We start from the raw sequence: 115343 nt of genomic DNA, 5'->3' as shown, positions 1-115343 counted from the left end.
GCGCGATGGAGAACGCCGGCGCCGTGACCTTCACCGAGGTCTACGTGTTCCGCTCGAAGGTGACCGACGCCATCAAGGAGCGCCGCGTCGTCACGATCCTCCACGAGCTCGCGCACATGTGGTTCGGCGACCTCGTCACGATGAAGTGGTGGAACGACCTCTGGCTCAACGAGTCGTTCGCCGAGTGGGCGTCGACGATCGCGACCGCCGAGGCCACCGAGTGGCACGAGGCGTGGACGACGTTCAACTCGATGGAGAAGGCGTGGGCGTACCGCCAAGACCAGCTCCCCTCGACGCACCCGATCGTGGCCGAGATCCGCGACCTCGAAGACGTGCTCGTGAACTTCGACGGCATCACCTACGCCAAGGGCGGCTCGGTCCTCAAGCAGCTCGCCGCGTGGGTCGGCATCGACGCGTTCTTCGCGGGCGTCGGCGCGTACTTCCGCAAGCACGCGTGGGGCAACACGACCCTCGCCGACCTCCTCGCCGAGCTCGAGACCGCGAGCGGACGCGATCTGTCGGGCTGGGCGAAGGCGTGGCTCGAGACGGCGGGCGTGAACACGCTCCGTCCTGAGATCGCGACGGATGACTCGGGCGCGATCACGTCGTTCGCAGTGCTCCAGTCGGCTGCCGCCGACTACCCCACGATCCGCCCGCACCGCCTCGCGATCGGCTTCTACAACCTGAAGGGCGGCAAACTCGTGCGCGAGCACCGCGTCGAACTCGACGTCGACGGCGAGCGCACGGATGTCGCCGAGCTCGTCGGGCTCGCACGCCCCGATCTCATCCTGCTGAACGACGACGACCTCGCGTACGCGAAGATCCGTCTCGACGAGGCATCCCATCGGGTCGCCCTTGCGAACCTCTCGGCGTTCGAGAGCCCGCTCGCACGCGCCCTCGTGTGGAGCGCCGTGTGGGACGCGACGCGCGACGGCGAGACCGCCGCGAGCGACTACCTCGACCTCGTCGTCGGCAACGTCGCGAGCGAGACCGAGTCGACGACGCTGCGCATCATCATCGCGAACGCGATCCTCGCCGCGTCCTCCTACGTCGCCCCTGAGCGGCGTTCCGACGCACGCCGAACGCTCGCCGACGCGTTCTGGTCGCTCGCGCAGGGCGCGCCCGCGGGCAGCGACGCGCAGTTCCAGTTCGTGAAGGCGTTCGCTTCGCTCGCCGAGGCCGGCACGCACGTCGACGACCTCGCGGCGCTCTTCGCGGGCGAAGTCTCACTCGACGGGCTCGACATCGACACCGACCTCGGCTGGGAGCTCCTCATCGCACTCGTCGCAGCCGGCCGCGCGGGCGACGACGACATCGACGCGCGCCTCGCCGAGGACAACACCGTCACGGGTCAGGAGTCGGCCGCGCACGCACGTGCCGCACTCCCGACGGCCGAGGGCAAGGAACGCGCGTGGGCGTCGATCGTCGACCTCGACACGGCTTCGAACTCGGTCGTCCGCACGACGGCGGCGGGCTTCCTCCGCGCCGACGACACGGCGCTCCTCGCGCCGTTCGTCGAGCGCTACTTCGGCATCCTCGAGCGGGTGTGGGCCGACCGCAGCTACGCGATCGCCGAGAAGCTCGTCGAGCTGCTCTACCCGTCGCCCCTTGCGAGCCAGGAACTCTCGCAGGCGGCGCACACGTGGCTCGACGCCCACCCCGACGCCGCACCGGCCCTCCGCCGGCTCGTCGTCGAATCGGTCGCGGGAACCGACCGCGCGCTCCGCGCGCAAGCGCGCGACGCCGAGTAGGCAACGCCGCAGCACCCCGCACGGCACCGTGGGCGGTCCCGACTCGTACCCAGGTACGAGACCGGGGCCGCCCACAACCGTTCCGGGGACGGATGTGCCCCCTCCGAGGCATCCGTAGATTCGTTGACATGATCACCGCTACCGGGCTCTCGAAGCGCTACGGCGCCAAGACCGCCGTCAACGACATCACCTTCACCGTCCAACCGGGCCGGGTCACGGGCTTCCTCGGCCCGAACGGCGCGGGCAAGTCGACCACGATGCGCATGATCGTGGGCCTCGACCGCCCGAGCGCCGGCACGGTCACCGTCAACGGCAAGCCGTACGCCGAGCACAAGGCGCCGCTCCGCGAGGTCGGCGCCCTGCTCGACGCGAAGGCCGTGCACACGGGCCGCACCGCCGAGAACCACCTCCTCGCGATGGCCGCGACGCACGGCATCGGCAGGAAGCGCGTCGCCGAGGTCATCGAGCTCACGGGCCTCGAGTCGGTCGCGCGCAAGCGCGTCGGCGGGTTCTCGCTCGGCATGGGCCAGCGGCTCGGCATCGCGGCGGCTCTCCTCGGCGACCCCGCGACCCTCCTCCTCGACGAGCCCGTCAACGGGCTCGACCCCGAGGGCGTGCTGTGGGTGCGCCGGCTCGTCCGCCACCTCGCCGACGAAGGCCGCACGGTCTTCCTCTCGTCGCACCTCATGAGCGAGATGGCCCTCACGGCCGACCACCTCATCGTGCTCGGCAAAGGCGAGGTCATCGTCGACGCGCCCGTCTCCGACGTCATCGCGGGCGGCACGCGTCCCCGCGTGCGGGTGCGGTCGCCGCACTCGTCGCAACTCGCCGACCTGCTCGCGGCCCCCGAGGTCGCGATCGTCCGGAGCGAGGGCGGCGTCCTCGAGGTGACGGGTCACGAGGCATCCGTCATCGGAGACCTCGCAGCCGCGAACGGCCTCGCCTTGCACGAACTCACCACCCAGTCCGCGTCGCTCGAAGAGGCTTACATGGCCCTCACGGCCGACGTCGTCGAGTACCGAACGGAGGCCGTCCGATGACCGCCGCAGCCCTCACCGCCGTCCCGACCCAGCGTCGCAACCCGACCTTCGCGGGGCTCCTCAACTCGGAGTGGATCAAGCTCAAGAGCCTCCGCTCGACCGTGTGGTCGTACGCGATCGTCGTCGTCATCGCGGTCGGCATGGCGTGGCTCATGTCGGCGACGTTCACAGGCGGCATGGGCGGCAACATGGATGTCTCGCAGGCGCCCGCCGACCAGCAGGTCGGCTTCGTCGTGCAGGCGGCATCGTTCGGCGTCCTGTTCGGGCAACTCGTCGTGGGCGTGCTCGGCGTGCTGTCGATCAGCGGCGAGTACACGACGGGCATGATCCGCTCGTCGTTCCAGGCGACGCCCAAGCGCCTGCCGGTGCTCGCGGCGAAGGCCGTCGTGCTGTTCGTCGCGACGTTCGTCGTCTCGGCGGTCGCGCTCGTCGCGGCGTTCCTCGTCGCGAACCTCGTGTTCTCGGGTGCGGGCGTCGAGGCGAGCCTCTTCGACCCCGAGGTGCTGCAGCCGCTCGCCCTCGGCGCGCTCTACCTGGCCCTCGTGTCGGTGTTCGCGCTCGGCGTCGGGGCGATGCTCCGCTCGAGTGCAGGCGGCATCGCGGTCGTCCTCGGCTTCATCCTGCTCGTGCCCATGATCCTCCAGCTCATCCCGGCCGACTGGGCGCACGACATCGTGCCGTTCCTGCTCGCCTCGGCGGGCTCGACGATGACGACCCCGCCGTCGCTCATCGACCCGGCGTCGACCGACCCGAACGTGTGGCAGAGCCTGCTCCTCACGCTCGGCTGGACGGCCGTGTCGCTCACGGGCGCATCCGTGCTCCTCAAGCGCCGCGACGCGTAACATCCTGAACATGGCACGGCAGAGCGCCTCCCTCGGCCCCGATACGGGCACAGAGGGAGGCGTTCTGCTGCCGAAGCCACCGGGGGTCATCCGGCAGTTCTGGGCGAGGCATCCGCGCCTCACCGACGGGCTCATCGCGGGGTTCTACCTCGTGCCGACGATCCTCGGGGCGATCGCGGTGTCGCTCATGCCGGGGGGTCCGACGTGGGGGATGACGGCCGTCCACATCGCGGCGGCGATCGCCGCGGGCGTCGCGCTGTTCCTGTTCCGGCGCACGCGGCCGTGGCTCGTGTTCGCGATCGCCTGGGGAGCCTGCGTGCTCACCTCGCCGTTCTCGAACGAGTCGTTCGCGGTGCTGCTCGCGCTCTACGCGCTCGGTGCATACCGGTCGACGCGCGACGCGTGGATCGGATACGGCGTCTCCGCAGCCTTGTCGGTCGGCGTCGCGTACGTGCCGGTGCTGTTCGGCACGGCCGGTTTCATCACCCGCGGGTTCGAAGGGCGCGAGTACGACCCCCTCGGGAGCACCATCACCCAGTACGTCGTGCTCATGCTCGTCGCCGTGCTCCTCGGCGTCACGGTCGGCAACCGGCGCCGGTATCTCGCGGCGCTCATCGCTCGCGCGCACGACCTCGCGCGCGAGCGCGATCAGCGAGTGCGGCTCGCGGCGGCCGACGAGCGGGCGCGGATCGCGCGCGAGATGCACGACATCGTGTCGCACGGGCTCACGGTCATGATCACGATGGCCGAGGGGTCGGCCGCGTCCGCCCCGCGCGACCCCGAGCGGGCCGCCGAGCTCATGCGCGGCGTCGCCGAGACGGGCCGCGAGGCGCTCGGCGACATGCGGCGCATGCTCGGCGTGCTGAACGCGTCTGACGAAGCGGATGTCCCGGCCGAGCGCCACCCGCAGCCCGATGTCGCAGAGCTCCCCGAACTCGTCGACGGCTTCCGCGAGGCGGGGCTCCCGGTGTGGCTGACGACGACGGGAGTCCCGCCGAACGACGATCCCGCCCTCGGGCTCACGATCTACCGCATCGTGCAGGAGGGCCTCACGAACGCGCTCCGCCACGGCGGGCGCACCGACCGGGTCGACGTCGCGGTCGCCTACCGCGACGACGTCGTCGAGATCGTCGTCGAAGACGGCGGTCCGGGGGCGCCGGCGGCGCGGGAGTCGCCGCGAGCACGAGCAGCCCCGCCACGACGGGCGCCGGACGCGGCCTCACCGGGGTGCGCGAGCGCGCAGCGCTCTACGACGGCACAGTCGAGGCGGGCCCGCTGCGCGGTGGCGGCTGGCGGATGCGCGTCACCCTCACGACGAACAGGAGCAATACATGATGGATGTCCCGGTGCGAGTCGGCATCGTCGACGACCAGTCGCTCGTCCGCACCGGATTCCGGCTCGTCCTCGAGGCCGAGCCCGGGATCGAGATCGTCGGCGAGGCATCCGACGGGCGCGAAGCGCTCGCCCTCGTGCGCGACGCGGCACCCGACGTCGTCCTCATGGACGTCCGCATGCCCGGCATGGACGGCATCGAGGCGACCGCGGCGATCTCGACGCTCGCAGACCCGCCGCACATCCTCGTGCTCACGACGTTCGACCTCGACGAGTACGCGTTCGCGGCGATCCGCGCGGGGGCGAGCGGCTTCCTCCTCAAAGACGTGCGGCCCGAAGAGCTCGTGGCCGCGATCCGCACGGTGCACTCGGGCGAGGCGGCGCTCTCGCCGCGCGTGACACGGCGCATGCTCGAACTGTTCGCCGACCGGGTGCCGGTCGCGCCCGGCGGCGAACCCACCGGAGGTCCGGATGCCTCGGCCGCCCGCGACCCGCACGCCGCCGCCATCGCGGCGCTCACCGCGCGCGAGCGCGAGATCCTCATCGCGATCGCCGAAGGCCTCAACAACGCCGAGCTCGCCGAGCGGTTCTTCCTGTCGGAGTCGACGGTCAAGACCCACGTCGGGCACCTCCTGCAGAAGCTCGACGCGCGCGACCGCGTGCGACTCGTGATCCTCGCGTACGAGCACGGACTGCTCGCGGAAGGCTGAGCGCGCCTCGCTAGGCTGACGGAAGCCACAAGCGACCCGGAAGGACGTCATGCCCGCTGCGAACCTCACCCGCACCGAAGCCGAACAGCGAGCGGGGATCGTCTCCTCCCCCGCCTACGACGTCACCCTCGACCTCACGCTGCCGGGCGATGAGTTCCGCTCCGAGACGGTCGCGCGCTTCCGCGCGACTCCCGGCGCGTCGACCTTCATCGAGGCGACGACGGTCGCGATCCACGAACTCGAGCTCAACGGACGCGTGCTCGACCCCGCGGCGGCTTCCGACGGCACACGCATCCGTCTCGACGACCTCGCCGCCGACAACGAGCTTCGCGTCGTCTCGACGAACGCGTATACGAACACGGGCGAGGGCCTCCACAAGTTCACCGACCCCGTCGACGGCGAGACCTACCTCTACACCGAGTTCGCCGTCGCCGAGGCGAACCGCGTCTACGCGGTCTTCGACCAGCCCGATCTCAAGGCGGGCGTCCGCTTCACGATCACAGCACCCGCGCACTGGACGGTGCTGAGCAACGCGGCCTCGCCGGTGCCCGTGGCCGACGAGACATCCCGAAGCTCCACCTGGGCCTTCGAGACCGGACCGGCCATCTCGAGCTACATCGTCGCGATCATCGCGGGGCCCTACGCCTCGTGGCACGGCAGTGCTGCGAGCGTCGACGGCCGCGACGTGCCGCTCGGCCTCTTCACGCGCCGCTCGCTCGCCAAGTACGCCGAGCCCGACGTCATGTTCGAGACCGTGCAGGCCGGACTCGCGTTCTACGAGAACGCCTTCGGCGTGCCCTACCCGTACGGCAAGTACGACCAGATCTTCGTGCCCGAGTACAACTGGGGCGCCATGGAGAACGTCGGCGCGGTGACCTTCAACGAGGGCTACCTGTTCCGCTCGCGCGTCTCCGACGCCCGCCGCGAGCAGCGCGCGATCGTCGTGCTGCACGAGCTCAGCCACATGTGGTTCGGCAACTCGGTGACCATGAAGTGGTGGAACGACCTGTGGCTCAACGAGTCGTTCGCAACCTGGGCGTCGACGCTTGCGACCTCGCAGGTGACCGAGTTCACGGGCGTGTGGGCGACGTTCGCGAGCGACGAGAAAACCTACGCAGCCGAGCAAGACCAGCTGCCTTCGACGCATCCCATCGTCGCCGAGATCCGCGACCTGGCCGACGTCGAGGTCAACTTCGACGCCATCACCTACGACAAAGGCGCGTCGGTGCTGAAGCAGCTCGTGGCGTGGGCCGGGCTCGACGCGTTCCAGCGCGGCGTCGGCGCGTACCTCGCGAAGCACGGCGGCGGCAACGCGACCCTCGCCGACCTCCTGGCCGAACTCGAGGTCGCGAGCGGCCGCTCGCTCGGCGAGTGGTCGAAGGCATGGCTCGAGACTGCGGGCGTCAACACGCTCCGGCTCGTCGTCGAGACGGATGGCTCGGGCCTCATCGCCGCCGCCCGCATCGAGCAGACGGCGGCTGCGAGTCATCCGACCCTGCGCCAGCACCGCCTCGCGGTCGGCGCCTACGACCTCGTCGAGGGCGCGCTCGCGCGCACGTTCCGCACCGAACTCGACATCGACGGCGCCTCGACCGACGTGCCCGAGCTCGTCGGCCGTCCGGTGCCCGATCTCCTCCTCGTGAACGACGACGACCTCACCTACGCGAAGGTGCGGCTCGACGAGCGCTCGTTCGCGACCGCGATCGCCCACCTCGCCGACCTCGACGACCCCGTGGGCCGCGCCGTCGTGCTCGGCTCTGCATGGGACGCCGTACGCGACGCCGAGCTCCCGGCGACGGCCTTCGTACGCCTCGTCCTCGCGGGTATCGGCCGCGAGACGCAGTCGTCGGCGCGCGGACTCGCCCTCACGCGTCTCGAGACCGCCCTCGGCAAGTACGTCGCCGAAGACCACCGGCACATCGTCGCCGCCGAAGCGGGTGACGCGCTGTGGGCTCAAGCGGCGCTTGCGGGCGAAGGCTCCGACGCGCAGCTGCAACTCGTCAAGGCGTTCACGCGCATCGCGTCGACGCCGGCCCACGCCGACGTGCTCGGCTCGCTCCTCGACGGCTCGACGGCGCTGCCCGGCCTGGCGATCGACCTCGACCTGCGGTGGGAGCTCACGATCGCGCGCGCCGCACTCGGCGTCGGCGACGACGCCGAGCTCGACGCCGCGCTCGCACTCGACGACACCGCGAAAGGCCGCCAGCTCGCCGAGACCGCGCGCGCCGCCCGGCCCGATCTCGAAGGCAAGGCGGCCGCCTTCCGGCGGGTCGCGACGGATGTCTCGCTGTCGAACGATCTCGCACGCGCGATCGCCGAAGGGTGGCGGCGCGCCGCGCCGGCGACGCTCCTCGCACCGACGGTGCCCGAGTACTTCGACGCCCTCGAAACGATGTGGGGTCGCCGCAGCTCGAACATGGCCGCGATCGTCGTGAAGGGGCTCTTCCCGGCGCCGCTCGTCGCGCCCGACGTGGCGGCGATCGCCGCGTCGTGGCTCGACTCGCACCCGGCCGCCCCGGCTCCGCTCCGCAGGATCGTGTCCGAGCAGCTCGCCGAGCTCGAGCGCGCCCTCGTCGCGCGCGACCTCGACGCGCGGGCGCTCGAAGCGTCGCTCGGCGAGGCCTCCTTCGGCGGGCGCGCAGCCGACCCTCAGTAGACTCCGACCCATGCGTTTCGAACCGGCCCCTGAAGCCCCACTCGGGTTCTGGGCAGACTTCTGGGCGCCGTTCGCCGAGTGGTGGACGGTGAACTCGCCCAACATCCTGGGCAACATCCTCCAGATCGTCCTCATCGTCGGTCTCGCGCTCCTCATCCGCTGGGCGCTCCACTTCGCGATCGACCGCATCGTCAAGCGCATCGTGACGGGCGTCAAGAAGAAGCAGGACGTCACCGACACGCAAGCGCTGCAGGCGTCGCCGCTCGCGGCCGTGCGCGTCGTCCAACGCACCCGGACGCTCGGTTCGGTGCTCACCAACATCGTCAACATCGTGATCGTCACGGTCGTCGTGTTCCAGGTCGTCGGCGTGCTCGCACCGAACGTGCTCGGCTCGTTCACGTTCCTCTCGGCGGCGATCGGCGCGGGCCTCGGCTTCGGGGCGCAGAACATCGTGCGCGACACCCTCAACGGCCTCTTCATGATCGTCGAAGACCAGGTCGGCGTCGGCGACGTCGTCGACCTCGGGCCCGCGACGGGCATCGTCGAGGAGGTGAAGATCCGCATCACCAAGATCCGCGACGTGAACGGCACGATGTGGTTCGTCCGCAACGGCGAGATCGCGCGCGTCGGCAACATGTCGCAAGGGTGGGCGCGGGTCATCCTCGACGTCGCCGTGCCGTACGAATCAGACATCGAGGCCGTCGAGACGACGCTGCTCGCGACCGCGACCGAGCTCTGGCAGTCGACGAAGTGGCGCTCGCGCATCCTGCAGAAACCTGAACTCTGGGGCCTCGAGGCGATCATCGACGGCGCACTCATGATCCGGCTCGTCATCACGGTCCGCACGACCTCGAAGGACGACGTCGCCCGTGAGCTCCGCACGCGCATCAAGCACGCGCTCGACGCGATGGAACTGCAGATGCCGAACCTCAACGCCGTCGTCCTCACGGGCTTCGACGGCGCGAGCCGCGTGAAGGGCGCGAAGCCGCCGCGCACCGAGCCCAACACGATCGTCCCGGGGCGCGCGGACGGCGCGTCGAAGAAGGAGAAGGCGGCGAGGCGCGGTGCGCCCTCGATGACGACCGAGCAGGTGAAGAGCCCGAGACCGAACCGAGCGCCGAAGACGCCGCCCCCGCCCGCCGGAGGAGCGCCAGAGTGAGCGAGCAGAACGAGCAGAACGTCCCGGTCGTCCCCATCGAGGCATCCGGCCCGCCGCGCCCCGCGAACGCGACCATCCGTGCGAGCGAGCACGGCGACGCCGTCGGCGTCACCTTCTTCGACGAGGTCGGCGGCAGCGCGACCTTCGAGAAACTCGTGCACGAGTTCTACCAGGGCGTCGCAGGCGATCCCGTGCTGAAGCCCATGTATCCCGAAGAAGACCTCGGCCCTGCCGAGCGGCGCCTCACGATGTTCCTCGAGCAGTACTGGGGCGGCCCCGGCACGTACAGCGAAGAGCGCGGGCACCCGCGGCTGCGGATGCGGCACATGCCGTTCAAGGTCAACCCCGACGCCCGCGACCGCTGGCTTCTGCACATGCGCCGCGCGGTCGATACGCTTATGCTCCCGCCGTACGCGGAAGAAGTGCTCTGGGACTACCTCCAGCGCGCGGCGCACGCGATGGTCAACACCTTCGAGGAATGATCGGGCCACCCCACCCGATCGGCGCCTCCGGCGCCCTCCTCCCCTGCCCGAGACGAAGGAGTCCCCTGTGGCCGCACCCGAACCCACCCCTGACGCGATCGTCGTCGGCGCAGGCCTCTCCGGCCTCGTCGCGGCGTCCGAGCTCGTCGACGCCGGCAAGCGCGTCGTCGTCGTCGACCAAGAACCCGAGGCGAGTCTCGGCGGCCAGGCGCACTGGTCGTTCGGCGGCCTGTTCTTCGTCGACTCGCCCGAACAGCGCCGCATGGGTGTGAAGGATTCGCTCGAGCTCGCGAAGCAGGACTGGGCGGGCACGGCCGGATTCGACCGCGACGAAGACGAGTGGGGCCGCAAGTGGGCCGACGCGTACCTCGAGTGGGCCGCCGGCGAGAAGCGCGCGTGGCTCCACGAGAAGGGCGTCCGCTTCTTCCCGATCGTCGGCTGGGCCGAGCGCGGAGACGGTCGCCCGCGCGGGCACGGCAACTCGGTGCCGCGCTTCCACATCACGTGGGGCACTGGCCCCGGCGTTCTCGCGCCGTTCATCGCGCGCGTCAAGGCCGGCGAGGCCGCCGGGCTCGTCGAGTTCCGCCACCGTCACCGCGTCGACGAGCTCGTCGTCGAGAACGGAGCGGTCGTCGGCGTCCGCGGCGCAGTGCTCGCGCCCGACGAGGCCGGTCGCGGCGAGGCATCCAACCGCGACGAGGTCGGCGAGTTCGAGCTGCGCGCCCCCGCCGTCGTCGTCGCCTCCGGCGGCATCGGCGGCAACCATGAACTCGTGCGGCAGTTCTGGCCGTCACGGATGGGCACCGCGCCCGAGGACCTGCTCTCGGGCGTGCCCGCGCACGTCGACGGCCGCATGCTCGCGATCAGCGAGCGCGCGGGCGCACGGCTCGTGAACGGCGACCGAATGTGGCACTACACCGAGGGCATCACGAACTGGGACCCCGTGTGGCCCATGCATGGCATCCGCATCCTGCCCGGCCCGTCGTCGCTGTGGTTCGACGCGACGGGCAAGCGCCTCCCCGCGCCGCTCTTCCCGGGCTTCGACACCCTCGGCACGCTCGAGCACCTCGTCGCGACGGGCTACTCGCACTCGTGGTTCGTGCTGACCCAGAAGATCATCGAGAAGGAGTTCGCGCTCTCGGGGAGCGAGCAGAACCCCGACCTGACCGGCAAGAATCTGCGGCTGCTCGCGCAGCGGCTCGGGTCGGGCGCTCCCGGCCCCGTCGAGGCGTTCAAGGAGCACGGCGTCGACTTCGTCGTGGCCGACAACCTGCCCGAGCTCCTCGAGGGCATGCGCGGCCTCGCGGGCGACGCGCCCCTCGACACCGACGAGATCGAGCGCGAGATCCGCGCGCGCGACCGCGAGCTCGACAACGACTTCTCGAAAGACCTGCAGCTCGCGGCGATCCGCGGTGCCCGACACTACCGGGGCGACAAGCTCATCCGCGTCGCTCCCCCGCACCGCATCCTCGACCCGTCGGCCGGGCCGCTCATCGCGGTGAAGCTCCACATCCTCACGCGCAAGAGCCTGGGCGGCATCCAGACCGACCTCGACTCACGTGTGCTCGGCAGCGACGGCGCGCCCGTGCCGGGCCTGTACGCGGCAGGCGAAGCGGCAGGCTTCGGCGGCGGCGGTGTGCACGGCTACCGTGCCCTCGAGGGCACGTTCCTCGGCGGCTGCCTCTTCACGGGCCGAAACGCCGGGCGCGCGATCGCGCGCGGCTGAGTCCCACGAACGGCGCGAGCGGATGTCGCGGGGCGCGCCCCGGGCATCCGCTCGCTCTCCGGATCAGCCTTTGAGCGTCCAGGGCTTGCGCCGCACGAGCACGTGCCCGCGCCTCGAACTGAGGCGCGTCCACGGGCCCGTCTCGAAGACGGCGACGGGGTCGTCGCCGAGGAACCCGAGGCTGTAGGCGGCGAACGCCGCGCCGGCGGGCACGTACTCGAGCCCGTCGACTCCGCGGCCCCACACTTCGCTGCGGACGCGCTGCACGAGCTGCTCGCCCGTGCCGGTCGGGATCGCCTCGGCGACCTCCTCGATGCCCGCGCGCGCCGCAGACTCGAGCCGCGGGGCATCCGTCTCGCCGAGCGGACGCCAACCGCCTCGCGGCGGCGAGATGCCCGCCCAGGTGACGGTGTTGACCTCGGGCGGACGCGACATGCGCACGGGGTGCGACTCGTCGTTCTCGCCGATCTCCGCGCGGGCGCGCACGATGCGGTCGACGACGGAGCGCATGGGCACGACGGCGTCGAAGTCTTCGGTGTCGGCGAGGGCGAACGTGCGGAGGCCCAGCACCGTGGGACTCTCGTCGAGGATGCCTCTCGGGTAGAGGATCGCCGTGTAGACGGCGAGGATGCCCGAACCCGCGATGAGGCGCACGGAGCCGTCTTCGACGCGCGCCGCACGCTGCAGATACGTGTGCAGGTCGCCGAGCGACAGGCTGTCGGCGAGCGTGAAGTGGTTGGCCATGTCCTGTCTAAACTACCAAGGGAGCGCCGCTGCCTCCGGCGACGGCCTCCACCCTCGGCCGTGCGACGAGCGCAGCGGGCGTGAGGCCTGCCCACGACGGAGGAACGATGACCGGTCCGATCGACCGACTGCTCAGCACCCTGCAACTCACCGACACCGGTGCCCGCACGACCGAGGACATCTTCACGGGTCCGTCGCACTGGATGCCCCTCGGCCGCGTGTTCGGCGGCCAGGTGCTCGCGCAGTCGCTCGTCGCAGCCGGGCGAACGGTCGGCGACGACCGCCTCCTGCACTCGATGCACGGCTACTTCCTGCGGCCGGGCGACATCGAGCACCCCATCACGTTCGCCGTCGACCGAATCCACGACGGCCGCTCGTTCTCGACGCGCCGTACGCAGGCGTATCAGCACGGCCTCCCGATCCTCTCCCTCATCGCGTCGTTCCAGACCGAAGACATCGGGCTCGAGCACCAGATCGACATGCCCGTAGGGCTGCCCGACCCCGAGTCCCTGCCGTCGACGGCCGACATCCTCGGCAACATCGACCACGACATCGCCCAGTACTGGTCGTACGAGCGCGCGTTCGACATCCGCCATGTGCCGTCGCCCATCTATTTGAAGGTCGAGGGTGCGCACGTGCCGCACCAGGCCGTCTGGATGAAGGCGTACGGGCGACTCCCCGACGACCCCATGCTGCACCGGGCCGCGCTCGCGTACGCGAGCGACTACACGGTCCTCGAGCCCATCCTGCGGGCGCACGGCGTCGCGTGGACGACGCCCGGTCTGAAGATCGCGAGCCTCGACCACGCCATGTGGTGGCACCGTAACGCGCGCGTCGACGAGTGGCTGCTGTTCACGCAGGAGTCGTCGTCGGCGAGCGGCGGCCGCGGGCTCTCGCTCGGGCGCATCTACACGCAGGGCGGCGTGCTCGTCGCGTCGGTCGGCCAAGAGGGCATGGTGCGAGTTCCCGACCCGTCGAAGTTCGACTGAGCGCTGCGCTCCTTTGGCGGGAGCGTTGCATTCGTCTGAATGAATCCTGCGAGTTTCGACCGGCGGATGCTCCGTGCCGCGAGAATTGCCGCACGGGAATCCAGGCTCCACCCGACGAGAGGCGATCGGCGATGACGGATGCCACGGAAGCGACCGAGGTCACGCGGCGCATCGCCCTGACGCTCGGCGGAACGGGTGCGATCGGCGGTGTGCTCCTCCTCGTCGGCTGCGCCCCCGACGACGGCTCGGGCGGGAGCACGGGCTCGCCCGACGGCGGCATCGGCACGGGTTCGGGAAACGGCGGTGCGGGCGAGGCGCCCGCCGCCGACCCGGGCGCCGAGGTCGCGGCCCTCGCCGACGTGCCGGTCGGCGGCAGCCTCGGCGTCGAGGTCGACGGGCAACCCGTGCTCGTCGCCCAGCCGACCGCGGGCCAAGTCGTCGCCTTCAGCGCGATCTGCACGCATCAGCAGTGCGTGGTCGCCGCCGCGGGTGCGGAGCTCAAGTGCCCGTGTCACGGCTCGACCTTCGACGCAGCCACGGGCGATGTCATCGTCGGCCCCGCGCTCCGCGCGCTCGACCCGTTCGCCGTCCGCCTCGACGGCGACCGCATCGTCGCGGGCGCGTGACCGCCATGGACTACGAGTTCGCAGGCCTTCCGCTCCACATCCTGCTCATCCACGTCGTCGTCGTCGCGATCCCCCTGCTCGGGCTCCTCCTGCTCGTCGTCGCCGTGTGGCCCGCGGCACGCCGAGTGCTGTGGGTGCCGTGCCTTCTCGGCGGCCTCGCGATCCTGCCGCTCGTCCTCGTCACCGTCGAGGCGGGCAAGTGGCTCGAGGCGCGCGTTCCCGCCGCCCCGCTCATCCAGGAACACGCGAACCAGGGCCCCGATCTCATCCCCTGGGCCGTCGGGCTCCTCGTGCTCGCGATCGCCGTCGCCGTGTGGGCGGTCGTCGAACTCGTTGCGAAGCGCCGCTCGCGCGCACTCTCACGCGGAGCCGTGCTCGGCGTGAGCGCCCTGCTCACGGTCGCCGCGCTCGTCGTCGGCATCGGGTCGACGATCACGCTCGTGCGGATCGCCGAAGCGGGCAGCCGAGCCGTGTGGCAGGGCACGTTCAGCGACGTCCCGCTCGACTGACGTGCTGCCGCTCGACCGGAGCACATTCGCTCAGAGCGCTCGGTCGTTCGGAGCTCGCGCTCGCTCAGCGCCGCCGGAACGCGACGCGCTCACCGAGGTACGGCGACCACGCCGCACGCTCGTCGGGGGTCATGCGCCGCGGCTTGCCGCTCTGGGCGTCGGTGAGCACGATCGTCGTCGCCGCACGCGTGTAGAGCACGCGTGGCGCGACGCCGTCGGGTGAGTACACCTCGTAGCAGACATCGAAGCTCGCACCGCCGAGTTGACTGATCCACAGTTCGATGTCGAGCGGGGTGCGGTGGTACGGGATGGGGGCCAGGTACTCGACCTCCTGGCGCGCGATGAGCGTCAGGGTGCGCGTTCCGGGCGAAGCGTCGATGACGGCGGTCGTCGCCCCGGCTGCGTGCTCGGCGATGTCGTCGGACACCCAGAACGCCTGGATGCGAGCCTCTTCGAGGAGGCTCAGCATCCGGGCGTTGTTGACGTGCCCGTACGCGTCGAGATCGCTCCAGCGGAGCGGCGTCGGCACGTGGAGCCGCATGCCGGTCAGTCCCTCGTGAGCTTCCGGTAGGTCGAGCGGTGCGGCTTCGCCGCATCGGCGCCGAGACGCGCGACCTTGTTCTCTTCGTAGGCCTCGAAGTTGCCCTCGAACCAGTACCACTGCGCCGGGTTCTCGTCGGTACCCTCGTAGGCGAGGATGTGGGTCGCGATGCGGTCGAGGAACCACCGGTCGTGGGTGATGACGACGGCGCAGCCGGGGAACTCGAGGAGTGCGTTCTCGAGGCTCGACAGGGTCTCGACGTCGAGGTCGTTCGTCGGCTCGTCGAGGAGCAGGAGGTTGCCGCCCTGCTTGAGCGTGAGCGCGAGGTTCAGACGGTTGCGCTCGCCGCCCGAGAGCACGCCGGCCTTCTTCTGCTGGTCGGGGCCCTTGAAGCCGAACGTCGACACGTACGCGCGGCTCGGCACCTCGGTCTTGCCGACCTGGATGTAGTCGAGTCCGTCGGACACGACCTCCCACAGGTTCTTGTTGGGGTCGATGCCGGTGCGCGACTGGTCGACGTACGAGATCTTGACCGTCTCGCCGATCTTGACCGTGCCGCCGTCAGCGGGCTCGAAGCCCACGATGGTCTTGAAGAGCGTGGTCTTGCCGACACCGTTGGGGCCGATGATGCCGACGATGCCGTTGCGCGGGAGCGAGAACGAGAGCTTGTCGATGAGCTTGCGGTCGCCGAACCCCTTCTCGAGGTTCTTCACCTCGAGCACGATGTCGCCCAGACGCGGACCCGCGGGGATCTGGATCTCTTCGAAGTCGAGCTTCCGCGTGCGCTCGGCCTCGGCCGCCATCTCTTCGTAGCGGGCGAGACGTGCCTTCGACTTGGCCTGGCGACCCTTCGCGTTCGAGCGGACCCACTCGAGCTCTTCGCGCAGGCGCTTCTCGAGCTTCTGGTCCTTCTTGCCCTGGACCGTGAGTCGCTCGGCCTTCTTCTCGAGGTAGGTCGAGTAGTTGCCCTCGTAAGGGTAGAGGCGGCCGCGGTCGACCTCGCAGATCCACTCTGCGACGTGGTCGAGGAAGTACCGGTCGTGGGTGACGGCGAGCACGGCGCCGGGGTACTTGGCGAGGTGCTGCTCGAGCCAGAGCACGCTTTCGGCGTCGAGGTGGTTGGTGGGCTCGTCGAGAAGGAGCAGATCGGGCTTCTGCAGCAGGAGCTTGCAGAGCGCGACGCGGCGCTTCTCACCGCCCGAGAGCACCGAGACGATCGCGTCGCTCGGCGGGCAGCGGAGGGCGTCCATCGCCTGCTCGAGCTGCGAGTCGAGATCCCACGCGTCGGCCGCGTCGATGTCTTCCTGCAGCTTGCCCATCTCGGCGAGGAGGGTGTCGAAGTCGGCGTCGGGGTCGGCCATCTCGGCCGAGATCTCGTTGAAGCGATCGAGCTTGGCCTTGATGGGGCCGACGCCCTGCTGCACGTTCTCGAGGACGGTGAGGTGCTCGTCGAGCTCGGGCTCCTGCATGAGGATGCCGACCGAGTAGCCGGGGCTCAGCCGCGCCTCGCCGTTCGAGGGCGTGTCGAGGCCCGCCATGATCTTGAGGATCGTCGACTTGCCCGCGCCGTTCGGGCCGACGACACCGATCTTGGCGCCCGGCAGGAACGCCATCGTGACGTCGTCGAGGATGACCTTGTCACCGACCGCCTTGCGGGCGCGCACCATCGAGTAGATGTATTCAGCCACCGAGAGAATCCCCTTGATCGTGGAGTACGAAGTTCAGCGACTTAGCCTACCGGGTCGCCCCGCCTGCGGCTGAGCCCCACGAAGCCCGGGCAGCCCCCGGATCACCAGTCGATGGGCCGCGTCGAGCCGATGAGGCACCCGCCCGTTCCGAGCGCTGGCCGGACGGCGCCGTGGTACCCGCCCGAGGCGGGCCCGTACTGCCCGATGAGGCACTCCCCCTGGAAGAGCACCGAGAATTGGATCGAGTCGGCCGGGGTGTCGCGCGTCGTGAGATCGCTCGTCACCTGCATGGCCGATTTGTCGAAGCCCGCGGCGACGAGCCCGTCGATGAACGATCGCCCGGCGCCGCTCGGGTCGGCGGCGAGCGTCGCAGTGTTGACGAAGTCGAAGAACGCGAGGTTCTCGTCGGCCGAGAGCTCGGGCCGCAGGGTCGGAGCGGGCGCCTCGGTGGGCCCGACGGGGCTCGGCGTCTGCGAGGTCGACGGTGTCGGGCGGCCTCCGTCATCGGGCTCAGAGGCGAACAGGCTGCACCCGCTCAGCAGCGCGGTGACGAGCACGGCCCCGGCGATCACCGGAGCCGTGGTCTTGCGGTGCGGCAGCGACATCTCTCCCCTGTCCCGGCGGACTGCGCCGCCCGTGCCGAGTCTATGCGTTCGGCACGGGCGGAAGCCGTGAGGCTCAGACGAGGATTCCCGCGTCAGCACGCTCGACGGGGTCGGTACGATCGGATGCCTCGGCGCCGCCGTCGTGGTCGTCGAACCCGCCGACGTACGGCCAGCCGCCGTCGGAGTCGAGCGCTGCCGGGACGAGCTCGTCCGAGGCCGGCGCGCCTGCGCCGACCGCGTCGGTGAAGCCGTCGGCCGGGGCATCCGGCACTTCGCCCTCAGCACCGTCTGCGCCGACGTCCGCTCCGTCGGTCGACGTTCCAGCAGCCGGCTCGCTGCGCAGCCGCTGGAGCTGCGTGATCCCCCACGTGAGGTCGTGACCGATCGACTCTGCTTCGATCTCGACCGCGGTGCCCGACCGTTCACCCGCCTGCCACGGGCGGAGCTTGAGTCGCCCGTGCACGATCACGCGCTCGCCCTTGCGGAGCGATGCGTTGGCGTTGAACGCGAGCTTGCGGAACGCCGAGATGCCGTACCAGTTGGTCTCGCCGTCCTGCCAAGTGCCCTTCTCACGGTCGAAGATCCGCCGGGTGGAGGCGAGACGGAACGAGGTGATGGGGATGCCCTGCTGGGTGACGATGGCGCGCGGGTCGGTCCCGACGACGCCGGTCACGGTGATGAGATCGGTCATGTGTCCTCCTATGGGTCGGCGCCGCGAATGCGGCCGGATACGCGGCATCCGGAGCGCTCGTGCCGGAAGACCCCGGATGCCGCGTGCCTCGACGATCTCGCGGCGGCGAGGCATCCACCCGGCGAAGCCCACTGAATGTGCACGAGCGCTCGATTCGCGCCGATGTGGAGGAGCGCTCGTCACCCCGCCATAGGCTTGCCGCATGACCTACGTCGCCGCGGCAGACCGCTACGAGCAGATCCCCTACGTCCGCGTCGGAAGAAGCGGGCTCCGGCTCCCGCCCGTCTCGCTCGGCCTCTGGCACAACTTCGGCGACGAGCGGCCGTTCGAGACGCAGCGGGCGATCGTGCGCCGCGCGTTCGACCTCGGCGTCACGCACTTCGACCTCGCGAACAACTACGGCCCGCCCGCCGGCAGCGCCGAGACGAACTTCGGCCGCCTGCTCGCGACCGACCTCGCCCCCTACCGCGACGAGCTCATCGTCTCGACGAAGGCCGGCTACCGCATGTGGGACGGCCCCTACGGCGAGTGGGGGTCGCGCAAGTACCTGCTCTCCTCGCTCGACCAGAGCCTCCGACGCCTCAGCCTCGACTACGTCGACGTCTACTACTCGCACCGCCCCGACCCCGACACGCCCGTCGAAGAGACGATGGGCGCCCTCGCGCACGCGGTGCGGCAGGGCAAGGCCCTCTACGTCGGCATCTCGAACTACTCCCCCGACGAGACCCGCCGCGCCGCTGCCGCACTCGCCGCCGAGGGCGTGCCGCTCACGATCCACCAGCCGCGCTACTCGATGTTCGACCGGCGCATCGAGGACGGCCTCTTCGAGGCGCTCGACGAGGTGGGGGCCGCGAGCATCGTGTTCTCGCCGCTCGCGCAAGGCCTCCTCACCGACCGCTACCTCGGCGGCGACGTCCCTGCGGGCTCGCGCGCCGCGACGAGCCACTTCCTGCCGCCCGAGCGCATCAGCGCCGAATACCTCGAGCGCGCACGTGCACTCGACGCGATCGCGAAGGGGCGCGGTCAGACCCTCGCGCAGCTCGCCGTGACCTGGGTACTGCGCCAGCCGCTCGTCGCGAGCGCGCTCATCGGCGCGTCGAGCGTCGCGCAGCTCGAACAGAACGTCGCGGCGCTCGAGGCTTCTCCGCTCACGGCCGACGAGATCGCCGCGATCGAGCCGTTCGCGGCGCACGGCACCGTGCTCGGGTAGCGCTCGGAGCATCCGGATGTCCCGCCCGCGCGCCGCACGAGACCTCCGTGTCGGCGGGTGCCTCTAGCGTCTCCTCTGCAGGGCCGGCTGCACGAGAAGAGGAGCGAACATGCACGCATCCGTTCTCGCGCGTCCGCGCGAGGAGTTCCCCGCCGAAGTCCGGGGCCTGCGCCTCGTCGCCGCTGCGCCCGACGTGTGGCGCGTCACCGCACGCGACGGCGCCGTGCTCGGCCATATCGACCGTACGATCGTCGACGGCTCGCCGCGCTACCGCGCGCGGCGCCGTTCGCCGGGCCGTACGACGCTTGTCGAACTCGGCGAGTTCTGGAACGGGCGCGACGCGGTCGACGTATTCCGCTGACGCGTCGCGCGAGGGTTCTCGAGATCACGCGCGAGGCTTCCCCGGCACGCCGAGCACGCTCGGGGGCGCGCGCGAATCCCGGCGATACGCTGCGCTCATGCAGTGGTGGAACGACCTCATCTCCTGGCTCGAGTCGACGGCGGCGCGCCCGACGGTCTTCTCGGCGGCGATCCTTTTCGTGGCGGTACTCGCGGCGGGCCTTCTCGCGGCATGGATCGCGTCGGGCGCCATCAAGCGTCTCGTCGCGCAACGCGACCGCGAGCTCAAGACGGCCGCGATCTCCGCCCTCGTCGACGCCGCGACCGAGGCTTCGGTGTGGAACTCGCTCACCCCGCAAGAGCAGGTCCTCACCGACCGCGCCATCGGCCAGGCCGACATCCTCGTGCGCCTCCTGCCGATCCGCGGCTCCGACGTGACGGCGAACTGGGCTGCGCACCAGCTCCACGAACTCAAGCGCGCCTCGGCGACGTTCGGCTACCAGCTCGACCCCGCCGTCGCCGAGTTCCGCGACCGCCTGATCGACTGGCAGCGACGCCCTTCACGGGCCCGCCGCCAGTTCCAGAACGACCTCGGTCGGTGGCGCAGCGAGCGTCAGCGCCCCGAACAAGAACTGCTCGACGCGCAAGACACCTGGGTCGCCGAGCAGCACCACGAGCGTCACGCCGAGACCGCCGACACCGTCGCGTACGACGCTGTGCCGAAGACCACGGCTCCCGTTCCGGTCGTGGGCGCCACCGAGGCATCCGCCGACCGCTGATCGACGAGCGCCGACGCGGCGTGGTCGCTCAGCGTCCCCACTCGTCGTCGCCCGCGTGCCACCACTCGTCGAACATCGAGACGGGCACGGTGCGCTTGTGCCGGGTCTGCAGAAAGCGCGTCTCGATGCGCTCCGCGACCGCGGGGTCGACATCGCGCCCCTCGAGGAAATCGTCGATCTCGGTGTAGCTGAGCCCGAGGTTCGCCTCGTCGGTCTGCCCCGGGTTGTGGTCGAGGAGGTCGGCCGTGGGCGCCTTGAGAGAGAGCCGCTCGGGTGCGCCGAGGTGCTCGAGAAGCGAGCGACCCTGACGCTTCGTGAGGCCCGTGAGGGGCAGGATGTCAGCGCCGCCGTCGCCGAACTTCGTGAAGAAGCCCGTCACCGCCTCGGCGGCATGGTCGGTGCCGACGACGAGAAGCGCGCCCTCGCCTGCGATCGCGTACTGCGCGACCATGCGGAGGCGGGCCTTGACGTTGCCCTTGCCGAAGTCGCTGATCGGCACGCCGAGCGCACCCTCGAAGTCGGATGCGACGCCGTCGACGCCGCCCTTGATGTTGAAGGTCACCTGCTCCTGCGGTTCGATGAACTCCAGCGCGAGCTGCGCGTCGTCTTCGTCGTGCTGCACGCCGTACGGCAAGCGCACGGCGACGAACCGGGCGGGCGTGCCCTCGGCGATCAGTTCATCGACGGCGAGCTTGCACAGCCGCCCCGCGAGGCTCGAGTCCTGGCCGCCGCTGATGCCCAGGACGAACCCCTTCGCACCCGTGGTGCGCAGGTACTCCTTCAGGAAATCGGTGCGCCGCCGGATCTCTTCGGCGGGGTCGACGGTCGGACGGACGTTGAGCTCGGCGATGATCGAGGACTGGAGGTCGCGCATGCGTCGAACATACTCCGCAGATGTTTCGCGGAGGCAACGTCGCGCAGGCGTGGAGCATCCGTCACGTCCACGGGGCATCCGGGCCATCCCGCTAGACTGGGATCGGTCCGGCCCCCGTAGCTCAGCGGATAGAGCAGCAGCCTTCTAATCTGTCGGTCGCAGGTTCGATTCCTGCCGGGGGCACCACACCGCTCTGTCACCCCCTCCCGGTAGACTCGCGGCCATGACTTCCCCGAGCGACCGACTCGTCTGGATCGACTGCGAGATGACGGGCCTCGACCTCGACGTCGACGAGCTCGTCGAGATCGCCGTCGTCATCACCGACTACGACCTCAAGCCGGTCGACGACGGGCTCAGCATCGTCATCAAGCCCGACTCGAGCGCGCTCGAGTCGATGAGCGACTTCGTACGCCAGATGCACACGACGTCGGGGCTCATCGAAGAGATCCCCAGCGGAGTGTCGGTCGCCGACGCCGAGTACCAGGTGCTCGAGTACGTGCTGAAGCACGTCCCCGACGAGCAGAAGGCGCCGCTCGCCGGCAATTCGATCGGCACCGACCGCGCATTCCTCGCGCGGTACATGCCTCGCCTCGACGCCCACCTGCACTACCGCAACGTCGACGTCTCGTCGATCAAAGAGCTCTCCAAGCGCTGGTTCCCGCGCGTGTTCTTCAACGCTCCGGCCAAGAACGGCGGCCACCGCGCCCTCGCCGACATCCTCGAATCGATCCGCGAACTCGAGTACTACCGTCGCGCCGTGTTCGTCGCCGATCCCGGCCCCACCAGCCAAGAACTCCAGCAGCTCGCCGCCGACGTCGTGAACGAGTTCGACCGAAACGTCGTGTAAGATCGTGGAGTTGCCTCGGTCGAACGGCCGAGACGCATGGTGGGTATAGCTCAGTTGGTAGAGCGCCTGGTTGTGGTCCAGGAGGTCGCGGGTTCAAGCCCCGTTACTCACCCCATGGAACTCGACGCCGAAGCTTTCGAAGCGATCGTGGTCGACGAGCTCGACCTCCTCCCCGACGACATGATCGACGGGCTCGAGAACGTCGTCTTCGTCGTCGAAGACCGTCCCGAAGACGGATCACTCGACCTGCTCGGGCTCTACGACGGCACGTCGCTCACCGAACGCGACCGCTACGGCTTCGGCGAGATGCCCGACCGCATCATTCTGTACCGCGAGCCGCTCCTCGCCGTCTGCGAGAACGAAGACGAGCTCCGCGACGAGATCCACGTGACCCTCGTGCACGAGATCGCGCACTTCTACGGCATCGACGACGACCGGCTCCACGAGCTCGGCTGGGCCTGAGCCGTCCACGGCGCGGCGCACACGCCGGTGCGACCCGACACGCCCGGCCGAGACATCCACTCGGGATAGCCTGGTGCGCATGCCCCTGACCCCCGGTCGCGTCGTCGGTATCGCCGTCGGCGCCCTCGCGATCCTCGGCATCGGCGTGTACGGTCCCGCCATGCTGCTCGGCCCCCTTCCCGCCGTCACGGTCGTCCCGGCCGCAGCTGCCGCCGCAGACGTGCCGGCCGCGACATCCATCACGCTCCCCGACGTCGGCGCGAGCGCCACCGTCGCCCTCGACGAGACAGGCGCCGCCTCGACGGTCGCGACCGCGGGCGACACCGCGGTCGTGCCCATCGGTGGCGCGGCGAAGCTCGTGACCGTCCTCGCGACGCTCGACGGGATGCCCCTCGGCGCCGACAGCGCCGGTCCCGACATCAAGATCGGTCCCGAGGACTACACCGATTTCCTCCGCTACCAGTCCGAGGGGTCGCGCACGCTCCAGGTCTCCCCCGGCGACACGTGGAGCGAGCGCGACGTCGTCCGCGCGGTGCTCCTCGCGTCGAGCAACAACCACGCCGACACCCTCGCCCGCTGGGCGTTCGGCAGCCCCGAGCAGTACGTCACGGCCGCGAACGAATGGCTTGCCGCGAACGGTTTCACACAGACCCGCGTCGCCGACGCGACGGGCCTCTCGGGCGACGACGTCGGCACTGCCGAGGAGGTCGCGAAGCTCGGCGCGCTCGTCGTCGCCCATCCCGTCCTCGCGTCGATCCTCGCGGGCGAGGGTCCGACGGGTGTCGGCGTCCGCGAGATCCCCGACGTCGTGTCGTACGAGGGCGGTCCGGGCGTTCGCGCACTCGTCCGCAGCTTCACCGATCAAGCCGCGATCTCGTTCGTCTTCGCGTCGACCGTGCCGGGTTCGGCCGGCGCTGCAGCCGCCAGGTTCGTGACGGCGATGGTGCTCATCCCCGACTACGACACGCTCGAGCCCGCGGTCGCGGCGGTCGTCGCGTCGTCCGGCACGACGGCCGTGACGGTCGACGTCATCGCCGCTGGCACGTCGTTCGGTGCGGTGCGTTCGGCGTGGGGCGACCGCGCCGATCTGGTGGCGTCGGCGACGCGGAGCGGCAACGGCTGGAGCGCCGCGACGGGCGAACCCGCCCTCGAGGTGGAGGCGTTCACGACGGCCAAGGCCGGCCAATCGGTCGGCACCGTGACGGTCGAGACGCCAGACGGTGCGCTCACCTCGCCGCTCGAACTGTCGGCGTCGATCGACGATCCGGGGCCGCTGTGGCGCCTCGCGAATCCGGGCGCGATCATCGACGCGTACCTGACGGAACGCGGAGACTGACCGCCGAGACCGAGCGTCGACGCCGACGGCGATCGCGTGGAGCGACTACTCGTTGTCGTCGATGTCGTATTCGACGCCGTCGGACGCATCGGCGTCGAACGAGAACCGCACGCGGGGTTCTCCCCCGACCTCGCGGCGGTCGACGGCCGCGTACCAGAAGGTCGATTCGAGCCCGTCGATCGCGGCGATGCGCGCGACGCGCGCTTCGGGTTCGCCGCGCTCATCCAGTGCGCGTCGTTCGAACTCCCCCTCGAGCGGGCCGTCGATGTATTCGGCGACGTACTCGCCGCCCCCTGCGTCAGCTCCCATGACAACACCGTAGACCCGCGAGGCTCGGATGCGCACGGGTCACCCCCGATGCGGTCGCGAGGGCGAGTGCGCGTGGACGACGAAGTCGGCTGAGCGGGCGGATGCCCCGTTGCGGGCCGCGTATCGCCGCCACTGGCCGTCCCACATCTCCCAGAACGGGTCGAACCGGCCTTCGTCCCGGGCGAGCGCGGCCGCCTTGCGCTCTCGGTCGCCGGCCGTCATCCAGACCCGAAGGGCGACTTCGCCAGCGACCGCCGCGAACGCGCCGCAGCCCTCGACGAGGAGCACGCCGCCCGGTGGCATCCGGTCGCGTCCGTCGGGCGCGTTCGCCGCCCAATCCCAACGCGGCGTCGTCGCCGGCCGGCCGCGCGACCAGGGCTCGACGGCATGGTGCGCGGCGAGAGCCGCGCCCTGTTCGAGGCCCGACCAGCCGGGGTATACGTCATCGAGCCGCACGAGCCGGAGCCGCTGCGCCGGGAGCGCCGCAAGAAGGGCATCGGCGAACGTCGACTTGCCCGCACCGCTCGGCCCGTCGACCGCGACGATGCGCGGCGCGGCTGAGCCATCCGCGAGCACTCTCCTGGCCGCGGCGACGGCCGCTGCGGTGGTCAGGGTCACGCCCACACCGGGTGGAAGGCGCCCGCGACAGCCGCGGCGGTCAGCGCCGCCGCGGCGACGGCCGCAGCGATCGCGATGAGCACCGCGTCGGGCCATCCGACCGTCGACGGTCGCGCCCACGTGCGCGGCGTGTCGGCGCCGAACCCTCGGGCTTCCATCGCGGTCGCGAGCTTGCTGCCTCGCCGGATCGCAAGCACGAGCAGCGCGAACGCCATCGTCGCGAACCGGCGGATCGTGCCGTGGTCGCCGATGCCTCGTGCCCTGCGCGAGAGCGCCATGGCCCGCCAATCGTCGACGAAGAGTCCCACGAGACGGGCTCCTGCGAGGGCTCCGAGCACGAACCTGCTCGGCAGCCGCCACACCTGGGCGAGGCCGTCGGCGAGTTCGGTCGGGTCGACATCGAGGAAGAGCAGGACGGCGGGCAGCCCGATCGCGAGGACGCGCACGGTGACGGCGAGGGCGAGTTGGATCGACCCGTCGGTGATCTGAGCGAGCCAGAACTCCCAGTAGACCGTGCCGGACGGGCGACCGTAGAGCAGCATCGACAGCCCGGCGAGCGGTGCTGCGAGGAGGATCGGCCACGTGCGCCGGGCGAGAAGTGCGGGCGTCACGCCGGCGAGTGCGAAGAGCGCGAGTTGAAGGCCGAGCGCGACCGCGGCGCTCACCCAGTCGACGGTGAACAGGAGCGGAGTCGTGACGACGATCGCCGCCGCGAGGCGGCTCACGGGGTTCACCCGACTCACGAAGCGCAGACGGATGCCTCGTGCCGCACCCATTGCGGGAGGGGCCGTGATCGTCGCGGTCATGCGGCGCTCCGTCCCTCGGCTCTGCCGTCTGCCCGAAGCTCGAGGGCGATCTGCCGGTCGCCGAGCGCGGCGAGGTACGCGCCGTCGTGCGTCACGGACACGAGCGTCGTGCCGCCGTCGACGAGTTCGCGGAGAAGCCGCACGAGTTCGACCCACGTCACACGGTCTTGGCCGAAGGTCGGTTCATCGAGGATCATGACGCCCGGGCGCGCTGCGAGCACGGATGCCACGGAGAGCCTCCGCTGTTCGCCGCCCGACAGGGTGAAGGGGTTCGCCGCGGCGAGGTGCGCGAGCCGGAGCCGCTCCATGACCTCGTCGACGCGACCCGCAGCCGCCGGATCGAGCTTGCCGAGCGCGCGTGCCGCGACGCCGATCTCGTCACGGACGGTACGTGCGACGAACTGGTGTTCAGGCTCCTGGAAGACCGTGCCGATACGGGTGAGGAGCTGGCGGGAGCGCCAGCGGACGGGCGCGGGATCGAGCCCGGCCGCAACCGGTGCCGACGCCGTCACACGCCCGGCGAGTGGGGGAGCAGTCCGCCGAGGGTCAACGCGAGGGTCGACTTGCCTGCGCCGTTCGGGCCGGTGACGACGGTCGATGCGCCGGCGGGCACGATGAGGTCGAGTCCGGCCTGGACGACGACCGACCGCGCACGGCCGATCGAGAGCCGTTCGCTCGTGAGTGCTGCGGGTGCCGCCGACCCGACCTGCCTGCGCATGCCGACCTCGGCCGAGACATCCGCCCCGGGAACCCATACGCCCGCGGCGAGAAGTTCACCGCGATGCTCGCGCAACACCCGCTCGGGCGAACCGTCGGCGATGAGCCGCCCTTCGCGCCCGAACACGATCATGCGATCGACGAGGTCGACCCACGTCTCGACACGGTGCTCGACGACGACGAGCGTCGCGCCCGTGCGATCGAGCACGCGTCCGACCGACTCGCGCACCTCGCGCACGCCCTCGGGGTCGAGGTTCGCCGTCGGCTCGTCGAGGAGCAGGAGCCCTGGACGCATGGCCATCGCGCCCGCAAGGGCGAGCCGCTGCTTCTGCCCGCCGCTCAGCGCATTCGACGCGTGCTCGAGCGGCACGTCGAGCCCGACGTCGTCGAGCGCGTCGCGCACGCGCGACCAGATCTCGTCGCGCGGCACGCCGAGGTTCTCGCACCCGAACGCGACGTCGTCGCCGACACGCGCGAGGATGACCTGCGAGTCGGGGTCTTGCAGCACGAGGCCGGCTCGACCGCGAGCGGCGGCGGGAGACATCCCGTCGATGAGGAGCGCGCCACGCGACTCGCCCTCTTCGGCGCCGCCGTTGACGCCCGCGAGCGCGTGCAGGAAGGTCGACTTGCCGCTGCCCGAAGGGCCGACGACGAGCACGCGCTCACCGGGTTCGATGCGTACGTCGATGGCGTCGACCGCCCATCGCAGCCGCCCGGCGTGCCGCCAGCCCCAGCCGCGCGCCTCGACGGCGGCCGGGGCGATCGCGGAATGGTCCGTCACGGAACTCACACCCGCTGCGCGACGTCCTGACCGGCGGCGAACCGGTTGAGGGCGCCCGTCGCGGCGAGGGCGCGGACGATGAGCCAGCCGAGGAGTCCCGCGAGCACGGCGCCCGAGATCAGGATGGTGCCGAGGTAGAGGCCGAGGAATTCGGGAGACTTCTGCAGGTTGCCCGACGTGAAGAGTTCGAGCGTCCACGCGCCGAGGCCCGCTGCAGCGCCGGCAAGCACCGCGGGCACGATGCCGAACCGACGATAGAGGAAGAGCGCGAAGACGAGTTCGGCGCCGAGTCCCTGTGCGAGGCCCGAGTAGAGCGTCTCGATGCCCCACTGGTTTCCGACGAGGGCCGACACGATCGCCGCGAGGAGCTCGACGAAGAGCGCGGCGCCGGGTTTCCGGATGATGAGCCCGCCCAGGACGCCGCCGATCAACCAGATGCCGACGGCGATGCCGCCGAGTCCCGGGGTGACGGCGTCGGCCGCGGAGAACCACGCGTAGCCGACGTTGTTCCAGAAGAGGAACAGGAGGCCCGTGGCGACGCCGATCACGGCGGCGACGACGATGTCGACAACCCGCCACTTGGCGTCGAAGAGCCGTCGCGGCGCGACGGTGTCGGTGATTTCAGGTGCTTGTTCGGTGTGCACTGATCGTGCCCTTTCGTGAGATGGAAAGCGGCACGGGATTCGAGAATGGATGCCCTCCCTGCGCTGGCATGACCCAGATCAGGTTCGACGGTCGAAGGTTGGAGAACCTTCCTCTCAGCCCGGCTCACCGGACTCCCGTGTTCAGAGCACGAGTATACGCCCGCAGGCAGACACGCGTCGGCGAACACCAGCGCATGACGCGCGACGGGTCGCTTCAGCGGGTGCGTTCAGTGCTTGAGCGCGCGGATGATCCAGCGCAGGGACTTGCCGAGCACCCACACCAGCGGCGTCGCGACGAGGAGCAACCCGATGAGGTTCGGTTCGAAGCGGACCTCGCCACCCGGGCGACCGACGTATGCGCCGAGCGGAATGGAAACGCCGCCGCCACCGCCGCCGGTCCCCTCGCCCGTGTCCCCCTTCTGGTCGGTGCCCGTCCCGGTGCCGCCGCCGAAGCCGTACCAGCCGAGCGCGACCGGCAGCACGGTCGAATCACCGACCTCGACCTTCTCGCCGTAAGAGGCGCGCACGCCGACTCCGGCGACCTTGTCGGCCAGGTCCAAGACGAGTTCAGTCATGCGGGCAAGGCTACCGACGGATGTCTCGCGCGGCCACCCTCGCGAAACGCTACGCCTCGTCGGGGTCGCTGTCGCGGCGGCTGAGGTCGACCGCGCGTCGTCCGCGCCCGAGGAGCGACGCCGGCCGCACCGTGTGCCGACCGAACTTCGCCGCGACCTCGTCGATCGTGCGCTCGGCCTCGCGCCACTCCTCGTCGGGATCCCACAGCGGCGCCGCGCCGCCCGTCTCGCGGAGCTGCTCCGCGCGCACGCCGATCAGTCGGATGCGGGCGCCGTCGCCGACGAGCCCCTCGAGTGCGGCCGCGGCCTCTTCGTAGATGCGCTTGGCGACGTCGGTCGGTTCGGCGAGCGTCCGCGAGCGCGTGACCGTGCGGAAGTCGCCGTACCGGAGCTTGAGCGAGACCGTGCGGGCCACGACGCCGGCGCGCCGAACCCGCACGGCGACGTCGTTCGAGAGGTCGAGGAGCGCCCGCTTGATCGCCTCGGGGTCGGTGAGGTCGTGCGAGAACGTCGTCTCGTGGCCGATGCTCTTCTCGACACGGTGCACCGACACCTCACGCGGGTCGTCGCCGTTCGCGAGGTGCGTCAGTCGGTCGGCGAGCGCGCGCCCCACTGCGCGCACGAGCGCCTCGTGCGGCATCGCCGCGACGTCGGCCACTGTGCGGAGGCCGAGACGGGCGAGCCGCTCTTCGGTGACCTTGCCGACACCCCACAGTGCCGAGACGGGCAGCGGATGCAGGAAGGCGATCGTGTCGGCCGCGGGCACGACGAGCAGGCCGTCGGGCTTCGCACGGCTCGATGCGACCTTCGCGACGTACTTCGTCGCGGCGACGCCGATCGAGCACGTGAGGCCCGTCTCGATGCGCACCCGCTCGCGGATGGTCCAGCCGATCTGCGCCGGGCTGCCGTGCAGGCGCCGCGCACCGCCGACGTCGAGGAACGCTTCGTCGATCGACAACGGCTCGACGAGCGGCGTCATCTCGCCGAAGAGCTCCATCACGCGGTCGGAGTACTCGCGGTACTTGCGGTAGTCGCCGGGCAGCACGATCGCGTTGGGGCAGCGCTGGAGGGCGACCGACATCGGCATCGCCGAGTTCACGCCGTACTTGCGCGCCTCGTAGCTCGCCGCCGACACGACGCCGCGGCCCGCGGCGCCGCCCACGAGCACGGGCTTGCCCCGGAGCTCTGGCCGGGAGAGCAGCTCGACCGAGACGAAGAACGCATCCATGTCGACGTGCAGGATCGGCGTCGCAGAGTCGTCGACCGGCCCCGTCGTCACTTGGCGCGACGAGCCGTCCTGCTTGCTCATGCTGTGACCTTACCCGCGACCGCCGACACGACCGACCGGATGCATCGGGGCGGACGTCAGATGTCGAACCCGCCGCCGTCGAATCCCCCGCCGAAGAATCCGTCGTCAGGGTTGCCGCCATCGCCCCAGCGGTGGTCGGAGTCATCGTAGCCGTACGACTCGGGCGCCGCCGAGGCATCCGCCCCGCCGTCCCCGACGCCCTCCCCGGAATCCTCGGCGCCCTGCTCGAAGAACGCATGATCGGGCAGGAACGCCTGCGCGATCGCCGTACCCACGACGACGCCCGCGATCGTTCCGAGGAGCGACGAGCCGAACATGCCGCCGATCGACGGCCCGCCGTACCCGACGCCGCCCGCCGACGGGCGCCCGGCCGAGACATCCGCCGACGCGAACGCGCGCTCGACGCTGCCCGGCTGCCGCATCTCCTGGCGGGTCGCGGCGCGAGCGAGCGCGCTCGGCTCGTCGGACACGAGCCGCTCCCCTGCAGGCGCCTGATCGGAGAGCGCCTGGAACACGAGCGCCCGCTGCGGAGGCGTGAGGCGCGCGAACGCCTCGGCGTGCACCTGCTCGATCGACTCGGGCGGCGCCGTGCGCAGCAGGTACCGGTAGCGTTCGACGGCGAGCTCGTCGTCGGTCAGGCGCCGCTGCGAAGGGGTGGGCGGTCGCGCGGGCTCGGGGTCGGGCGCGCCGAAGATGCGGTCGAGAAATCCCATGGTGTCCTCGTCAATCCTCGAAGGGGAAGGTGAATGTACCGGCGTCAGCCTCGAACCGGCTGAGAACGCGAACGGCGGCCGGATGACTCACCCGACCGCCGTTGAAACGCGAAACGCTACGCGCTCGCGCGCTCGAGCACGAGCTCGCGCACACGCGCCGCGTCAGCCTTGCCCTGCATGGCCTTCATGACCGCGCCGATGACGGCGCCCGCCGCCTGCACCTTGCCGTCGCGGATCTTCTCGAGCACGTCGGGCTGGGCCGCGAGCGCCTCGTCGATCGCCGCGATGAGCGCGCCGTCGTCGGAGACGACCGCAAGGCCGCGCGCGTCGACGATCTGCTGGGGCGAGCCCTCGCCCGCGATCATGCCCTCGAGCACCTGGCGCGCGAGCTTGTCGGTGAGCGTGCCTGCGTCGACGAGCTGCTGCAGTTCGGCGACGGCGGCGGGCTCGACGAGCGCCGAGGGCTCCTTGGCTTCGGCGTTCGCGATGCGAAGGATCTCGCCCGTCCACCACTTGCGCGCGGCAGCAGGCGACGCGCCGGCGGCGACGGTCGCGGCGACCTCGTTCGTGAGGCCCGCGTTCACGACACCTTGGAACTCGAGGTCGGTGAAGCCCCACTCGGCCTTCCGACGGCGGCGACGGACGACCGGCGACTCGGGAAGCGCGGCACGCAGCTCTTCGACGAGTTCGGCCGACGGCACGACGGGAAGCAGGTCGGGCTCGGGGAAGTACCGGTAGTCGTCGGCATCCGACTTCGGCCGCCCCGCGCTCGTCTCGCCCGTGTCTTCGTGCCAGTGGCGCGTCTCCTGCGTGATCGAACCGCCCGCGGCGAGGATCGCCGCCTGGCGCTGGATCTCGAAGCGCACGGCACGTTCGATCGAACGGAACGAGTTCACGTTCTTCGTCTCGGTGCGGATGCCGAGCTTCGGGGCCGGCTCGCCGTCTGCGACCCGGGGGCGCAGCGAAACGTTCGCGTCGCAGCGCAGGTTACCTCGCTCCATGCGCGCCTCGGAGATGCCGAGCGAGAGCGCGATGTCGCGGATCGTCGACACGTAGGCCGCCGCGAGGGCGGGCGCGTCGGCCTCGGCGCCGAAGATCGGCTTCGTGACGATCTCGACGAGCGGCACGCCGGCGCGGTTGTAGTCGACGAGCGAGTACTCGGCACCCTGGATGCGGCCCGTGGCGCCGCCGACGTGAGTGAGCTTGCCCGCGTCTTCCTCCATGTGGGCGCGCTCGATCGGCACGTGGAACACCCGGCCGTTGTCGAGTTCGACCTCGACTTCGCCGTCGTGCGCGATGGGCTCGTCGTACTGCGAGATCTGGTAGTTCTTCGCGAGGTCGGGGTAGAAGTAGTTCTTGCGCGCGAAGCGGCTCGACTCGGCGATCGAGCAGCCGAGCGCGAGACCCAGCGAGATCGACTTGCGCACGGCCTCGCCGTTCACGACGGGCAGCGAACCCGGAAGGCCGAGGCACACGGGCGTCACGAGCGTGTTCGGCGCGGCGTCGTGGTACGCCGAGTTCGCGGGGTTCGGCGCCGCCGAGAACATCTTCGTCACGGTGTTGAGCTCGACGTGCACCTCGAGGCCGATGACCGGCTCGAAGAGCTCGAGGGCCTTGTCGTAGTCCATCAGGTCGGTCTTGGCCATCAGACTGCGCCCTCCTCGGTCGCGAGCAGTTCATGGGAAGAGAGATCGGGTGCGCGGCCCAGCAGGGGGCCGCCCCACTCGGCGAGGAGCAGCTGTTCGAGCGCGCCGCCGACGTTGTAGAGGCGGGCGTCCTCGCGCGCGGGCGCGAGGAACTGGATGCCGACCGGCAGGCCGTCTTCGGGCGCGAGGCCCGCGGGCAGCGAGATGCCGGGCACGCCCGCGAGGTTGGCGGGGATCGTCGCGACGTCGTTGAGGTACATCGCGAGCGGGTCGTCGAGCTTCTCGCCGAGCTTGAACGCCGTCGTCGGCGCCGTGGGCGTCGCGAGCACGTCGACCTTCGCGAACGCGGCGTCGAAGTCGCGCTGCACGAGCGTGCGCACCTTCTGCGCCGAGCCGTAGTAGGCGTCGTAGTAGCCCGCTGACAGGGCATAGGTGCCGAGGATGATCCGGCGCTTGACCTCGGGGCCGAAGCCCGCCTCGCGGGTCGCGGCCATGACCTGCTCGACCGTGCCGCCGCCCTCGGGCGTCACCCGCAGGCCGAAGCGCACCGAGTCGAACTTCGCGAGGTTCGACGACGCCTCGGACGGCATGATCAGGTAGTACGCGGCGATCGAGTGCTCGAAGTTCGGAGTCGAGACCTCGACGATCTCGGCGCCCGCCTTCTCGAGCAGGTCGAGCGCCTCGTGGAAGCGCTGGCGGACACCGGCCTGGAAGCCGTCGCCGTCGAGCTCCTTCACGACGCCGATGCGCAGGCCCTTGACGTCGGCGTTGCGCACCGCGGCGGCCATCGACGGCCACGGGTCGGCGATCGACGTCGAGTCGTGCGGGTCGTGGCCCGAGATGATGTCTTGCAGCAGGGCCGAGTCGAGCACCGTGCGCGTGACGGGACCGATCTGGTCGAGGCTCGACGCGAGCGCGATCGAGCCGTAGCGGCTCACGGCGCCGTAGGTCGGCTTCACACCGACCGTGCCGGTGACGTGCGCGGGCTGGCGGATCGAGCCGCCCGTGTCGCTGCCGAGCGCGAGAGGCGCCTCGAACGCGGCGACCGCAGCGGCCGAGCCGCCGCCCGAGCCGCCGGGGATGCGGTCGAGGTCCCACGGGTTGTGGGTCGGGCCGTAGGCCGAGTGCTCGGTCGACGAGCCCATCGCGAACTCGTCCATGTTGGTCTTGCCGAGCGGGATGAGTCCCGCCTCGCGCACTTTGCGCACGGGCGTCGCGTCGTAGGGGGGGATCCAGCCCTCGAGGATGCGCGAACCCGACGTCGAGGGCATGCCCTCGGTCACGAGCACGTCTTTGATCGCGATCGGGACGCCCGCGAGCTCGCCGAGCGGCTCGCCCGCGGCACGGCGGCGGTCGATCTCGGCGGCGTCGGCGAGAGCGCGCTCGCCCGCGACGTGGAGGAACGCGTGCACGGCGCCGTCGACGGCCGCGATGCGGTCGAGGTGGGCGCGGGTCGCCTCGACGGAGGTGACCTCGCCCGCCGACAGCTTCGCGGCCAGATCGGACGCGCTCAGGCGGATGATCTCGTCGCTCACTGCTCTTCTCCCAGGATCGCCGAGACGACGAAGCGGTCGCCGTCGCGCTCGGGGGCGCCCGAAAGCGCCTCGTCGGCCGTCAGCACGTTGTCACCCACGACATCGTCGCGGAACACGTTCTGCAACGGGATCGGGTGGCTCGTCGGCGACACATCGGGCGTGGCGACGCGGCTCACCTGCTCGACCGCCTGCATGATCTGGCCGAGTTCGGCCGTCAAGTGCTCGATCTCTTCGTCGGTGAGCGCGATGCGTGCGAGGTTCGCGAGATGCGCGACCTGCTCCGCATTGATTTCGGACATGCTGCTCCGTCGTCTCGTAGTGGGGATCCCGTCGATTCTATCGGGGCGCGCGGGCGACGAGCAGGCGGGGTCAACCGACCCCGAACAAGCCCTGCCCGTACTTCTGCAACGCCTCGTACGCGTCGGCGTACGTCTCGGGTTCAGGATCGCCGCCGTCACCGTACTTCGCGATCAGGATGCCGAGGAGTCCCTTCGCGGGCGGGCTCAGCGGCCGGTCGCCGTGCGCGTCGGCCGGGTGAGGGCGTCCGGCCTCGGGGTTCGGCGGCACGTACTGCGGCGTCGGCGACGGCCAGGTCGACGGATGTCTCGGAGCGGTCAGGTTGACCGCCCCGCCGAGGTCTCGCGCGCCGTCGTCGCGCGCCGTGAGCGGCTCGAGCGCGTGCAGGTTCGTGAGCGTCGACACGACCGCGGCATGGTGCATCTCGTCTTGGATCACCGTGCCCGCCCCCGTGTATGCCGAGATCGCGATCGCGGGCACCCGACAGCCGAGCCGGTCGAACGAGAAGCCCATCTCCCCGGGCTTCGCGTCGGGATGCGGCGGGGTCGCCGCAGGCGGCGGCACGTGGTCGTAGGTACCGCCGTGCTCGTCGAACGTGATGAGCAGCATCGTGTTGAACGCATTCGAGCCGCCCTCGGTCGCGCTCGCGCGAATCGCCTCGTACACGCTCGACACGAGCGCCTCGCCCGCCCGCACGTCGGAGATGGCGTCGTCGTAGACCATCTGCCCCTCGATGTCGCTCCCCTCGAGCCGCCCGAAGGGCGGGTGGAAGTCGTTGTGGTCGTAGATCATGCGCGGCTCGATGAACGTGTACGCCGGCAGGGCGCCTGCCGCGACATCCTGGAAGAACTGCGACATGGGCGCGAAATGCGGGGTCTTCCAGTACTTCTCGAGTGCGGGCGCGTGGATGAGCCCTGTGAGCGAAATGAGTTGCAGGTCGTCGAAGTAGATGCGCCAGTCGAGCCCTGCCGCCTCGAGCCGGTCGAAGATCGTGGATGCGGGCTTCACGTCGAGCCACTTCTTGAAGTCGCCGTTGTAGCGGTTCGTGACGAACCCGTGCGACATCGACGCGTGGAAGAACGAGCGGTTGCAGAACGTCTGCGACGGCACGGCGCAGAACCAGTGGTCGTAGACGGCGAAGCCGCGCGCGAGCGACGACAGCACGGGCAGCATCTGCGGCGAGAACCCGCCCATGATGACCGCGATCTCGTCGTCGGTCGGCTCCCGTTTGTGCGTCTGCGCGAGATGGGCGGCGTAGTCGCGCGCGAACCCCGACATCGAGGCGGATGCCCCTGGGCCCGGCGCGTTGTAGGGGGACGCCATCTCGCCCACTCCGACGCCTTCGTTGGCCGGCGGCTCGATCGTGCCGAACAGTTGCGTGTTGACGTGCGGGAACTCTTCGCCCGGGTCGGGGTCGGGGCTCTGCATGACCCGGTCGGTCGCACCCGTGTAGACATGCGCCTCGAAGGAGCGGCCGTCGGGCAGGGAGTTGCGGTGGGGCGCGTACGCGAGACCTTCGAAGGCGCCGCCCGACGGCGGCGGGTCGTCGGGCGTGTAGAGCCAGCCGAGCAGGTTGTCGAACGAGCGGTTCTCGCCCATGAGCACGACGAGGTGCGCGAAGCCGGGCGAGCCGTCGGCGGGCGGCGTCGGCCCGAGCGTCGGGAGCCCCGTCGGCTCGCCCGGCGAGGCCGCGGGCGGGCCGACGCTCAGGCCGATGGCCGCGCCCGCGGCTCCACCGGCGACTGCTCCCGCTGCGGCGACGCCCCCATACCGAAGGAAATCGCGGCGGCTCGGCGGAACCTTCGCGCGCTGCACGCCATCCACCGGTTCGACGCCCTCTTCACCCGACTCCTCCTCCGCCATGCGCCTCCTCTCGGTCCCCGCCCCGATCCGCTGCCCCGCGCTACGCGTCGAGCGCTGCCGGCCCCTCGGTCACGAGCAGCTTGAACTGCGCGGCATCCAGCACTCTGATGCCGAGCTCTTCGGCCTTCGTGAGCTTCGACCCGGCGCCGGGCCCCGCGGCGACGAAGTCGGTCTTCTTCGACACGCTCGACGCGGCCTTGCCGCCCGCTGCGATGATCGCCTCCTGCGCGCCTTCGCGCGAATATCCTTCGAGCGAGCCGGTCGCGACGACCGTGAGCCCCGCGAGCACTCCCCCGGCTTCGGCGGCCGCGCCGGGCCCCGGATGCCCCGGGATCGCCCATTGCACGCCGGCAGCCGTCCACCGCTCGACGATCTCGCGGTGCCAGTCGACGTCGAACCAGTCGAGGAGGGAGTCGGCGATGATCCCGCCGACTCCGTCGACCTCGGCGAGTTCGTCGCGGCTCGCGGCACGGATCGCGTCGAGCGACCCGAACCAGTCGGCGAGCGCGCGCGCCGCGACCGGGCCGACATGCCGGATGTTGAGCGAGACGAGGAGTCGCCACAGCGGCTTGGTCTTCGCCTTCTCGAGTTCGGCGAGAAGGGTCGTGGCGGCGCCCGAGGGCAGGACCTCTTGGTAGTCCTTCCGGATGCCGCGGCGACGACGCTCCGCCGGGTCGAGGTCTTCGGTGCCCGGCGGGTACGACTTCGGCCCGAACTTCTGGAACGGCGCTCGCCGTACGGGCGCACCCGTCGCTTCGTCGAGTTTCAACTCGCCCGTCTCGGCGTCGCGCACGACGACCTCGATGGGGACGAGCTCGTCGAGTTCGAGGTCGAACAGCCGCGCCTCGGTCGCGAGCGGCGGGATCACGGGGATGAGCGGCTGCGTGAGCGCCGCGGCCGTGACTTCGCCGAGGGCTTCGATGTCGAGGCCGCCGCGCGACCCGATGTGCTCGACGCGCCCGCGCACCTGGGCCGGGCACGACCTCGCGTTGGGGCAACGGAGGTCGACGTCGCCCTCTTTCATCGCTCGGAGCGTGGTGCCGCACTCGGGGCAGAACTCGGGCATGTGCCACTCGATCTCGCTGCCGTCGCGCAGCTGCTCGACGGCGCCGAGGATCTCGGGGATGACATCGCCCGCTTTGCGGAGCACGACGGTGTCGCCGATGAGCACGCCCTTCGCCTTCACGACCTGCTGGTTGTGGAGCGTCGCCTGCCGCACGGTCGAGCCTGCGACCTTGACGGGCTCCATGACGGCGTAGGGCGTGGCCCGGCCGGTGCGACCCACGCCGACGACGATGTCGAGGAGCTTCGTGTGCACCTCTTCGGGCGGGTACTTGTAGGCGATCGCCCAGCGCGGTGCTCGGCTCGTGGCACCGAGCTCGTCGTGCAGTCCGAGTTCGTCGACCTTGACGACGATGCCGTCGATCTCGTGCTCGACCGAGTGGCGGTGCTCGCCGCGCTCGACGATGTAGTCGGCGACCTCGTCGACCGTCTCGAACACGCGCGAGTGCGGTGAGACGGGCAACCCCCACCCGGCGAGCAAGCCGTAGATCTCGGACTGGTTGCGCACCTCGGGCCCGGTCTCGTCGACACCGGCCCACGCGCCGATGCCGTGGAGGTAGAGCGAGAGCCTCCCGAGCCGTTCGCGCATGAGGGCGAGTTCGGCGTCGGACTTGTTCTCGCGTCGCTGCCGCAGGCTGCCGGCTGCCGTGTTGCGCGCGTTCGCGAACTCGGGGTACTTCGTCTTGATCGCGTCGGCCGCTCGGCCCTTGGCGAGTTCTTCGGTCTCGTAGGCCGCCTGCAGCGCGTGCTGGCGGTCGTTGAGCGCCTCGAAGTCGACGGTCTTCAGGAAGATCTCGCCGCGCACCTCGAAGAACGGCGGGAACCCCTCGCCCGACAGGGTGCGCGGGATGACTGGGATGAAGTCGACGTTCTCGGTGATGTCTTCGCCGACGCGCCCGTCGCCGCGCGTGGTCGCCGTCTCGAGCACGCCGTCGCGGTAGGCGAGGCTGATCGCGAGCCCGTCGATCTTGAGCTCGGAGAGCCAGCGCACGGGCCTGCCCGCCGCCGCGGCGGTCTTCGTCGCCCACTCGCGGAACTCGTCGATCGAGAAGACGTTGTCGAGGCTCAGCATGCGCTCGGCATGCTCGTGCTCGGGGAACCCCGCCGACACGATCGCGGCACCGACCTGCTGGGTCGGGCTGTCTTGCCCGACGAGCTCGGGGAACGCCGCTTCGAGCGCTTGGAGCCGGTGGAAGTCGGCGTCGTACTCTGCGTCGGAGAGCGTCGAGTCACCATCGCCGTAGTACGCGAGCCGCGCCTGCTCGATGCGCTCGCGCAGCGTCTCGGACTCGCGGTGGGCTGCGTCGAAGTCGGTCGGGAGGTCGCGGATGTCGCTCACAGCCCAATCCTAGGGAAGGCCGCCGACACGGGCACGGCGCCGGACCTCGAGCCCGACCTGAGATCAGACCCCGACGGGAACCGCTGACACCGTGCGGTCGATCGTGCACTGGCCCAGCACGCGCGTGCCGACGTAGACGACGGCGGTCTGTCCGGGGGCGACGCCGTCAAGGGGCGCGTCAGGCACGACGACCAACTCGGGCTCGCCCGTCTCGTCGTGCGCACCGATGTGCGCGACGGCGGGCACGGGGTCGGCGTGAGCGCGAATCTGCACCTCGCACGCGAACTCATCGCCGGGCGAGGCGATGAGACCGGATGCCTCGGGGTCGGCCCCGGCCCACGAGAACCGCGAGCCGGCGATGAGCCCGACGGCGAGCGCCTCTTTGGGGCCGACGACGACGGTGTTCTGCTTGGGCCGCACCTCGAGCACGAACCTGGGCTTGCCGTCGGCGGCGGGGACGCCGAGGTGCAGGCCGCGGCGCTGGCCGACCGTGTAGGCGTGCGCACCCTGGTGGCTGCCGACGACGGCGCCCGACCGGTCGACGATGTCGCCGGGCATCTCGCCGACCTTGTCGGCGAGCCAGCCCTTGGTGTCGCCGTCGGGGATGAAGCAGATGTCGTACGAGTCGGGCTTGCGCGCGACCGAGAGCCCGCGACGCTCGGCCTCCTGGCGCACGAGTTCTTTCGAGGGCGTGTCGCCGAGCGGGAAGTAGGCGTGCGCGAGCTGCTCTGCGGTCAGGACGCCGAGCACGTAGCTCTGGTCCTTCGCCTCGGCCGATGCACGATGGAGTTCGAGCCGCCCCGAGGCATCCGGAAGCACCTTCGCGTAGTGACCGGTGGCGACGGCGTCGAAGCCCAGCGCGAGCGCCTTCTCGAGGAGGGCGGCGAACTTGACGCGCTCGTTGCAGCGCATGCAGGGGTTCGGCGTGCGGCCGGCCGCGTACTCGGCGATGAAGTCGTCGACGACGTCGGCCTTGAAGCGCTCGGAGAAGTCCCACACGTAGTACGGGATGCCGAGCACGTTCGCGGCGCGCTGCGCGTCCATCGAGTCCTCGATCGTGCAGCAGCCGCGGCTGCCGGTCCGGAGGGTGCCGGGCATCCGGCTGAGGGCCAGGTGGACCCCCACGACGTCATGGCCCGCCTCGACGGCGCGCGCCGCCGCGACGGCGCTGTCGACGCCGCCTGACATCGCCGCAAGCACTCGCATGGATTCCAGTCTACGAAACGCGCGCTGAGCGGATGCCCCGAAGCCCCAGGATGCCCCGAGTATGCCTCAGCGGTCGAAGGAGGTCGATCGGGCGGCGAGGCCGGCACGCGACGCGCGCGCGTACGCCTCGGGCAGCGCTGCGAGGAACGCGTCGACGTCGGCATCGGTCGAGACATGCCCCAGGGTGAGGCGGAGGGCGCCGCGCGCGTCGGCTTCGCTCCGGCCCATGGCCATGAGCACGTGCGAGGGCTCGGGAACGCCCGCCTGGCACGCCGACCCCGTGGAGACGTTGACGCCCGAGGCATCCAAGAGGAAGAGCAGCGAGTCGCCCTCGCAGCCGGGGAACGAGAAGTGCACGTTCGCGGGCAGACGCCCATCGGGCGACGGGTCTCCCGAGAGCCGCGCGTCGGGCACGAGCTCGGCGACGCCTGCGATGATGCGGTCGCGCAAGCGAGACATCCGAAGCGCATCGTCGTCGAGGCGTGCCGAGACCGACGTCGCGGCAGCCGCGAATGCCGCCGCGGCCGCCACGTCTTGCGTGCCCGAACGGATGCGTCGCTGCTGGCCGCCGCCGTGCAGCAGCGGCTCGATCTTCGCCGTGCGATCGAGGACGAGCGCGCCGATGCCCGCGGGCCCGCCGAGCTTGTGCGCCGACACGCTCAGCGCGACGAGGCCGGCACCGGCCGGGGCGTCGGTCTCGCGCCGGATCGCACGTACATCGATCGGCACCTGCCCGTAGGCGGCGATCGCGTCGACGTGGAGCGGCACGCCCGCGCGCGCCGCGAGCGCCGCGACCTCGCGGACGGGCTGGATCGTGCCCACTTCGTTCGAGGCCCACAGCATCGTGACGAGGGCGACGGATGCCGCGTGCTCGGCCAATTCGGCCGCGAGGGCGTCGAGGCGCACCCTGCCGACCGCGTCGACCGGAAGCTCGACGAGTTCGGCGCCCTCGCGCTGCGCGAGCCACTCGACGGTGTCGATCGTCGCGTGGTGCTCGCCGCCCGGATAGAGGATGCGCGGGCGCGGGACATCCGCCTGCCGCTGCCAGTACAGCCCCTTGATCGCGAGGTTCACCGACTCGGTGCCGCTGCCCGTGAAGACGACCTCGATGGCGTCGGCGCCGAGCGTCGCGGCGACCTGTTCGCGCGACTCCTCGAGCAGCCGTTTCGCGGCCTGGCCGGCGCTGTGGATCGACGCGGGGTTGCCCGTGATCGCGAGGGCCGCGGTGAACGCATCGATCGCCTCGGGGCGCATCGGGGTCGTGGCGGCGTGGTCGAGGTACGCCATGGAACTACTGTAGATCGCATGCCTGCGGCAGACCCCCTGACCGACCTCGGCGTCCTCGCCCGACCCGACGGCGGCACGCTGCGCCTGTGGTCCGAGAACGCGACCTCGGTCGAGCTCCTCGTCTTCGATCCGGCCGACCTCGACTGGGCGGTCGACCGCGTCGAGGCGGTGCGCGACGAGCACGGCGTGTGGGAGGCATCCTCACCGCTCCTCGTCCCCGGATCGCGCTACGGCGTGAGCGTCGACGGACCCACGGGCCCCGGCCACGCCTTCAACCCGGTCTACACGCTCCTCGACCCGTACGCGCGCGGTCTTGCGCGCGCCGACGACGGCTCGTGGCGCGGCGTCGCGCTCGGCGCGCTCGACGACGGCTCCTGGCAGCGGGCGCCGAAGCCCGACACGCCGCTCGACCGCTCGGTCGTCTACGAGGCGCACGTGCGCGGCTTCAGCCGCCTGAACCACGAGATCCCGAAGCGCCTCCGCGGCACCTATGCGGGCCTCGCACATGACGCTTCGATCGACTACCTGAAAGACCTCGGCGTCACGGCCGTCGAACTGCTGCCCGTGCACGCGTTCGTCTCGGAGGAGCGGCTGCTCAAGCAGGGGAAGGTCAACTACTGGGGTTACAACACGCTCGCGTTCTTCACCCCGCACCCGCAGTACGCGACCGCCGAGGCGCAGAAGGCCGGCCCCGACGGCGTGCGACGCGAGTTCGCGGGCATGGTCGACCGGCTCCATGCCGCGGGACTCGAAGTCATCCTGGACGTCGTCTACAACCACACGGCCGAAGAAGGGCTCTCCTCGGGCAAGACGTACAGTTTCCGGGGCATCGACAACGCGGGGTACTACCGCCACGACGCCCACGGCCGGTACGTCGACACGACGGGCTGCGGCAACACCCTCGACTTCGGCAACGAGGCGCCATCGCGGCTCGTCCTCGACTCGATGCGGTACTGGGCCGACGAACTCGGCGTCGACGGCTTCCGCCTCGACCTCGCGGCGACCCTCGGCCGCGGCGATCACGGCGAGTTCGAAGCCGGCCACCCGCTCCTCGCGGCCATGCTCGCCGACCCCGTGCTCTCGAAGACGAAGCTCATCGCCGAACCCTGGGACGTCGGCCCCGGCGGCTGGCAGACCGGCAACTTCCCCGCCGGCTTCACCGAGTGGAACGACCGATACCGAGACCGCATGCGCGACTTCTGGCTCGGAGACCTCCGCCGGGAGCGCAAGACGGGCGAGGACGGCAGCGGCATCGGCCGTTTCGCCACCCGACTCGCGGGGTCGTCGAACACGTTCGCGGCCGAGCGCGGGCCCCTCGCGAGCCTCAACTTCATCACCGCGCACGACGGCTTCACCCTCGCCGACCTCACGGCCTACGACCGCAAGCACAACGAGGGCAACGGCGAGTCGAACCGCGACGGCAGCGACAACAACAACTCGTACAACCACGGCGTCGAGGGCGAGTCGGCCGACGCGGTCGTGCGGGCGGCGCGCAGGCGGAGCATCCGGAACCTCCTCGGCACCCTCCTGTTCTCGTCGGGCGTGCCCATGCTGACCGCGGGCGATGAGTTCGGCCGCAGCCAGCGCGGGAACAACAACGCCTACTGCCACGACTCGCGCCTCACGTGGCTCGCATGGGACGCCGAGGAGCGGCCGCGCTTCGCACCCGAGCTGCTCGCGACGACGAAGCACCTCATCCGGCTGCGGAAGGAGAACCCGGCCCTCCGGCCGGTGCGCTACAAGACCTTCGGCGAGCGCACGCCCGGGGCGAGCAACATGGACTGGTACAGCGCCGACGGCGACACCATGACGATCGACGACTGGAACTCCCCCGCCGAGCGCACGCTGCAGTTCCTCGCGGCCTCGACCCCGATGACCGAGCCGTTCAACCGCATCCTCCTCGTCGTGCACGCGCGCGAGACCGAGACCGAGGTCGTGCTTCCCGCCCATGAGGGCGTCGGCGGGTACACGCTCCTCTGGGATTCGGGCGACGAGATGCCCGACGACGTGTCCGCCGCTCCCGAGCGCGCCCTGCCGGGCGATCGCGTCGCGATCGGCCCGTGTACGATGCGGCTCTATCGGGCAGAAGACGCGTAATGGCCAAGAAGACGGATGTCTCGGCCGGCACGCCGGCCACCGTGGCCCTCGCCGCCGCGGGCATCCCCTTCACCGTGCGCGCCTACGACCACGACCCGCGCGCCGCGGCGTTCGGGCTCGAAGCGGCCGAGAAGCTCGGCGCCGACCCCGAGCGCGTGTTCAAGACGCTCCTCGCGACGGTGGACGGCGTGCTCGCCGTCGGCATCGTGCCGGTCGCGATGCACCTCGACCTGAAGGCGCTCGCGACCGCCGTCGGCGGCAAGCGCGCCGAGATGGCAGACCCCGCCGTCGCGGAGCGCAAGACCGGCTACGTCGTCGGCGGCATCAGTCCCATCGGGCAGAAGACGCCCTCGCCGACCGTCCTCGACGAGTCGGCGATCCTCCACGAGACGATCCTCGTGTCGGGCGGGCGCCGCGGACTCGACCTCGAGCTCGCGCCCGACGACCTCCTCGCCGTGACGGGCGGCCGGTACGCGGCGATCGCTCGCGTGCGCTGAGTCCCGCGCGGGAGCGCCGACCGGGCTCCCCCGCTACTGCGCGACCGTCACGAGCCCGAGCTCGGCCGCGCTCTGGAGCAGCGGATGCTTCGGCACGACGCGCACGGTGTAGCCGAAGCCCCCGGCGCGGTCGAGCGTCACGGCGCCCTCGTACGCGCGCGGCCCCGTGGCATCCTTCGCGTTGACGAGTTCGAGCGCTTCGCGCTGGGGGTCGACGATGACCTCGTCGGCGGTCGACCGCCCCGAGACGACCTCGACCTGCACATCGTCGGGCGAGAGCGAGCCGAGTTCGACGAGGGCGCGCAAGCGCAGTTCGTCGCCCACGTGGGGCGTGTCGATGCCACCCGACTCGACGTGCACGACCGACACCCCGGGCCACGCCGCGCGGACGCGGGCGGTGAACGCGGCGAGCTCCCGCGCTCCGCGCGCGAGGTCGGCCGTCACCTCGACGGTGTGCCGCCACGCGTGGCGGTAGAGGCGGTCGACGTACTCGCGCACCATGCGGTCGGCGCCGAGCTCGGGGGCGAGGTTCGCGAGGGTTGAGCGGAGCATGCCGACCCAGTCGGCGGGCACGTCGTCGCTGTCGCGATCGAAGAACTTCGGCATGATCCGGTGCTCGATGAGGTCGTACAGCGCGGCCGCTTCGAGCGCGTCGCGCTCGGCGGCGTCCCCGGCCCGGTCGGCCGACGGGATGACCCAGCCGTAATCCTCCTCGGCGAACTCGGCCCACCAGCCGTCGAGGATCGACAGGTTGAGCGCGCCGTTGAGCGCGGCCTTCATGCCCGACGTGCCGCACGCCTCGAGCGGGCGCAGCGGGTTGTTGAGCCACACGTCGCAGCCCGGGTAGAGCGTCGCGGCCATGCCCATGTCGTAGTCGGGCAGGAACACGATCCGCTCGCGCAGCTCGGGCTGCTGGGCGAACTGCACGAGCCGTTGGATCAGCCGCTTGCCCTCGTCGTCGGCGGGGTGCGACTTGCCCGCGATGACGAACTGCACGGGCCGCTCGGGGTCGGTGAGGATGGCCTTCAGCCGCTCGGGGTCCTGCAGCATGAGCGTCAGGCGCTTGTAGGTCGGCACGCGGCGCGCGAATCCGATCGTGAGGGCGTCGGGGTCGAGCACCCGGCCGAGCCACTCGGGCGCCGCGGCCCCCGAGTGCTGGGACGTCCAGGATGCTTCGAGCCGGCGCCGCGCGTCTTCGACGAGTTGCACGCGCATGCGCCGCTTGACGGCCCACAGCGACGCGTTCTCGAGGGCGGGGCTCAGCCAGTCGGCGTGCTCGGGGTCGGCCGTGCCGAGGGTCTCCTCGGCGAGCGCGAGGACCGCCGGGTCGGTCCAGGTGGGCGCGTGGACGCCGTTCGTGACCGAGGTGATCGGCACTTCGTCGGCGTCGAATCCGGGCCAGAGCGATCCGAACATGCGCCGGCTGACGTCGCCGTGGAGCTTCGAGACGCCGTTGGCGTGCTGCGCGAGGCGGAGTCCCATGACGGCCATATTGAACGCGCTCGTGGCGGGGTCGGCGCCGGGTTCGACGCCGAGGGCGAGCGCGTCGGCGGGTTTGATGGCGGGCAGGAGCGTCTCGGTGAGGTACCGCTCGACGAGCGCGCGGTCGAAGCGGTCGATGCCGGCGGGCACGGGCGTGTGCGTCGTGAACACCGTCGAGGCGCGGACGACCTGGAGCGCTTCGACGAACGAGAGCCCTTCGCCGATGAACGCCGAGATGCGTTCGAGTCCGAGGAAGCCGGCGTGGCCCTCGTTCATGTGGAAGACGCCCGGGAAGCTCGTGCCGGTGATCTCGGCCCATGCGCGGAGTGCGCGCACGCCGCCGACGCCGAGGAGCAGTTCTTGCAGGAGCCGGTGCTCGCCGCCGCCGCCGTAGAGGCGGTCGGTCACCGAGCGGAGGTCGTCGGAGTTGGCGGGCACGTCGGTGTCGAGGAGCAGCAGGTCGACGCGGCCGACGCGGGCGCGCCAGACGCGCGCCGCGAGCGCACCGCCCGCGGGCAGGCCGAGGGTGATCTGGACGGCGGAGCCGTCTGGGCCGCGGACGAGCGAGAGCGGCAGCCCGTCGGGGTCTTGGACGGGGTAGCGCTCCTGCTGCCAGCCGTCGGGCGAGATCGACTGCGAGAAGTAGCCGGCCTTGTAGAAGAGGCCGACGGCGACGATCGGCACGCCGAGGTCGCTCGCGGCCTTGAGGTGGTCGCCCGCGAGGATGCCGAGGCCGCCCGAGTACTGCGGGAGCGCTTCCGTGATGCCGAACTCGGGCGAGAAGTACGCGATGACGCGCGGCGCATCGTCGCCGAGCGACTGGTACCAGCGCGGTTCGGTGAGGTATTCGCGGAGCGCGGCGCGCTCGCGTTCGGCCCATGCGACGTACTGCTCGTCGGCGGCGAACTCCTCGAGCTTCGCGGGATCGACCTCGCCGAGGAATGCGACGGGGTCGCGGCCGCTCGTCGCCCATGTCTCGGGATCGATGTGCTCGAAGAGGCGGCGAGTCGGCTCGTGCCAGGACCAGCGCAGGTTGCCGGCGAGCTCTTCGAGTGCAGAAAGCGGCGCAGGGACGACCGCACGGACCGTGAACTTGCGAATCGGCTTCACAGGGCAACACTATGTGCGACACGTGTCACGTGTGTGAACAGGATGTTCCGAGCCGCCGCACGTCGGCGGCGGGTCTCGGAGGCGGCTCGGACACGCTACGGTCGTGAGCGTGAGCCACGAGTCTCTGCCTCTCCGCATCCCGGTCACGCATGTCACGCCCGCCGCCCCCGAGCCGCGGTGGCGTCCGAAGGCGTTCGAGGGCGAGGTCGTGCCGTTCCGCGCGACCGTGTTCCGCGAAGGGCATGACGCCGTCGGCGCGATGCTCGTGCTCACCTCGCCCACGGGCGAGGAGACGCGGCACCGCATGCGGCCCCTGGCTCCCGGCACCGATCGCTGGGAGGCGCGCGTGCGCCTCGACGTCGTCGGGCTGTGGCGGTTCCGCATCACGGGCTTCGGCGACGAGATCGCGACGTGGCGGCATGACGCGGCCCTGAAGATCGACGCGGGCGTCGACGTCGAGCTCATGTACGAGATCGGCGCGCTCCTGCTCGACCGCGCGGTCGCCGAGAAGTCGCGTCCGGCGCCGATTCGCAAGCGACTCGCCGAGATCGCCGCACGACTGAGAGACGCGGATGCCTCGCCCGAGGCCCGTCGGGCGCTCGTCGACGACGCCGTGCTCGACGAGTTCGCCGCCCGCCCGCTCGCGCGGCTCACGACCGACTCCGACGAGCGCGAACTCCTCGTCGAGCGGCGGCGAGCCGGCGTCGGCGCGTGGTACGAGTTCTTCCCGCGGTCGGAGGGCGCGAAGCGCCAGAAGGACGGCACGTGGAAGTCGGGCACGTTCCGCACGGCCGCGAAGCGGCTCGACGGCGTCGCCGCGATGGGCTTCGACGTCGTCTACCTCCCCCCGATCCACCCGATCGGCGTCACGAACCGCAAAGGCCCGAACAACACGCTGGCCCCGGGCCCGAGCGACCCCGGCTCGCCGTGGGCGATCGGCGGCCCGCTCGCCGACGGCACGCCGGGCGGCCACGACGCCGTCCACCCCGACCTCGGCACCCTCGCCGACTTCCGCGCCTTCGTCCGGCGGGCGACATCCCTCGGTCTCGAGGTCGCCCTCGACCTCGCCCTCCAAGCCTCGCCCGACCACCCGTGGGTGATCGACCACCCCGAGTGGTTCACGGTCCTGCCCGACGGCACCATCCGCTACGCGGAGAACCCGCCGAAGAAGTATCAGGACATCTATCCGGTGAACTTCGACGACGACCCCGAGGGCATCTTCTCTGAAGTGCTCCGCATCATCCGGCACTGGATGAAGCAGGGCGTGCGCATCTTCCGCGTCGACAACCCGCACACGAAGCCGCTCGCGTTCTGGGAGAGGATCATCCGCGAGGTCAACGACGAGGCGCCCGACGTGGTCTTCCTCGCCGAGGCCTTCACGCGCCCCGCGATGCTGCGATCACTCGCGGCTGCAGGGTTCCAGCAGTCGTACACGTACTTCACGTGGCGGAACACGAAGGGCGAGCTCGAGGAGTTCCTCACGTCGCTCGCCGACGAGACGGCCGACTACCTGCGTCCGAACCTCTTCGTGAACACCCCCGACATCCTCACCGAGTACCTCCAGTTCGGCGGGCCTGCGGCGTTCACCGTGCGAGCCACGATCGCCGCGACCGCGGCTCCGACCTGGGGCGTGTATGCGGGCTTCGAGCTCTTCGAGTCGGTCGCGCGCCCCGGCGCCGAAGAGGCCATCGACAACGAGAAGTACGAGTACAAGCCGCGCGACTTCGCCGCCGCCGAGCGCGAGGGCCGCTCCCTCGCGCTCTACCTCGGCATCCTCAACGGCATCCGACGCGACCACCCTGCGCTCGGCCAGCTCCGCAACCTGCACGTCCACCACACCGACGACGACTCCGTCATCGCGTACTCCAAGCACCTCGAGAAGGCGTTCACCGGCACCGGCGCCGACGACACGATCATCGTCGTCGCGAACGTCGACCCGCACTCCGTGCGCGAGACCACCGTGCACCTCGACCTCGAGGCGCTCGGTCTGACTCCCGGCGAACCGTTCACCGTCGAAGACCTGGTCGACGGCGAACGCTGGGAGTGGAGTACGTCGAACTACGTCCGGCTCGACGCGTTCACGCGGCCCGCGCACGTCCTGCGCGTCGTCCGCGAGTCCGAGAAGCCGGTGCGTGCGAGCAGGAAACGAGGAGCCAGTGCCTGAACCCGTCGCCCCCGTCACCGGACCGGTCGTCTCGAACGACGTCCTCGCCGCCGTCGCCGAAGGCCGCCACTCCGATCCGCACTCGGTCCTCGGCCAGCACGGGTTCGAGATCGCGGGCGCTGCCGGGCCGCACACCGTCATCCGCACGCTCCGCCCCCTCGCGGCATCCGTCGACGCCGTCTTCGACGACGGCACGTCCCTCCCGCTCCTCCACGTCGGATACGGCATCTGGGCGGGCGCGGGCGAGTTCGGGCCGACCGACTATCGGGTCCGCGCACGCTACGACGACGGCACCGACTGGACCGCCGACGACCCGTACCGCTTCGCTCCGACGATCGGCGAGCTCGACCTCCATCTGATCCAGGAGGGTCGTCACGAAGAGCTCTGGCGCGTGCTCGGGGCGCACCACCGCGAGCACTGGGGTCTCGGCGGACAGGTCGCCGGCACGTCGTTCACGGTGTGGGCGCCGCGAGCGAAGGCCGTGCGCGTGGTGGGCGACTTCAACCGGTGGAGCGGCGAGAGCCACGCCATGCGCAGCATGGGCGGCAGCGGCGTGTGGGAGCTGTTCGTGCCCGACCTCGCGCCCGGCGCGACGTACAAGTTCCAGCTCCTCACCCAGGCCGACACCTGGGTCATGCGCGCCGACCCCATGGCCCGCCAGGCCGAAGTCTCTCCCGCGACCGGGTCGGTCGTCGCCGACGACGGCCGCTACGGCTGGGAAGACGGCGAATGGATGTCTCGCCGGGCGCACACGAACGCGCACTCCGAACCCATGAGCATCTACGAACTCCACCTCGGATCGTGGCGCCCCGGCAAGTCGTATCGCGACGTCGCCGACGAGCTCATCGAGTATGTGCAGTGGCTCGGGTACACGCATGTCGAGTTCATGCCGCTCGCCGAGCACCCGTTCGGCGGCTCCTGGGGCTACCAGGTCACCGGCTACTACGCCGCGACGAGCCGTTTCGGCTCGCCCGACGACCTCCGGTACCTCATCGACCGTCTGCACCAGGCGCGCATCGGCGTCATCATGGACTGGGTCCCTGGCCACTTCCCGAAAGACGAGTGGGCGCTCGCCCGCTTCGACGGCGAACCCCTCTACGAGCACCCCGACCCCCGCCGCGGCGAACAGCTCGACTGGGGCACCTACGTCTTCGACTACGGCAATCCGCGCGTCCGCAACTTCCTCGTCGCCAACGCGCTCTTCTGGTTGGAGGAGTTCCACGTCGACGGCCTCAGGGTCGATGCCGTGGCATCCATGCTCTACCTCGACTACTCGCGCGAAGACGGCCAGTGGCTGCCCAACATCCACGGCGGGCGCGAGCACCTCGAAGCGATCGGCTTCCTGCAGGAGGCGACCGCGACGGCCTACAAGCGCAACCCCGGCATCGTCATGATCGCCGAGGAGTCGACGTCATGGCCGGGGGTCACCGCGCCGACGAACTCGGGAGGCCTCGGCTTCGGCTACAAGTGGAACATGGGGTGGATGCACGACACCCTGCAGTACATCCAGAAAGACCCGATGTACCGCTCGCACCACCACCACGACCTCACGTTCTCGTTCCTGTACGCCTTCAGCGAGCACTTCATCCTCCCGATCAGCCACGACGAGGTCGTGCACGGCAAGGGGTCGCTCCTCCGCAAGATGCCCGGCGACCACTGGCAGCAGCTCGCGAACGCGCGCGCCTACCTCTCGTACATGTGGGCGCATCCCGGCAAGCAGCTGCTCTTCATGGGGCAGGAGTTCGGGCAGCTCTCCGAGTGGAGCGAGGAGCGCGGCCTCGACTGGTGGATCCTCGACCAGCCGACCCACCGTCAGCTCGCCGAGTTCGTCGGACAGCTCAACCGCACCTACACGTCGTTGCCCCAGCTCTGGCAGCTCGACGACGATTCGGCGGGCTTCGAGTGGGTCGAGGGCGGCGCGGCGGCCGAGAACGTCATCGCGTTCCTCCGCTACGACCTGGAACGGCGACCGGTCCTCTGCGTCGTGAACTTCGCGGGGCGCCCGCACGAGGGCTTCCGGCTGGGGCTCCCGCTTGCGGGGCGCTGGACCGAGATCCTGAACTCGGATGCCACGGAGTACGGCGGATCGGGCGTCGGCAACCTCGGCGGCGTCGACGCGACGGATGACCCGTGGTCGGGCCGTCCGGCGTCGGCGAGCTTCACACTGCCGCCGCTCGGCGCGGTGTGGTTCCGCTACGACGGGTGATCGAGCCCTAGTACAGCAGGTTCGCGAGTCGTCGCCGCGCGGCGGCGACTCGCGGATCGTCGGTGCCGACGACCTCGAACAATTCGAGGATGCGCTCGCGCACGCGGCCCTTGCCGTCGGCGTCGAGGGTCGGGAAGAGGCTGAGGAGCCGGTCGAACGCGTCGTCGACGTGTCCGCCCGACAGGTCGAGGTCGGCGACGTCGAGTTGCGCGTCGAGGTCGTCGGGGGCCTGTGCGGCGGCGTTCCGGATCGCGTCGAGCGTCTTGCCCTTGAGTCGGCCGAGCAGATTGGCCTGTGCAAGCCCCGCGACCGCGAGGGTATCGCGCGGATCTTGCGCGATCGCCGTCTTGTAGGCGGCCGAGGCGGCCTCGAAGTCGCCTCGCGAGATCGCGTCGAACGCTTCCTGGTGGAGCGGCGGCAACGGCTCTTCGACGGGCTCGGCAGGCTCTGCGCCCGTGCCGTCGCCCGTTTCGTCGATCCGCCCCGTCACGCCGTTCTCGGCGGCGAGCGTCAGCAACTGGTCGAAGACCTGGTCGATGACGTCGTCGGGCTGCACGCCCTGGAAGAGCGGCACCGGCTGACCTGCCACGAGCGCGACGACCGTCGGCACCGACTGCACCTGGAGCGCCTGGACGAGCTGCGGAGCGCGGTCGGCCTCGACCGCTGCGAGGACGAGCGCACCGGCACGGGCGCGGACGAGGCCCGCGAGCGAGTCGACGAGCGCCTTCGACTGGTCGCTCCACGACGCCCACAGGGCGACGACGACGGGCACGGTGCGGGAGAGTTCGAGGACGGGGGCGAACCCCGCGTCATCCGTCTGCACGACGAGCGGATCGTTCGCCGCACCGGCGACCGCGCCGGGCGGAGGAGTCTGCGCGCGATTCGCGAGCGATGAGAGGTCGACGGCGCCGCGAAGCTGCGCGCCGTTGGGTTCGATGGGGTTGCTCACGGTGCCTCCGAAGCCGAGACGAGGTTCTCCGACCATCCGAGGAGACGGATGGGTTCATCCGAGCCGACCTTCGGCACGTAGAAGAGCAGCTGGAGTTCGCGCGTGGCCTGCACGCCCTTCGCGCTCTGCGCTGTGAAACCCGACAGCACCGACGCGGGCTGGCCCGCGGGGAAGCTGATCAGGCCGCCGTCGTTCGGTCGACTGATCTCGGTGCGGGTGACCGTCGTCGACACCAGGGCGCCCGCGTCGTTCGTGCCGAGGGACACGATCGGCGCGTCTCCAGCGACGGTCGAGACCTCGAGGGTTATCGTCGGCTGGGCTGATTCGACTGCGGCCTTGCGAGCGGCGGCGTTGAGCGTGTCGTCGAGATCCATGCCTTCGAGATCGAAACTCGATGCGTACGTGCTCACCTCCCCCGTCATGAGGATGTCGGCGAACGCCGCGCCGACCTGCGACGGGGGCATGACGAGCAGCTTGCTGTCGACGGTCACGCTCGGCGCGCCGATCGAAGCCGGGGCGAGCTGGGGGACGTCGGCATCGGGAACGAGTTGCGACGCGTAGAGGATCCGGAAGTTGTCGCGCGGCGTTTCTTGCACGAGCACGAGGGCCGACGGCGCGATCGTGGGGTCGTCGCTCTCAGCGATCGTGAGGACCGTCCGCGGCCAAACCCCCGCCTTCGTCTGCTGCGGGAGGACCACCTGGTCGGGCGTCGAGGCGGGTACGGCGACGGGGCCCGGCTGATCGGGCAGCGCGGCACGGATGACGTAGTTCGCCTTCCGGGCGTCGAGCGCGGGGCCGACGAACCGCTGCTCTGCCGCCACAGGGTCGAGTGCGCCGTCGGCCGTCGCGGTCGTCGCCGCGATCTTGCCCATGATGCGTTCCATCTGCGGCACCGTGACGGCCGGCTCGACCGGCTCGACTTCTTCGGCTTCTTCAGCACCGGGCGTCGCCGTCGGCGTCGCCGTCGGCTCCGCCGTCGCGGGCGCTCCTTCGAGGCTCGGCCAGTACTCGGGCGCACACGCCGTGAGACCGAAGACGGGCACGAGCACGAGGGCGGCGACCGCGGTGCGGCGACCGGCCGAACGGCGTCCGCTCGTGAGCTGCGCCTTGCCGGGCTTGGGCGAGAGCAGGGGCTTCATCTTGGAGCCGCCCTTCGGCAGATTGCGGCGGGGGCCGCGCGAACGCCGGTGATGCAGGATTCCCGAGATCACGAGCCACACCCCGACGAGGAAGACGACCGTTCCGCCCGTGAGGAGCGGCCCGACCCAGGGAGTGGAGTTGTCGAGCGGCCAGGCGATGCCGATGCGGTCGGGCACGGGATCTTGGGAGCCGGATGCCACGAGGACCGACACCTCGCTCGGGACGTCGATCGTCATCGTGAGCCGGCTCTGCTCCTCGCTCAGCTCGTCGAGCCAGAGGTCGGATCCGGCGGGCGACACGATGACGGGCTCGGCGTCGGCGTCGGCCTCGGTCGCGGCGTCGGCGGGCGGGGTGGTCGGCGCCGGCTCTGTCGTCGTCACGTCGTCGGCGGCGGTGTCATCGGCGGCGGTGTCGTCGTCCGCCTCGGTCGGGTCGACGACGGTGCTCGTGAGTTCGCCCGTCTCGGCGTCGAATCCGACCGAGATGAACGTGTCGTCGCCGACCCAGCCGAGCACGTCTCCCGTGCGCCCGTACGCGAGGTAGGTCGACCCCTTGCCCGCGACCGTGATCGCCTGCTTGCCGGGGTAGGCCGCGAGGGCCTCCGGCGAGATCACGAGGTAGTCGGCGTCCGAGGAGTCGACCGCGATGTCGAGCGAGACGCGATCCGACTCGAGGAAGACCGTGCGTTGCGCGATGCCGAGCCCGATCATCACAGCCGCGGCGATGAACGCCACGATGGCGAAGACGAAGCGCACGAACAACCTCCAGTGCCGCCATCGCGGCATCGACAAAGACAACCCACACTATCGGCATCCGTCTGAAAGCGAACCGAATGTCCGCTGAACCGTAGTTCGCCCGCGCGCGATCGCGGCTCGCGGCGTCACGGAGAGGTGCCACCGCTTCGAAAACCGGTCGGCGGGCCGATACATCCGCGCCGTACAATCAGAGGCGAGTTTGCCGCGCCCACCCTCCCCCCATCCGAGGCGCGGACCCCCAACCGGAGGAAGCATGGCCGTCGAAGAGACCGAGTTCACCCAGGTGTTCCGCGGATACGACAAAGACGAAGTGGACAAGGCCATCAACGGCCTCCGCCGCGACGTCATCACCGCGAACACCCAGATCGCCGACGTCAACAAAGAGAACAAGCGCCTCGGCGCCCGCATCGAAGAGCTCTCGGCCGAGCTCGAGGAGGTCGGCAGCCCGACCTTCTCGGGCCTCGGCACGAAGCTCGAGAACACGCTCCGCGTCGCCGAAGAGCAGTCGACGCGTCTCATCGCGCAGGCCGACATCGACGCCGAGAAGCTCCGCCGCGCCGCCGAAGACGAGGTGCACCTCCTCAAGTCCGACGCGCAGGAACTCGCCGACCGCACGCTCAGCGAGTCGCGCGCCCAGGCGAACCGGATCCTCGAGAATGCCCGCTCCGAGGCCGACGACATGGTCGCGCGCGCCCACGAGTCGAGCGAGCAGCTCCGACAGGACGCCGCCCAGGACGCTGCGGCCATTCGCAGCGCCGCTGCGACCGAGGTCGCCGAGCTCCGAGCGACGGCCAAACGCGAGACATCCGCGCTCCTCGCCGAAGCCGAGCGCAAGGCCGCCGACCTCGTCGCCGACGCCAACAAGTCGGCGAGTGCCGCCCGCGCGACGGCCGCCGGCCTCGCACAGGAGACCGAGCAGACCCGCGCCGAGGTGGCCGCCGAGCTCGACCTCGCGCGTGCCGAGCTCGCGAAGGAGACCGAGCAGGCCCGCATCGACCTTGCGAAGGAGACCGAGCAGGCCCGCATCGACCTCGCCCGCGAGACGCAGGAGTCGCGCGCCTCGATCGAGGCCGAGATCACCGAGCGCCGCACCGAACTCGAGCACGAGCTCGCCCAGGCCCGCACCGACCTCGAGCGCGAGCTCGCCACGGTCCGCGCCAAGCTCGACGAAGACCGCGAGCAGACCAAGGTCGACCTCGAGCGCGAGTCCGAGACCGCGCGTCTCAAGCTGAAGAACGAACTCGACCGCGTCCGCGCCAAGCACGAGGCCGACCTCGACCAGCTCCGCGCCGACCTCGCCCTCGAGCAGGAGCAGGCCCGCGCCGACTTCGAGGCCGAGGCCGAGCAGGCCCGCATCGACCTCGACAACCAGCTCACGGCCATGCGCAAGAAGACGGCGCACGAGGTCAACCGCAGCAAGCGCGAGATCGAGCAGGCTCGCATCGACCTCGACGGCGAGCTCGCGACCAAGCGCGACGAGGCCGAGCAGGAGCTCCTCGTCCGTCACCAGGAGGCCGTCGCCGAGACGCAGGGCTTCCTCGACGAGGCCAACGCCGAACTCGCCGAAGCGGTCTCCCGCACGGCCGACGCGCGCACCGAGCTCGAGCGCCTCGAGACGGCCGCCCGCGCCGAGATCGCCGCCATCCGCGACCGTGCCGACGAAGAGGCGCGCGAGCGCGTCGCCGAGGCGCACTCGCAGGCGCGCAAGCTCATCGCCGACGCCGACGAGCGCACCCGTGCCCTCGTCGCCGACGCGGAAGACCGACTCGCGCAGATCCGCATCGAGCGCGACGCCGTCGCAGGGTACTTCGAGAGCCTCCGCGGCGTGCTCACGCAGGCCGAGCAGGTCGCTTCGCAGAACTGACCTCGGCGCGAACGCGCGAAGGGGGCGGCCGATCGGCCGCCCCCTTCGTCGTCTCCGGATGATTCGGCGCGTCGTCTCCGGTCGAAGGCGAGCCGCGCTACACCGGGCGCCAGGTCGTCGGCAGCGGCGAGGCCTCGGGCGCGACGCGTGCGACGATCTCGTCGAGCGCCCGCCGCGTGAGCGTCTCGCCGACCCACAGGTGCTTGCCGCCCTCGATCGGCACGACCTCGATGTTCGGCACCGTGCCGAACCGTTCGAACGCCTCGTCGGGCTGGAGGAAGTCGTCGTGCTCGGGCACGAGCGCCACGACGGGCACTCTCGCGTCGCGCCAGCGCGCGAGCTCTTCGGCGGTCGTCCGCCGGAGCGGCGGCGAGAGCAGGATGACTCCGGCGATGTCGTGCTCGAGGCCGTGCTTCAGTGCGAGCTCGGTGCCGAACGACCAGCCGACGAGCCACGGCGTCGGGAGTCCGCGTTCACGGACGAACGCGACCGCTGCCGCGACATCCGCCCGCTCGTCGACCCCGTCGCCGAACGCACCCTCGCTCGTGCCGCGCGGCGAACTCGTGCCGCGCGTGTTGAAGCGCAGCACCGCCACGCCCGCGAGGGCAGGGAGCCGCGCAGCAGCCTTGCGGAGGACGTGGGAGTCCATGAAGCCGCCGGCCGTCGGGAGCGGGTGCAGGGTGAGCAGTGTCGCCGCCGGCGCGCGGTCGATCGGCGTCGCGAGCTCGCCGACGAGCGTCAGCCCGTCGGCGGTGTGCAGCTCGATCTCTTCGCGATTCGCGGGCAATTCGACGCCCGCCCGGATCTCGACGGGTGCGGGTTCGTTCACGGGGCGCCGATCCTCCAGCAGTGGGTGTGCCAATGGCGCCGCGCGGCGAGGTCGGCTGCGTCGCCGAGGACGCCGTCGGCCCGCCAGGCGACGAGGTGTGCGGTGCCCGGTGCGACCTCTTGGCCGCAGCCGGGGCAGGTGTACGGCTTCGAGGCCTGCTGCTCCGAGATCGGCTGGACGTACCATTCGCGTCCGCCGCGGATCTCGGTGCGCTTCCAGCCCGCGGTGAGTCGTTCGACGTCGAGTTCGGGATGTCCGGCGCGGGCCTTCGCGGCCCGGCCGCGCGCTCGATTCGACGGTGCCATCGTTCCAGTCTAGGTCGGGCACGCGTGCCGAAGGCTCCCGGCGCACGCGCAGCGGGTCAGTACCAGCCGCTGTCCTGCGAGTGCGCCCAGGCTCCGCACGGCGAGCCGTACCGGCCCTGCACGTAGCCGAGACCCCACTCGATCTGGGTGGCGGCGCTCGTCTCCCAGTCGGCGCCGGCGCTCGCCATCTTCGACCCTGGGAGCGCCTGTGGGATGCCGTATGCGCCGCTGCCGGCGTTGTACGCGTTCACCCGCCAGCCCGACTCCTTCGCCCACAGGGCGACGAGGCAGTCGAACTCGGTCGAGGGCCAGCCGCGGGCTGCGACGGCTCCTGCCGCGTATGCCTGAGCCGACCCGGGGTCGGGAGTGACCGCGGGCGGAGCCCACCCTGCCGACGCGGGCTTCGCCGCGGGCTCGTCGGGCTTCTTCTCGACGTGGTAGCTCTCCTGGCCGACCGAGAGCGCGTACTCCCCCTCGACCTCGACCGACTGCGGCACGGCACCGCCGAATCGGGCCGGGCTGGTGTGCTCGGCCGAGGCCGTCGCGCCCGAGTACGGGTCGACGATGTTGACGAGGAAGAAGCTCGCAGCAGCGGTGAAGGCGAACAGCACGGATGTCGCCTGCTTCGCCTTGCTCGTGACGCGCGCGCTGCTCGGAGTCGGCCCGGCCGCTCGCGCGCCCGGTGCCCGCGCAGCCGCCGTCTGTGCAGCCCTTGCCTGGGCAGCCGGTGTCGGCTCGACCGACGCGAACGTCGCCCTCGAGACCGACGGGAGACCGGAATTCGCCCCTCGACCGGTCGCTGCAGGGTGCGCGTCGCGCGCGCCACCATCGGAATGCCTGCCCACGATCACCCGATCCTAGCGGTCAGCGGACCGCGAGCATGACGTCGACGACGGCGTCGAGCACGAGGTCGACCTGCGCCTCGCGGTACCCGCCCCGCTGCGCCGTGAACGTCACCGTGCGGACGTCGTCGATGCCGATCGGCCACCCGTCGGTGAAGTAGCGACCGAGTCGTTCGGCGAAGCGATCGACCTCTTTGACGCTATAGCCGAGGACGAGCGGATTCACCCGGTCGAAACGTTCACGGTCGGGGCGGGCGAGACGGTTCGCGACGACCTGCGCCGTCGTGCGCGCCTCGGTGAGCCAGGCTTCGTCACCGTGGAGTCGGGCCGCGATCTGACGCTCGCGCGCCGCGAACGCGTCTTCGAGCCGTTCGAGGGCTGCATCGACGTGGGCGGTCGAGTAGCCGCCCTTCTGCATGCCGAAGGCCGTGAGCCTGATGTTCTCGGCCGTCACCTTCGGATCGCCGGGACGCATGGTGCCGTCGTAGGCGCGTCGGGCGACGACGAGGAACTCGTCGACCTGGTCGACGTCATAGCCGAGCTGGGGTCTGCGCGCGCGAGGAAACGTGGGGGCCACCGATCCAGTATCCCCCACAGGTCACCCGAAGAACGCGAACGCCGCGTATGCGACTGCTGCGGAAGGCAGGATCGAGTCGAGGCGGTCGAGGAATCCGCCGTGCCCGGGCAGCCACGACGACATGTCCTTGATGCCGAGATCGCGTTTGATGAGAGATTCGGCGAGGTCGCCGAGCGTCGCCGTCAAGAGCAGTGCGAGGCCGAAGCCGATACCGAACCACCACGGCTCGTCGAGCATGAAGATCGCGAGCAGCACGCCCGCGACGGTGCTCGTGACGGCGGCTCCTGCGAAGCCCTCCCAGGTCTTCTTCGGGCTGATGACGGGGGCCATCGGGTGCTTGCCGAACGAGAGTCCGAACGCGTATGCGCCGGTGTCCACGCACACGACCGTGATGATGAACGCGAGCGTCCACCACTGCCCGCCTTCGGCTGCTGTGAGCACGACCGCGAACGTCGCGAGGAACGTCACGTACCCCTGAACGAACGCCCCGGCGCCGAGGTCGCGGAGCAGGTTCGCACGCGTGCCGCGCGCGAACGCCGCCACGATCCGCCAGATCGAGATGAGGAGGATGCCCGCGATGACCGAGATGAACTGCCCGGCAGCGCCGTAGTAGTACGCGGCGGGCACGGTGAGCACGGCGACCGCGACGCTCGGCACGATCGGAACGAGCAGATCGCGCTTCCGGAACGCCTGCACGAGTTCGACCGTGCCGAAACCGACCATGACGACCGCGAACAGCATGAAGAGCTCTTTGACCACCAGGAGGCTGAGCAGGAGCGCGGCTCCGACACCCAAGCCGATCAGGATCGCACCGAGGAGGTTCCTTCCGGTGCGCGCCTTGATCTTCTCCTGCGTCTCCTCGAACTGCGCCTTGCCCGCCTCGAACTGTCGCTCGAACTCGACGCGCGCCGAATGCACTTGCGCCAGGATCTCGTCGCGGGGGCTGCGATCGTGATCGGACCCGTCGACCCCGTCCTCCCCCGGACCGCCCGACCTGGTCACGCTCAGACCTCGAGGAGTTCGGTTTCCTTGCGCTTCAGCGCGTCGTCGATCTGGTCGACGTGCGCCTTCGTGACCTGCTCGAGCTCCTTCTCGCCGCGCGCCACCTCGTCGTCGCCGAGTTCGCCCTTGAGCGCGTCGAGGTCGTCCTTCGCCTTGCGGCGGATGTTTCGCACCGACACACGGGCGTCTTCGGCCTTCGAGCGCACGAGCTTCACGAACTCTTTGCGGCGCTCCTCGGTGAGTTCGGGGAGCGTGACACGGATGATGTTGCCGTCGTTCGTCGGGTTGGCCCCGAGGTTCGGAGTGTCGCGGATCGCCTGCTCGATGTCGCGCAGTGCACCCTTGTCGTAGGGCGTGACGACGAGCGTGCGGGCCTCGGGATTCTGCAGCGAGGCGAGCTGCGAGAGCGGCGTCGGCGTGCCGTAGTAGCTCACCAGGATCTTCTGGAAGAGCTGCGGGTTCGCGCGCCCGGTTCGCACGGTCGCGAAGTCGTCTTTGGCGACCTCGACGGCCTTCTGCATGCGTGCGGTGGCATCGGACAGTACATCCGCGATCACGGGGGCTCCTTCTCTTCGCTGCAGGAACAGCTCTTCGGACAGTCTATCGGCGGGACTCGGCGGAACCGTTGCTCACAAGCGTGCCGATCGGCGCGCCGAGGATCGCAGCGGTCACGTTGCCCGCGGGCTCCATGCCGAACACCTGCATGGGCATGCCGTTGTCCATGCAGAGGCTGAACGCCGTCGAGTCGACGACCTTGAGTCCGCGCTGGAGCGCCTCCAGGTAGGTGATCTGGTCGATCTTGTGCGCTTCGGGGTTCTTGCGGGGGTCGTCGGAATACACCCCGTCGACGCCGTTCTTCGCGACGAGCACGACGTCGGCGCCGATCTCGAGCGCGCGCTGGGCCGCGACCGTGTCGGTCGAGAAGTACGGCAGGCCGGCCCCGGCGCCGAAGATGACGATGCGGCCCTTCTCCAGATGCCGCTCCGCGCGCCGAGGGATGTACGGCTCGGCGACCTGCGTCATCGAGATCGCCGACTGCACGCGCGTCGCGGCCCCGGCCTGCTCGAGGAAGTCCTGCAGGGCGAGCGCGTTCATGACCGTGCCGAGCATGCCCATGTAGTCGGCGCGGCCGCGGTCCATGCCGCGTTGGGAGAGTTCGGCGCCGCGGAAGAAGTTGCCGCCGCCGACGACGATCGCAACCTCGACGTCGCGCGCCGCATCGGCGATCTCACGGGCCAGGGAGGAGATCACGTCCGGGTTGACGCCGAGCGATCCACCGCCGAACGCCTCCCCGAGAGCTTCAGAAGCACCCTGCGCCTGCCGTCGGTCGTCATGTCGTCGTCCCTTCGTCCCCGTGTACAAACTAGCGGTCGCTCGCGTGATGGAGCGGTGTGTCCGAGCAACGGATGCCTCGACGAGGCATCCGGATGCTCGCTCCTGCGCGCAGAACGCTGCCGCGCGCACGAAAAGGGAGTCCGGATCGCGAGCGATCCGGACTCCCCATGATGCGTGTTACGCGCCGACCTTGAAGCGAGCGAAGTCGCTCACGGTCAGGCCCGCGTCCGCCAGCACCTTGGCGATCGTGAGCTTGTTGTCCTTCGCGTAGTCCTGCTCGAGCAGTGCGACCTGCTTGAAGTAGGCGCCGAGGCGACCCTCGACGATCTTCGGGAGGGCGGCCTCGGGCTTGCCCTCCTCGCGCGTGATCTGCTCGACGATCTGGCGCTCCTTCTCGACGGCCTCGGTCGGCACCTCGTCGCGAGTGAGGTACTCGGGCGCGGCGAACGAGATGTGCTGCGCGATCGAACGGGCGGTCTCGACATCGGCACCGGCGAAGCCGAGGACCACGCCGACCTGCGGGGGCAGGTCCTTCGAGGTCTTGTGCAGGTAGATCGAGAACTGCTCGCCCTTGACGAGGCGGATGCGACGGAGCTCGACCTTCTCGCCGAGGATCGCCGCCTCTTCGGAGATGACGTCGGCGACGGTCTTGCCCTCGGCCGGCGCGGCCAGTGCGGCCTCGACGGTCTCGGCGCGAGCCGCGGCGACGGCCGCGAGCACGCGGTCGGCGAGGCCGACGAACTTGTCGCCCTTGGCGACGAAGTCGGTCTCGCAGGCGAGCTCGATGAGGGTCGCGGTGCCGTCGCCGTTGTCGACGGCGGCGACGAGGCCCTCGGCGGTCGAGCGGTCGGCACGCTTCGCGTTGCCCTTCGCGCCCTTCAGGCGGAGGATTTCGACCGCCTTCTCGAGGTCGCCGTCGGCTTCCACGAGGGCGTTCTTCGTGTCGACCATGCCGGTGCCGAGGCGCTCGCGCAGGGTCTTGACGTCTTCGAGAGTGAAGTTGGCCATGTTCGGAAACAGTCTCCTGGACTCGTGGTCTGGACTAGTGGATTACTTGGACTCGGCGGCGTCGGCAGCAGCCTCGCCCGCCTCGTCGGCGGCCGACTCGGTCGCCGCGATCTCCTCGGCGGCCTCGTCGACGACCTCGGCCGCTTCAGCCTTGGCCGAGGCTTCGGTCTCCGCGACCTTCTCGGTCTCGGCCGACGCCTGCTCGGGGGTGGTCTCGCTGCCGGCCTGGAGGAGCTCCTGCTCCCACTCGGCGAGCGGCTCGGCCTCTTCGCCCTCTTCGGGCTTCTGGTGGCGTTGGATGAGGCCCTCGGCGGCCGCGTCGGCGATGATGCGGGTGAGCAGGCTCACCGAACGGATCGCGTCGTCGTTGCCCGGGATGGGGTACTGGACCTCGTCGGGGTCGCAGTTCGTGTCGAGGATGCCGATGACGGGGATACCGAGCTTCTTGGCCTCGTCGATCGCGAGGTGCTCCTTCTTGGTGTCCACGACCCAGAGCGCCGACGGCGTCTTCGAGAGGTTGCGGATGCCGCCGAGCGACTTGTGGAGCTTGTCGAGCTCGCGCTTCTTGAGGAGGAGCTCCTTCTTGGTGAAGCCCGAGGTGGTGCCCTCGAAGTCGAGCTCCTCGAGCTCCTTCATGCGGGCGAGGCGCTTCGACACCGTCGTGAAGTTGGTGAGGAGGCCGCCGAGCCAACGCTGGTTGACGTAGGGCTGGCCGACGCGCGTCGCCTGCTCGGCGATCGACTCCTGCGCCTGCTTCTTGGTGCCGACGAAGAGGATGGTGCCGCCGTGCGCGACGGTCTCCTTGACGAAGTCGTAGGCCTTGTCGATGAAGGAGAGCGACTGCTGGAGGTCGATGATGTAGATGCCGGAACGCTCGGTGAAGATGAAGCGCTTCATCTTCGGGTTCCAACGGCGGGTCTGGTGCCCGAAGTGCACGCCGCTGTCGAGCAGCTGGCGAATGGTGACGACGGCCATGGCCGTTCTCCTTCTGTTCTCAGTTGATGCCCCGACCGGCGGCCGGAAGCCCTGGTGCCCGGCACGCTCCGCCGGCTCGATACTCGAGCGGGACTGATGGAGACGGTGGCCGAATGGGCACGCGGAGTCACCCCGCAGCGCGGGATGCAACGTTCATGTTATCACGCGACGGCTCCTCCCCAGGGCCGCGCTCGGGGTCGCCGTCCCCGTTGCGAGGGCTCGTCGACCGACGGCGCGCGCCACGCGCGAGGCTTCCGACATGCACATGAGACGGATGTCCCGAGCCGCGAGCGTCGTCGCGCTCACGACCGTCTTCGCCCTCGCCCCGGCGCTCTTCGCGTCGCCGTCGTCCGTGGCCGCGGCGCACCCGTCCGCGGCGTCGCCAGCGTCCGGAACCGCCGGCGCCGACGAGCGCTGGGACTGGCCGACACCGACGCCCCATCGCGTCGTCGACCCATACCGGGCCCCCGCGACCCGCTACTCCCCCGGCCATCGGGGCGTCGATCTCGCCGCGGTCCCCGGCGCGGCCGTCGCCGCCGCTTCAGCCGGCCGCATCTCGTTCGCAGGCCTGGTCGCGGGCAGACCGGTGGTCTCGATCGACCACGGCGACGGCGTGGTGAGCGCGATCGAGCCCGTCGAGGCGTCCGTCTCCGTCGGCGATCTCGTGCGTGCTGGGGATCCGATCGGCGTCGTCGCGACGGGAGGCCACTGCGACGCAGGCTGCGTGCACTTCGGCGTCCGGGTCGACGGCGACTACGTCTCGCCGTTCCTGTTCCTCGGCGGCGTCCCGCGCGCCGTGCTGCTGCCCCTTTCCTGACCCGGATGTCTCGCGCCCGGCGCGCGCGGACTCACGCGCGCGGGTGCGCGGTCAGATACGTCTGCTTCAGCCGTTCAGCCGACACATGCGTGTAGATCTGCGTCGTGCCGAGGCTCGCGTGCCCGAGGAATTCCTGCACGGCACGCAGGTCGGCGCCGCCGTCGAGCAGGTGGGTCGCGGCCGTGTGGCGCAGCGCGTGCGGCCCCGCCGGCCCAGATCCGGGCACATCGGCGAGGAGACCCGCGATGAGTCGGTGCACGGCCCGGGTTCCGAGTCGCCCTCCGCGGGCGCCGACGAAGACGGCGGATGTCGGGGCCGCACCGTTCGTGCCGGTCGCGGTGCCGCGCTGTTCCTCGCCCGCGCGCCCGTGCCCGGCGGCTGCTTCGAGGAGCGCGGGCCGGGCGACTTCCAGGTAGCGGTCGAGAGATCGGGCAGCGGGCGAGCCGTAGGGCACGACACGCTCCTTCGAGCCCTTCCCGAGGACCCGGACGGTGCGCCGCGACCGATCGATCGACCCGACGTCGAGCCCAGTGAGTTCGGACACGCGCAGCCCTGCCGCGTACAGCAATTCGACGATCGCCGAGTCGCGGGCTGCGGCCGGATCGCCCGCGCTCGCCCGCTCGTCGAGCCTCGTGAGAATGCCCTCGATCGCACCCTGCGTGAGCACCCTCGGCAGAGTGCGCAGCGCCTTCGGCGCCCTGAGACGCGCCGCAGGGTCGGCTGGAATCGCGCCGCGCCTGGCCGCCCACGCGAAGAAGCCGCGGGCGGCGGCCGCCCGGCGCGCGATCGTCGAGCGGGCAAGACCCCGCTCGGTCGCGTCCCACAGCCAATCGCGGAGGACACCCAACGACACATCGGCGAGCGCCGTGACATCCTGCGCCTCGACGAACCTCACGAGCGCTGCGAGATCACCGCGATACGCCGTGAGCGTGTTCACGGCGACGCCGCGCTCGGCCCGCAGATGCACGAGGTACTCGTCGATCGCGGCGTCGAAGAGTGTCGGGTGGGGGTGGATCGCGCTCATCCGGATCGCTTCCGCGAGAACCGGTCGAGCCGGCCGCTCGGGTCGAGCGACTCGATCTCGGCGAGGAACTCCGCGCCGAAGTTCGACACCACCTCGAACGGCCCGAGCGGGACGACGGCCGTGACGACGCCCTGGTCGTAGAGATGGACCACCGAGAACGAGCGCCCGCCGTCGATGCCGACGAGTTCGCGCGGCGGCGCCGAGAGGTCCATCGTGTACGCCGTCGCTCCCGCGACCGCGACGGGGATGCCTGCGAAGACGCCGTTCGTCGGATAGTGCAGGTGCCCGCCGAGGATGAGCCGAACGTCGGTGCCCGCGAGGGCGTCTGCGAGGAGATCTTGACCCTGGAGTTCGAGCACGTCCATGAGTGCGAGCGGCGTCGCGATCGGCGCGTGATGGAGGGCCAGCACGGTGCCGTGCGGGGCGGATTCGGCGAGCGCAGCCCGGAGCCACGCCGCCGACGCCTCGTCGACGGCGCCGTGGTGGAACCCCGGCACCGAGACGTCGAGGGCAACGATGCGGAGCCCGGCCACGTCGTGAACGACATGGACGGGCGTGTCGCTCGACGGCTCGCCGAGCAGACGCTCGCGGAACGGCCCGCGTTCGTCGTGGTTGCCCATGACCCACACCAGGTCGGCGCGCGCCTCGGCCGCGACCGGTTCGAGCGCGGCGCGCGCCCGGTCGTATGCGTCGGGCTCGCCCAGGTCGGCGACGTCGCCGGTCACGACGATCGCGTCGATCGACGTACCGAGCCGCTCGAGCTGGCGCACGGCCTGGTCGAGCCACCCGACCGTGTCGGCCTTGCCTCCGAGCGGCGCGCCGCCGTCGAGGAGGTGCGTGTCGGAGACGTGCACGATGACGTGCCGCGCCGCCGGATACCGACCGAGTCTCGAAGCCTGTTCGCCTGTCACGCGGCCAGACTACGGCCCGCCGCCGACCTCGGCTATGTGGCCCGCCGCACCGAGACCCACCCGTCGAATCCGCGCTTCGCGCGCCCCTCGGCTTCGAGCGAACCCAGCACGCTCCGCACTGTGCGCGGATCGAGGCCTGCCCGTCGAGCGACGTCGTCGACCGGTCTCGTGGCACGCGCACTCAGTGCGTCGAGCACGCGGAGTCCCTCGGCCGTCGCAGCCGTCGACGCCTCGAATCCGTCGAGCAGGTCGCCGTCGAACGAGGTGCCGAGTGCGAGCTCGGCCATCTGGCCGGCATCGGTCACGCAGACCGCGTCGAATTCGCGGAGCAGCCGATGGCACCCCGCCGAGGCGGGGCTCGTGACCGGTCCGGGCACGGCGCCGAGCGGCCGCCCGAGTTCCGACGCATGCCCTGCGGTGTTGAGCGATCCCGAGCGGTAACCGGCTTCGAGCACGACGGTCGCGGCGGTCGATGCCGCGATGAGCCGGTTGCGACTCAGGAACCGCCACTTCGTCGGCGCCTGCCCGCACGGCAGCTCCGATACGACGGCCCCGGTCTCGACGATCCGGGAGAGCAGTTGCTCGTGCCCGGCCGGATAGAACCGATCGACGCCGCCCGCGAGGAATGCCACGGTCGAGCCGCCCGCCCGGAGCGTCGCCCGATGCGCCGCGCCGTCGATGCCGTACGCCCCGCCCGACACGATCGTGAATCCGCGGTCTGAGAGCCCCGCGGCCGATTCGACAGCCACATGCTCGCCGTATCCCGTCGCCGCGCGAGCGCCGACGAGGGCGATCGTCCGGCGGGCTCGGGCGAGCAGGCCGACGTCGCCCCGCACCCACAGCGCGAGCGGCGCGTGCGCGCCGAGATCGTCGAGCGCGACGGGCCACGAGTCATCCGACGGCAGCAGCAGACGGGCGCCGACGCGACCGGCCTGCTCGACCGACCGCACGAGTGCGGCGTCGTCGATGCGGGGCAGCCATCGCTCGACGGCGGCGGCGAGTACGCGGGCTTCGACGACGATGCCTGATTCCGCGAGCGCTTCGGCGAACGCGCCGGTCGAGGCGCGCTCGTGCACGAGTCGCGCGACGCGTGCTGCGCCGAGCGCCTCGATCGCGTTGCCCATCGTTCCATCGCCGGGCTCGGCGATCGCGCCCAGGAAGACACGTGCGATCGTCTCGTCGGTCGGCTCGCGTCCGACCACGGCAAGCGGGCGCGCGAGCGAGCGGGCGAGCCCGTCGACCGCGCGGAGGCCGTCGGCGCTCATCGCACGATCCCCTTTCGGAGGAGCAAGGCGTGGCCGACGTGATGCTTGTCGGGCGCTGCTGCGCCGTCGAGATCTGCCATCGTCCAGGCCAGCTTGAGCACCCGGTCGTACCCCCGCATCGTGACATCCCCCAGTTCGAGGGCTCGGTCGAGCGACACGGTCGCTTTGCCTCCCGGGTGCATGCGGCCCTTCCCCCGCATCCACGGGCCGGGCAGTTCGGCGTTCGTGCGCCACGGCGTTCCGCGCAGTCGGTCGGCCGCGACCCGGCGTGCCTCGACGACTTTCGCTCTCGCTTCGGCGCTCGTCATGGTCGGCTCTTCGACGGCCGCCTGGAGCTTCGCAGCGGTGATGCGCGGTACGTGGAGGCGGATGTCGACGCGGTCGAGGAGCGGCCCCGAGATGCGCGCGAGGTAGCGTCTGCGCACGACGGGCGCGCACACGCACTCGCCGTCCTTCAGACCGTACTGCCCGCACGGGCACGGGTTCGCGGCGAGGACGAGTTGGAAACGCGCGGGGAAGGTCGCGACCGCGCTCGCCCGGTGGATCGAGACACTGCCGGACTCGAGCGGCTGGCGCAAGACGTCGAGCACGGACGCGGCGAACTCGGGCGCCTCGTCGAGGAAGAGCACGCCATGCGTCGCGCGCGCCGCGGCGCCCGGGCGGAGCATCCGACTGCCGCCGCCGATCATCGCGGCGGCCGACGCCGTGTGGTGGGGCGCTTCGAACGGGGGCCGGAGACTCAGCCCGCCCGGCGGTGCCTCCCCGGCGAGCGATCGGATCGAGGCCACTTCGAGAGCGCGGTCGGCGTCGAGGTCGGGCAGGATTCCCGGCAATCGCGAGGCGAGCATCGTCTTTCCGGCGCCGGGCGGCCCTTCGAGGAACACATGGTGACCGCCGGCCGCGGCGACGAGCAGGGCATCGACCGCGTCGCGGTTGCCCGCCACCTCGGCGAGATCCCCGACCGGCGCCGGCGATTCGGATGCTCCGGTCGGCTCGAGCCGTGGAGCGGGCAATGCCGCGAACGCGTCGAGGCCCGCGGGGTCGTACCGCCCGCCATGACGGATCGCGGCCTCGAGCAGCGAGCCCACGGCGATGACGTCGACGCCCGGCACGAGACGCGCCTCCGCCGCGTTGGCCTCGGGGACCATGACGGTGTCGTGTCCGGCGCGGGCGGCCGCGAGCACCGCGGGCAGCACCCCGGCGATCGGACGCACGCGCCCGTCGAGTCCGAGCTCGCCGAGGTGGACGACGCGGTCGACGGATGCCGCATCGATCTCGCCTGCGGCCGCAAGGCAGGCGAGCGCGATGCTGAGATCGAAGCCCGATCCATTCTTCGGCAGCGACGCCGGTGAGAGGTTCACCGTGAGCCGACGCTGCGGCAGGGGGCATCCGGCATTCGTCGCGGCCGACCGCACCCGGTCGCGCGCCTCGGCGAGCGAGGCGTCGGGCAGCCCGATGATGGCGAGCGAGGGCAACTGCGCCGCGAGGTCGGCCTCGACGTCGACGACCGACCCCGAAAGTCCGAGCATCGCGACCGAGCGCGTGCGTCCGACGGGCATCAGCCGATCCCCTCGAGGTGCTCGACGAACGCGGGCGCGTCGGTCGGCGCCAGTACCGAGATCGCATCGATGCGGATACGCCCCACCGGCGCCTCGGACTGCTCGCACCACGCGAGCGCGAGTCGGCGCAACCGCGCGAGCTTCAGCGCCGTGATCGCCTCGAACGGATGCCCGAAGGCCGCCGTCGTACGAGTCTTCACCTCGACGAACACCGTGTCGCGCCCGTCACGCGCGACGAGATCGAGCTCGCCGATCGGGCAGCGCCAATTGCGATCGAGGATCTGCATTCCGCGGGCTTCGAGATGACCGGCGGCGATCTGTTCGCCGTGCCGGCCGAGTTCCGTGTTGTGGGCCATTCGCACCACCTCCGCGACCAGGGTCGCGGCGCGGAGCGCCCGATCAGGCGTCGATCAGGTGCGGGGTGGACAACCCACGGAGCGCCCGCACTGTGCAGGAGACGTCGGCGGAGACATCCGGCCGCCGTTCGAAGCGCGCACGCGCGTCACTCGTCGAGCGCGAGCTCTTTCGGCAACTCGAACTCGCGCGTCGCGAGCTCTTCGACGTTGACGTCTTTGAAGGTCAGCACGCGCACGCTCTTGACGAAGCGGTCGGCGCGGTAGACGTCCCAGACCCAGACGTCTTTCATCGTGAGCTCGAAGTAGAAGTCGTGCTCGGTGTCGCGACGGACGAGCTCGACCTCGTTCGCGAGGTAGAAGCGCCGCTCGGTCTCGACCACGTACCGGAACTGCGACACGATGTCGCGATACTCGCGGTACAGGGCCAGCTCGACCTCACGGTCGTAGTCGTCGAATTCTTCCTCGTCCATCGCACTCATCCTACGCCGAGGTCGAAGAGCGCCGGAGCCTCGGGCTCGGTGCGATCGTGCAGCCACGTGTGCCGGTGCAGGGCGCTCGGACCATGTTCGTCGAGTGCCGCGAAATGCGCGCGCGTCGAGTACCCCTTGTTCTCGTCCCACGCGTAGAGCGGAAGCTCGTCGTGCGCGCGGCGCATCGCGCGGTCGCGGTGCACCTTGGCGATGACGGATGCCGCGGACACCGACGCGCAGTCCCGGTCGGCCTTGATGCGCGTGATGACCCGGGCGCGCCGTTCGATGGGCGTGCCGATCCAGTCGAAGTTGCCGTCGAGCACGAGCGGCGCGCCGCTCGGCAGTTCGATCGCCTCGCCGAGGGTCGCGTAGGCGCGGGCGCCTGCGAGCCCGAGGCACGCCATGATGCCGAGTTCGTCGATCTCGGCGGCGGATGCCTCGCCCACGGCCCATCCGCGCACCCACGCCGCCGCACGCGGCGCGAGAAGCTCGCGCTTGGGCTCGGGCAGGAGCTTGGAGTCGCGGAGACCCGCCGGAATGCGCTTCACCGTCGGGTCGATGACGACGATGCCGACCGTGACGGGCCCGGCGAGCGCACCGCGACCGACCTCGTCGCACGCGAGCACGACGGGCGCCCCCTCGTCGAGAAGGGACCGCTCGAGCTTGAGCGACGGCGCCCGGCCCGCGGCCACGTCAGCCCTTCGCTTCGTCGACGCCGGCGAACACCTCGGGGTAGTTGCCGAGCCACGTCCAGTGCTCGACGGGCCAGCTCACGACGAACGCCTTGCCGACGACGTTGTCGATCGGGACGAACCCCTTGAGGGGCGTGTCGGCGTTGTAGCGGGAGTCTTTCGAATCCCACCGGTTGTCGCCCATGACCCACAGCATGCCCTCGGGCACGACCTGGTCGAAGTCGTCGCGCGACACCCGGCTCTCACCGGGCGGGAGCGTCACGTAGGGCTCGTCGAGCGGGATGCCGTTGACGCTCATCTGGCCGAGCGCGTTGCAGCACACGACGTGGTCGCCCGGGAGCCCGATGACGCGCTTCACGAGGTGGTCGTTGGAGTCGGGCGCCGAGAGGCCCACGAACGCGAGGAACCAGTCGACGGCCGCCACGAGCGGCGGTTGCTCGGGCTCGGGGCGCGGTGTGAGCCATCCGCCGGGATCTTTGAAGACCACGACGTCGCCGTGCTCGAGCGGCGCCAGGTCGGGGACGAGCTGGTTGACGATGATGCGGTCGTCGATCTCGAGCGTCTGCTCCATCGACTGCGACGGGATGAAGAACGACCTGATGAGGAACGTCTTGATGAGGAACGAGACGAGGACCGCGACGACGAAGATCACGAGGAGGTCGCGGAGGAAGAGCAGCGCACTCCGGCCCCTGGTCGGCTTCGCTGCTGCTTTCCCGTCGACCTCGTCGCCGTCTGGCATGGTGCGTGTGTCTTCTGTCATTGACCTGTTCGTTTAAACGTCGAACTCCCCACCCAAGTGTAGGGGCGGGGAGTCCGGACGATTCACATGTGCACGCCGACGCGCGACACGGAGACGCGATCAGTTGTCGCGCTTCTCCTTGATCTTCGCCTTCTTGCCGCGGAGCTCGCGGAGGTAGTACAGCTTCGCGCGACGGACGTCACCGCGCGTGACGACCTCGATCTTCTCGATGATCGGCGAGTGGACCGGGAACTTGCGCTCGACGCCGACCTGGAAACTGATCTTGCGGACCGTGAAGGTCTCGCGGACGCCCTCGCCCTGACGGCCGATGACGACGCCCTGGAAGACCTGCACGCGGGCGCGCGAGCCTTCGATGATGTTCACGTGCACCTTGACGGTGTCGCCGGGGCGGAACTCGGGGATGTCCGAGCGCAGGCTCGCTGCGTCGACGTGGTCGAGGATGTTCATGATGGTTCGCTCTCTGCGCCCGCAACCGGTCGAACGCGGATCAATGGGAAAGTGTCTGGTGCCGCCTGCACGGGCGAGGCCGTGCGTTGCGTGCTCCCCGGAGGCAGAGACCTGCGGCGGCACAATCGACTATTCTGCCAGATCCTGCCCTGTTCGGGCAAAAGCACGCGAGCGCGGATGCCCCGGGGCCACCGTCTGCGGTCGTGAGGACCGCCCGCACACCCGCTACTCGGGCCGTGCCGGGCCGTCTTGCTCGGGCGACGGCCGCGACTCGCGGACGACGATGACCTCGCCCGCGTCGACCGGCGGAAGCTTCGTCGGGGCCTCGCCGCGCTGCTGCGCCGCGACCCGCTCGAACTCGTCCATCGTCGCCTGCACACGCCGCGCGCCGTCGCGCAGCAACTGCACGAGCGCCCACCAGAATGCGACGACCGACAGGGCGATCGCGAGCACCCCGAAGCCGACCGCGGCATCGCCGTAGAACCCGGCCGCGACGATCGACGCGTGCCACGCGCCCAGCACTCCGACATCGCCCCACGACACGGCCTTCTGCTCGCGCACGGTCGGCCTGGCGCGCACGATGATCGCGATGACGAAGAGCGCCAGGAACGATGCCGGAAGCACGATGAGGAGCCCGAGCGTGCCCCATCCGCCGGAGCCGAAGATCGCCCAGCCGATCGCGAGCCAGAGCGGCAGCACCACCACGGCGATGAACAGCCACCGGTAGAACACGCGCCGCAGGATCATGCGCCAAGCGTAATGCGCACATCGTGGGCGCGTGCATGGTGTTCACTCAGGGCTGAGCAGACAGAATGGAACCGTGATCGAACTCCGGACCCCCGCCGAAATCGAAGAGATGCGCGCAGCAGGGCGCTTCGTCGCGAGCGTGCTCGAGGCGACCTCCAAGGCCGCCGCAGTCGGCGTCAACCTGCTCGACCTCGATGCCCTCGCGCACGAGATGATCCGCAAGGCCGGCGCCGAGAGCTGCTACATCGACTACCACCCCTCGTTCGGCGCGAGCCCGTTCGGAAAGGTCATCTGCACGTCGGTCAACGACGCCGTGCTGCACGGCCTCCCCCACGACTACCGCCTGAAAGACGGCGACCTCCTGAGCCTCGACTTCGCGGCCTCGGTGAACGGCTGGGTCTCCGACTCGGCGATCTCGCTCGTCGTCGGCACGCCTCGCGGCGAAGACCTGAAGCTCATCGACACGACCGAGCGCGCCCTCGCCGCCGGCATCGAAGCGGCACGCGTCGGCAACAAGATCGGCGACATCTCCCGTGCGATCCAGGATGTCGCGAAGGCCGGCGGCTACTCGGTCAACACCGACTTCGGCGGGCACGGCGTCGGCCGCACCATGCACGGCGACCCGCACATCCCGAATGCCGGCCGCCCCGGTCGCGGACTGCCGCTCAAGCCGGGCCTCGTCATCGCGATCGAGCCGTGGTTCCTCCACACGACCGACCGCATCTTCACCGACCCCGACGGCTGGACGCTCCGCAGCGCCGACGGTTCACGCGGCGCGCATTCCGAGCACACGGTCGCGATCACCGAAGACGGCCCGATCGTCCTCACAGCGCGCGGCTGAGGCATCCGCCCCGTCAGTCCTCGAGTTCCCAATCGTCGTCGCGCGACTCCGAGCGCTCGAGCACGAGGTCGACGAGGGGCGCGGGTGCAGACTGGCCAGGGAGCAGGAGCGGCGCCGTCACCCGATCGGCGCCCGCCTGCTGCACGGCGTCGTAGAACGTGCCCGGAGCGAGGAGGTACGCCGAGACGACGACCGTCGAGCGGGGATGCACCGCGCGCACCATCTCGATCGCGTCGGGCAGCCGCGGGATCGCGGCGGCGATGAAGCCCACCGTCACCTGTCGGCCGAGCCTCGCGGCGAGCATCCGCGCGGTCTCGAAGCACTCGCGCACTGCCCGGGGATCGTTCGAGCCGGCTGCGGCGAGCACGATGGAGACGTTGTCGTCGAGGTGCGGCTCGAGCCGCGCCTCGAGCACGTCGATGAGACGCTCGTCGGGCCCGAGCGGGTCGGCGAGGGTCGCACCGGCGCCCGAGAGCCGATCGATGCCGCGCGTGAGCCCCGTGCGCACGTGGAAGCCCGCGCTCAGCACGAGCGGCACGATGACCGCCTCGGGGTCGCGCACGCTCTCGGCGAGCGCCGTCGCGACATCGGTGTGGGCGGCGTCGACGAACGTGATCGAGATGTCGCCGCTCGGGCGTGCGCTCGAGACGCCGTCGACGAGCCGCATGACGGCCTCGCGGTTCTCGGCCGACGGGGCGCCGTGCGTCAGTGCCACGAGCCGCAACGGCCGTTCCGCCGCCGATGCTCCGACCCGCTGGTACCCTGCCGACCCGATCGCCACGAATTCGCCTCCTGCTGCGGCGAACACGTTGTCCCGCGGTCTCGACGCTACGAACGGCGTGTTTCGCGGGCGGCACCCGAGTGTTTCGGGCGCGTGAAGACTGGCACGGCGTGAGGATGCGTCGACGCCGCGCCGCGGAACGTTCCGGCTACGGCAGGAGCTCGGGCCGAACGCGCTTCGTGCGCTCGAGCTGTTGCTCGCGGCGCCAGGCGGCGATCGCGCCGTGGTTGCCCGAGAGGAGCACGGGCGGCACCTCGAAGCCGCGCCACTCGGCGGGCTTCGTGTAGCTCGGGTATTCGAGGAGGCCGTCTTCGTGCGACTCCTCGACGAGGCTCTCGGGGTTGCCGACGACGCCCGGCACGAGACGGCCGGCGGCCTCGATCATCGCCATCACGGCGACCTCGCCGCCGTTCAGCACGTAATCGCCGAGCGAGATGAGCCGCACGCGCATGCGGGTCGCGTAGTGGTCGACGACGCGCTGGTCGATGCCCTCGTAGCGTCCGCACGCGAAGACGAGGTGGTCTTCTTCGGCGAGTTCACGGGCGATCGCCTGCGTGAACGGCTCGCCGGCGGGGGACGGCACGACGAGAAGGGCGTCGGATGCCTCGCTCCCCACGATGCCGTCGAGCGCCTCACCCCACGGCTCGGGCTTCATCACCATGCCGGCTCCCCCGCCGTAGGGCGTGTCGTCGACGGTGCGGTGCCGGTCGTGGGTGTGCTCGCGCAGGTCGTGCACGCCGACCTCGATGAGGCCGGCAGCACGAGCCTTGCCGAGCAGCGAGATGTCGAGCACCCCGAAGAACTCGGGGAAGATCGTGACGATGTCGATCCGCACGAGGCTTACTGCCCCTCGGCGGGCTCGTTCGCGTCGGCCGCGTCGACCAGAGGCGCCGATTCGGTTTCGACAGACTCGTCTGCCTCGGGGAGCTCCTCGAAGAGCCCCTGGGGCGGCGTGACCGTGAGTGTGCCGACTTCGAGATCGACCTCGGGCACGATCGCCTGCACGAACGGCACCATGACCTCGGCGCCGCCCTTGCCGCCCGTCTTGACGACGAGGAGGTCTTGCGCGGGGAGGTGCTCGACCGAGACGACCCGGCCGATCTTCTCGCCGTCGCGCACGACGTCGAGGCCGACGAGCTGGTGGTCGTACCAGGCGTCGGGTTCGGGCGCCTCGTCGTCGGACTGGTCGACCCAGAGGATCGCCTTGATGACCGCCTCGGCGGCCGTCCGGTCGTCGATGCCCTCGAAGAACCCGACGGGGTGCCCGTTGTACCAGCGGAGTTCGCGGAGCGTCAGGTTCTTGCCGTGCCACGGGGAGTCGTCGGGCACCTGCAGCGAGAACTCGGCGCCCGGCGTGAACCGGCGCTCGGGGTCGTCGGTGTAGAGCTCGAGCTTGATGGCGCCCTTCAGCCCGTGGGCCTTGGTGAGTCGGCCGACGCGGAGCTGCTGGGGACGGGGATCGGCGGCCACGTCAGTCGTCGGTGTCGACGACGTCGACCCGGACGCGCCGGCCGTCGGCGAGCGCGGTCACGAGCGTGCGCAGCGCCTTCGCCGTGCGACCGGCCCGCCCGATGACGCGGCCGAGGTCCTCGGGGTTCACGTGAACCTCGAGGACCTCGCCGCGTGCGCTCGACGCGGACACGACGCGCACGTCGTCAGGGTGATCGACGATCCCCTTGACGAGGTGTTCGAGCGCGGACTGGAGCAAGGCTTACGCCTCGTCCGTGGTCTCGGCGACCTCGGCCTCGGCCTCGGCGGGGGCCTCTGCGGGCTCCTCGACCTTGGCGGGCTTCTCGGCCTTGGGCTTCACGACCGACTTCTTGGCGGTGTCGACCGCGAAGACTTCCTTCGCGTCCTTGGTGCGGACGGTCGAGACGGCGTTCTTGTCGCCCTTGAACTTGCCCCAGTCGCCCGTGAGCTTGAGGATGGCGAGGACCTGCTCGGTCGGCTGTGCGCCGACGCCGAGCCAGTACTGCGCACGCTCGGAGTCGACCTCGATGAACGAGGGCTCCTCGGTGGGGTGGTACTTGCCGATCTCCTCGATGACGCGACCGTCGCGCTTGGTGCGCGAGTCGGCGACGACGATGCGGTAGTACGGCGCACGGATCTTGCCGAGGCGCTTGAGGCGGATCTTGACAGCCATGATTCTCCTGAAATGTCTGGTGAGTTGGCGAACTGACGGCCGTGAGCGTGGGGTGCACACTCGGCGGAAGCTCAATGGGGCTCTGCGGGCCGGATAGAGGGTCGGGCGTCACAGAACTCGACTGACCATTCTTGCAGATTTCCGGCCGCGACTCGAATCCCGCGCCCGTGCCATGATTGGCGCACGACACTTCGGCTCGACCGGACGGGGAAGATATGCAGATCGGCTTCGCCGACTCGCCGCGCTCGACCGTCGGGATCGAGTGGGAGATCGCGATCGTCGATCGGGTCACGGGCGAACTCGCGTCGGTCGCCGACCGGGTGCTCGACGGCCTCCGCGGCCCCGACGGCTCGCCGCACGAGCACATCACGCACGAGCTCCTGACGAACACGGTCGAGCTCGTGAGCGGCGTGCACGAGCGCGTCGACGGGGCGGTCGCCGACCTCGTCGGGCAGCTCGAGGAAGTCCGGACGGTCCTCGACGACATCGGCGACTACGACCTCATCTGCAGCGGCTCGCATCCGTTCAGCCAGTGGTACGACCAGCAGCTCACCGACAAGCCGAGGTACCACAAGCTCATCGACCGCACGCGGTGGTGGGGCCGCAACATGATGATCTGGGGCATCCACGTCCACGTCGGCATCGAAGACCGTGCGAAGGCGCTGCCGATCCTCGACGGCATGCTCGCGTACATCCCGCACCTGCAGGCCCTCAGCGCGTCGAGTCCGTTCTGGGCGGGCGTCGAGACGGGCTACGCGTCGAACCGCGCTCTCATGTTCCAGCAGCTGCCGACCGCGGGCCTCCCCTATCCGCTCGCCGATTGGGCCGCCTACGAGCGGTACGTCGACGACCTCGTGCGTACGGGCGTCATCGAGGACTACAGCGAGGTCAGGTGGGACATCCGGCCCTCGCCCAAGTGGGGCACGATCGAGGTGCGCGTGTGCGACGGCGTGTCGACGGCCGCCGAGATCGCCGCGATCGCGGCGCTCATCCAGTGCCTCGTGGAGTGGATGAGCGAGCGGCTCGACCACGGCGAGACGCTGTCGGTGCTGCAGCCCTGGTACGTGCGCGAGAACAAGTGGCGCGCGGCGCGCTACGGCATGGACGCCGAGATCATCACGGACGTCGCGGGGTCCGAGCGGCTCGTCGGCGACGACCTGCTCGACCTCCTCGTGACGCTCGCGCCGATCGCCGAACGACTCGGCTGCGGCCCCGAGCTGCAGGGCATCCGCACCATGCTCGAGATGGGCGCGAGCTACCAGCGGCAGCTCGGCGTCGCGCACGCGGCCGGCGGCGACCTCCGCGCGGTGGTCGCGCACCTCGCACACGAGCTTCGCGACGGCACGCCGTCGGCCGAGGCATCCGTCTCATAGACCCGGGGTCTCGCGAAGCCGGATGCCTCGAGGCCGACCGCTTACGCGGGGATGCGGCGCGTGCGGATGAGCTCCGCGTACCAGAGCGCCGAATCCTTCGGCAGCCGCTCCTGGGTGTCGTAGTCGACGCGCACGATGCCGAAGCGCTTGGAGTACCCGTAGCCCCACTCGAAGTTGTCGAGGAACGACCACACCTGGTACCCGCGCAGGTCGACGCCGCGCGCGATCGCGCGGTGCGCGGCCGTGAAGTGCCGGCGGAGGTAGTCGGTGCGCTCCACGTCGTGGACGGCGGGGCCCGTCTCGCCTTCGACGACGACGTCGTCGAACGCCGCGCCGTTCTCGGTGATCATGAGCGGAAGTCCGGGATAGGACTCGTGAAGTGCGACGAGGAGGTCTTCGAGGCCCGAGGGGTCGATGTTCCAGCCCATCTCGGTGTACGGGCCGGGCTGCTGGAGGAACTCGACGCCGTCGGAGCCGGGCCACGCCGTGCCGCCCATGTCCTTGTGACCGTCGGCGTTGACCTTCGCGCCCTCGCCGTCCCACATGCGCACCGTGACGGTCGAGTAGTAATTGACGCCCAGCAGATGCAGCGGCTGCTTGATGAGGTCGGTGTCGCCGGGCTTCACGAACGACCAATCGGTGATGCCGGCCGTGTCGGCGATGACGTCGGCGGGGTACTCGCCGTCGAGCAGAGGTCCGAGGAACACGCGGTTGGCGAGCCCGTCGATGCGACGCGCGGCCTCGGGGCCCGTCTCGCCCGACGGGCGGATGACGTGGAGGTTGAGCGTGATCGAGAACTGCGGGTCGCCCGGCACGACTTCCCGGAGCGCCGCGACGGCGAGCCCGTGGGCGAGGTTCAGGTGGTGGACGGCGGCGAGCGCCTTGGCGCCGTCCATGAGGCCCGGCGCGTGTGCGCCCGAGCCGTATCCGAGGTAGGCGGAGCACCACGGCTCGTTGAGCGTCGTCCACACCGAGATCTTGTCGCCGAGCCGCTCGCCGACGAGGCGCGCGTAGTCGGCGAAGGCCTCGGCGGTCGCGCGGTTGGTCCAGCCGCCCTCGTCTTCAAGGGCCTGCGGGAGGTCCCAGTGGTAGAGGGTCGCGATGGGGCGGATGCCTCTGGCGATGAGCCCGTCGACGAGTCGCTCGTAGAACGCGAGGCCGACCTCGTTCGCGGGACCGCGGCCCGTCGGCTGGATCCGCGGCCACGCGATCGAGAACCGGTACGCCTCGAGGCCGAGTTCGACCATGAGGTCGAGGTCCGCCTCCCAGCGGTGGTAGTGGTCGTCGGCGACGTCGCCCGTGTCGCCGTTCCAGACCTTGCCGGGCGTGTGGCTGAAGGTGTCCCAGATGCTCGGGCCGCGGCCGTCTTCGTCGTAGGCGCCTTCGATCTGGTACGACGCAGTGGCCGAGCCGAAGAGGAAGTCGTCGCCGAACTCGAGGCCCGAGTCGCGGTAGTCGGGAGAACCGGTGGTCATGGTGCTGCTCCATCTCGTCGTGGCGGGCACGCCGTGGATCACTGTAGTCGGTTCCGCCGGATATTTGCTTACTGCACTGTAAGTAAATCGACCTGTCGGGATCGATTCAGTACCAGTAGTCCCCGGTCTCCGCGCGGTAGCCGGCGAGGAACGCACCCTCGCCGCGGCGCCATTCGTCGGCGCCCGGCTCGTGCGGCAGCAGATAGGCGGGCAGGTACTCGACGATGTCGGACGCGAACGCGCTCTTGAAGATCAGGATGCCTCGACCGGCGGGGTGATCGTAGCCGGGCGGCGGCACGTGGCCGAGGTCGTACGCCTCGACGCCCTCCTCGGCGAGCTCCTGCATGATCCGCCACTGCAGCAGCCGCGAGGCCATGAGGTGCGGGAACTCGCGCGTCGAACCGCCGTCCTTGTACCAGGCGTTGCGCCCGAACCGCACGACGAATGCGCCCGCGACGACCTGCCCGTCGTGACGGGCGAGGTACAGTCGGCCGTTCCCCGACTCCGCGAACCGCGACCACACCCGCCGCAGGTACTCGTCGTCTCGGAAGAACGCGCCCGATCGCTCCTCGGTCGCCCTCACGAGCTCGATCATCTCCGAGGCATCCGGCCCGTCGACCTCGCCCCGCTCGATCGCGACACCGTTGCGCTCCCCTACCCGGATCTCCGCACGCGCGCGCTTCTTCATGTCGGCGAACGCCGCCTCCGAGCCCCGCGAGAGATCGACGATGACGGCGAAGCGGTACTGCGACGCCTTCGCCGGAAGCCATCCCTCCGCCGCGAACTCCGCCTCGATCGCGGCGTCCCTCGGCTGGTACAGCTCCAGCTTCGTGGCGAACGCACCGCCGCGCTCGCGAAGCGAAGCGGTGAGCCCCGGGACATCCGCCGCTCCGATGCCGCTCACGCGAGGAAGGTGGCGAAGACGGCCGACTCCCGCGACCTCGCGCTCGTACGTCAGGGCCGGGTGCGGCCGCGGTCGACCGGTCGACAGATCGACGGAGGCCACGCTCCACGGGCCCCCGAGCGGATCTCGGCCCACGTGCGACTCTGCATGAAATGCGGCGAGGAGTGCGCGTGGAGCACCCGATCGTCCCAGTCGGTTCCGATCGACTCGAGTTGCGGCGTGTCCACCAGGTTCCCCCAATGTGAGTGGCGGTCGGGCCTTCGCCCACGTGCGTCGCTTCGCGGAAAGGATAACCCCAGGATGCCCCGGCGCGTCGAGACCGCGCCGCTGGCAGCCGACGGCTTCCGCACCTAGGGTGGTGCGCATGGCGGAGGCGACCCTCGAACTCGACGGCGAACAGGTGCACGCGCGGCTCGTGCCGAACCGGGGCACGAACGGCGGATTCTCCCTCGTGATCGACGGCACGACGCAGTCGCACGTGAACCCCGACGACCCGCTCGACATCCAGCTCGAGTACGTTCGACACGTCACGAACCTCATCGACGCGTGGCATCCGTCGGACGCCCCGATCTCGGCGCTGCACCTCGGCGGCGGCGCCCTGAGCATCCCCCGCTACGTCGCGGCGACCCGGCCCGGCTCGCGACAGCACGTCGTCGAACTGCACCGCGAGCTCTTCGAGTTCGTCGTCGACGCGTTGCCGCTCCGCGACGAGGTCGAGCTCACTGCCGAGTTCGACGACGCGCGGGCCGCCGTCGACCGTTCGGCGAGATTCCGGGGCGGTTACGACCTCGCGGTCGTCGACGTGTTCTCGGGGTCGGTCGCGCCGCCCAACGTCGGCACGATCGAGTTCTTCCGTGGGTTGGCAGACCTTCTCACTCCCACCGGCATCGTCCTCGTCAACACCCTCGCGACGAGCGAGCTGCAGTTGAGCCGGCGGATGGCGGCGACGCTCGCCGAGGAATTCGAGGAGGTGACCGCGCTCGTCTCCGAGGTCGTGCTCGAAGGCGCCCCCGGCAACGTCGTGCTCGCGGCATCGCGCACATCCGCGCCGCTCGACGAGATCCTGCGGTGGACGGCGTCCGCGCCGCGTCCCGTCCTCGTGCTGCAGGACGACCGGCTCGACCGATTCGTCGACGGCGCCGGGCCCCGGCGTGACGGGGACTCGGGCTGATCCGTGCGGCGCGTCGCGGCCCGGTTCGCGTTCGGCGCGATCGGTGCGCTCGGCGCGGCGCTCGCGCTGCTGGTTCCGGCCGCCCCTGTCGCCGCGTCGCCCACCGCGTCCGACGGCCGTGATCCCGCGATCGGGCCCGGGCTCGAATGGGTCGCGCACCGCGACAACCCGTTCCGCCGGGGCGACGACCCCGACTTCATCAACTCGGACCTCGCGTTCTCGGGCGACCACCTGATCCAGGGCAACTACGACGGCTTCTCGGTGTGGGACATCGCCGACCCCGCGAACCCCGAGCTGCGGAGCGCGTTCGAGTGCGCCGGCGGACAGGGTGATGTGAGCGCGGTCGGCAACCTCGTGATCGTGTCGATCGACGAGACGATGTCGTCGGACGCGTGCGACGCCGTGCGCGTGCCCGAGACGAGCCAGAACTGGGAGGGCCTGCGGGTCTTCGACATCGCCGACCCCGCCGCCCCGCGGTATGTCGCGTCGGTGCGCACCCGCTGCGGCTCGCACACGCACACGGTCGTGCCCGACCCGGCCGACCCGGGGAGCGTGCTCGTGTACGTGAGCGCGTACAGCCGCGGGGCATCCCTCAACTGCACGGGTCGCAACCCGCTGCAGATCGTGCGCATCCCGCTCGCAGCTCCCGAGCAGGCGGCGATCGCGGGCGAACTCGATCTCTTCGACGACGCGACGGCGTTCGGGCCGGGCGACCGGGTGCCGGGCGGCGCCGACACGCGCTCGACGACCGGATGCCACGACATCACCGCGTACCCGGCGAAGCAGCTCGCCGTCGCGGCGTGCCGCGGCGACGGCCTGCTGCTGTCGATCGTCGATCCCCTGCATCCCGTCGTGCTCCAGCGCATGCGCGACGCGAACGTCGCCTTCTGGCACTCGGGCATCTTCGACAACGACGCGACGGCCGTCGTCTTCCAAGACGAACTGGGCGACGGGTTCATCAACACGTGCTCCCCCGCGTTCGGCGGCGACCGTGGCGCCGACGCACTGTGGTCGTTCGACTCGGCCGGTTCGCTCGTTCACCAGAGCTACTTCAAGATCGGGCGCACCCACTCCGACCTCGAGAAGTGCGTGGCGCATTCGGGCGGGCTCATCCCCGTGCCCGACCGGTTCGTCATCGCGCAGGCGTGGCTCGAGGGCGGGGTGTCGGTCATCGACTTCACCGACCCCGCGGCGCCCGCAGAGCTCACCTTCTTCGACCGGCCGACGTACGGCTACTCGATGCCCTACACGGCAGGCATCTGGGCGGTCTACTTCTACGACGGCTACCTCTACGCGAGCGACATGTACGAGGGCCTCGAGGTGCTGCGCCTCACCGACCCGATGTTCGCCGACGCCGCCAGGTACGACCCGGGCGAGCTCAACCCGCAGTCCCAGCCGACGTATGCGTGGGTGTGGCGCGACGCGCCGGTCGTGCCGGCGGATGCCGCGGCGCGGAGCGCCCTCACGCCGCTCGCCCTGTCGCCCTCGACGGTTTCGGCGGGTGCGTCGCCGACGGTCGAGGTGTCGCTGCCAACGGGATCGCTCGAGCCGGGCGAGACCGTGGACGTGTGGTGGATGCCGACGCGCACCGTCCTCGCGACGGCCCGCGCCGACGCGTCGGGCGCGCTGCCCGCGACGACGGTGACCCCGCCCGGGCCGCTCACGGCGGGCGGCTACGATCTCGTCGCGCGCGGCGACCGCACGGCCGATCGGCTCGCGCTCGGCGTGCTCGAGGCGGAGGCGCCGCCGCCTGAACCGACGCCGGTTGCGTCCGGCGAGGAGGAAGGCGGGGTGAACGGATGGCTCGTGGCGCTCCTCGTCGTCGCGGGAGTCGCGATCGTGCTCGCGGCAGCAGCGGTCGCCCTGCGGGCGCGCGCCGTGCGGCGAGGGAGGGCAGCAGCAGCCGACTCCGCCGCCGACTCCGCGGACGGGCCCGAGACCCGCGAGGAGCCTGAAGAACCGCCGTCGGAGTCGACGTGACCAGGACGCGACAGCGTGTCCGGGCACTCGTCGCAGCCGCCGGATGCCTCGCAGCCCTCTCGCTCGCCGCGTGCACCTTCGACGGGTCGGGCCCCGGGTCATCCGCCCCGCCTGGAGCCGTCGATGAGGCGACGAGCGCCGCCGACGCCGCGTGGGCGTCGGCGATGGCCGCGCACCACGACCAGGCCGTCGCCCTCGCCGCCCTCGCCGACGGCCGCGCCGCCGACCCCGAGGTCATCGCGTCGGCCGGGCGCATCGCTTCGGCGCAGGCCGCAGAGGCGACGGCGCTTCGTGCGTGGCTCGCAGCACGCGGCGTCGAAGACACGGGACACGAGGGCGACGGGCGCGAGGGCGACGAGCACGACGGCGCGAGCATGCCCGGCGAGATCAGCTCATCGACCCTCGAACGCGCCGAATCGCTCTCGGGAAGCGCCTTCGACCGGCTCTTCGTCGAGACGATGATCCGTCACCACGAAGGCGCCGTCGACATGTGCGAGACGCGGCTCGAGGCATCCGGAGACCCCGCGATCACGCGCTGGGTACGCACCGTCGCAGCCTCTCAGGGCGTCGAGATCGACCGCCTGCGGGAGATCGACGACCGGCTCGGGTGAACCGCCCCGACTCAGCGCCCGAGGAACTTCTGCAGCGACGCGAGCTCTTCTTCGGTCGGGCCCTGCTGCGCGGGCTTGCCGCCGCCGAGTCCGAACCCGGCGCCCGACGGCGTGCTCTGGCCTGGCACGGGCCCGCCCGCCGCGATCGCCGCGTTCTCGGCCGCACGCTTGGCGGGGTTGCCCGATCGCGAGCCCGAGCCGCCCTTCTTGCCCTTCGCCGCCTGGCGCTTACCGCCGCCGTACCCGCCGGCACCCGGGATCGGGCCCATGCCGGGGATCTGCGGCACACCGCCGCGCGCGACGGTCTTCATCATCTTCGCGGCCTGCTCGAAGCGCTGCACGAGCTGGTTGACGTCGGTGACGGTCATGCCCGAACCCTTCGCGATGCGGAGGCGCCGCGAACCGTTCAGGAGCTTCGTGTTCTGACGTTCGGCCGGGGTCATCGACTGGATGATCGCCTCGGTCCGCACGATCTCGCGCTCGTCGAACTGGTCGAGCTGCTGACGCAGACCGCCCGCACCGGGGAGCATCCCGAGCATCTTCTTGATCGAACCCGCCCCGCGAAGCTGCTGCATCTGCTTCAGGAAGTCGTCGAGGGTGAACTGCTCCTTCGCGAGCTTCTCGGCGACCTTCAGCGCCTCTTCTTCGTCGAACGCCTGCTGCGCCTGCTCGATGAGGGTCAGGATGTCGCCGAGGTCGAGGATGCGACTCGCCATCCGGTCGGGGTGGAACGGCTCGAAATCGTCGAGACCTTCACCGGTCGACGCGAAGATGATGGGGCGACCCGTGACCGACGCGACCGAGAGCGCGGCGCCGCCGCGCGCATCGCCGTCGAGCTTGGACAGGACGACACCCGTGAAGTCGACGCCCTCTTGGAAGGCCTTCGCGGTCGCGACGGCGTCTTGGCCGATCATGGCGTCGATGACGAAGAGCACTTCGTCGGGGTTCGTCGCCTTGCGGATGTTCGCGGCCTGCTTCATCATCTCGGCGTCGACGCCGAGACGACCCGCGGTGTCGATGATGACGACGTCGTGCTGGGCGCGACGGGCCTGCTCGACACCGTCTTTCGCGACCTTGACGGGGTCGCCGACGCCGTTGCCGGGCTCGGGCGCGTAGACGGGCACGCCCGCCTGCGAGCCCACGACCTGGAGCTGGTTGACGGCGTTCGGACGCTGGAGGTCGCTCGCGACGAGGAGCGGCGTGTGACCCTCTTTCACGAGGTGCTTCGCGAGCTTGCCCGCAAGCGTCGTCTTGCCGGCGCCCTGGAGGCCCGCGAGCATGATGACCGTCGGCGCGGTCTTCGCGAACTGCAGGCGACGCTGCTGACCGCCGAGGATCGCGACGAGCTCTTCGTTGACGATCTGCACGACCTGCTGCGCCGGGTTCAGCGCCTTGTTGACCTCGTCGCCGAGGGCGCGCTCGCGCACCGTCGACGTGAACTGCTTGACGACGTCGAGCGAGACGTCGGCGTCGAGCAGCGCCCGACGGATCTCGCGGACGGTGCCGTCGACGTCGGACGCCGAGAGCTTGCCCTTCGTGCGAAGGTGCTTGAAGGTCTCTGCGAGGCGGTCTGAGAGGTTGCCGAACGTAGCCATGGTGCCTTCGATTCTAGGTGAGGGCGGATGTCTCGGGCTGCGCGTTCGCCAGACGCGCACCTTCGGCGCGCGTCAGCCGTCGAACCGCACGTCGACGATCTCGCGGTCGAGGTCGATCGACGCGATGAGTCGCTCGTCGGTGTCGTCGGGGGCGAGCGCGTACTCGAACTCGGCGAACGCATCGCCCGGTTCGTCGGCGTCGGGGCGCAGGTCGACGCGGACGAGGGTCAGCGAGCGGAGCGCGTCGATCTGGCGGTCGCCCGACTCGCGGCCGATGGCGTCGTCGATCTCTTCCGCCTGCTCGAGGTCGGGGTCGAGCACGACGTTCAAGAACTGCACGACGGGCGACGACGCCGAGTCGAGCAGGCCGACGAAGTCGTTGCGGAGCTGATCGTCGAGGAGTTCGAGCTCGCCGACCATCGTCGCAGCGACATCGAGCGCTGCGAGCGAGACGCCGTCGCCGTCGGAGTCGAGGACGACCTCCACGTCTTGGTCGCCGTACTCGATGCGCTCCGACCAGTAGTCGCCGACGAGGCCGAAGTAGTCGTGTTCGATCGCCATGCTGTGTCTCCCAGGTGTCGTTCGGTCGTCAGACGGATGTCTCAGCCGACGAGCTTCTGCGCGAAGACGTGCGGCGTGAAGCCCGTGAGGTCGTTGATGCCCTCGCCCTGGCCGATGAGCTTGATCGGCAGGCCCGTCTTCTCTTGCACCGCGAGGACGAACCCGCCCTTTGCGCTGCCGTCGAGCTTCGTGAGCACGAGACCCGTCACTCCCCCGTGCTCGATGAACGCCTCGGCCTGCGCGAGGCCATTCTGGCCGGTCGTCGCGTCGAGCACGAGGAGGACCTCGCTGATGGGGGCCTGCTTCTCGACGACGCGCTTGATCTTGCCGAGCTCGTCCATGAGCCCGCCCTTGGTGTGGAGGCGCCCGGCGGTGTCGATGATGACGATCTCGGTGCCGTCGTGCTTGGCCTTCTCGACGGTCTGGAACGCGACCGAGGCCGGGTCTTGGCCTTCGCGCTCGGGCCGCACGATGCTCGCGCCGGCACGCTCGGCCCACGTCGCGAGCTGGTCGACCGCGGCGGCGCGGAAGGTGTCGGCTGCGCCGACCACGACCGACCGGTCGTACGTCCGGAGGAACCGCGCGAACTTGCCGATCGTCGTCGTCTTGCCGACGCCGTTGACGCCGACGACGAGCACGACGGCGGGCCGCTCGGTGAGCTTCAGCGTGGGGTCGTACTTCGCGAGCCGCTCCTCGACGATCTCGCGGAGCATCCGCTGCACGTCCTTCGGGTCGGTCGTCTTGTACCGCTCGACCTGCGCGCGGATCTGCTCCACGATCTCTTCGGTCACGGCGGGCCCGAAGTCTGCCGTGATGAGCGCGGCCTCGAGGTCGTCCCACGTGTCGTCGTCGATCGTCTTCGCCGAGAAGATGCCGCGGAGGGCCGACCCGAGGGACCACGAAGCGCGTTCAGCCATGCGTCAAGCCTAAGGTGCGACACTGTGGGCTCGCGCGGCGGCGACCGTCACGCGCTCGCGCGCTCGTCGCGCACGCGCTGACCGACCACCGCCGAGACGCCGTCCTGGCGCATCGAGACGCCGTAGAGCGCGTCGGCGATCTCCATCGTGCGCTTCTGGTGCGTGATGACGATGAGCTGGCTGGACTCGCGCAGGTCTTCGAACGTCGTGAGCAGACGCCCGAGGTTCGCGTCGTCGAGGGCGGCCTCGACCTCGTCCATGATGTAGAACGGGCTGGGGCGGGCCTTGAAGATCGCCATGAGCAGGGCGACGGCCGCGAGCGACCGCTCGCCGCCCGAGAGCAGCGACAGCCGTTCGATCTTCTTGCCGGCGGGCTTGACGCTCACCTCGATGCCCGTCGTGAGCATGTCGTCGGGGTCGGTGAGGAAGATGCGGCCCTCGCCGCCCGGGAACAGCACGGGGAACACCTCGGCGAACGCCTCGCGCGTGTCTTCGAATGCCGAGCGGAAGATCGACTCCATGCGTCCGTCGATCTCGTCGATGATCGTCAGCAGGTCGCGGCGGGTGTTCGTGAGGTCGGTGAGCTGCTCGGTCAAGAACCTGTGCCGTTGCTCGAGCGCCGCGAACTCTTCGAGCGCGAGCGGGTTCACGCGGCCGAGCTGCGCGAGCTTTCGCTCGGCGGCGGCGAGGCGGCGCTGCTGGGCGTCGCGATCGAAGGGCACGGATGCCGCGGCCGCACGCCCTTCGTCGGCTGCGTCGTGCTCGGACTCACCGGGAGCGCGGTCGGCGTCGGCATCGGCATCCGGCTCGCCGGCATCGCCGGTTGCGACCTCGACCGGCACCGGGACATCCGGACCGTACTCGGCGACGAGCACGCGCTCGTCGAGGCCCAACTCGCTCTCGGCACGCTCGAGGAGCTGGCCGAGGTGGAGCTTCTTCTCGTAGATGCGCAGCTCGAGGCCGTGGACGTCTTCGGTGACCGCATGCAGACGTTCGCGGATCGTCGCCTCTTCGCGCCGGTACCGCACGAGTTCTTCGTTGCGGGTCGCCCGCTCCGCTTCGGCGCGGCCGAGCGCGACGCGGGCTTCGGCGACCGAGCGGTCGACCGAGGCGAGCGCCGCGGGCAGCGCGTCGGCGACGCGGGTCGCGGCTTCGAGCTGAGCGCGGCGCACGACGGCTCGGCGGGCGGCGTCGGCGGCGGCCTGCTGCTCGGCCTGGAACCGGCGCTCCATCGAGGCGATGCGACCCTCTTCGGCGCGCACGCGCTCTTTCGCGGTCTCGACGTGGAACTTCTGCTCGACCTCTGCCTCGCGGGCGGCTTCGAGGGCCGCGAGCGCTCCGTCGCGGGCGGTCGCGTCGAGCACGGGACGCGGCTCGTCACGCGCGGCCTGCAGGTCGGCCTTCACCTGCTCCGCGGCCAGCGACGCCTCGGCGACGCGTTCTTCCGCGTTCGCGAGCGCTGCGGCGAGGCGCTCGGCCTCGGATTCGGCGGCCTCGGCCTGCACTCGGGCGCGATTCAACCCCTCGGTGCGCTGGGCGAGCTGGGCGTCTTCTTCGCGGAGTGCTGCGAGCGCGAGCTTCGACTGCTCCTTCGCGTGCTCGTGCGCTTCGCGCTGCTCCGCGAGGTCGAACCGGTCGCATTCGAGGAGGGCGACGACCTCGTCGCGGCGGCCGGCGGCGCGGTCGCGCTCGGCGACGAGTTCGATGCGGCTCTGCGTGCGGCCCGTTCCGCCGCGCACGACGTAGCGGCCGATGACCGAGCCGTCGCGCGTGATGACGGTCGCGGGCCGGTCGAGGACAGCGACGGCGGGAGCCGCGGCCCGGGCTGCCGCGAGGTCGTCGGCGACGAGCACTTCGGCGAGGAGCGCGAGGACGCCTGCGGGTGCGTGCACGACCTGAGCGGCGGGAACGAGCCCGTCGACGGCGAACGGCGCGGCCGGGGCGGTGCGCGGGTCGGCGATCGCGAGGGCGACGCGGCCGAGATCGCCGCGCACGGCGTGGTCGAGGGCGGCGAAGGCCGCGTCAGGGTCGTCGACGAGCACGGCGTCGGCGACCGACCCGAGGGCCGCCGCGATCGCGGCCTCGTATCCGGGCTCGACCTGCACGTGCTCGGCGAGGAGGCCCCGCACACCCGAGAGGCCGGAGCCGGCGACGGCCGCGGAGCCGTCGCGCTGATCGAGGGCGAGCGACAGCGCGCCGATGCGGGCGCCGAGCGAGTCGCGCTCGCGCTCGCGCTCGTGCAGGCCCTCGCGGATGCGTTCGATCTCGGCCTCGGCCTCGAAGACGCGCGCCTGCGCGAGCTCGTACGCCTCGTCGAGGTCGGTGTCGTCGCCCGACGAGGCTTCGGCCTCGGCCTCCCAGCGCGCGAGTTCGGCGGCGGTCGCGGCGCGACGTTCGGCGGATGCCTCGAGCGCGTTCCGCTGTCGGAGGACCTCGCCGCGCACTGCGGCGAGCTTCGACCCCGCGGCATCCGCCTGCCCCGCGAGCTTCGAGAGCCGCAGGTCGTACTCGCTCACGCGCGCCGACTGCGCTGCGATCTCGAGGTCGACGCGGTCGAGCGCGACGCGCGCTTCGGCGGTCGTCGCGAGGGATGCCTCGAGCTGCACGCGCGCCTCGTCGATCGCGCCGCGGAGTGCCGCGAGTTCGGCCGTCGCCTGCTCGATGCCCTGACGCGTGACCGTGCGCGGCGTCTCCTGATCGCCCGAGTCGGCGCCGAGGAGCGCGATGCGCTGGCGGGCGAGCTGGTCGAGCCCTCGCAGCTTCTCTTGGGCCGCCTCGAGGGCGTGCGCGGTCTGGCGGGCGTCGTCGACGCCGTCGCCGAGCGTCGCCTGCTCGAGCCGTGCGACCTTGGCTTGCGCCTGCTCGAGCTCGTCTTGCAGGACGAGGCGCTCTGCGTGCCGTTCGTGCTCGCTCTTGCCGTGCTCTTCGAGCGCGCGCGTGAGCCCGACGACCTCGTCGGCGAGGAGCCGAGCCTTGGCGTCGCGCACGACGGCCTGGATCGTCGCCGCCTCGCGCGCGACCTCCGCCTGCCGGCCGAGCGGCTTCAGCTGGCGGCGGATCTCGCCCGCGAGGTCGGAGAGCCGCGTGAGGTTCGTCTGCATCGCGTCGAGCTTGCGGATCGTCTTCTCTTTGCGGCGGCGGTGCTTCAAGATGCCCGCGGCCTCTTCGATGAAGCCGCGGCGCTCCTCGGGCGTCGCCCGCAAGACGGCGTCGAGCTGACCCTGGCCGACGATGACGTGCATCTCGCGCCCGAGGCCCGAGTCGCTCAAGAGCTCTTGCACGTCGAGCAGACGGCACTGATCGCCGTTGATGGCGTACTCGCTCGCCCCGTTGCGGAAGAGCGTGCGCGAGATCGTCACCTCGGTGTACTCGATCGGCAGCGCGCCGTCGGTGTTGTCGATCGTGAGACTCACCTCGGCGCGGCCGAGCGGCCCGCGGGTCGAGGTGCCCGCGAAGATGACGTCCTCCATCTTGCCGCCGCGGAGGCTCTTCGCCCCCTGCTCCCCCATGACCCACGCGAGCGCGTCGACGACGTTGGACTTACCCGAACCGTTCGGACCGACGATGCAGGTGACGCCCGGCTCGAACGCGAACGTCGTCGGCTGCGCGAAGGACTTGAATCCCTTCAGCGTCAGGCTCTTCAGGTACATGGCCCCCCGTGCGGCTCGAATGGTGCGGATGCCTCGTAGGAGCGTACCCGAGCGGCTGCCCCACGGCGTGTCGCCCTCGCCGCGTTCCGGCCACCCGGGGTTCCCGCGGCGTTCGCGCGCGGTTAGCCTGAAATGCTCGGCACGGGGCAGACGAGGGGGTCGCGCGATGGAGACACCGGTCGAGATCCGGCGGATCAGGCCGCCTTCGGGCAATGAAGATCCGGAGGTCCCGGGCGCGATGGTTGTCCCAGGCGCGACGGATGCCTCGGGGCTCGACGCGTACGTCGCCCTCATCCGCCGCCTCGACGCCGAAACGATCGGCACGAGCGAACTCGCGCGCTCGCCTCGCGAGCTCGCACTCGACCTCGCGCCGAGCCGGTACTCGCGCCACGTCGCGCTCGGCGCCTTCGAGGACGGCGCGCTCGTCGGCCTCGCCGAACTCGAGTGGGAGCTCGACGAGGATGCCACGACCGCGTACCTGCCGATGCTCGGCGTCGAGCCGACCCACCGCAGGCGCGGCATCGGCTCGCGGCTCCTCGCGGCCGCCGAAGTCGCTGCGGCGGCAGCCGGCCGACGCACGCTCGTGCTCTCGGCCGACCACCTGATCTCACGCGACGACGGACACGGCGAGCGCCTGCGCGCCCCGCAGGGCGAGGCGAGCATCCGGGCCGGCAGCGTCGCCGTGCGGTTCGCCGAACGGCACGGGTACACACTCGGGCAGCTCGACCGCGTGAGCGTCGTGTCGGTGGTGGGCCGAGCAGACGAGTTCGCGGCCCGACTCGCCGAGCTCGAGACATCCGGCCGTTCGCCCGAGGCATCCGCGCGCTATCGCATCGTCACCTGGACCGACCGCGCCCCCGACGACCTCGTCGACTCGCTCGCGCGCGCCCACACGCAGATGTCGCTCGACGCGCCATCGGGCGAGATCGCGTACGAACTCGAACCGTGGGACGCCGCGCGCGTGCGCGACGACGAGCACCGCAGCCTCGAGCGCGGCCGCACGGGCCTCTTCGCCGCGGCGGTCACGGCCGACGGCGAGGTCGCGGGCTTCACGCAGCTTTCGCTCCTGCCGGCTTCGACCGCGGTCGAGCAGTGGGACACGATCGTCCTCGCCGCGCACCGAGGCCACCGCCTCGGCCTACGCCTCAAGCTCGCGAACCTGCTGCTGCTCATCCGCACCGACCCGACCCGCGAACGCGTCTACACGTGGAACGCCGACGAGAATCGGCACATGCTGCAGATCAACGAGGCGCTCGGGTTCGAGGGGTTCGTGCTCGAGTCGCAGTGGCAGAAACCGCTCACGCCGCCCGAGTCTTGACGCCCGCCCGAATCCGCTGGCAGCGCGGGCAGCGGTGGCTCGACCGGTTCATGAACGACTCGCGCACCATCGTCGTGCCGCAGCGCGGGCACGGCTCGCCGTCGCGGCCGTAGGCGTTGAGCGAGTGGGCGAAGTACCCCGACGCGCCGTTTACGTTGACGTACTGCTCATCGAAGCTCGTGCCCCCTTCGGCGAGTGCCTGCTCGAGCACGGCGCGCACCGCCGTCAGCAGTTCGTCGACGCGCTTCCGCGAGAGCGACGACGCGGGCTGCTGCGGGTGCATGCGCACGCGCCACAGCGACTCGTCGGCGTAGATGTTGCCGATGCCGCTCGCGACCGTCTGGTCGAGGAGCACGCGTTTGATCTCGGACTTCTTGCGTGCGAGCGCCCTCGCGAACGCCGCGTCGTCGAAGGCGGGATCGAGCGGGTCGCGCGCGATGTGGGCCACCTGGCTCGGGATGCTCCGCGCCCACGCGCCGTCGACGCCCGCCGAGAAGCCCGCGCGCTCACCGTCGGGCGTCGGCAGCATGCGGTCGATCGCCATCCCGCCGAAGGTGCGCTGGTCGTCGAAGTCGACGACGAGTTCGCCGTGGTCGGGGTGCTCGACGTGGAGGCGAACGCGCAGATGCTCGCCGGGAACACCGGGGCCGGGATGCCCCGGGGTGCGCAGGAGCACCTGTCCGCTCATGCCGAGGTGCGCGACGAGCGCCCTGCCGTTCCTCTCGCCCTCGGCGTCGGCGTTCACGTTTGCATCGGCGTGGGCGTCGGCGTCGGCGAGGGGCATCCACAGGAACTTGCCGCGGCGCACCGCCGCGAGCACGCGCGCGCCGGTGAGGCCGGATTCGAAATCGACGGAGAGCTGGTCGTGGCGGCGGAGCGCACGACGGTCGAAGACCTCGACGGCGGCGATGCGCGCGCCCGTCACTGCGGGCGCGAGACCGGCTCTGACGACCTCGACTTCGGGAAGCTCGGGCATGCGGCTCGGGTTCTCGCTCGGACGACGCGTCAGCGCGCGTCGAGCGTCGTCCAGGCTTCGAGCGCGGCGGCCATCTCGGCCTGCTTCTTACTCGAGCCCTCACCGGTCGCGACGGCGAGATCGCCGACCGTCACGGTGGCGACGAAATGCTTGTTGTGGTCGGGGCCGCTCTCTTCGATCGCGTACGTCGGGGCGGGCGAGCCGAGCCGTGCGGCGATCTCTTGGAGGCTGGTCTTCGGGTCCATCGACGCGCCGAAGCGGCGCGGGTCCTGCATGAGGGGGCCGACGAGGCGCAGCACGAGCGCCGTCGCAACGTCGCCGCCGAGGTCGAGATAGACCGCGCCGATGATCGCTTCGACCGTGTCGGCGAGGATCGACGGCTTCTCGGCGCCGCCCGTGAGCGTCTCGCCGCGGCCGAGCCGGATGAACGGACCGAGCCCGATCGCACGCGCCACCTCGGCGAGCGCAACCGACGACACGAGACTCGCCCGACGCTTCGCGAGTTCGCCCTCGTCGAGTTCGGGGTGGTCGCGGAACAGCTTGACCGTGACGGCTTGACCGAGGATGGAGTCACCGAGGAACTCGAGACGCTCGTTGGTCGGAATGCCGCCGTTCTCATACGCGAACGACCGGTGCGTGAGCGCAAGGCGCAAGAGGTCGGGGTCGAGATCGATCTGCAGCGTCCGCTGCAGTTCGTCGAACTCGCGTTCCCCGGCCTCTTCGTTCGCCTTTCGCATCACGACCGGTCGTTCAGAAGCCTCGGGCCGACTCAGATGTCGGCGACCTTGCGGCCCTTGTACTCGAGGAAGAGCGGGGTGCCCGCCGAGTCCTCGACCACCTTGGCGCGGTGGGGAAGGCTGTAGGTCGTCTTCCCGTTCTCGACGGTCTTCACGAGCGTGGGGGCGTCGGCCTTCCACTGCGAACGACGCGCGCGGGTGTTGGCACGGGATTGCTTCCGCTTGGGAACAGCCATGGTTCTCTCTCAATCTTTCTGCAGGTCGGTGTCGGATGCCTCATCCGCACCCTCGTCTTCGGAAGCCTGGAACTCCGTGAGCGCGGCCCATCTGGGGTCGCTGTGCTCGGGAGTGACGAGTTCCGGATGATCGGCCAGACGCAGCCCGGTCTCTGGGTCGAGACCCGGGCAATCAGGCCGGCACACCGGCTGGAAGGGCAGTGCCAGCACTACCGCATCTCGGATGAGCGGTTCAAGATCCACGTGGTCGTCTTGAACCTCAAACTCGAAAGGCTCCCCAGAATGATACGCGAAAAGCTCCTGGAACTCGACTTCGACAGGCAGAGCGATGTCGATGAGGCACCTTCCGCACTCCCCCTCGGCCGTCGCGAAGACGTCGGCGGTGACGAGAACGCCCTCGTGCACCGACTCGATACGGACGTCGACGTCGAGCTCCGAACCCTCGCGGACGGCCACGAGACCCTCGCCCAACTGCTCGGGAGCGGCGACCTGGAGTCGGTGCTCGCGCATCTCGCCGGGTCGGTTGACGAGGTCGCGGATGGACAGGTTGAACGGATGCTTCGTGGCGGCCACGATCCTGAATTCTACGCGCCCGACGCGCGCCGTCCGGCAGGCAAGCGGGCCGCGCCGAAGAGCGATGCCGGCAGGAGCGCGGCCCGCGTGCGCGCCGCGCGCGACGAATCGGACGCGAGCGCGGAGCGCACCTCGGCGACGGCGTCGACGAGTTCGTGGGGTTCGAGTCGCACCGAACCCGACGGTGGCTCGCCCGGCGGTCCGAACCGCTCTCGTTCGACAGCGTTGCGGAGCTCCGCGAGCGCGGCCCCGGCATCGCCCTCGAAGGCGGGCCTGGCGGCGATGCGCGCCGCGAATGCGCGGGGCGTCTCGGCGTCGTACCCGCCGACGCCGAGATCTCGCGCAGTCGCCCGGACTTCGTCCCACGCCGCCTCGGCCCGCCCGGGCCCGGTGCGAGTGCGCCGACGGCGGATCCACCCCTGCCCTGCTCGGAGCATCGCGGGACCCAGCACGATCCCCAGGGCGAGGACGACGAGCCCGCCCGCGCGGAACCACGTCTGCGTCGGAGCCTCCGCCGTCGCACCTGCCCCGAGGTTCAACCCGCGCTCGGGGTCGAGCTCGGGCCGACCGGTCTGCGCGGGCGTCGACGCGGTCGGAAGCGGCACGACGGGCGAGGAGTCGCTCTGCGGACGTGAGTACTCGGGCACGACGCCGCGCCCGGGCGTCGGTTCGAACGGCACCCACCCGACGCCCTCGAAGTAGAGTTCGGGCCACGCGTGGAGGTCGTGGCTGTCGACCGAGACGACGAGGACGTTGTCGATGCGTTCGTCGGTCGGCGAGCCTGCCGTGTACCCGATCGAGATGCGTGACGGGATCCCCAGCTCTCGGGCGAGCACCGCCATCGTCGACGCGAAGTGCACGCAGTACCCCTCGCCCTTCTCGAGGAACGCCGCGATGACGCCGAATCCGCCGCCGTCGTAGCCCTCCTCGACGGGGGCATCCACCGAATAGTGGAAGTCGGATCCCCGCAGGTAGCTCTGGATCGCGACCGCGGCGTCGTAGGGCGTCGCAGCCGACCCGGCGACCGTCGCCGCAGTGTCGCGGATGATCTGCGGGCGCTCATCGGGAAGCGCGAGATACGGGTCGAAGGCCTCGGACCCGGCGGGCACGCGCCCGGCCGCGCGGAGCTGATCGGCCGTCGGCGACGCCACGAGCCGGTTCACCCGGTACCGCTGGCCGTCGGTCGTCGTGTCGGCGCTGCGCACCGTGAGCGACTCCTGCTCCCAGAACCACGACCCGCGGAGTCGCTCGATCGAGGCGGCGGGGTACGGCACCGGCAGCCAGGTCGTCCGAAGATCGCCGATCGAGACGTCGATGGGATGCTCCTTGGTCTCGACCTCCCGATCGAGACCGATCGGGCGAGGCATCCGATCGACCGTGTTGTCGCCGTCGAGCGGACGATCCGTCGCCGACCAGACCTCACCCTCGAAGCGATCGAGCGTGAGGAGCGTGAAGTACGGGCGGTCGCCGTCACGGGCGGAGTACCGGAACGCTTCGACGGCTTCGGGTCGCCGCAGGTCGCGGCCGAGATCGACGAACGGGCTGACCCCTCGCGAGAACAGTGTGCCTGCGCCCTGGTTGCCGAGCAGTTGACTCGTCTCGAGTGTCGGCATCGACGCCGTCAGGACGCCCGCGATGACGATGCCGATCGCTCCGACGCCGAAACTCGCCCCGATCGTCGACACGACCGGGACCCGCTTCGGGCCGGAGACCCGCACGACGTCGTCGGCATCGTCGCGCACCGGCACGGTGCGGGCGGTCGATGCGAGCTCGGACGATCTGCGCGCACGCACGTCGAGTCGAAGCAGCAGGAGGAACGCCGCCGCCGTGAGCACGAGCACGGGGATCTCGGCCCCGTCTTCGAGGAAGAACCCCGGCATGACGATCGGCACGAACGCCGGAACGGCCGCGAACGCCGGATGCCGGACGACCTGCACGAAGAAGTCGGCGACGAGCGAGATCGCGCCCACGCCGATCGCGAGCGCGAACTGCAGTGGCGGCACGGGGATCGCCGGCACCGACTGCTGCTGGATCGTGCGAGCGGCGCCCTCCATGAGTTGGGCGAACTGCCCGAACGTGTCGCCCGTCGGGATGACGAGGAGGATGCCCGTGCCCTCGCCGAAGACGAGCGTCAGGAGCATGAAGAGCACGACGATCTGAAGCACCGGGACGAGCGATCGCGGAAGCCGCGTCGCGCGGAGCGCGAGCCCTGCCCCGATCACGCCCGCGGCGATGAATGCGCACAGCAGCCACCAGCCGCCGCCCGACACGATCGGGGCGAGCGCACCGGTCGCGATGACGACGAGGAGGAACGTCGCGCCCGCGAGCAGCGCGCGCTGCGGGGTCGAGAGCTGCGGCTCAGGATGCATCGCTGCCTCCGCCTGCGCTCTGCCGCGTGCGGCCCGCGATCGACCAGGCTTCAGGGAGGTCGGCCGCTCGGCGCACCGGCACGATGCGCCAGTCGGCGTCCTCAAGGGCCTCGACGACGCGCGACGAGACGCCCGGGACGACGAACGCCACCGCGGGCGACAGCGCCGGGCGGAGCGCCACGAGCAGTTGCACCTGCGCCGCGTCGGGATCGACGAGCACCGCGTAACCCGGCATCCGCGCGTCGTGCGAGACCGGGATGGCGGCGGGGTCGTCGTCGGATGCCCCGTGCCGCGCGTCGAGGAGCGGGTTCTCGACGCGGGCGAGGTCTTCGAGCAGCGCGTGCTCGCCGCCGGGCGAACGGTACCCGTCGGGCGACGCCTCGGAGAGCGGCTGGTGCACGGGATCGGCGAGCCGGTCGACGCGCACCTGGAACCCGCGTTCGAGCAGGTGGGTGCCGACCGAGGCGGCGATCTCCATCGCGAGCTCGAACCCCGCGTGCCGCGGGTCTTCTTCCGACCTGACCGCGCCGCGACCCGCACGCCCCGAGAGGGTCGTGTCGACGACGAGGCGGGCCTCGGGGTCGCCGCGCTGCTCCTCGTCACGCACCATCAGCTCGCCCCGGCGCGCCGTCGCCGGCCAGTGCACGCGTCGCATGGGATCGCCGTGCCGGTACTCGCGCGCGATGAACTCGTCGGCGTTCGGGTGCGTGCGCCGCTGCACGCCGTGCAGCACCCCGTCGACCGCGGCCGCGGTGCCGAGCGCGGGATCGAGCGCGGTCACGGTGGGCGTGACGACGAGTTCGTGCGCCGTGCCGACCTCGCGGACGATGCTCGCGAGCCCGAACGGGTCGGTCGTCGTGACCTTGAGCGGGCCGATCTCGAACACGCCGCGATAGGGGACCCGCAAGCGGTACTCGAGCTTCGCGGTGTCGTCGCCGCGCGGCATGAGCCGCTCCCACGGACCGAGCGCCGGAAGGATCGCCTCGGGCGGGGTCTGGAGCCGATTCGGCGCGGTGTCGCGCCAGTCCGCCGAATCGAGCGCACGACGGCCGCGGTTCTGCACCGCGAGGAGCACGCGCGCCGAACCGCCCGCGCCGACGACGGCCGGTTCGAACGTGCGCCGCACGGCGAGGCTCGGCGTTCGGACGAACACGTATCCGAGGGCCACGACGGGCAGCAGGATGCCGATGAAGGCGAGCAGCATGAGGTCGCGCAAGTCGAACCACGGAGTGATCGAGAACAGCAGCACTCCGCAGATGAGGAGCGCGGCGCCGCGCCGGGTGAATCTCGGGAGTGCGGCTCGGCGCCGCGTGGCGCGGGACATCCTCGTCATTCCCGCCGTGCGCTGCCCACGGGAACCGGGGTCTCGGCGACGATCCGCCGCACGACGGCGTCGACGAGCGGGCCCGATTCGCGGTCGTGCCCGCCGATGGCGCGGCTCGTCGGCACGAGGCGGTGGCCGAGCACCGGCACGGCGAGCGCGTCGATGTCGTCGGGGAGCACGAAGTCGCGACCGTGCATGGCCGCGTGCGCCTTGGCCGCACGGAGGAGCTGCAGCGTCGCGCGCGGGCTCGCCCCGAGCCGCAACTGCCGGTCGGCGCGCGTCGCGCGGGCGAGATCGACCGCATACTCTTTGACCGGCTGCGACGTGAAGACGTGGTGCACGGAGCGGATCATCTCGCGGAGCTCGTCGAGCGTCACGACCGTGCCGATCGCGTCGAGCGGGCTGGACGTCTCGCGCATCGAGAGCATCGCGAGTTCGTCGCCCGCGGCCGGGTAGCCCATCGAGATGCGCGCCATGAAGCGGTCGCGCTGCGCCTCGGGCAGCGGATAGGTGCCCTCCATCTCGACGGGATTCTGCGTCGCGACGACGGTGAACGGATGCTCCAGCCGATACGTTCGACCATCGGCCGTGACCTGGCGCTCCTCCATGCACTCGAGGAGGGCGGACTGCGTCTTCGGGCTCGCCCGGTTGATCTCGTCGCCGATGACGATGTTCGCGAACACGGGCCCCGGCTTGAACTCGAACGAGCGGGTCGTCTGATCGAAGACCGAGACTCCCGTGACGTCGCTCGGCAGGAGGTCGGGCGTGAACTGGATGCGGCTCACCGACGAGTCGACCGAGCGCGCGAGCGCTTTCGCGAGCATCGTCTTGCCGACGCCCGGCACGTCCTCGATGAGGAGGTGGCCCTCTGCGAGCACGACCGTGAGCGCGGCCGTGATCGCCTCGCGCTTGCCGCTGATGACGGCCTCGACGTTCTGCACGATGCGCGCGGCGCGCGCACCCACTTCGTCGATCGAGAGGACGGGCGCGTCGCCGAGGAGGGGTGCCGAGACGACTTCGCTCACGCGGTCCTCACCCCCGCGAGGTACTCGGCCACGGCCGGCGGCACGTACGGCGTGACGTCGCCGCCGAGCGCCGACACCTGCCGCACGAGCGAACTCGACACGAGCGCGTTCTCGGGGTCGGGCAGGAGGAAGACGGTCTCGACGTTCGCGAGGTGCCGGTTCACGATCGCCATGGGCGTCTCGTAGGCGACGTCGACCTGCGAGCGGATGCCCTTCACGAGCACGCTCGCCCCGACGTCGGTGCAGTAGTCGACGAGGAGCCCCATGCTCCACGACGCGACGACGATGCGCCCCTGCACGCCGGCGTCGCGCACGGCCTGCTCGATGAGCGCGACGCGCTGCGCGATCGGGAGAAGCGCCTGCTTGTCGGGATTGTGGACCACCACGACGTGGAGTTCGTCGTAGAGCCCCGCGGCGCGCGCGATGACGTCGAGATGCCCCTTCGTGACGGGGTCGAACGAGCCGGGGACGACGGCGATCCGCTGCATGACGTACAGCGTAGTGTCTGGATGCCCCGGCGGAACGGGGTCTGTGGACTCTCAGCCCTTGCTCAGGAACCCGCTCGTCTCCTCGTCGAGCCGACGCCGCACCGCCGCCGCCAGCGCAGGGTGCGCGGCGAGCATCGGATCGGCGTCGAGCAACGTTCCGGCATGCTCGCGCGCCTCGGAGATGAGGTCGCCGTCGCGCACGACTCGGAGGAGCTTCAGCTGCGACCGGCCGCCCGACTGGCTGCGGCCGAGCACGTCGCCCTCCTGCCGCAGTTCGAGGTCGACGCGCGCGAGTTCGAATCCGTCGAGGGTCGCCGCGACGGCTTCGACGCGTTGGAGCGCGACCGAACCCGGCACTGCCGACGTGACGAGCAGGCACAGCCCGGGCACGCCGCCGCGCCCGATGCGGCCGCGCAACTGGTGGAGCTGCGAGACGCCGAAGCGGTCGGCGTCGGCGACGATCATGACGCTCGCGTTCGGCACGTCGACGCCGACCTCGATGACGGTCGTCGAGACGAGCACGTCGATGTCGCCCGCTGCGAACGCCCGCATGACGGCGTCCTTCTCATCGGCCGACATGCGACCGTGGAGCGGTTCGACGCGGAGATCGGCGAATTTCGGGTGCGCGCGCAGTTCGGCGAGGACCGAGGCGACCGACGACACGGGGGCGGCCGGACCCGCAGGCGCGGCGGATGCCTCGCCGGGCGACCCCGAGGCATCCGGCCCCTGCTCTTCGCCCTCTTCGACCGCCTTCTGGTCGATCGCGGGGCATACGACGAATCCCTGCCGCCCGAGCGCGATCTCCTCGGCGAGCCGCTCCCACACGCGGGGCCGCCAGTCGGGGCGGATCGCGAGCGGCACGACCTGCGAGGTGATGCCGGCGCGACCGGCCGGCAGCTCTTGGATCGTCGAGATGTCGAGATCACCGAACACCGTCATCGCGACCGTGCGCGGGATCGGCGTCGCCGTGAGGACGAGCACGTGCGGCGGCGCGGCTCCTTTGAGCCTCAGCGCTTCGCGCTGCTCGACGCCGAACCGGTGCTGCTCGTCCACGACGACGAGCCCGAGGTCGGCGAACGACACCTGATCGCCCATGAGCGCGTGCGTGCCGACGACGATGCGCGACTGCCCGGCGGCGGCGCGGAGGAGCGCCTTGCGCCGGTCGGCGGCGGGCAACTGGCCCGTGATGAGGGTCGGCACGAGCGCCGCCGAGAGGTCGGGGCCGAGCATCTTCGCGATCGAGCGGACGTGCTGGGCGGCGAGCACCTCGGTGGGCGCGAGGAGCGCCGACTGGCCGCCCGAGTCGGCGACCGCGAGCATCGCGCGGAGCGCGACGAGGGTCTTGCCCGACCCGACCTCGCCCTGCACGAGCCGGTTCATGGGCGTCGGCTGCGCGAGGTCGTGCGCGATCTCCTCGCCCACGAGCCGCTGATCGCCCGTGAGCTCGAACGGCAGCGACGCCTCGAACCGGTCGAGGAACCCCCCGGCCTTCGGCGTGCGCGACGCCGCCGTGCGCGTGCGCAACTCGGCCCGCCGCTGGAGGAGCGCCGTCTGCAGCACGAACGCCTCGATGAACCGCAGGGCGCGCCGCGCATCCTTCCAGTCGTGGTCTTCTTCGGGCCGGTGCACGCGCTCGAGGGCCTGCCCGTACGACAGCATCCCGCGCTCCGCGCGGACCTCGGCGGGCACGGGGTCGTCGAGCGGCGCGAGTCCGTCGAGCAGCAGCGCGATCGACTTCTGCAACTGCCAGCTCGCGAGCGTCGACGTCGCCGGATAGATCGGGATCGGCGCCGTCGCCCACTTGACAGCCGCCGCGTCGACGCCGTCGACCGCGCCGAGCGCCGCTCCTTCTTCGAACAGCTCGTAGTCGGGATGCGCGAGTTGCCGGTTGCCGCGGTAGTCGCCGACCTTGCCCGCGAAGATGCCGCGCCGCCCGACCCGCAGGTCGTTCTCGCGCCACCTCTGATTGAAGAACGTGAGCGTCAAGACGCCCGTGCCGTCGGAGATCTTCGCCTCGAGGATCGAGCCCCGCCGCTGCCGCATATCGCGCACGCGCACCTCGAGCACCTCGGCGACGATCGTGACGTTCTCGCCGAGCGGCAGCGAGTCGAGCGCGGTCAACTCGCCCCGCAGCGCATACCTGCGGGGGTAGTGCGCGAGGAGGTCGCCGACCGTGACGTACCCGAACGCGCGCTCGATCGCCTGCGCCGTGCGCCCGCCGAGGGCGGTCTGCAGCTTGGTGTCGAGCGTGTAGGCGCCGGGTGCGCCCGCGACGGGGTCGGTCATGCCTCGATCGTAGGGTCGGCCTCCGTCAGTCGCGGGGCACGTCGCCTTCGGCGGGGCCGGATGTCTCGTCGGCGGCGATCTCGTCGGGCCTGGATGCGTCGCCCGCTGCGGCGTCGGATGCCTCGGCCTCGACCGGTTCGTCGCCCGCGGCCCGCGCGCCCGCGACATCCGCCGCTTCGGCCGCTTCGGCGTCGCTCGTCGACGCGTCCGCGAGCGCCGCTTCGAGCAGGGCGATCTCGTCGGCGACGTACCGGTCGTCGGGCCGCACGGCCGCGAGCGCGCGCTGCACGGCGAGCGCGTCGTCCACGCGACCGAGCGTGCGGAGCGCCCGCCCGATCGACCAGCGCGCGACGAACCGTTGCTCGGCGGTGCCGTAGCGGTCGGCCGTCTCGGCCGCGAGCTCGAACTCGGCGAGGGCGTGCTCGGCGTCGCCCGCTTCGTGGTGCGTCCAGCCGAGGTTGTGGTGGAGGGCCACTCCCCACCTCAGCACGCGCGGGTCACGGGAACGTGCGAGGAGCGCGAAGCCCTGGTCAGCCCACTCGGCCTCGTGGCCTTCGTCGTCGAGGGCGAGCATGTGGAGGGCGTCGAGGGCGAGGAACCGGCTCCCGGCCGCCACCGACTCGCGCACCGCGCGCGTGAGTTCGGGGAGTGCTTCGTCGGCGCGTCCGGAAACGGCGAGCAGTCGCCCTCGTTCGAGCGCGACGCGCGCACGCACTTCGGCGAGCTCGGCATCGGGCTCGCCCGACTCATCCGGAGCATCCGCGTCGTCGTCGACCGTGCCCGCGTGCGCGCCTCCGCGCGGCGCCGCCTCGGCCTCGATCGCGTCGAGCACCGCGAACGCTTCGTCGAAGCGCGCCTGGATGCCGATCGCTCGCGCGAGCTGGGTCGCCATCGCGGCCCGCAGATGGGCGGAATGCGCATCGTCGTCGGCCGCTTCGCGGAAGCGCTCCTCGCTCGCGGCGGGATCGGCGAAGTCCCACAGCCGATCGATCGCGAGCTGTTCTTCTCCCACTTCGTGTCGGGACGGTTCGGCGGGCACCTGGTCGGTCGAGTCATCCACGTGTCCATCATGGCAGCGGCCGGTGACACTGCGCGCCCGGGATATGCTGCCTGGATCATGACCCGGATCATCGCCGGCTTCGCCGGATCGCTCGCCCTGCAGGTGCCCCGCTCGGGCACCCGGCCGACGAGCGATCGCGTACGCGAGGCGATCTTCTCGGCGCTCGAGGCGCGCGACGCGATCGAGGGTGCAGCCGTCCTCGACCTCTACGCGGGGTCGGGCGCGCTCGGCCTCGAGGCCGCGAGCCGCGGCGCCGCCGACGTCGTCCTCGTCGAAAAGGCGAAGGCGGCGGCCGACATCTGCCGGAAGAACGCCGACGCCCTCGGCCGCGCCGCCCGCGGAGGAGCACGCGGCGCCTCGCACACCGCCGCGGGAGCCCACCGCCCGCCCCGAGTGAAGGTCGCCGCGCAGTCGGTCGCCGCCTACCTCGAACACGCCGTCGGGCCGTTCGACCTCGTCTTCCTCGACCCGCCGTACGACCTCGACGAGTCCGCGCTCGCACGCGATCTCGCGCTCCTCGCGCCGCTCCTCTCCCCCGATGCGGTCGTCGTCGTCGAGCGCGGTTCGCGCACGCCCGAGCCCGTGTGGCCCGACGGCATCGCACCCGAGCGTCGGCGCGACTACGGCGAGACGGTGCTGTGGTGGGCGAGCGCCGACGCTCAGCCCGCCCGGCCGTCCCAGCCCGAGTAGGGATCCCAGCCGCCAGCGCCGACGGGCCGCCCGTCGAGCCGCACGATGCCGTCGCCCCCGTCAGCGTTCCCGACCCTCGCGACGACCCGACCGACGCGTTCGAACGGCGCGGGCGGTCGCACGCCCGGTGGGAACGTCGCGAGCAACCCGTGGTCCTCGCCGCCCGCGAGCGCGATGCGCACGTCGGCGGCCGTCGCCCCGAGCGAAGCCGAATCGAAGTCGAGGTCGACTCCCGACGCAGCGGCGATGCGCGCGGCGTCGCGCGCGAGACCGTCCGAGACGTCCAGCATCGACGTCGCGCCCGCGATCGCAGCCGCGACCCCCGCCCACACCGGCGGTGAGGGCGCGAGCTGCGCCGCGACGAGGGCCGGATGCTCCGCCCGCACGCGTGCCGCCAAAGCGGAATCGGGCTCCCCCGAGGCATCCGTCGCTTCGTCGAACAGCAGCGCGAGCCCGCGCGCGGCATCCCCTCGAGCGCCCGCGTGCCAGATCTCGTCGCCGACCCGCGCACCCGACCGCAGCACGGGGCACGACCCTCGAGGTCGCCGAACGCGGTCACGGCGATCGTCAGCACGGACGACGCCGACAGGTCGCCGCCGACCACGCCGGCCCCCGGGGCGAGCCGTTCGAGCGCCGCCCGCATGCCGTCGGCGAATCCTTCGAGCACCTCGATGCCCGTCGACGGCGGCGCTGCGAGCGCCACGACGAGGGCCGTCGGCCGCGCGCCCATCGCGGCGACGTCGGTGAGGTTCGTCGCCGCGGCCTTCCACCCGAGCTCGAACGGCGTCGACCATGCGAGCCGGAAGTCGGGGCCGTGCACCATGAGGTCGGTCGTCACGACGAAGCGTCCGTCGGCCGCCGCGACGACGGCCGCGTCATCCCCCGCGCCGAGGAGCGCCGCGTCACCCGGCGCGTGCCGCGGAAGCACGCGCCTGAGCACCGCGGCCTCGCCGAGGTCGCCGATCGTCTGAGAAGGCTCCATGGCTCACCACGGTAGCCTGAGACGGATGCCTCACCCATTCGATTCCGCGCATCGGGGCGCCCGCCCGGCTGCGTCCCCCGCCGCACGCCGCTCCCTCCGCCTCGCTGCCGCCGGGCTCGCCGCGCTCACGATCCCCCTTCTCGCCGGATGCAGCCAGACCGTCCCGTTCGACGCCGCCCCCGAGGCATCCGACACCGCCTGCGCCGACGTCGTCGTGCGCCTTCCCGACGCCGTCGCCGACCTCGCCAAGCGCGAAACGAACGCGCAAGGCACGGGCGCGTGGGGCTCCCCCGCCGTCGTCCTCCTCCGCTGCGGCGTCACCCCGCCCGGCCCCACCACCGACCGCTGCGTGACCGTCGACGGCGTCGACTGGGTCATCGACGAGACCGACGCACCCCGGTACCGCTTCACGACCTACGGGCGCACGCCCGCCGTCGAGGTCGTCGTCGACGGCGACGCCGTGTCGGGCACGACCGCGATCACCGACCTCGCATCGGCCGTCTCGGCGATCCCGCCGGGCGACGGGTGCGTCGGCGCCGACGAGCTCGACCTCGACGGCACCGCAGGCTGACGCGCGGGCGACGTGCGCCCGAAGGCTCGCACGCGCCCGCGTTCGCTCCCGAGGCGCCTACCGCGCTCCGCGCGCGTGCCCGACCTCGACGAGCTCGGTGATGAGCTCGGGGTAGCTGAGGCCCGAGTTGAGCCAGCACGTCGGGAACATCGAGATGGGCGTGAAGCCCGGCAGCGTGTTGACCTCGTTGACGACGTAGCCCTCGCCCGTCAGGAACACGTCGACGCGGGCGAGCCCCTCGCCGCCGATCGCCTCGAACGCGCGACGCGCGACGCGCTGCAGTTCGAAGAGCTCGCCGTCGCCGAGTTCGGCGGGGCAGACGAGCTCGACGCCGTCGGCGTCGAGGTACTTCGCCTCGAAGTCGTAGAACTCGCGGCCGGTCACGACGATCTCGCCCGCGACGCTCACGCGCGGCCCGGTGCCGTCACGTCCTTCGAGCACGGCGACCTCGATCTCGCGACCGACGATCGCCTCTTCGACGAGCACCGTGCGGTCCTCGGCGAACGCGACGTCGAGCGCGGCCGGAAGCTCGGCCCAATCGGAGACCTTCGTGACGCCGACCGACGATCCCGCGCGGGCGGGCTTCACGAATGCCGGAAGGCCGAGCGAGTGCACGCGGCGCTCCCACAGGTCGCGGTCGTCGTCCCACGCCGCGCGCGTGAGCGTCACCCACGGCGCGACCGCGAGCCCGGCGCCCTCGAGCACCGTCTTCGCGACGTGCTTGTCCATCGCGATCGCCGACGCCAGCACGCCGTTGCCGACGTACGGCAGACCCACGAGCTCGAAGAGGCCCTGGATCGTGCCGTCCTCGCCGAACCGGCCGTGCAGGATCGGGAAGACGACGTCGACGTCTCCGAGCGAGCGCTCGCCTGAGGCATCCGTCACACTGAGTTCACGCGACGCCGTCGACTCGGGCCAACGCACGCGCGTGCCGTTGTCGACGACCTCGGGAAGCCGGTCGGGGTCGAGGCCGAAGCGCGCGGGGTCGTTCTGCTCCAGCACAAAAGCGCCGTCGCGGGTGATCCCGACGGGGATCACCTCGAACCGGTCACGGTCGATCGCGCTCAGGACTCCGCCCGCCGTGGCGCAGCTGATCGAATGCTCGCTGGAGCGCCCTCCGAACAGCAGTGCCACTCTGAGCTTGGCCATCTGAACTCCTTTCGCCCTGCGGCTCGTCATCGGTCGTGAGGTGCGGGGCGATGTCCCGCGGGTCGAGCGTGCCGGCCAGCACCTGGCGCACCTGCTCGACGATGGGCATCGCGACGCCCTTGGCGCGAGCGAGTTCGAGGACGGGTCCGACCGATGCGAGGCCCTCGGTGGTCTGCTGCATCTGGTTGACGACGTCGTTGAGGCGATATCCCTGCCCGAGGAGGCGGCCCGCCGTGTTGTTGCGCGACAGCGGCGACTGACTCGTCGCGATGAGGTCGCCGAGGCCCGCGAGCCCCGACAGCGTCTCGGGGTGCGCGCCGTGAGCGACCGCGAAGTCGGTCATCTCGACGAGTCCGCGTGTGATGATCGACGCCTTCGTGTTCTCGCCGTAGCCCGCCCCGTCGACGATGCCGATCGCGACCGCGATGAGGTTCTTCAGCACGCCGCCGAACTCGGTGCCGATCACGTCGGTATTGACGAACGAGTGGAAGTAGCGGTTGCGGGAGACGGATGCCACGGCCTGCGCCGTCTCGAGGCTCGTCGACGACACGACCGCCGCCGTCGGCTGCTCCTTCGCGATCTCGAGGGCGAGGTTCGGCCCCGAGATCACGGCGATCTGCGACTCGTCGATGTGCAGGACGTCGGCGACGACCTCGCTCATGCGGAGGCCCGTCGACTTCTCGACGCCCTTCATGAGCGAGACGACGGATGCCTGCGCGTGCAGGTGCGGGGCCATGATCTTGAGGTTGTCGCGGAGCGACTGGCTCGGCACCGACACGTACACCTGCTCAGCGCCCGCAAGCGCGAGGTCGAGGCGGCTCGTCGCGCGGAGCGAAAGCGGGAGGTTCACGCCGGGGAGGTAATCGCTGTTGCGCTTCGCCTCCTGGATCTCGCGTGCGAGTTCGGGACGGCGCGCCCACAGCACGACGTCGGCGCCGCCGTCGGCGAGGATCTTCGCGAACGTCGTGCCCCAACTCCCGGCGCCGAGCACGGCGACCCGGCGTCCCGCCGCCTTGCGGGGAGCCTTCGCGTGGGTCCTAGTCCTCAAGACGCCCCGTCTCGGTCTGGCCGTGCCGGGTCGGATCCCAGCGCTCGGCGGGAGGCGTCTCGCCGCGGAGATGACCGACGAGTTCGGCGATGGCGCCCATGACGTCGTTCGTCGCCTCTGCGAGGAGCGCCGGTTCGAGCGGCTTGCCGCGATACTTCGAGAGGTCGACCGGCTCGCCGATCATGACGTCGATCGTCTTGCGCGGGAACACGCTGATCTTCTTGCCGTACCTCGGCATCACGGCCTGCGTGCCCCAGTGGGCGGCGGGAATGAGCGGGATGTCCCGCTCGAGCGCGATGCGGACGGCGCCCGTCTTGCCTCGCATGGGCCACAGATCGGGGTCGCGAGTGAGCGAGCCCTCGGGGTACACGACGACCATGCGCCCCTTTTCCACCATCTCCTCGGCCGCGCGGAGCGCATGATGGCTCTTGCTGCCCGCGCGCTCGACGGGGATCTGGCCCGACTTGTGGAGGAGCCAGCCCACGACGGGCAGCTTGAACAACGACGCCTTCGCGAGGAACCGCGGCAACCGGCCGAGCTTCCACACCGCGACGCCCATCGCGATCGGGTCGATCTCGCTGTAGTGGTTGGGCGCGAGCACGAACGCACCTGTCTGCGGAAGATGCGCGCCGCGGAACCGGTACTTCGCGATGACGTTCCACAGCGGCACGACCACGCCGGCCAGGAACCAGAAAATCGAAGGTCGCCGCTTCTCGGGACTGATCTTCACGCGCGGCTTCGAGGGGGAGTCGTCGAGTGGCACTCCCCCATTATCGTCGGCGCCCATCAGCCGGCGAGCTCGAAGTCCGCGCCGAGCAGTTCGAGCTTCGTGATGAAGTTCTCGTACCCGCGCGCGATGATGCCCACATTCGAGACCGTCGAGCGGCCGTCGGCGCTCAGCGCCGCGATGAGGTGGCTGAAGCCGCCGCGCAGGTCGGGCACCTCGATGTCGGCACCGTGCAGCTGCGTCGGCCCCGAGATCACGGCCGAGTGGTTGAAGTTGTGCTGGCCGAAGCGGCAGTGCTTGCCCGTGAGGCACTCCTTGTGCACGTCGATCGTGGCGCCCATCTCGACGAGCGCGTCGACGAAGCCGAAGCGCTGCTCGTAGACGGTCTCGTGCACGATCGACACGCCCTTCGCCTTCGTGAGCGCGACGACGAGCGGCTGCTGCCAGTCGGTCATGAAGCCCGGGTGCACGTCGGTCTCGATGATCACCGGGCGCAGCTCGCCGCCCGGGTGGAAGAAGCGGATGCCGTCCTCTTCGATCTCGAACGCACCGCCCACCTTGCGGAAGACGTTGAGGAAGGTCAGCATCTCGGCCTGGCGTGCGCCGCCGACGAAGATGTCGCCCTCGGTCGCGAGCGCGGCCGCAGCCCAGCTCGCCGCCTCGTTGCGATCGAAGAGCGCGCGGTGCGTGTACCCCTCGAGACGCTCGACCCCCTCGATGCGGATGACCCGGTCGGTGTCGACCGTGATGATCGCGCCCATCTTCTGCAGGATGTTGATGAGATCCATGATCTCGGGCTCGATCGCAGCCCCCGAGAGTTCGGTGATGCCTTCGGCGAGCACTGCCGTGAGAAGCACCTGCTCGGTCGCGCCGACGCTCGGGTACGGAAGCGACACCTTGGCGCCCTTGAGGCCCAGCGGTGCCGACATCCGGATGCCGCTCGGAAGCTTCTCGACGATCGCACCGAAGTTGCGGAGCACTTCGAGGTGGTAGTCGATCGGACGGTCGCCGATCCGGCACCCGCCCAGGTCGGGGATGAACGCCTCCCCGAGACGGTGCAGCAGCGGACCGCAGAACAGGATCGGGATGCGGCTCGAGCCCGCGTGCGCGTCGATGTCGGCCATGTGCGCCGACGCCACGCCCGACGGGTCGAGCACGAGCTCGCCCTCCGCGCCTTCCGTCACGCGCACGCCGTGCACCTCGAGGAGGCCGCGGACGATCCGGACATCGCTGATGTTCGGGACATCCTTCAACACGCTCGGCGAGTCGCCGAGGATCGCGGCGACCATCGCCTTGGTGACGAGGTTCTTCGCGCCCTTCAGCTCGATCCGACCCTGGAGGGGCTTGCCTCCGTTGATCGTGATCCGGTCGACCGACAGTCCGACTGCCGTTCCGTGCTGCTTCGCGTCATCCACGAGGGTATTCACTTAGCTCCCTGCTTCTGCCGACTCCCTGGTGGGGAGGGTCTTGGGCCGCCACGCCTCTCGATTCGCTTCGAACTCCGAGATGGCGCCTTCGTCTCGAAGGGTCAGCCCGATGTCGTCGAGCCCCTCCAGCAACCGCCACCGAGTGTAGTCGTCGATCTCGAACGGCACGCTCAGCGACCCGGCGCTGACGGTACGCTCAACCAGATCGACCGTCACCGGTATTCCCGGGTCGGCCTCGACGACCGCCCACAGGCGCTCGATGTCCTCGTACGCGACCTGCGCCGCGAGGAGGCCCTGCTTGCCCGAATTCCCGCGGAAGATGTCGCCGAAGCGCGACGACACGACCACTTTGAAGCCGAAGTCGCGGAGCGCCCACACGGCGTGCTCGCGGCTCGAACCGGTGCCGAAGTCGGGGCCTGCGATAAGGATCTGCGCACCCTGGTAGTGCGGGTGGTTGAGGACGAACTCGGGGTCCTGGCGCCAGCCGTGGAAGAGTGCGTCGTCGAAGCCCGTCTTCGTGACGCGCTTCAGGAACACGGCCGGGATGATCTGGTCGGTGTCGACGTTCGAACGGCGCAGCGGCGCCGCGATGCCCGTGACGGTCGTGATCTTCTCCATGTCAGCGAGCCCCTTCCTGCTCCAGGTCCCACGGACTCGACAGCGTGCCGCGGATCGCGGTCGCCGCGGCGACGAGCGGCGACACGAGGTGCGTGCGCCCGCCCTTGCCCTGACGTCCCTCGAAGTTGCGGTTCGAGGTCGACGCGCACCGCTCGCCAGGGGCGAGCTGGTCGGGGTTCATGCCGAGGCACATCGAGCACCCCGCGAAGCGCCACTCGGCGCCGAACTCGGTGAACACCTTGTCGAGGCCCTCGGCCTCCGCCTCGAGACGCACGCGCGCCGAACCCGGCACGACCATGACCCGAACGCCGTCGGCCTTCTTCTGGCCCTTCACGATCGACGCGAACGCCCGCAGGTCTTCGATGCGGCTGTTGGTGCACGAACCCATGAAGACCGCGTCGACCTTGATGTCTTTCAGCGGCGTACCCGGCTCGAGGTCCATGTACTCGAGCGCGCGCTCGGCGGCGGCCCGCTCGTGCTGGTCGTCGATCGACTCGGGGTCGGGCACGGCGTCGCTCAGCGACACGCCTTGACCCGGGTTGGTGCCCCACGTGACGAACGGCTCGAGCGCGTCCGCGTCGATGAACACCTCGGCGTCGAACGTCGCGCCCTCGTCGGTCTGCAGCGTGCGCCAGTACTCGACGGCGGCGTCCCAATCGTCGCCCGCCGGCGCGTGGTCGCGCCCCTTGACGTACTCGAACGTCGTCTCGTCGGGGGCGACCATGCCCGCACGGGCGCCCGCTTCGATCGACATGTTGCAGATCGTCATGCGACCGTCCATCGTGAGCGCCCGGATCGCGCTGCCGCGGTACTCGAGCACGTAGCCCTGGCCGCCGCCGGTGCCGATCTTCGCGATGACCGCGAGGATGATGTCTTTCGCCGTGACCCCCGGGCGCAGCGTGCCCTCGACGTTGATCGCCATCGTCTTGAACGGCTTCAGCGGCAGGGTCTGCGTCGCGAGCACATGCTCGACCTCGCTCGTGCCGATGCCGAACGCCATCGCGCCGAACGCGCCGTGGGTCGAGGTGTGCGAGTCGCCGCACACGACGGTGATGCCCGGCATCGTGAGCCCGAGCTGCGGGCCGACGACGTGGACGATGCCCTGCTCCTTGTCGCCGAGCGAGTGCAGGCGGATGCCGAACTCCTTCGCGTTCTTGCGGAGGGTCTCGATCTGGGTGCGGCTCGTGAGGTCGGCGATCGGCTTGTCGATGTCGATCGTCGGCGTGTTGTGGTCTTCGGTCGCGATCGTCAGATCGGGACGGCGAACCGGACGACCCGCCATGCGGAGTCCGTCGAACGCCTGCGGGCTCGTGACCTCGTGGACGAGATGCAGGTCGATGTAGATGAGGTCGGGAGTGCCGTATTCGCCCTTGGAGACGAGATGCGCGTCCCAGACCTTCTCGGCCAGGGTGCGCGGACGCGAAGGCGTCTGGATGTCGGTCATGCGTGGATCTTCCTCGGTGTCGTGTCCTGGAATGGCCGTCGACGAAACTCCGCGGCGGGGAAGGCCTAGGACGAGGCCCCGCCGCGGCACCGAAGGAGAAGTCGCGGCGCGCGCATGGGTCAAGGGTACACGTTCGATCGGGCGGGCCCGACCACGGTGAACCGGTACTCCCCCAGCGCGACCACGTCGCCGTCGGCGAGATCCTCGGACGCCCCGGACGCCAGATCGGTCGACGAACCGTCGGCACGCTCGATGCGCACCCCGTTCGTCGACCGCAGGTCGGTCACACGACAGACGCCGACTGCCGGCTCGATGATCGCGTGCGTCTTCGACACCGTGCGCTCCGGATCGTCGACTCGGATCGCGACGGCCGGAGCGAACGTCGGTTCGACGACCGGCGCTCGGCCGAGCACGGTTCGCCCTTCGAGCTGGATGTCGAGGCGGTCGCTGCGGAGGCTCCAGATCGCGATCGAGGTCGGCCCCGTCGCGGGGGCGACGGGTTCGGAACGCGGGGCTTCGGATGCCACGGGGGGCATGCCTGCCGTCGGAACGGGCGCGGCGGACGGTACCGACGGAGCTGCCTGCGCCGGCGCAGGTACCGGTGCGGGCGCGAATGCCGGCTCCGGCAGCGGCGGTGCGGCGAGCGCGGCAAGCGACGACACCGATTCGAAGACGATGGTTTCACCCGCGGGCTGCGCCCAGACCGAGGCGGGCCGTGCTGACGCGGCGGGTTCAGGCGCGGGCTCGGGCTCGGGCTCTGACCCGACCGGAGCGTCGGGTCGTGCGAACGCAGGCTGCGGCATCGGCGCGAACGCAGGCGCAGGCGCCGGTTCGGGCGAGAACGCGGGCGTCGGTGCGTCCGTCGGCTCGGGAGCCGGCGTGGCGGCGGGCTGCGCCGCAACAGGCGTCGACGGCCCCGCCCCCGGGCCGGCGAAAGCCGGAGGTGCGAACGTCGGAAGCGAACGCTCGACCGGCCGCGGCCGGCGCGTGGTCGCAGGCACGCTCTCCTCGGGCACCAGCCCGGGAGGCGGCACGATGAAACCAGACCCGTCCACGACGCCCACCCTACCTACTCGAGCGACCGCCGCGGCTCGCGCGCTTCACCGAACGACCGCGCTTGGAGATCCGGTACTTCGCGACGAATCGCCTGAATCCGCCGGCCGCAGCCGAGACCGCTGCAGCCGTCGCGTCGGCCTCTGTCCATCGGTGATCGACGACGCCCGAGACGTCTTCACCCGCGAACACATCGCGATCGACCGCGATCGCGAGCGGCGTGAGCGACCGAGCAGAGTCCGCGAGACCCTGCTCTGCGCTCTGACGCTCGAGTGCGGCCGCGACTTGCAGACGCGATCCGAGCGCGGGCGGCTCGAACCCGAGCTCGGCGTATCGATCGACGAGTTCGTCCCACGCACCGGCCGAACTCCGGTCGGGCCGGTCGAGGCGTCTGCGATTCCGACGGCGCGCCTTCGCGATCGCGACGATGATCATCGGCACGAAGACGATGAGCAACGGAATCAGCACGGAGCCGGCGGCGAACCACACCCAGACCGGGATCTGGAAGGGACGATCGGGGTCGTCTTCTTCGGTGTCGTCGATCTCGACGGTCGACAGCAGCTCGTCGTCGACCGAATCGCTCCGCGGAGGCTGTCGCACCTGCGGCTGCGGTTCGCTCTTCGGCTTCGGCGTCTGCTCCTGCGGAACGTCGACCTCGTCGGGGGTGGGCCTGAACGAGACCCACCCGACTCCCTCGAACGGGACCTCGACCCACGCCGTCACATCGGCGCCGAGCACCTCGACCGAGCCCGCACCTTGGGGGATCTCAGGTGCGAAGCCCATGACGACGCGCGAAGGGTAGCCGAGTTGTCGCACCATGAGCGCCATGGCAGCCGCGTACTGCTCTTCATCGCCGACCATCTGCGAGCGCGTGAAGAGCTCGATGAGGCGATCGGCGCCGTGGCCGGCCCGAGACGCGACCGAGTCGGATGCGAGCCCGTGGCTCAGGAAGCCGTTCGACTTGAGCCCCTGCTCGATGCCGCGAATCTGCTCGATCGCGGTCGCGGCATCGCCCGCGTACTCCTCGGCCTTCGCGGCGACGACGTCGGGGACGTCGTCGACGGGCGGCATCGCGAGGTTCGCGATCGGGACGTCGAGGAGCGCGTCGGTGTCGGGCTCGTTCTGGACTTCGGCGCTGAACTCGTACTTCGCGCCCTTCGAGAGGCCGCTCGTGAGCACAGCCGTACCGTTGTCGGGGTTGTACCGCAGATCGCCGGCGCGCTCGTTCGATCCCTTGTCGAGGAGCCGCAGCGTCTGGCCGTAGCGGACCATGGGCATCCACACATCGTCGTACGACATGACGTCGATCTCGACGTCCCTGCTGGATCCGAGGTCGGCGAGCGGCGGCTGCGGGAGGGTCTCTCCGACGATCGCGTATCCGCCGTCTGCCGCCTCTTCAGGGCTCGCGACGGTCCAGAGCCGGCCTGTGTACGAATCCATCGAGGCGAGTCGGATGACGTCTCCGGGCTCGAGCCCGGTCGCTGTGAAGAGCGACTCCTCGGCGAGATCCTTCGTGTAGTGCCGGAACCCTGCGAGCGGACTCGGGAACTCGCGAGCGTCGAACGGCGGCGTGACGTGGTCGCGCAGCACGAATCGGTCGCCTGCCGCAGGCGACCAGGCCAGACCGGCAGCGGCGCCCACCACGATCGCGCCCGCCACGACGACCGCGACCCCGCCCGTCTTGCGGACGAGCGAGCGGGTGTCCGAGCCTCGTTCGGACTCGACGATCTTCGAACGCCGCCGAGCAAGCCAGACGAGCGCGATCACTGCGAAGGCGATGCCTCGAACCGCCGCCAGGAACGTCTCGTCCGTCCCGAGCAGGATGCCCGAGATGTAGAGCACGATCGGACCGAGCAGGAGTACCGACGCCCGCAGGACCGATCCTCGCCGCGGCAGCCAGCGGAGCACGAGCAGGCTGCAGACGAGCGAGACCAGCCACGTCGCCACGTAGGGAACCGCGGCGATGTAGTACGGCGCCTCGATGGGAGTGCCGATGGTGAGGATGTCGGCCCAGCCGTAGACCGCGCCGAACGCGAGTCCGGTCAGCGAATCGAGCGTCGGCACGACGACGAAGAGGCCTTGCGCGGGCATCGTGAAGGGCGTGCCGAAGACGAAGTACGCGGCGATCGCCAGGAGCACGGTCGGGAGCACCCCGACCCGCAGCAGCGTGCCGGCGAGCGCCGCACCGGTCCCGACCAGCAGGCCGCCGACCGCTGCCAAGAGGAAGTCGGCGTCGCCGAAGCTCGTCTCGTACCCGGCGACGGCCACGAGGCTCAGGACGGACAGGACGGCGAGGTCGCCCCAGCTCGCTGCCGTAATGCGGTTCACGGTCGCACCCTCTTCACCACGGCAGCGAGTTCGGAGAGGTCGCCGATCGTCGCGACGAGCGTCGATCCGACCTTGGAGATGCGGGCATCGGCGCCGCGGTCGGCGCGGAACGCGAGCAGCTGCGCTTCGGAAGGCAGGATCGTCTCGATCGACCGCAACTCGGCGAGCGGAAGTTCGGATCCGACGACGAGGAGCACGACGCTCGCCGACTGTGCGCGGCGCAGTACTTCGCGAACGAACTCCCGAAGCACGGTGGTCTGGGTTCGCGGCGCGATACGCGAGGTGTCGTCGAGGAACGAGGTCGTCGTCGACGTGCGGAGCGAGAGGTCTTCGGTGGCGGCCGAACTCGTCGTGCCGTCGCGGACGACCTGCACTCCGAGCGACGCGAAGATCGAGACGGCGAGCTCGAACTCGTCGTCATCGGCGTAGTGGGCGGCCACTGTCGACTGCGCGAGCACGAGTTCGGAACGGCGCGTCTCTTCGTACTGGCGCACCATCAGCTGACCCGTGCGGGCGGAACTCCGCCAGTGGACGTTGCGGAGCGGATCACCGGGGACATAGGCGCGAAGCGCGTGGAACGAGATGTCATGGTCGGTGATCGTCTGCGTCGTCTCGCCCTCGAGATCTTTGACGAGTCCCGCCGCGGAGGGCTTCAATCTGGCGGTGCGCGGATGCACGAACAGTTCGACCGGCTCGCTCCACTTCACGGTGCGGCGGAGCAGCCCGAGTTCGTCACCGCGCACCGAGATCGCGGGGCCTGCGACGATGACCGCGCGTCGCTGCGTCGGCACGGCGAAGAGCTCTTCGTGATCGGCGCCGCCCGCGAGCGCGGGAATGCGGAAGCCGGCGACGCCCGCACCGACGGGAAGCTCCATCCGCGACGGAACGGTTGCGGCGGAGCCGTCGTTCACGACCACCAGTCGGCCGAGTGCACGCTCCCCGGCGACGACGCGGGACGGCTTGAGCTCGACGGCGACGTTGTACCGCATGCGCCCGAAGACGAACGGAATCGCAATGAGCACCGCACCGACGAGCGTCGCAGCGACGAATGCGAACTCGACCCAGTCGAATGCGACGGCGATCAGCGCGGTCGCGACCGCAGCACCCAGCACGAGCCATCCGATCGTCGAAATCACACTCGTGACCGGGGACGCGATCCTCCCGACCGCACGACCGGCCGTCGCGACCCTGCGCCCGATCGCGCCGAGGGTGCGCATGATCGAACGCCCGACCGTCGCGAGCGCGATTCGCCCTTGCGAAACCGTTGCTTCGGATGCCTCGGCGCGCGCTTTCGCGCGCGTCATGCCGCGCGGTACGCCGGAGGCGCGACCGACGTGATCGCCGCTTCGACGATCTCGCGAGCCGTCGTCCCGGTGAACTCGGCCTCGGGGTCGACGATGATGCGGTGCGCGAGGACGGGCACCGCGAGTTCGCGCACGTCGTCGGGCGTGACATACGTGCGACCGTGGGCGATCGCCCACGTCTTCACGGCGCGGGCGAGCGCGAGCGCACCTCGCATGCTGACGCCGAGCGCAGCCGACTGGTGCGCGCGGGTCGCCGTGACGAGTTCGTTGAGGTACGACACGACCGAGGGATCGACGAACACCTCGGCAGCGAGGTTCGCCATCGTCGTGATCGAGCTCGCGGCGATGATCGGCGACACGCCGGCGGCGCGCGAACGGTTCGCCGAGTCGAGCAGCACCGTCACCGCGGTCTGGTGGTCGGGGTAGCCGAGCGACGTCTTGATGAGGAAGCGGTCGAGCTGCGCCTCGGGGAGCGAGTACGTGCCGCCCTGTTCGATGGGGTTCTGCGTGGCGACCACCATGAACGGGGGTTCGACGTCGTAGCCGACGCCGTCGACCGTGACTCGCCCCTCCTCCATGACCTCGAGCAGCGCGGACTGCGTCTTGGGGCTCGCCCGGTTGATCTCGTCGGCGAGGACGATCGACGCGAAGATCGGGCCGTGGTGGAACTCGAAGCGACCCTTGCCCTGGTCGTAGATGGTGACGCCCGTCACGTCGGAAGGCAGGAGGTCGGGCGTGAACTGGATGCGCGAGTGGGTGCCGTCGATCGTGTTGGCGA

Annotated in this window: 104 protein-coding genes, 2 tRNA genes, 4 pseudogenes and 1 riboswitch (2 of these 111 cut by a window edge); of the genes and pseudogenes, 34 read left to right on the top strand and 76 right to left on the bottom strand. The window is 70.7% G+C overall.

Features of this window, described 5'->3' with window-relative positions; all coding sequences use genetic code 11:
* From pepN (ET445_RS11355) to ET445_RS11345, 3 genes are all read left to right on the top strand, one after another.
* Positions 1-1751 carry the 3' portion of an aminopeptidase N gene (gene pepN / locus ET445_RS11355; RefSeq protein WP_129191403.1) on the top strand. It extends 820 nt beyond the left edge of the window, so the window shows 1751 of its 2571 coding nt (coding positions 821-2571); the start codon falls outside the window, past its left edge; the stop codon is at positions 1749-1751.
* Between the two features lie 128 nt (positions 1752-1879).
* Positions 1880-2791 (top strand): ABC transporter ATP-binding protein, encoded by a 912-nt coding sequence (locus tag ET445_RS11350; protein ID WP_129191402.1) that lies wholly within the window; start codon positions 1880-1882, stop codon positions 2789-2791.
* On the top strand, positions 2788-3633 hold the full coding sequence (locus tag ET445_RS11345) for an ABC transporter permease (RefSeq protein WP_129191401.1): 846 nt from the start codon (positions 2788-2790) through the stop codon (positions 3631-3633). Before ET445_RS11350 ends, ET445_RS11345 begins: the two co-directional genes overlap by 4 nt.
* Positions 3634-3777: 144 nt before the next feature.
* On the opposite strand, the gene ET445_RS18050 is transcribed toward ET445_RS11345, so the two are convergent.
* The gene (locus tag ET445_RS18050) at positions 3778-3957 is read right to left on the bottom strand and encodes a hypothetical protein (protein WP_243695182.1); all 180 of its coding nucleotides are present in this window, start codon (positions 3955-3957) and stop codon (positions 3778-3780) included.
* A gap of 226 nt (positions 3958-4183) precedes the next feature.
* Here ET445_RS18050 and ET445_RS18665 point away from each other — a divergent pair.
* The 6 genes and pseudogenes from ET445_RS18665 to ET445_RS11315 all read left to right on the top strand — a co-directional run.
* A pseudogene (locus ET445_RS18665) lies at positions 4184-4741 on the top strand (sensor histidine kinase); the annotation flags it as partial.
* Positions 4742-4964: 223 nt separating this feature from the next.
* Positions 4965-5675, top strand: a complete 711-nt coding sequence (locus ET445_RS11335) for a response regulator transcription factor (protein ID WP_129191400.1) — start codon at positions 4965-4967, stop codon at positions 5673-5675.
* A gap of 49 nt (positions 5676-5724) precedes the next feature.
* Positions 5725-8331 (top strand): aminopeptidase N, encoded by a 2607-nt coding sequence (gene pepN, locus ET445_RS11330; RefSeq protein ID WP_129191399.1) that lies wholly within the window; start codon positions 5725-5727, stop codon positions 8329-8331.
* Between the two features lie 10 nt (positions 8332-8341).
* Positions 8342-9490: a mechanosensitive ion channel family protein gene (locus ET445_RS11325; protein ID WP_129191398.1), complete on the top strand. Its 1149-nt coding sequence runs from the start codon at positions 8342-8344 to the stop codon at positions 9488-9490.
* A 74-nt stretch (positions 9491-9564) separates the two neighbouring features.
* Entirely contained in the window at positions 9565-9972 is a 408-nt protein-coding gene (locus tag ET445_RS11320) for a globin (protein ID WP_129192525.1), read from the top strand.
* Between the two features lie 67 nt (positions 9973-10039).
* Positions 10040-11698: an FAD-binding dehydrogenase gene (locus ET445_RS11315; RefSeq protein ID WP_129191397.1), complete on the top strand. Its 1659-nt coding sequence runs from the start codon at positions 10040-10042 to the stop codon at positions 11696-11698.
* Between the two features lie 63 nt (positions 11699-11761).
* Here ET445_RS11315 and ET445_RS11310 read toward each other — a convergent pair whose 3' ends face one another.
* Entirely contained in the window at positions 11762-12442 is a 681-nt protein-coding gene (locus ET445_RS11310) for a DUF8185 domain-containing protein (protein WP_129191396.1), read from the bottom strand.
* Positions 12443-12549: 107 nt separating this feature from the next.
* Between ET445_RS11310 and ET445_RS11305 the strand changes: the two genes are divergently transcribed.
* The 3 genes from ET445_RS11305 to ET445_RS11295 all read left to right on the top strand — a co-directional run bounded on the left by ET445_RS11305 (position 12550) and on the right by ET445_RS11295 (position 14566).
* A complete protein-coding gene (locus ET445_RS11305) occupies positions 12550-13431 on the top strand; it encodes an acyl-CoA thioesterase (protein ID WP_129191395.1) in 882 nt (293 codons plus the stop codon).
* Positions 13432-13562: 131 nt separating this feature from the next.
* Entirely contained in the window at positions 13563-14057 is a 495-nt protein-coding gene (locus ET445_RS11300) for a Rieske (2Fe-2S) protein (RefSeq protein ID WP_129191388.1), read from the top strand.
* Between the two features lie 5 nt (positions 14058-14062).
* Positions 14063-14566: a hypothetical protein gene (locus ET445_RS11295; protein ID WP_129191386.1), complete on the top strand. Its 504-nt coding sequence runs from the start codon at positions 14063-14065 to the stop codon at positions 14564-14566.
* A 64-nt stretch (positions 14567-14630) separates the two neighbouring features.
* On the opposite strand, the gene ET445_RS11290 is transcribed toward ET445_RS11295, so the two are convergent.
* From ET445_RS11290 to ET445_RS11275, 4 genes are all read right to left on the bottom strand, one after another.
* A complete protein-coding gene (locus ET445_RS11290) occupies positions 14631-15107 on the bottom strand; it encodes an acyl-CoA thioesterase (RefSeq protein ID WP_129191384.1) in 477 nt (158 codons plus the stop codon).
* A 5-nt stretch (positions 15108-15112) separates the two neighbouring features.
* A complete protein-coding gene (ettA, locus tag ET445_RS11285) occupies positions 15113-16795 on the bottom strand; it encodes an energy-dependent translational throttle protein EttA (RefSeq protein WP_129191382.1) in 1683 nt (560 codons plus the stop codon).
* 101 nt (positions 16796-16896) lie between these two features.
* Entirely contained in the window at positions 16897-17400 is a 504-nt protein-coding gene (locus ET445_RS11280; protein WP_129191380.1) for a DUF6993 domain-containing protein, read from the bottom strand.
* Positions 17401-17473: 73 nt separating this feature from the next.
* Positions 17474-18091: a single-stranded DNA-binding protein gene (locus ET445_RS11275; RefSeq protein ID WP_129191378.1), complete on the bottom strand. Its 618-nt coding sequence runs from the start codon at positions 18089-18091 to the stop codon at positions 17474-17476.
* A gap of 202 nt (positions 18092-18293) precedes the next feature.
* On the opposite strand from ET445_RS11275, the gene ET445_RS11270 reads away from it, so the two are divergent.
* The 3 genes from ET445_RS11270 (at position 18294) to ET445_RS11260 (ending at position 20419) form a co-directional block, all read left to right on the top strand.
* Positions 18294-19301: an aldo/keto reductase gene (locus ET445_RS11270; RefSeq protein WP_129191376.1), complete on the top strand. Its 1008-nt coding sequence runs from the start codon at positions 18294-18296 to the stop codon at positions 19299-19301.
* 109 nt (positions 19302-19410) lie between these two features.
* On the top strand, positions 19411-19662 hold the full coding sequence (locus ET445_RS11265) for a hypothetical protein (protein WP_129191374.1): 252 nt from the start codon (positions 19411-19413) through the stop codon (positions 19660-19662).
* Between the two features lie 97 nt (positions 19663-19759).
* Positions 19760-20419 (top strand): hypothetical protein, encoded by a 660-nt coding sequence (locus ET445_RS11260; protein ID WP_129191373.1) that lies wholly within the window; start codon positions 19760-19762, stop codon positions 20417-20419.
* Between the two features lie 28 nt (positions 20420-20447).
* On the opposite strand, the gene nadE is transcribed toward ET445_RS11260, so the two are convergent.
* Positions 20448-21293: an ammonia-dependent NAD(+) synthetase gene (gene nadE, locus ET445_RS11255; protein ID WP_129191371.1), complete on the bottom strand. Its 846-nt coding sequence runs from the start codon at positions 21291-21293 to the stop codon at positions 20448-20450.
* A gap of 110 nt (positions 21294-21403) precedes the next feature.
* Between nadE and ET445_RS11250 the strand changes: the two genes are divergently transcribed.
* The 5 genes from ET445_RS11250 (at position 21404) to ET445_RS11230 (ending at position 23938) form a co-directional block, all read left to right on the top strand.
* Positions 21404-21479: transfer RNA gene (locus tag ET445_RS11250), tRNA-Arg, on the top strand.
* Between the two features lie 37 nt (positions 21480-21516).
* Complete coding sequence (gene orn, locus ET445_RS11245; protein ID WP_129191369.1) at positions 21517-22140, top strand: oligoribonuclease; 624 nt, start codon at positions 21517-21519, stop codon at positions 22138-22140.
* Between the two features lie 39 nt (positions 22141-22179).
* Positions 22180-22255: transfer RNA gene (locus tag ET445_RS11240), tRNA-His, on the top strand.
* A complete protein-coding gene (locus tag ET445_RS11235; RefSeq protein WP_129191368.1) occupies positions 22255-22602 on the top strand; it encodes a metallopeptidase family protein in 348 nt (115 codons plus the stop codon). Before ET445_RS11240 ends, ET445_RS11235 begins: the two co-directional genes overlap by 1 nt.
* Before the next feature lie 79 nt (positions 22603-22681).
* Complete coding sequence (locus tag ET445_RS11230; protein WP_129191366.1) at positions 22682-23938, top strand: D-alanyl-D-alanine carboxypeptidase family protein; 1257 nt, start codon at positions 22682-22684, stop codon at positions 23936-23938.
* Between the two features lie 45 nt (positions 23939-23983).
* Here the strand turns inward: ET445_RS11230 and ET445_RS11225 are convergent, their stop codons facing one another.
* The 15 genes and pseudogenes from ET445_RS11225 to ET445_RS11155 all read right to left on the bottom strand — a co-directional run bounded on the left by ET445_RS11225 (position 23984) and on the right by ET445_RS11155 (position 40645).
* On the bottom strand, positions 23984-24247 hold the full coding sequence (locus ET445_RS11225) for a hypothetical protein (RefSeq protein ID WP_129191364.1): 264 nt from the start codon (positions 24245-24247) through the stop codon (positions 23984-23986).
* A 39-nt stretch (positions 24248-24286) separates the two neighbouring features.
* A complete protein-coding gene (locus ET445_RS11220) occupies positions 24287-24865 on the bottom strand; it encodes a nucleoside/nucleotide kinase family protein (protein WP_129191362.1) in 579 nt (192 codons plus the stop codon).
* Positions 24862-25671: an energy-coupling factor transporter transmembrane component T family protein gene (locus ET445_RS11215; protein WP_243695180.1), complete on the bottom strand. Its 810-nt coding sequence runs from the start codon at positions 25669-25671 to the stop codon at positions 24862-24864. The genes ET445_RS11220 and ET445_RS11215 overlap by 4 nt, the downstream gene beginning before the upstream one ends.
* A pseudogene (locus tag ET445_RS11210) lies at positions 25668-27178 on the bottom strand (ABC transporter ATP-binding protein). Before ET445_RS11210 ends, ET445_RS11215 begins: the two are co-directional and overlap by 4 nt.
* A complete protein-coding gene (locus ET445_RS11205) occupies positions 27175-27813 on the bottom strand; it encodes an ECF transporter S component (protein WP_279433473.1) in 639 nt (212 codons plus the stop codon). Before ET445_RS11205 ends, ET445_RS11210 begins: the two are co-directional and overlap by 4 nt.
* Before the next feature lie 38 nt (positions 27814-27851).
* Positions 27852-27962, bottom strand: a riboswitch (TPP riboswitch).
* Between the two features lie 78 nt (positions 27963-28040).
* Positions 28041-28388, bottom strand: coding sequence for a hypothetical protein (locus ET445_RS11200; RefSeq protein ID WP_129191360.1), 348 nt, complete (start codon positions 28386-28388; stop codon positions 28041-28043).
* Between the two features lie 49 nt (positions 28389-28437).
* A complete protein-coding gene (locus tag ET445_RS11195) occupies positions 28438-29697 on the bottom strand; it encodes a DNA polymerase IV (RefSeq protein WP_129191358.1) in 1260 nt (419 codons plus the stop codon).
* 56 nt (positions 29698-29753) lie between these two features.
* A complete protein-coding gene (locus ET445_RS11190) occupies positions 29754-30410 on the bottom strand; it encodes a hypothetical protein (protein ID WP_129191356.1) in 657 nt (218 codons plus the stop codon).
* 116 nt (positions 30411-30526) lie between these two features.
* The gene (gatB, locus tag ET445_RS11185; RefSeq protein ID WP_129191354.1) at positions 30527-32056 is read right to left on the bottom strand and encodes an Asp-tRNA(Asn)/Glu-tRNA(Gln) amidotransferase subunit GatB; all 1530 of its coding nucleotides are present in this window, start codon (positions 32054-32056) and stop codon (positions 30527-30529) included.
* Positions 32056-33591 (bottom strand): Asp-tRNA(Asn)/Glu-tRNA(Gln) amidotransferase subunit GatA, encoded by a 1536-nt coding sequence (gene gatA, locus ET445_RS11180; RefSeq protein ID WP_129191352.1) that lies wholly within the window; start codon positions 33589-33591, stop codon positions 32056-32058. Before gatA ends, gatB begins: the two co-directional genes overlap by 1 nt.
* Entirely contained in the window at positions 33588-33890 is a 303-nt protein-coding gene (gatC, locus tag ET445_RS11175) for an Asp-tRNA(Asn)/Glu-tRNA(Gln) amidotransferase subunit GatC (protein WP_129191351.1), read from the bottom strand. The genes gatA and gatC overlap by 4 nt, the downstream gene beginning before the upstream one ends.
* Positions 33891-33960: 70 nt before the next feature.
* Positions 33961-35751 carry an alkaline phosphatase family protein gene (locus tag ET445_RS11170; protein WP_129191349.1) on the bottom strand — a complete coding sequence of 597 codons (1791 nt, stop codon included), beginning with the start codon at positions 35749-35751 and terminating at the stop codon, positions 33961-33963.
* Between the two features lie 40 nt (positions 35752-35791).
* Positions 35792-38152, bottom strand: coding sequence for an NAD-dependent DNA ligase LigA (gene ligA / locus ET445_RS11165; RefSeq protein ID WP_129191347.1), 2361 nt, complete (start codon positions 38150-38152; stop codon positions 35792-35794).
* A gap of 63 nt (positions 38153-38215) precedes the next feature.
* Positions 38216-39358, bottom strand: a complete 1143-nt coding sequence (gene mnmA / locus ET445_RS11160) for a tRNA 2-thiouridine(34) synthase MnmA (RefSeq protein ID WP_129191346.1) — start codon at positions 39356-39358, stop codon at positions 38216-38218.
* A gap of 66 nt (positions 39359-39424) precedes the next feature.
* Entirely contained in the window at positions 39425-40645 is a 1221-nt protein-coding gene (locus tag ET445_RS11155) for a cysteine desulfurase family protein (protein ID WP_129191344.1), read from the bottom strand.
* Positions 40646-40663: 18 nt separating this feature from the next.
* Between ET445_RS11155 and glgX the strand changes: the two genes are divergently transcribed.
* Together glgX and ybaK are read left to right on the top strand one after the other, a co-directional pair.
* A complete protein-coding gene (gene glgX / locus ET445_RS11150) occupies positions 40664-42742 on the top strand; it encodes a glycogen debranching protein GlgX (RefSeq protein ID WP_129191343.1) in 2079 nt (692 codons plus the stop codon).
* Positions 42742-43239, top strand: a complete 498-nt coding sequence (gene ybaK / locus ET445_RS11145; protein WP_129191341.1) for a Cys-tRNA(Pro) deacylase — start codon at positions 42742-42744, stop codon at positions 43237-43239. The genes glgX and ybaK overlap by 1 nt, the downstream gene beginning before the upstream one ends.
* Before the next feature lie 33 nt (positions 43240-43272).
* On the opposite strand, the gene glgP is transcribed toward ybaK, so the two are convergent.
* Positions 43273-45831: an alpha-glucan family phosphorylase gene (gene glgP, locus ET445_RS11140; protein ID WP_129191339.1), complete on the bottom strand. Its 2559-nt coding sequence runs from the start codon at positions 45829-45831 to the stop codon at positions 43273-43275.
* Between the two features lie 109 nt (positions 45832-45940).
* Here glgP and ET445_RS11135 point away from each other — a divergent pair, with 109 nt between their 5' ends.
* A complete protein-coding gene (locus ET445_RS11135; RefSeq protein ID WP_129191338.1) occupies positions 45941-47995 on the top strand; it encodes a maltotransferase domain-containing protein in 2055 nt (684 codons plus the stop codon).
* Positions 47988-50201 (top strand): 1,4-alpha-glucan branching protein GlgB, encoded by a 2214-nt coding sequence (gene glgB / locus ET445_RS11130; protein ID WP_243695179.1) that lies wholly within the window; start codon positions 47988-47990, stop codon positions 50199-50201. Before ET445_RS11135 ends, glgB begins: the two co-directional genes overlap by 8 nt.
* Before the next feature lie 7 nt (positions 50202-50208).
* On the opposite strand, the gene ET445_RS11125 is transcribed toward glgB, so the two are convergent.
* A complete protein-coding gene (locus tag ET445_RS11125; RefSeq protein ID WP_243695178.1) occupies positions 50209-51150 on the bottom strand; it encodes a tetratricopeptide repeat protein in 942 nt (313 codons plus the stop codon).
* Positions 51147-53045: a hypothetical protein gene (locus ET445_RS11120; protein ID WP_129191333.1), complete on the bottom strand. Its 1899-nt coding sequence runs from the start codon at positions 53043-53045 to the stop codon at positions 51147-51149. The genes ET445_RS11125 and ET445_RS11120 overlap by 4 nt, the downstream gene beginning before the upstream one ends.
* Positions 53046-53298: 253 nt before the next feature.
* Between ET445_RS11120 and ET445_RS11115 the strand changes: the two genes are divergently transcribed.
* Positions 53299-54909, top strand: a complete 1611-nt coding sequence (locus tag ET445_RS11115) for a DivIVA domain-containing protein (protein WP_129191331.1) — start codon at positions 53299-53301, stop codon at positions 54907-54909.
* A gap of 97 nt (positions 54910-55006) precedes the next feature.
* Here ET445_RS11115 and ET445_RS11110 read toward each other — a convergent pair whose 3' ends face one another.
* The 9 genes and pseudogenes from ET445_RS11110 to rpsB all read right to left on the bottom strand — a co-directional run bounded on the left by ET445_RS11110 (position 55007) and on the right by rpsB (position 61782).
* Positions 55007-55738 carry an alpha/beta hydrolase gene (locus ET445_RS11110; RefSeq protein ID WP_208008383.1) on the bottom strand — a complete coding sequence of 244 codons (732 nt, stop codon included), beginning with the start codon at positions 55736-55738 and terminating at the stop codon, positions 55007-55009.
* A complete protein-coding gene (locus ET445_RS11105) occupies positions 55735-56043 on the bottom strand; it encodes a hypothetical protein (protein ID WP_129191329.1) in 309 nt (102 codons plus the stop codon). The genes ET445_RS11110 and ET445_RS11105 overlap by 4 nt, the downstream gene beginning before the upstream one ends.
* Positions 56044-56099: 56 nt before the next feature.
* Positions 56100-56654: an aggregation-promoting factor C-terminal-like domain-containing protein gene (locus tag ET445_RS18040; protein WP_243695177.1), complete on the bottom strand. Its 555-nt coding sequence runs from the start codon at positions 56652-56654 to the stop codon at positions 56100-56102.
* Between the two features lie 253 nt (positions 56655-56907).
* Complete coding sequence (locus ET445_RS11095) at positions 56908-57462, bottom strand: DivIVA domain-containing protein (RefSeq protein WP_129191327.1); 555 nt, start codon at positions 57460-57462, stop codon at positions 56908-56910.
* A gap of 21 nt (positions 57463-57483) precedes the next feature.
* Positions 57484-58464 carry a phosphatidate cytidylyltransferase gene (locus ET445_RS11090; protein WP_243695176.1) on the bottom strand — a complete coding sequence of 327 codons (981 nt, stop codon included), beginning with the start codon at positions 58462-58464 and terminating at the stop codon, positions 57484-57486.
* 2 nt (positions 58465-58466) lie between these two features.
* A complete protein-coding gene (gene frr / locus ET445_RS11085; protein ID WP_129191325.1) occupies positions 58467-59021 on the bottom strand; it encodes a ribosome recycling factor in 555 nt (184 codons plus the stop codon).
* Between the two features lie 43 nt (positions 59022-59064).
* Positions 59065-59798, bottom strand: a pseudogene (gene pyrH, locus ET445_RS11080) (UMP kinase).
* A 178-nt stretch (positions 59799-59976) separates the two neighbouring features.
* Positions 59977-60807 (bottom strand): translation elongation factor Ts, encoded by an 831-nt coding sequence (gene tsf / locus ET445_RS11075; RefSeq protein WP_129191323.1) that lies wholly within the window; start codon positions 60805-60807, stop codon positions 59977-59979.
* Positions 60808-60849: 42 nt separating this feature from the next.
* Positions 60850-61782, bottom strand: a complete 933-nt coding sequence (gene rpsB, locus ET445_RS11070; RefSeq protein WP_129191322.1) for a 30S ribosomal protein S2 — start codon at positions 61780-61782, stop codon at positions 60850-60852.
* A gap of 274 nt (positions 61783-62056) precedes the next feature.
* On the opposite strand from rpsB, the gene ET445_RS11065 reads away from it, so the two are divergent.
* Positions 62057-62599, top strand: a complete 543-nt coding sequence (locus ET445_RS11065; RefSeq protein WP_129192520.1) for a M23 family metallopeptidase — start codon at positions 62057-62059, stop codon at positions 62597-62599.
* Positions 62600-62630: 31 nt separating this feature from the next.
* Here the strand turns inward: ET445_RS11065 and ET445_RS11060 are convergent, their stop codons facing one another.
* The 10 genes from ET445_RS11060 to ET445_RS11015 form a co-directional block, all read right to left on the bottom strand.
* Entirely contained in the window at positions 62631-63623 is a 993-nt protein-coding gene (locus ET445_RS11060) for a tyrosine recombinase XerC (protein ID WP_129191320.1), read from the bottom strand.
* Positions 63620-64534 carry a metallophosphoesterase gene (locus ET445_RS11055; RefSeq protein ID WP_129191319.1) on the bottom strand — a complete coding sequence of 305 codons (915 nt, stop codon included), beginning with the start codon at positions 64532-64534 and terminating at the stop codon, positions 63620-63622. The genes ET445_RS11060 and ET445_RS11055 overlap by 4 nt, the downstream gene beginning before the upstream one ends.
* Before the next feature lie 32 nt (positions 64535-64566).
* Positions 64567-65799: a DNA-processing protein DprA gene (gene dprA / locus ET445_RS11050; protein WP_129191318.1), complete on the bottom strand. Its 1233-nt coding sequence runs from the start codon at positions 65797-65799 to the stop codon at positions 64567-64569.
* Positions 65796-67358, bottom strand: a complete 1563-nt coding sequence (locus tag ET445_RS11045) for a YifB family Mg chelatase-like AAA ATPase (RefSeq protein WP_129191316.1) — start codon at positions 67356-67358, stop codon at positions 65796-65798. The genes dprA and ET445_RS11045 overlap by 4 nt, the downstream gene beginning before the upstream one ends.
* Complete coding sequence (locus tag ET445_RS11040; RefSeq protein WP_129191314.1) at positions 67358-67714, bottom strand: YraN family protein; 357 nt, start codon at positions 67712-67714, stop codon at positions 67358-67360. The genes ET445_RS11045 and ET445_RS11040 overlap by 1 nt, the downstream gene beginning before the upstream one ends.
* Before the next feature lie 146 nt (positions 67715-67860).
* Positions 67861-68184, bottom strand: coding sequence for a DUF2469 family protein (locus ET445_RS11035; protein ID WP_129191313.1), 324 nt, complete (start codon positions 68182-68184; stop codon positions 67861-67863).
* A 5-nt stretch (positions 68185-68189) separates the two neighbouring features.
* The gene (locus ET445_RS11030) at positions 68190-68876 is read right to left on the bottom strand and encodes a ribonuclease HII (protein WP_129191312.1); all 687 of its coding nucleotides are present in this window, start codon (positions 68874-68876) and stop codon (positions 68190-68192) included.
* Between the two features lies 1 nt (position 68877).
* Positions 68878-69636, bottom strand: a complete 759-nt coding sequence (gene lepB / locus ET445_RS11025) for a signal peptidase I (protein WP_243695175.1) — start codon at positions 69634-69636, stop codon at positions 68878-68880.
* 99 nt (positions 69637-69735) lie between these two features.
* On the bottom strand, positions 69736-70083 hold the full coding sequence (gene rplS, locus ET445_RS11020) for a 50S ribosomal protein L19 (protein WP_129191309.1): 348 nt from the start codon (positions 70081-70083) through the stop codon (positions 69736-69738).
* A gap of 225 nt (positions 70084-70308) precedes the next feature.
* Positions 70309-70830, bottom strand: a complete 522-nt coding sequence (locus ET445_RS11015; RefSeq protein ID WP_129191307.1) for a hypothetical protein — start codon at positions 70828-70830, stop codon at positions 70309-70311.
* Between the two features lie 73 nt (positions 70831-70903).
* Between ET445_RS11015 and map the strand changes: the two genes are divergently transcribed.
* Positions 70904-71671 carry a type I methionyl aminopeptidase gene (map, locus tag ET445_RS11010; protein ID WP_129191305.1) on the top strand — a complete coding sequence of 256 codons (768 nt, stop codon included), beginning with the start codon at positions 70904-70906 and terminating at the stop codon, positions 71669-71671.
* Between the two features lie 13 nt (positions 71672-71684).
* On the opposite strand, the gene ET445_RS11005 is transcribed toward map, so the two are convergent.
* The 5 genes from ET445_RS11005 to rpsP form a co-directional block, all read right to left on the bottom strand.
* Positions 71685-72452, bottom strand: a complete 768-nt coding sequence (locus tag ET445_RS11005) for a sirohydrochlorin chelatase (protein WP_129191304.1) — start codon at positions 72450-72452, stop codon at positions 71685-71687.
* Positions 72453-72600: 148 nt separating this feature from the next.
* Positions 72601-73287 (bottom strand): tRNA (guanosine(37)-N1)-methyltransferase TrmD, encoded by a 687-nt coding sequence (trmD, locus tag ET445_RS11000; RefSeq protein WP_129191302.1) that lies wholly within the window; start codon positions 73285-73287, stop codon positions 72601-72603.
* Between the two features lie 5 nt (positions 73288-73292).
* Positions 73293-73922 (bottom strand): ribosome maturation factor RimM, encoded by a 630-nt coding sequence (gene rimM / locus ET445_RS10995; RefSeq protein WP_129191300.1) that lies wholly within the window; start codon positions 73920-73922, stop codon positions 73293-73295.
* 1 nt (position 73923) lies between these two features.
* The gene (locus ET445_RS10990; RefSeq protein WP_121475435.1) at positions 73924-74160 is read right to left on the bottom strand and encodes an RNA-binding protein; all 237 of its coding nucleotides are present in this window, start codon (positions 74158-74160) and stop codon (positions 73924-73926) included.
* A 3-nt stretch (positions 74161-74163) separates the two neighbouring features.
* The gene (rpsP, locus tag ET445_RS10985; RefSeq protein WP_129191298.1) at positions 74164-74595 is read right to left on the bottom strand and encodes a 30S ribosomal protein S16; all 432 of its coding nucleotides are present in this window, start codon (positions 74593-74595) and stop codon (positions 74164-74166) included.
* A 215-nt stretch (positions 74596-74810) separates the two neighbouring features.
* Between rpsP and ET445_RS10980 the strand changes: the two genes are divergently transcribed.
* Positions 74811-75968 (top strand): glutamate--cysteine ligase, encoded by a 1158-nt coding sequence (locus tag ET445_RS10980; RefSeq protein WP_129191296.1) that lies wholly within the window; start codon positions 74811-74813, stop codon positions 75966-75968.
* Positions 75969-76009: 41 nt separating this feature from the next.
* On the opposite strand, the gene ET445_RS10975 is transcribed toward ET445_RS10980, so the two are convergent.
* Both ET445_RS10975 and ET445_RS17280 read right to left on the bottom strand, forming a co-directional pair.
* Positions 76010-77443 carry a GH1 family beta-glucosidase gene (locus ET445_RS10975; RefSeq protein ID WP_129191295.1) on the bottom strand — a complete coding sequence of 478 codons (1434 nt, stop codon included), beginning with the start codon at positions 77441-77443 and terminating at the stop codon, positions 76010-76012.
* 106 nt (positions 77444-77549) lie between these two features.
* Positions 77550-78347, bottom strand: a complete 798-nt coding sequence (locus ET445_RS17280) for a lipid II:glycine glycyltransferase FemX (RefSeq protein ID WP_165314387.1) — start codon at positions 78345-78347, stop codon at positions 77550-77552.
* A gap of 364 nt (positions 78348-78711) precedes the next feature.
* Here ET445_RS17280 and ET445_RS17275 point away from each other — a divergent pair, with 364 nt between their 5' ends.
* Genes ET445_RS17275 through ET445_RS10960 form a run of 3 tightly spaced genes read left to right on the top strand, consistent with a single transcriptional unit; the run spans position 78712 to position 82109 of the window.
* Positions 78712-79518: a spermidine synthase gene (locus ET445_RS17275; RefSeq protein WP_165314386.1), complete on the top strand. Its 807-nt coding sequence runs from the start codon at positions 78712-78714 to the stop codon at positions 79516-79518.
* A 3-nt stretch (positions 79519-79521) separates the two neighbouring features.
* A complete protein-coding gene (locus ET445_RS10965) occupies positions 79522-81498 on the top strand; it encodes an LVIVD repeat-containing protein (RefSeq protein WP_129191292.1) in 1977 nt (658 codons plus the stop codon).
* Positions 81495-82109: a DUF305 domain-containing protein gene (locus ET445_RS10960; protein ID WP_129191291.1), complete on the top strand. Its 615-nt coding sequence runs from the start codon at positions 81495-81497 to the stop codon at positions 82107-82109. Before ET445_RS10965 ends, ET445_RS10960 begins: the two co-directional genes overlap by 4 nt.
* 11 nt (positions 82110-82120) lie before the next feature.
* Here ET445_RS10960 and ffh read toward each other — a convergent pair whose 3' ends face one another.
* The 4 genes from ffh to smc all read right to left on the bottom strand — a co-directional run bounded on the left by ffh (position 82121) and on the right by smc (position 88832).
* Positions 82121-83704 carry a signal recognition particle protein gene (gene ffh, locus ET445_RS10955; protein WP_129191289.1) on the bottom strand — a complete coding sequence of 528 codons (1584 nt, stop codon included), beginning with the start codon at positions 83702-83704 and terminating at the stop codon, positions 82121-82123.
* A gap of 72 nt (positions 83705-83776) precedes the next feature.
* Positions 83777-84265, bottom strand: a complete 489-nt coding sequence (locus tag ET445_RS10950; RefSeq protein WP_129191288.1) for a DUF2004 domain-containing protein — start codon at positions 84263-84265, stop codon at positions 83777-83779.
* Positions 84266-84306: 41 nt separating this feature from the next.
* Positions 84307-85182, bottom strand: coding sequence for a signal recognition particle-docking protein FtsY (ftsY, locus tag ET445_RS10945; RefSeq protein ID WP_129191286.1), 876 nt, complete (start codon positions 85180-85182; stop codon positions 84307-84309).
* A 47-nt stretch (positions 85183-85229) separates the two neighbouring features.
* Entirely contained in the window at positions 85230-88832 is a 3603-nt protein-coding gene (smc, locus tag ET445_RS10940; protein ID WP_129191285.1) for a chromosome segregation protein SMC, read from the bottom strand.
* 238 nt (positions 88833-89070) lie between these two features.
* On the opposite strand from smc, the gene ET445_RS10935 reads away from it, so the two are divergent.
* Positions 89071-90150: a GNAT family N-acetyltransferase gene (locus ET445_RS10935; RefSeq protein ID WP_165314385.1), complete on the top strand. Its 1080-nt coding sequence runs from the start codon at positions 89071-89073 to the stop codon at positions 90148-90150.
* Here the strand turns inward: ET445_RS10935 and mutM are convergent.
* From mutM to ET445_RS10885, 10 genes are all read right to left on the bottom strand, one after another.
* Positions 90131-91126, bottom strand: coding sequence for a bifunctional DNA-formamidopyrimidine glycosylase/DNA-(apurinic or apyrimidinic site) lyase (mutM, locus tag ET445_RS10930; RefSeq protein ID WP_129191281.1), 996 nt, complete (start codon positions 91124-91126; stop codon positions 90131-90133). The genes ET445_RS10935 and mutM overlap by 20 nt on opposite strands.
* Before the next feature lie 29 nt (positions 91127-91155).
* Positions 91156-91863: a ribonuclease III gene (gene rnc, locus ET445_RS10925; protein ID WP_129192518.1), complete on the bottom strand. Its 708-nt coding sequence runs from the start codon at positions 91861-91863 to the stop codon at positions 91156-91158.
* Between the two features lie 32 nt (positions 91864-91895).
* Complete coding sequence (gene rpmF, locus ET445_RS10920; RefSeq protein ID WP_129191279.1) at positions 91896-92099, bottom strand: 50S ribosomal protein L32; 204 nt, start codon at positions 92097-92099, stop codon at positions 91896-91898.
* A 9-nt stretch (positions 92100-92108) separates the two neighbouring features.
* Positions 92109-92609: a YceD family protein gene (locus ET445_RS10915; RefSeq protein ID WP_129192517.1), complete on the bottom strand. Its 501-nt coding sequence runs from the start codon at positions 92607-92609 to the stop codon at positions 92109-92111.
* 74 nt (positions 92610-92683) lie between these two features.
* A complete protein-coding gene (locus tag ET445_RS10910; protein ID WP_129191277.1) occupies positions 92684-95041 on the bottom strand; it encodes a transglutaminase TgpA family protein in 2358 nt (785 codons plus the stop codon).
* Complete coding sequence (locus ET445_RS10905) at positions 95031-96365, bottom strand: DUF58 domain-containing protein (protein WP_165314384.1); 1335 nt, start codon at positions 96363-96365, stop codon at positions 95031-95033. Before ET445_RS10905 ends, ET445_RS10910 begins: the two co-directional genes overlap by 11 nt.
* Before the next feature lie 5 nt (positions 96366-96370).
* Positions 96371-97339, bottom strand: coding sequence for an AAA family ATPase (locus ET445_RS10900; RefSeq protein ID WP_243695401.1), 969 nt, complete (start codon positions 97337-97339; stop codon positions 96371-96373).
* Between the two features lie 47 nt (positions 97340-97386).
* The gene (gene coaD, locus ET445_RS10895) at positions 97387-97878 is read right to left on the bottom strand and encodes a pantetheine-phosphate adenylyltransferase (RefSeq protein ID WP_129191273.1); all 492 of its coding nucleotides are present in this window, start codon (positions 97876-97878) and stop codon (positions 97387-97389) included.
* 51 nt (positions 97879-97929) lie between these two features.
* Positions 97930-100164 carry an ATP-dependent DNA helicase RecG gene (locus tag ET445_RS10890; RefSeq protein WP_129191271.1) on the bottom strand — a complete coding sequence of 745 codons (2235 nt, stop codon included), beginning with the start codon at positions 100162-100164 and terminating at the stop codon, positions 97930-97932.
* A 25-nt stretch (positions 100165-100189) separates the two neighbouring features.
* Entirely contained in the window at positions 100190-101224 is a 1035-nt protein-coding gene (locus ET445_RS10885) for a tetratricopeptide repeat protein (protein WP_208008381.1), read from the bottom strand.
* 57 nt (positions 101225-101281) lie between these two features.
* Here ET445_RS10885 and ET445_RS10880 point away from each other — a divergent pair, with 57 nt between their 5' ends.
* A complete protein-coding gene (locus tag ET445_RS10880; RefSeq protein WP_129191269.1) occupies positions 101282-101914 on the top strand; it encodes an RsmD family RNA methyltransferase in 633 nt (210 codons plus the stop codon).
* Here the strand turns inward: ET445_RS10880 and thiL are convergent.
* A pseudogene (thiL, locus tag ET445_RS18660) lies at positions 101884-102896 on the bottom strand (thiamine-phosphate kinase). The gene ET445_RS10880 and the pseudogene thiL overlap by 31 nt on opposite strands.
* Before the next feature lie 25 nt (positions 102897-102921).
* Between thiL and ET445_RS10870 the strand changes: the two are divergent.
* Positions 102922-103467 (top strand): DUF3515 domain-containing protein, encoded by a 546-nt coding sequence (locus ET445_RS10870; RefSeq protein WP_129191267.1) that lies wholly within the window; start codon positions 102922-102924, stop codon positions 103465-103467.
* A gap of 57 nt (positions 103468-103524) precedes the next feature.
* On the opposite strand, the gene ET445_RS10865 is transcribed toward ET445_RS10870, so the two are convergent.
* The 10 genes from ET445_RS10865 to ET445_RS10820 all read right to left on the bottom strand — a co-directional run.
* Positions 103525-104616 (bottom strand): D-alanine--D-alanine ligase family protein, encoded by a 1092-nt coding sequence (locus ET445_RS10865; protein WP_129191265.1) that lies wholly within the window; start codon positions 104614-104616, stop codon positions 103525-103527.
* The gene (locus ET445_RS10860) at positions 104516-105664 is read right to left on the bottom strand and encodes an NAD(P)H-dependent glycerol-3-phosphate dehydrogenase (RefSeq protein WP_243695174.1); all 1149 of its coding nucleotides are present in this window, start codon (positions 105662-105664) and stop codon (positions 104516-104518) included. Before ET445_RS10860 ends, ET445_RS10865 begins: the two co-directional genes overlap by 101 nt.
* Positions 105654-106427 carry a lysophospholipid acyltransferase family protein gene (locus tag ET445_RS10855; RefSeq protein ID WP_243695173.1) on the bottom strand — a complete coding sequence of 258 codons (774 nt, stop codon included), beginning with the start codon at positions 106425-106427 and terminating at the stop codon, positions 105654-105656. The genes ET445_RS10860 and ET445_RS10855 overlap by 11 nt, the downstream gene beginning before the upstream one ends.
* A 23-nt stretch (positions 106428-106450) precedes the next feature.
* Entirely contained in the window at positions 106451-107818 is a 1368-nt protein-coding gene (gene murA / locus ET445_RS10850) for a UDP-N-acetylglucosamine 1-carboxyvinyltransferase (RefSeq protein ID WP_129191261.1), read from the bottom strand.
* Positions 107819-108436 (bottom strand): 3-isopropylmalate dehydratase small subunit, encoded by a 618-nt coding sequence (gene leuD, locus ET445_RS10845; protein WP_129191259.1) that lies wholly within the window; start codon positions 108434-108436, stop codon positions 107819-107821.
* Position 108437: 1 nt separating this feature from the next.
* A complete protein-coding gene (gene leuC, locus ET445_RS10840) occupies positions 108438-109880 on the bottom strand; it encodes a 3-isopropylmalate dehydratase large subunit (protein WP_208008380.1) in 1443 nt (480 codons plus the stop codon).
* A gap of 119 nt (positions 109881-109999) precedes the next feature.
* Positions 110000-110407, bottom strand: coding sequence for an FHA domain-containing protein (locus ET445_RS10835; RefSeq protein WP_165314383.1), 408 nt, complete (start codon positions 110405-110407; stop codon positions 110000-110002).
* Between the two features lie 538 nt (positions 110408-110945).
* Positions 110946-113261, bottom strand: a complete 2316-nt coding sequence (locus ET445_RS10830) for a transglutaminase-like domain-containing protein (protein ID WP_129191256.1) — start codon at positions 113259-113261, stop codon at positions 110946-110948.
* Positions 113258-114565, bottom strand: a complete 1308-nt coding sequence (locus tag ET445_RS10825; protein WP_129191254.1) for a DUF58 domain-containing protein — start codon at positions 114563-114565, stop codon at positions 113258-113260. Before ET445_RS10825 ends, ET445_RS10830 begins: the two co-directional genes overlap by 4 nt.
* Positions 114562-115343 carry the 3' portion of an AAA family ATPase gene (locus tag ET445_RS10820; protein WP_208008379.1) on the bottom strand. It continues 187 nt past the right edge of the window, so the window shows 782 of its 969 coding nt (coding positions 188-969); its start codon lies off the right edge, out of view; it ends in the stop codon at positions 114562-114564. The genes ET445_RS10825 and ET445_RS10820 overlap by 4 nt, the downstream gene beginning before the upstream one ends.

The sequence above is a fragment of the Agromyces protaetiae genome, from assembly GCF_004135405.1.
In the GTDB taxonomy this organism is placed as follows: Bacteria; Actinomycetota; Actinomycetes; order Actinomycetales; family Microbacteriaceae; genus Agromyces; species Agromyces protaetiae.
The sequence above is the reverse complement of the archived record's forward strand: the minus strand, read 5'-3'. Positions and strand labels throughout refer to the sequence as shown.

Bases quoted from the DNA above. Each gene is read 5' to 3' on its own strand.
- ET445_RS10910 (WP_129191277.1), bottom strand. From the start codon at position 95,041: ATGCATCCTGAGCCGCAGCTCTCGACCCCGCAGCGCGCGCTGCTCGCG.
- ET445_RS17275 (WP_165314386.1), top strand. From the start codon at position 78,712: ATGGCGGAGGCGACCCTCGAACTCGACGGCGAACAGGTGCACGCGCGG.
- gatB (WP_129191354.1), bottom strand. From the start codon at position 32,056: ATGGCCAAGACCGACCTGATGGACTACGACAAGGCCCTCGAGCTCTTC.
- dprA (WP_129191318.1), bottom strand. From the start codon at position 65,799: ATGAGCGCCGACGGCCTCCGCGCGGTCGACGGGCTCGCCCGCTCGCTC.
- coaD (WP_129191273.1), bottom strand. From the start codon at position 97,878: ATGCAGCGGATCGCCGTCGTCCCCGGCTCGTTCGACCCCGTCACGAAG.
- ET445_RS10905 (WP_165314384.1), bottom strand. From the start codon at position 96,365: ATGTCCCGCGCCACGCGGCGCCGAGCCGCACTCCCGAGATTCACCCGG.
- ET445_RS11265 (WP_129191374.1), top strand. From the start codon at position 19,411: ATGCACGCATCCGTTCTCGCGCGTCCGCGCGAGGAGTTCCCCGCCGAA.
- mnmA (WP_129191346.1), bottom strand. From the start codon at position 39,358: ATGCGAGTGCTTGCGGCGATGTCAGGCGGCGTCGACAGCGCCGTCGCG.
- ET445_RS11230 (WP_129191366.1), top strand. From the start codon at position 22,682: ATGCCCCTGACCCCCGGTCGCGTCGTCGGTATCGCCGTCGGCGCCCTC.
- ET445_RS10880 (WP_129191269.1), top strand. From the start codon at position 101,282: ATGACCCGGATCATCGCCGGCTTCGCCGGATCGCTCGCCCTGCAGGTG.
- rplS (WP_129191309.1), bottom strand. From the start codon at position 70,083: ATGAACATCCTCGACCACGTCGACGCAGCGAGCCTGCGCTCGGACATC.
- ET445_RS11235 (WP_129191368.1), top strand. From the start codon at position 22,255: ATGGAACTCGACGCCGAAGCTTTCGAAGCGATCGTGGTCGACGAGCTC.
- ET445_RS11200 (WP_129191360.1), bottom strand. From the start codon at position 28,388: ATGACTGAACTCGTCTTGGACCTGGCCGACAAGGTCGCCGGAGTCGGC.
- pepN (WP_129191399.1), top strand. From the start codon at position 5,725: ATGCCCGCTGCGAACCTCACCCGCACCGAAGCCGAACAGCGAGCGGGG.
- ET445_RS11335 (WP_129191400.1), top strand. From the start codon at position 4,965: ATGATGGATGTCCCGGTGCGAGTCGGCATCGTCGACGACCAGTCGCTC.
- rpsP (WP_129191298.1), bottom strand. From the start codon at position 74,595: ATGGCTGTCAAGATCCGCCTCAAGCGCCTCGGCAAGATCCGTGCGCCG.
- rpsB (WP_129191322.1), bottom strand. From the start codon at position 61,782: ATGGCCGTCGTCACCATTCGCCAGCTGCTCGACAGCGGCGTGCACTTC.
- nadE (WP_129191371.1), bottom strand. From the start codon at position 21,293: ATGCGCGACCTCCAGTCCTCGATCATCGCCGAGCTCAACGTCCGTCCG.
- ET445_RS11015 (WP_129191307.1), bottom strand. From the start codon at position 70,830: ATGATCCTGCGGCGCGTGTTCTACCGGTGGCTGTTCATCGCCGTGGTG.
- ET445_RS11170 (WP_129191349.1), bottom strand. From the start codon at position 35,751: ATGGCGGAGGAGGAGTCGGGTGAAGAGGGCGTCGAACCGGTGGATGGC.
- ET445_RS11035 (WP_129191313.1), bottom strand. From the start codon at position 68,184: ATGGACGAGGAAGAATTCGACGACTACGACCGTGAGGTCGAGCTGGCC.
- ftsY (WP_129191286.1), bottom strand. From the start codon at position 85,182: ATGGCTGAACGCGCTTCGTGGTCCCTCGGGTCGGCCCTCCGCGGCATC.
- ET445_RS11225 (WP_129191364.1), bottom strand. From the start codon at position 24,247: ATGGGAGCTGACGCAGGGGGCGGCGAGTACGTCGCCGAATACATCGAC.
- smc (WP_129191285.1), bottom strand. From the start codon at position 88,832: ATGTACCTGAAGAGCCTGACGCTGAAGGGATTCAAGTCCTTCGCGCAG.
- ET445_RS11215 (WP_243695180.1), bottom strand. From the start codon at position 25,671: ATGACCGCGACGATCACGGCCCCTCCCGCAATGGGTGCGGCACGAGGC.
- ET445_RS10950 (WP_129191288.1), bottom strand. From the start codon at position 84,265: ATGGCGATCGAACACGACTACTTCGGCCTCGTCGGCGACTACTGGTCG.
- leuC (WP_208008380.1), bottom strand. From the start codon at position 109,880: ATGACCGACATCCAGACGCCTTCGCGTCCGCGCACCCTGGCCGAGAAG.
- ET445_RS11060 (WP_129191320.1), bottom strand. From the start codon at position 63,623: ATGAGCGCGATCCACCCCCACCCGACACTCTTCGACGCCGCGATCGAC.
- ET445_RS10825 (WP_129191254.1), bottom strand. From the start codon at position 114,565: ATGACGCGCGCGAAAGCGCGCGCCGAGGCATCCGAAGCAACGGTTTCG.
- ET445_RS11045 (WP_129191316.1), bottom strand. From the start codon at position 67,358: ATGCCCGTCGGACGCACGCGCTCGGTCGCGATGCTCGGACTTTCGGGG.
- glgX (WP_129191343.1), top strand. From the start codon at position 40,664: ATGCCTGCGGCAGACCCCCTGACCGACCTCGGCGTCCTCGCCCGACCC.
- ET445_RS10975 (WP_129191295.1), bottom strand. From the start codon at position 77,443: ATGACCACCGGTTCTCCCGACTACCGCGACTCGGGCCTCGAGTTCGGC.
- ET445_RS11305 (WP_129191395.1), top strand. From the start codon at position 12,550: ATGACCGGTCCGATCGACCGACTGCTCAGCACCCTGCAACTCACCGAC.
- ET445_RS11190 (WP_129191356.1), bottom strand. From the start codon at position 30,410: ATGGGATTTCTCGACCGCATCTTCGGCGCGCCCGACCCCGAGCCCGCG.
- ET445_RS10915 (WP_129192517.1), bottom strand. From the start codon at position 92,609: ATGCGCGAGCACCGACTCCAGGTCGCCGCTCCCGAGCAGTTGGGCGAG.
- ET445_RS10980 (WP_129191296.1), top strand. From the start codon at position 74,811: ATGCAGATCGGCTTCGCCGACTCGCCGCGCTCGACCGTCGGGATCGAG.
- ET445_RS11105 (WP_129191329.1), bottom strand. From the start codon at position 56,043: ATGGCACCGTCGAATCGAGCGCGCGGCCGGGCCGCGAAGGCCCGCGCC.
- ET445_RS11260 (WP_129191373.1), top strand. From the start codon at position 19,760: ATGCAGTGGTGGAACGACCTCATCTCCTGGCTCGAGTCGACGGCGGCG.
- ybaK (WP_129191341.1), top strand. From the start codon at position 42,742: ATGGCCAAGAAGACGGATGTCTCGGCCGGCACGCCGGCCACCGTGGCC.
- ET445_RS11345 (WP_129191401.1), top strand. From the start codon at position 2,788: ATGACCGCCGCAGCCCTCACCGCCGTCCCGACCCAGCGTCGCAACCCG.
- ET445_RS11040 (WP_129191314.1), bottom strand. From the start codon at position 67,714: ATGGCCCACAACACGGAACTCGGCCGGCACGGCGAACAGATCGCCGCC.
- ET445_RS11155 (WP_129191344.1), bottom strand. From the start codon at position 40,645: ATGGCGTACCTCGACCACGCCGCCACGACCCCGATGCGCCCCGAGGCG.
- ET445_RS11275 (WP_129191378.1), bottom strand. From the start codon at position 18,091: ATGACCGATCTCATCACCGTGACCGGCGTCGTCGGGACCGACCCGCGC.
- rnc (WP_129192518.1), bottom strand. From the start codon at position 91,863: ATGCGAAAGGCGAACGAAGAGGCCGGGGAACGCGAGTTCGACGAACTG.
- ffh (WP_129191289.1), bottom strand. From the start codon at position 83,704: ATGGCTACGTTCGGCAACCTCTCAGACCGCCTCGCAGAGACCTTCAAG.
- ET445_RS11115 (WP_129191331.1), top strand. From the start codon at position 53,299: ATGGCCGTCGAAGAGACCGAGTTCACCCAGGTGTTCCGCGGATACGAC.
- ET445_RS11300 (WP_129191388.1), top strand. From the start codon at position 13,563: ATGACGGATGCCACGGAAGCGACCGAGGTCACGCGGCGCATCGCCCTG.
- ET445_RS11350 (WP_129191402.1), top strand. From the start codon at position 1,880: ATGATCACCGCTACCGGGCTCTCGAAGCGCTACGGCGCCAAGACCGCC.
- ET445_RS11195 (WP_129191358.1), bottom strand. From the start codon at position 29,697: ATGAGCAAGCAGGACGGCTCGTCGCGCCAAGTGACGACGGGGCCGGTC.
- ET445_RS11065 (WP_129192520.1), top strand. From the start codon at position 62,057: ATGTCCCGAGCCGCGAGCGTCGTCGCGCTCACGACCGTCTTCGCCCTC.
- gatC (WP_129191351.1), bottom strand. From the start codon at position 33,890: ATGTCCGAAATCAATGCGGAGCAGGTCGCGCATCTCGCGAACCTCGCA.
- ET445_RS10935 (WP_165314385.1), top strand. From the start codon at position 89,071: ATGGTTGTCCCAGGCGCGACGGATGCCTCGGGGCTCGACGCGTACGTC.
- ET445_RS10870 (WP_129191267.1), top strand. From the start codon at position 102,922: ATGCCTCACCCATTCGATTCCGCGCATCGGGGCGCCCGCCCGGCTGCG.
- ET445_RS11310 (WP_129191396.1), bottom strand. From the start codon at position 12,442: ATGGCCAACCACTTCACGCTCGCCGACAGCCTGTCGCTCGGCGACCTG.
- mutM (WP_129191281.1), bottom strand. From the start codon at position 91,126: ATGCCCGAGCTTCCCGAAGTCGAGGTCGTCAGAGCCGGTCTCGCGCCC.
- ET445_RS11290 (WP_129191384.1), bottom strand. From the start codon at position 15,107: ATGCGGCTCCACGTGCCGACGCCGCTCCGCTGGAGCGATCTCGACGCG.
- leuD (WP_129191259.1), bottom strand. From the start codon at position 108,436: ATGGAGAAGATCACGACCGTCACGGGCATCGCGGCGCCGCTGCGCCGT.
- orn (WP_129191369.1), top strand. From the start codon at position 21,517: ATGACTTCCCCGAGCGACCGACTCGTCTGGATCGACTGCGAGATGACG.
- tsf (WP_129191323.1), bottom strand. From the start codon at position 60,807: ATGGCCAACTTCACTCTCGAAGACGTCAAGACCCTGCGCGAGCGCCTC.
- ET445_RS10890 (WP_129191271.1), bottom strand. From the start codon at position 100,164: ATGACCGACCCCGTCGCGGGCGCACCCGGCGCCTACACGCTCGACACC.
- rpmF (WP_129191279.1), bottom strand. From the start codon at position 92,099: ATGGCTGTTCCCAAGCGGAAGCAATCCCGTGCCAACACCCGCGCGCGT.
- lepB (WP_243695175.1), bottom strand. From the start codon at position 69,636: ATGACAGAAGACACACGCACCATGCCAGACGGCGACGAGGTCGACGGG.
- ET445_RS11325 (WP_129191398.1), top strand. From the start codon at position 8,342: ATGCGTTTCGAACCGGCCCCTGAAGCCCCACTCGGGTTCTGGGCAGAC.
- ET445_RS11270 (WP_129191376.1), top strand. From the start codon at position 18,294: ATGACCTACGTCGCCGCGGCAGACCGCTACGAGCAGATCCCCTACGTC.
- ET445_RS10865 (WP_129191265.1), bottom strand. From the start codon at position 104,616: ATGGCCAAGCTCAGAGTGGCACTGCTGTTCGGAGGGCGCTCCAGCGAG.
- ET445_RS11280 (WP_129191380.1), bottom strand. From the start codon at position 17,400: ATGTCGCTGCCGCACCGCAAGACCACGGCTCCGGTGATCGCCGGGGCC.
- ET445_RS11295 (WP_129191386.1), top strand. From the start codon at position 14,063: ATGGACTACGAGTTCGCAGGCCTTCCGCTCCACATCCTGCTCATCCAC.